This window comes from Methylobacterium sp. NPDC080182, from assembly GCF_050281105.1.
GTDB lineage: Bacteria > Pseudomonadota > Alphaproteobacteria > Rhizobiales > Beijerinckiaceae > Methylobacterium.
In genome coordinates this window covers 1-81,183 of sequence record NZ_JBNNWO010000021.1, presented here as the reverse complement: position 1 = coordinate 81,183, position 81,183 = coordinate 1, and the positions used below count along the sequence as shown (strand labels likewise).

The following is an 81,183-nucleotide window of genomic DNA, read 5'->3' as shown; positions in this document are numbered from 1 at the left end:
CGGACGACGGCCATCTCGCTGCTGGCCATCCCGGTCTCGGTGCTGACGACCGCGGCGGTGTTCCACCTGTTCGGGCTGTCCATCAACACGATGACGCTCGGGGGGCTGGCCATCGCCATCGGCGAGCTCGTCGACGACGCGGTGGTGGACGTGGAGAACATCTACCGACGGCTCGGCGACAACCGGCGGGCGGCCAACCCGAGAGGCGTGCTCCAGGTGGTGGTGGAGGCCTCGAACGAGGTCCGCTCGGGCATCGTCTACGCGACGCTCATCATCATCCTCGTGTTCGTGCCGCTCTTCGCCCTGTCGGGCATCGAGGGACGCCTCTTCGCCCCGCTGGGCGAGGCCTACATCATCTCCATCCTGGCGAGCCTGCTCACCTCCATCACTCTGACCCCGGCGCTGGCGTCCCTACTGCTGCCCGGCCTGAAGACGCTGGAGGAGCACGACAGCCGTCTCCTGAAGCGGCTCAAACGCGGCAACGCCGCCCTGCTGCGGGTCGCATTCCGGCACCAGGGCCTGCTCGTCGGCACGGTCGCGGTCGCGGTGGTCGCCGCCGGCGTGGCGGCCTGGACCCTGCCGCGGGCCTTCCTGCCGCCGTTCAACGAGGGCTCGTTCACGGTCAACATGACCTTCAACCCGGGCATCTCGCTCGCCGAGAGCAACCGGGTCGGGCTGATCGCCGAGAAGCTGCTGCTCGACATCCCGGGCGTGAGGACGGTGGGCCGCCGCACCGGCCGGGCCGAACTCGACGAGCACGCCGAGGGCGTCCATGCCTCCGAGATCGAGGTGGCCCTCGACGCGGGTGCCGAGCGCCCGAAGGAGGCGCTGGTCGCCGACATCCGCGGACGCCTCGCGGCCCTGCCGGTCGCCGTCAACGTCGGCCAGCCGATCTCGCACCGGCTCGACCACATGCTCTCGGGCGTGCGCGCCGAGATCGCGCTCAAGGTGTACGGGGAGGATCTCGACGCCTTGCGGCGGATCGCGAACGCCCTGCGCGACCGGATGGCGGCGATCCCCGGCCTCGCCGACCTGCAGGTCGAGCGCCAGGTCCGCATCCCGCAGCTCGAGGTCCGCGTCGACTACACGCGGGCGGCCCTCTACGGGGTGCAGCCCGCGGCCGTGGTCGAGCAGATCAGCCGCCTCTCGAACGGGCGCGTGGTCTCGACGGTGGTCGACGGCGTGCGCCGCTTCGACGTGGTGCTGCGCCTGTCCGAGGACCGCCGAACCACCGCGGGCCTGGGCGACCTCCTTCTGGAGACGCCCTCGGGCTGGGTGCCGGCGCGCCAGGTGGCCGACATCCGCGAGACCGACGGCCCGAACCAGATCCTGCGCGAGAACGCCCGGCGCCGCATCGTGGTGCAGGCCAACACCGACGGCGGGCGCGACATGGCCACCGTCGTGGCGGCCATCCGCGAGGCGGTGGCGAAAGAGCCGCTGCCACCGGGCTTCTTCACCAGCCTGGAGGGGACCTTCCAGGCGCAGGAGGAGGCCAGCCGGACCATCGCGGTGCTCTCCGCGGTATCCCTGGCGCTCGTCTTCGCCATCCTGTTCAGCCGCTACAGGTCGGCGGCGCTCGCCCTGATCATCATGGGCAACGTGCCCCTGGCGCTGATCGGCTCGGTGGTCGCCCTGTGGCTGGCCGGGCAGCCGCTGTCGGTGGCGTCGATGATCGGCTTCATCACGCTGACCGGCATCGCGGCGCGCAACGGCATCCTGAAGATCAGCCACTACCTGAACCTGTCGCTGCACGAGGGCGTGCCGTTCGGGCCCGACCTCGTGGTGCGCGGCAGCCTGGAGCGGCTCACCCCGGTGCTGATGACGGCGCTCGCCGCCGGCGTCGCGCTGGTGCCGCTGCTCTACGACTCGGCGAGCCCGGGCAAGGAGATCCTGCACCCGGTGGCGGTGACGATCTTCGGCGGCCTCGTCAGCGCGACGCTGCTCGACACCGTCCTGACCCCCGTCCTGTTCCTGCGCTTCGGCCGCGCGCCGCTGGAGCGGCTGCGCGCCCTCCACGCCGACACGCCGGCCCACCCATCCCCGGACGGCGCGCGCCCGCGCCCGGCCGAGGCCTACTGACCCGCACAACCCAACTGATCCGCACAACCCAGGAGAACCGGGATGATCCTACCGAGACTGGCCCTGATCGCCGCCCTCCTCGCCGCGTCCGCCGTCTGCGCCCACGAGACCGCCGGCCAGCACGGCGGCCGTGTGACGGATGCCGGCAGATTCCACGTCGAGCTCGTCGCCAAGGGCGAGGCCGTCGACGTGTTCCTGTCCGACGAGGGCCAGAAGCCGGTCCCGGCCGCCGGCTTCAAGGGCACCGCCATCCTCGTCGTCGGCGGCAAGCCGACCCGCGTGCCGCTCGAGCCCGCCGACGGCAACCGCATGACCGGAAAGGCCGCGACCGCGCTCGGCGCGAGCCCCAAGGGCGCGGTGCAGCTCACCGGCCCGGACGGCGCGACCGCCAGCGGCAAGTTCAACTGACCCCACCGGGAGAGAACGATCCATGACGCACCTCCGCACCCTTCTCGCCGCCGCCCTGCTGTCGACCGGGCTGGCCGGGGCGGCCCTGGCGCAGGGCATGCACGACCACGGCTCCATGTCCGGCAAGGACATGGGCTCGATGAAGCCGAACCCGAAGGACGACGCCGCGACCAAGGCGTTCAAGGCCGCCGACACGGCGATGATGAAGGACATGGACATCCCCTATACCGGCGATGCCGACGTCGACTTCCGCAGGCACATGATCCCGCACCACAGGGGCGCGGTCGCCATGGCCAAGGTCGCGCTGACGCACGCCAAGGATCCGGCCACCAAGGCGATGGCGCAGAAGATCATCGACGATCAGGAGAAGGAGATCTCCGACATGGAGGCGTGGCTGAAGCGGCACGGCCAGTAGCCGCCCGCGCCGGGACCGGAGACCGGGGCGGTTCCGGCCCGCCCCGATGGAGGTGCCTCACGCCGCGCCGGAGCGGGGCGAGGCGCCCCCGCGCCTGACGCGGGCGCCGTTCCCGGTCAGGCGCGGGACGGGATGCCCAGTCCCGCCCTGGCGGCGCGACCGGGACCCGGCCGAGCGTCGACAGCCCGCGATCCCGGCCGCTTGACAGCGTGTTCGTTCTGGTCTGTTATTTCTGTCATGACAGAAATAACAGACATGCCGAGTCCCCTGCCGGCTGCGGTCGAGCGCTTCGTGCTGCACTGGGGCGATCTGGGCGGCCAGTGGGGCGTCAACCGCTCGGTCGCGCAGATCCACGCGCTCCTCTACCTCTCCGAGCGCCCTCTCGCCGCCGAGGACATCGCCGGCATGCTCGGCATCGCGCGGTCGAACGTCTCGAATTCCCTGCGCGAGCTGCTCGGCTGGAACCTGATCCGCCGCGTGCCCGTGATGGGCGAGCGCCGCGACCACTTCGCCGCCGAGACCGACCTCTGGGAGATGGTCACGCGCATCGCCGCCGGCCGCAAGGAGCGCGAGATCGATCCCGCCATCGCGGCCCTGCGCGCCTGCGTCGCCGAAGCGGACGCGGACCCGGCGCTCGGGGCGGTCGCCAAGCGGCGCCTGCGCGCGATGCTCGACTTCACCGAGTCGATGGAGCGCTGGTACGGCCAGATGCTCAACGTGCCCCGGGGCACGCTGGCCAAGCTCATCCGGCTGGGCGGCCGGATCGTGAAGTTCCTGCCGGCCAAGGCTGAGTGACGATCCGAGGGTCGTCCTCGGAGAGCCGGACCGATCGAGGGGCCCAGGTGACCGCGATGGGACATGTCCGTCGAGCCGATGCGGGGCCGTCCCGCGCGTTCTCCCCCGCCCGGTCGCTCACCGAGCCGGGCGACCTGCTGGACCTGCGCTTCCGGGCCCTGATCCCGGAACGCGCGTGGGCGAGCCTGTCGCCGGCCGTGCGCCGCCGCTTCGGGAAGCGGCTCGCGCAGGGGGCGAGCGCGGTCTATGTCGGCCACGTCGTCGCGATGGACGTCAGCCGCTTCGGCTGGCTCGTCGCGCAGGCGACGCGGCTGGTCGGCGGCCCGCTGCCTCTGGAACGCCAGACCGGCCGCGCCGGCGTCGTCACCGTCACCGAGGACCCGGATGGCGGCGGTCAGGTCTGGACGCGGCTGTACGCCCGCGCCTCCGGCTTCCCGCAGGTGATCCACTCGGCCAAGCGCTTCGCCGGTCCCACCGGCCTGGAGGAGCATGTCGGCGCCGGCGTCGGCATGAGCCTCACGGTGGCGGTCGAGGACGGGGCGCTGACGTTTCGCAGCCACCGCTACTTCATCGCCTGCCTGGGGCGCCGCCTGCACCTGCCGGGCTGGCTCACCCCCGGCGCGCTCACCGTCACCCACGCCGATGCCGGCGGGGACGCGACGCCGGGCGCCTTCCGCTTCATCCTCGACATCGCCCACCCCTGGTTCGGGCGGCTGATCCACCAGGAAGCGGTCTTCCAGGACGCCGAGCCGGCGGGGCAGGGAGAGGCGGCGTGAGCACGATCCTGGTCTTCGGCGGGTACGGCGGCTTCGGGGCTCGCCTGTCGCGGCGGCTCGCGGAGGCCGGTCACGACGTGGTCGTCGCGGGCCGCCGCCTAGCGCGGGCCGAGGCGTTCTGCGCGGCCCATCCTCCGTGCCGTCCCCTTCAGGCCGACCGCAACGGTGCCGTCGCGCCCCTGCTGGAACGCGTCCGTCCCGACCTCGTGATCGATGCGGCCGGCCCCTTCCAGGGCAGCGGCTACGATCCGCCCCGGGCCTGTATCGCCGCGGCGATCCCGTACCTCGATCTCGCGGACGGCCGGGCGTTCGTGACCGGCATCGGCCAGCTCGACGCCGCCGCACGCGCGGCCGGCGTCGCGATCCTCTCCGGTGCATCGAGCGTCCCCGCCCTGTCCGGTGCCGTCGCCCGTCGCCTGGCGCAGGGGATGGAGGCGGTCACCGCCGTGGAGATCGCGATCAGCGCCTCGAACCGCGCGACCGCCGGGACGTCGGTCGCCGCGGCCATCCTGAGCTACGTGGGCCGGCCGATCCGGCTCTGGCGCGGACAGCGCTGGTCGGCGGCTGTCGGCTGGCAGGCGTTGCGGCGCGAGCGCTTCGCCCTGTCCGACGGCGCGTCCCTCGGCCGCCGCTGGCTGGCCCTGGCGGACGTCCCGGACCTCGACCTCCTGCCCGATCGGCTTCCGGGCCGGCCGGCGGTCAGCTTCAGGGCCGGGACCGAACTCGCGGTGCAGACGATCGGCCTCTGGTGCGCGAGCTGGCCGGTGCGCTGGGGCTGGATCCCCTCCCTGCAGGGGCTCGCGCGCGGGCTTCTCCTGGCGCAGCGGCTGACCGCGCGCTGGGGCTCGGATCGGTCCGGCATGGTCGTCCGGATGTTCGGCACGGCCGCAGGGCGCCGCGTCGAACGGCGCTGGACCCTCCTGGCGGCCGACGGTCATGGCCCGGAGATCCCGGTGCTGCCGGCGGCGATCCTGGCCGAGCGGATCCTGGACGGTGCGATCGCGCCCGGGGCGCGCGACGCCGGGACCGCGCTCGACCTGTCCGATTTCGAGCCGAGCTTCGCGCGCCTGTCGATCCGCCACGACGTGCGGGAGTCGGGACAGGCCGATGCGCTCTACGCGCGCGTCCTGGGTCCGCGCTTCGCCGAACTCGCGCCGCGCGTCGCGGCCCTGCACGGCGTGCTGCGCGAGGCGGGGGCGCACGGCCGCGCCGTCGTGCGACGGGGCCGCCACCCCGTCGCGCGCGGCCTCGCGGCGCTCCTCGGATTGCCGGTCGCGGGCGCGCACGATCTCCACGTCGGTTTCAGCGAGTCGCGCGGGGTGGAGCGCTGGACGCGCGCGTTCTCCGGTCGCCGGTTCACGAGCGCGTTCTCCGAAGAGCGCGGCTGCGTCGTGGAGCGGTTCGGTCCGCTCCGCTTCAGGTTCGACCTCGCGCCCGAGGGCGGCGGCCTGCGCATGGTGCTGCGCGGCTGGTCCGTCGCGCGGCTGCCCCTGCCGCTGGCGCTCGCACCCCGCACCGCCGCCCGCGAGTGGGAGGAGGCGGGGTTGTTCCGCTTCGACGTCTCGATCGCCCTGCCACGCGTCGGGCTGGTGGTGCATTACCGCGGTTGGCTCGACACGGACGATCGCGCGGGCCGTCGATCCGGCTTCGTCCCGGGCGCAGAGCCGACCGCGCCGCCGCGGAGCGGACATCCGGCACAGGGCCCATCCCGGCCACCCGGCGGGGATCCCGGGTCGGTAACGGCCCTGCCGATCGCGTCATCGCGCGCCCGCGCCCCGTCCCGCAGCGGGCACGGTCCGGAGCCGCGTCACGGGCGGGTCTGAGCCGAGGCACCGCCATCGGCCGCGCGACCCTTCAGATTTGCGGCCGCCGCGGCATAGCCGCCACCGGCACCGTCGATGAAATGCATGTGCCCGCTGCCGGGGACCGGAGGGCTGATGCAGGTCAACTGCGCAGCCGACTGGCGCTGCAGGCCGAAATGGCAGATCCCCTGCGCCTCCGCGCCGGCGAGTTCCGCCTCGAGTCGATCGGCGAAGGCGCGGGTGCAATCCAGCGTCATCCGCAGCGCGTCATCGTACTTGCGGAAATCTGTGTTGCCCACGATCTCGCGCCGCAGAACGGCGGGATCGAACGCGCCGACCCGCACGCCCGTGCGGTAGATCAGGTATTCCGGTATCGATCGCGCCGCGAGGCGGAGCTTGGCCCAGAAGCGGCTCCTGCGAGAGCCCGGCATCGCCCGCAGTTCGAGATCCAGTCCCGCCCACGGTCCGCGCATCTCCGGTCCCGCGTCCTGCATCGGACGCGCGACCTCGGCGCTGATCTCGAGCCTCTGCAGGAGCTCCTGCACGAGTTGCCGGAAGGCCGGCGCGTCGCCGCTGTGCTGGGGCACGAGCATGAGCGAGAGCATCAGCTCGTGCCGGGGACGGATCTCCTGCCAGCGGCAGGAGAGGCCGGTCAGGTCGGGCTGGGTGCCGGCCTCGGCCGGTGCGATAGCGTGGTCGCCGGCCTTCATGGCCGCCTCTGCCCAGGGCAGCCCACCTCCGCTGAACATGGCATAGGAAACGTGGGCGCTGGGCGCGTAGCGCGCCACGCGCACGTCGAGCGCGCGATCGCGCACGGCCGAGACCGGCACGAGAGCGGTGCGCAGCTCCAGTTGCAGCGCCTCGCGGACCCAGCTGGCCGTCGCCGCCAGCGCGTCTCTCGCGGCGTCCGCGTCGTCCGGGGCGACGGCGAAACTGGCCCCGTCGCCGCCGAAGATGAAGGGGAATTCGCGCCGGCCGAGTGCGTTGGAGACCGCCGTGATGATGGCTGCGCCGGCCGCATTCACCGCCTTGTAGCGGCCAAGCCCGATCTGCTGCCGAGAGCCGACGACATCGGCCACGCCGAGCCACCAATCCGCGGGCAGGGGCCGGTAGAGGCCTGGATCCATGAGGCTGGAGAAGGCGGTGAACCGGGGCAGGCTGTCGTAGAAATCCGGGGCCGCGCGGCGTGTCGCCGGTTCGCGTTCCTGACCTGCACCCATCGATATCCCCACCGCCATCGCCCTGCTCCTCGGCGCAGCGCCAGGGCGCCGTGACGCGCCCGGATCGCGTCACCGATACCATCCTCGGTGAGACAACCCTCACCACGCCCACGTGCCGCCCTCAAGCGAGGGCGGCACGTGAGGTCCGAATTCGCGGCCGCTACGAGCTGTCGCTCGATCCGCGGCCGATGCGGCTCAGATCACGAGAGTCGGGCGGCATCCCCGGGACGGATGGGGCTGGGGTCGCCGTCACGGATCCCGTCGTCGGAGCGAGGGGTTGCGGGATGGAGTCGGTCAGCCGGCCGCCGCCGCGCGTGCAGCGGCGGCCGATCGCGTGACGGAAACGCGATCCGTCGAAGATGGTCGCTCAGCTAGCCGCACACGCGCTCATGGCCGAAGAAGACAGGATTGTAGATCGCGCGGCAGTCGCCGAAGTTCGGGCCGAGGAAGGAGCTGTTCGCGGGATAGCCCCAGCTGAACCCGCCGAAGCGCCGACGGAATCCACGGTGGTAGAAATGGCGATGGTGACCGAACCCGCCGTGCCTGAAGCCTCCGTGCCCGAACCCGCGATGGCCGAAGCCTCCGTGATGGCCGAAGCCTCCGTGTCCGAAACCGCCACGGCCAAACCCGCGGGCGTCGGCACTGGCGGCACCACCGGCCAACGTCGCGGCCGCGAGACCCGCCACCATCAACAACTTCGTCGAGATCATCTTCATCGTGCGTCTCCCTGTTGGGGTGAAGGTACTCTGCCGCCGACCGATGGCCGGTCGCTGTGATCCCGGTCACAGAAGCCCGGACGCGGGGCTCGACGCGGGATCCCTCGCGGGGGCTCGGGTGCGCGCTTCGACCGAACCTCGACCGGTCGGGACGACCGCGAACTCCGACGCCGCGGCGGGCAGGCAGTCCGCGCCGTCGACCGCGCCGTTGGCCGCCACGTCGGCCGCGTCGGCCCCGCGCGTGCGATCGCTCTACGGGCGCTGCCCCATCACGAGCGTGACCGGCTGGCCCGCGAAAGTCTCGACCGCGGTGAAGGCGCGTGCGCGGAGTTCAGCCTCCATGGCCGCGCCTTCCCACAGATGTCCGCCGCTGCGGGCTAGCCGCAGAGCAGCGAGCGCGGCGGCCGCGGGATCCGCCGGCGGAGCGTAGAGTCCGACCACCAGATACCCCCGCGGCTCGAGCGCAGCCGTGAGTCGATCGAGCGCTGTTCGGGCCGCGTCCCGGGAGAGGAAGGGTGCCGGAAGCCACGTCAGCGAGTAGCCTGCCGAATCGTCGAACCGCGTCACATCCTGCAGACGGAGTTCGATACGGCCGTGAAAGGGGCTCGCCGCCACGTTCGCGCGCGCCAAGGCCAGGGCCGGCTCCCAGATGTCCAGGCCGACGACCCGCAGCGAGGGCCAGTGTGCCGCGGCCTCCAGCGCGATGCCGCCCACGCCGGTGCCGACATCCAGGAAGCGCCCGGTGAGTGCGGCCGCGAGCGACGGGCGCTCGGTCGACAAGGCCGCGAGGCGCCGCACGACGCTGCGCGACGCCTGGCCTTGAGCCTGCAACATCGCGGGATCGCGAACCTGCCAGACCGGCGGCCGCTCCGGGTGATCCAGCAGATCCCGCGCCTCCTCGAGCGCGTGGGTGACGGATGCCAGGAGCGCGGACACCTGCTCGGGTTCGAGCTCACCGAGGCCGCCCGGGATGACGGCGGCGACCACGTCGCGCAGTCGGCGCGCCACCTCGGGATCGACCACCCTCGCGTCTTCCTTCGCACCTTCCCGCGCGTCTTGCCGCAATCGCAGGGCCGCACCGATCGCGGCCAGCCCTCGCGCCGCGTTTCCCATTGCGCGCAGCGTGTGTTCAACCGTGTCGATAGCCATCCGCGACCGCCGAAGTGATGATCGCCACGACGCGTCGTGGCACCCGAACAGGACGGCCCGGCATCCTCGGAAAGAGGCCGGGCAAGGATCCGCGGTGTCTTTCCCGACCCTGAGCCCGTGGATCACCCACCCGGGCGCTCCTCGACAGCGGCTCAGGGGACCTCAGCGCTTCCGGCCGTCACACGCGGCCTGATCGGGCCGTCCGCGACGGCGCGGTGCGTCGCGATTCCGGGGACGGGATCGACGCCCGGCTCGGCCGGTGCGATGTCCGCGCGACGGGGCGTCCTGAGCGAGCCCTCCGGTCCGCCGATCGTGCTCGCTGCGGCGACGGGCGTTACAGGCCGTGCGCCCGCTTCAGCATCTCGGCGGCCCGTTCGCCGATCACCGCGCACGGCGCCTGGGTGTTGCCGGTGGTCACGCGGGGCAGGATCGAGGCGTCGGCGACCCGCAGGCCGTCGATGCCGTAGACCCGGAGCGCCCCGTCCACGACCGCCAGCGCGTCGCGGCCCATCCGGGCGGTGCAGCTCTGGTGCCAGTAGGTGACGGCGGCATCGCGGATGTAGTCCGCCATCGCCGCGCCGGACAGCGGACCCGGCATGGCCTCGGCGCGCACGTACGGGCGGAACGCCGGCGCGTTGCCGAGGGCGCGGCAGAGATCGACGCAGGCCGCGGCCGCCGTCACGTCGGCCGGGTGGGACAGGAAGTTCGCCTCGATGACCGGCGGCGTCGCCATGTCGGCGCTCCGCAGCCGCAGGCGGCCGCGGCTGGCGGGCTGCGCGAGGCCGGCGAACATCGTCCAGCCGTGGGCCGGAACGCCGCGCGCCGCGGTCTGCTCGCTCGGAACCGGAAACTCGACCTGGCAGAACAGCAGGTCCGGCGCCGAGAGGCCGGGCCGACTCGTCCAGTACAGGGTCGCCTCGCTGCCGCTGTTCCGCGGCGCGATCGGGTCGGCATATTCCCAGGTGCAGCCGAAGGACACGTGGTCCTGAAGGTTCTGTCCGACGCCGGGCAGGTGCTGCACCGACGGGATGCCGAGCGCCCCGAGCTCGTCCCGGTCGCCGATCCCCGAGAGCATCAGCACCGTGGGTGTGTGGATCGCCCCCATCGACAGGACCGTCTCGGCACGCGCGCCGACCGTCCGGACCGCGCCCGCGTGGACGAACTCGACCCCCGTGGCGCGGCGGCCGTCGAAGGTCACGTGGCGGACGAGCGCGTCCGTGAGGACGGTCAGGTTGGGGCGGTCGAGCCAGGGATGGACGTAGGCGCGGAACAGCGAGACGCGCCGGCCGTCGCGGACCAGCATGTCGGTGATCGCCGCGCCGCCGAGCCCCTCCATCATGCGCCCGTTGGGGTTGTCGAAGGTCGGGATGCCGAGGTCCCGCGCGGCGTCGAGCAGGGCGTGGGCCACGGGGCTGGGATCGGAGGCGGGCTGCACCCAGACCGGACCGCCGCTTCCGCGATGCGCCGGATCGGGGGCGCCGCGCCAGTTCTCGATCCGCCGGTAGATGTCGAGGACGCTCTCGTAGCCCCAGGCCGCGTCGCCGGCCTCGGCGGCGAAGGCGTCCCAGTCGCACCGGTGGCCGCGCGCCCAGACCATCACGTTGACGCTGGAGCCGCCGCCGAGGCCCTTGCCCATCGCCATGGAGAGCGTGCGTCCGTTCAGGTGGGCATTCGGCTCCGCGCGGAAGCCCCAGTCCCGCGCCCCGCCGAGATTGGTCGGCCAGAGGGCGGGATCGAGCACGGCCTCGGCGTCGTCCGAGCCGCCCGCCTCGAGCAGGAGCACCTGCACCTCGGGGTTCTCCGCCAGCCGCCGCGCGACGACCGACCCGGAGGCGCCCGCGCCGCAGACGACGAAGTCGTAGGCCGGTTTCAGGTCGGCGGTCAGCCGGGCCTGGTTCTCCCCCGCCCGCCGCGCGAAATCGGCCCGGTCGAGGGCGTCTGAAGTGCTCATGATCTGGAAGGTCTCACCTGTAGCAGCGGATCGGAACGATCTCGGTCAATCGAGGATCGGGCAGAAAACTCCGACGCTCACGTCTCCGCGCTCCAGCAATCGCCTCGTCGGGATTGCCGGAACATCAGTGGCGCCGCGATCGGTCTGCCGCGCGAAGCGGCGCGCACCCGGCGTTCGACGCGCGGATCGATAACGCAATGCTTCTGTTACAGGTGGATTTCGGCGCGTGACCGCGCGCGTTACATGGGACACGGTTTTTCGTCCGCGCCACAAGCTGGCGAGCGGGCAGGGCGGATCGGCGGATCGAGCGGCAGGACACGCGAAAGCGGCGAGGCTCGCACCCCGCCGCTCGCGTCAGTCTCGTTGTCCGTTACCGGCTGGCCGCCGGCATCCTGCCGGGTTCACAGGCCCATCAGCACGCCGGCCGAGCCGACGACGGTCATCATGAGGCCGCCCAGGAAGGCGCCGATCATCGCGTAGGAGAAGGCCTTCAGCATCGTGTCCCCCGACCTCAGCAGCGGTTGCCGCCGGCGGTCTGGCCGTACTGCTTGACCGGGAAGTTCTGCTGGTTGGCATTGCCCTCCGCGGCCGAGCTCTGCGGGCAGGTCCAGGGGTCGCGGTCGTAGCGGCCGCCGAACGGAGCGCCGAACGAGCCCGTGGTTTCGACATCGTAAGGCGTGGAGCCAGTCCAGGCAGGACGATCGTAGGCCATGGCGGACGAGATCGGAGCTACGGCGAGCATGAGAGCGGTGACGGTAGCGGCGATACGGGTCTTCATAGGCTAATTCTTGCTCCTTTACGCAGTACAGTCCGAGACTTACGGCCCATTTCATCTTGCGTGACACTGATATGGGGGCGATTGTCTCGGAGCGACGTGCCGCTGCGCACGCGGCGTCCGGGATTAATCGCGCCGGCGGCGCAGCTGTGACCGCGCGTGACCAGGCTGTCCCTGCCGCCGGCGTCGCGGCCGCCCGGCAGACTGCGCTCACGAAGGCCCGCTCATTGAACCAGACGCGCGCTTCAGGTCTTCCCTCCATGCCGAGGCGATCCATCTCCGCCGAGGCATGGAGGAGCTCTATGCGCATTCTCGTTCTCGCCGCGCTCGCAGGTGTCGGCCTCGGCGTACTGGCCGTCCCCGCCTCGGCCGTTCCCGCGGGCCCCGCGACCGGCCTCTCGTCGCCGTCCGACATGCTCACCGACGTCCGGATGAGGCGCCATCACGTGCGGCGACACTCGATGTCGCGGGTCCAGCGGCGCTATCCGGGTGCGAGCTTCGTCCGGAACAAGACCCCCGGCTCTGCGGGCGGCAGCAGCCGGGGTAACGGCGTTACCGGCAGCTACGCCGCGCCCAGCGGACGGTAGGCCCCCACACTCGCGCAACGCGGCCCGCCCGGCCGCGGCGGGCTCCGCGCGCGCCATCGCCGTCACCGGATTCCCGCGCGTGGGACCGGGGGCGGCAGACGGCGCAGGCGGGATGCCCCCCCGCGGCCGGCGATCCCGCCGGCTTCCGGTTCGAGCCGGCGCCCTGCGCCCGCGCGGGCGAATGGTGGCGGATGCGTCGGGCTCTCAGCGCGCCAGTCTCGCGGGGAGCACCGTCGGCGCCGGGCTCGACGCGTTCGACGCCGCGAACGACGCGACGAAACCGGCGAGGGAGCGCACATTGTCCGGCTGCCGCGGGTCCCGAGCAACCGCGGCTGCCTCGCGTTCCAGCCGAAGGTTACAGGCCTTTGTCGGAAGTCCGATATCCGGCGTGCAGGCGTCGTGGCGGGCGCAGGCTGCGTCGAGGGCGTCGATAGGCGGCAGAGGCGCGTTGTTGCCGGGGCCGCAGTAGTTGCCGTGGATGAGGAACTTCGGCCCGCCATTGGCGGCCGGCTGTGCCAGGGACGGCGTGGCCCACGCGGCGGCGAGGCAGACGGGGGCGACGAGGCCTATGACGGTGCGAGTCAACATGGTGGAGACCCTCCAGCACCTGCGCCGCACAAATCCCATCGGCGATGACGGTGCGAGACACGATTAAGCACCACACATCACGGCGCGACGTGCTCCGGAGCACCACCCCTATTTGGATGACGTCCTACCCGCATCGCGGACATCGCGGACATCGCGGTCGCTGCGTCACCGCAGCGTCCGCGACATCGCGCGGCATCACGGAGGTCGGGCCCCGCCGCACTCTCCCCCTCTGCCTCCTCTGCCGATCGCGTGTCGGCACCTCTGTCGTGCAGACACGCCTCGCTCGGCGCGAAGAGGCGGGGCATCGGGCTGCTGACTGTGGTAGACATCACCGCATGCTCGCTGGCGATCCAGCGTCTCACGGCCTTCAGGGAGAGTCTCAGTGGCGCGTCCGGACCTCGGCACGAAGCGTATCTGCCCGACGACGGGGAAGAAGTTCTACGATCTCGGCAAGAATCCCGTGATCTCGCCCTACTCGGGCGAGGTCGTGCCGATCGCTGCCGCGACATCGTATTCCAGGGGGAGCGCTCCCGTCGTCGCGCGCAAAGAGGCGCCGAGCGACGAAGAGGACGAGACGGAGGGCCCCGAACTCGTCTCGCTGGACGAGGTCGAGGCCGAGGAGGCCGAGAAGGACACGGACAGCAACGCTGAGGATGACGACGCGCTCGACATCGAGGACGACGGGGAGCAGGTCGACGACGACAACCTCGTCGTCGATGAGGACGATGACGACACCAGCGATCTCGTCGAGGTCAACGACGACGATGACGACCAGTAGGCCCGCCCGCCGCCGCCGGTCGTCCGGCGGACGGGCGCGGGTGGCCGCAATCTCAGGCGCTGTTTGATCGGGTGGTGGGGCGGCTCATGAGCAGGGCCGCCCGCACCGCCATGCGGCGCGACGGCTCGTCGGACTCGGTGTCGACCACGATCGCGGGCGCGGAGGGGTGGGCCGCGACGGCCGCCGCGAGATCGAGCACGTGGTCCGGACCGATGGCGTGATCCTGGGTGGTCGGTTCTGCCAGGTAGGCGTCGACGGCGGCGCCGACATCTTCGATGGCGATACGCTCGGCGGTCACCAGATCCCAGAGCGTGGCCTCAACTGACATCCGCGGCGTATCGCACCTCGCGCGAGAGCATGCAACAATGTAACAACGGCTGGCTCGCGGCGCCGGCAGGCCAGCGCGTCCGCGGGATCAGGGCCCGTCGCGCAGGGGACCGATGCAGGCCGCAACCGGGTGGCCGGCCGGCGCGAAGTGATCCAGGAGCCGGTCCCCGGACCACAGCTCGGCCAACAATCCCTCGGCCAGCCTGTCGGCCTGATGCCTGGCCTCCGCGTCGTCGCGGGCTCGGATGAGGACCGTGCCGCGGTCGCTGCCGTCCGCGCCGAACCGGTGCAACCGGTAGGCCGAGCCGGAGCCTCGGCGTTTCCCGGGGAAATCGATGAGGTCGGCCATCGCGGGCTCACGGCTCCGTAGGAGGGGGCACGCGTCCCCCAAGCCGCCAGAACCTGAAGTCTGGCCGATCCGGCGACGGATCGAGTGTAAGAGGGCCGGGACGCGAAGGATAGAGTGCGACGGACGCCCGCTCGCTGCCGAGGCAAGGCCGTCAGGGCCGGAACGCGGCCCAATCAACGTTCAGGAAGGGTCAGACCGTCGGGCCGGCGGAGGTCGCGATCCACACCACGTGCCGCGGGCCGCTGCGCCCGTTCGCGTGGGGGCGAACCTCTTCGACGGCGAAACCCGAGCGCTGGAGGCGCGCCTTGAACTTGCGGTCGGGATTGGCCGACCAGACGCCGAGCACCCCGCCCGGCCGCAGCGCCCGCCGCGCCGATTCCAACCCGTGCTTGCCGTAGAGGCGATCGTTCTCCGGGCGCACGAACCCTTCCGGTCCGTTGTCGACATCGAGCAGGATCGCGTCCCAGGCGGCCGGGCCGCACCGGATAAGGTGCTCGACATCGGCTTCGCGCAGATCGACGCGGGCGTCGTCGAGGCAGCCGGCGAAGACGCCCGCGAGCGGTCCGCGCGCCCAAGCCGCGACCGTCGGTACCAGTTCGGCGACCGTGACGCGCGCCTCTGGCTCGAGGTTGCGCAGGGCCGCGCGCAGGGTGAACCCCATTCCGAGGCCGCCGACGAGCACCCGCGCCGCGCCCCGCCCGCGCACCCGGCCGCAAGCGAGGATCGCCAGCGCCTCCTCGGAGGCCCCGCGGGTGCTGTTCATCAGCTCGATCGTGTCGGCGACGATGGAGAACTCGTGGCCCCGCTGCATCAGGTGCAACGGGGTCCCGCCGGGAACGAGGCCGGTGTCGATGTGCATCCAAGATGTCACAGGCGTCCCTCTGTGGGCCGGCGCCATGGATATTCCGGCAAACGGGAAGGATGGGTTATGAGACGCGCTCCTGACCGCGCGTCGCGCCTGCAAGACGCAGGGGCCGCGACGGCGTTCGCCTCGTCCGAGAAGCCGGCATATCCCTCATGGCCAAGCGTACCAAGTCTCTGCCGAAGGTGCAGGGGTTCGTGCTGTTCGACGTCACCTACGCCGACGGCAGCCGCGCCTCGAATCGGCGCGTGCCGGCCGAGATCCTGGGCGGCCTCGACGGCGACGAGCCGGCACGCACTCTCATCACCGAGCAGGAAGAGGAGATCGCCCGCAAGTCGGGGAGGCCGATGCGGGAGATCGAGAGCCTGACGCGGTCTCCTGCCCCGAGTTCGAAGCCCGATCTGTGACGAGCGGCCCCGATACAGGCCACTCGTCGCGCGGTGCTCAGCCAGCCTTCAGGTTGGCGGCGCTCTCCTTGCCGCTGCGGCGGTCCGCCTCGACGTCATAGGAGATCTTCTGACCCTCGTTGAGGGAGCGAAGGCCCGCACGCTCGACGGCCGAGATGTGAACGAACACGTCCTTGCCGCCATCGTCGGGCTGGATGAAACCGTAGCCCTTGGTCTCGTTGAACCACTTCACGGTGCCTGTAGCCATGGCTGTATCCTGGTCGTCACCGGCTCGCCAACGTGGCGGGCCGTGACGCCTGAACGAGCCGCCGCGGCCGCCTGTTCCAAGGGCACTCGCGATCAGGAGCCTCGGTTGAGACCCCCGCGCCCTCATCCGCCGACCTCAGGCCGAACGGTCCTGGGCCAGGCTCTGCCGAGCCGGCCAGCGCGGGCACCGGCCCGCTCCGCGGCGCGATCAGGGTCGCTCCGTGCGGGGCCAGACGCCGCCTTCCGTCACGATGATGTCCATGGGGACGTCGTGCGCCTGCGGGTGGATCGTCGCGAGCCGCGCGAGCTCGAAGCCGACGCCGATGACCCGCGGCTTCGTCGACCTGGACGCGATGGTCCGGTCATAGAAGCCGCCGCCGTATCCCAGGCGGTACCCTGCCTGATCGAAGCCGACGAGCGGCGCGATCAGGACGTCCGGGTCGACAATCTCGCCCTCTGCGGGAACGGGTATGTTCCAGACGCCGCGGATCATGCGCTCGCCCGGCGACCAGACCCGGAACTGGAGCGGGCGCGCCTTCTCGACGACGACCGGAAGCGCCAGTCGCGCCCCGCTTCCGCGCAGCTCCGTCAGGAGGGATCTGGCGTCGACCTCGCCCCTGAAGGGCCAGTAGAGACCGATCGATAGGCCCGATGGCGAAGGTAGAGCGGCTCGGAGACCCTGCTCGATCCGCTCGCTCCGGGCGGCGCGGTCCTGGGCGGAGATGCCGACCCGCCGCGCGATGAGCGCGGCGCGGGTCTCCTTTCGCCATTGCCGCACGCTCGGCCAGTCGGATGCGGCGCTCTCAGGACCGCAGGGTTCGGAAGGCCGAGGCTCCGCCGCCGGGCCGACGAAGTCGGGGCCGAGCTCGTGCATGAAGCAGGGTGGAGAGCTGTACGCGCCGAACGCGGAGTGTTCGGGCGCCGCGGGTTCCGGGGGCGTCTCAGGCCGCTCGGTTGAATGCCCGACCACGATGATCTCCCTCGCGACGGTGGACCCGCACAGTCCTGGGTGACCTCGGCCAAACGCGCGCTCGGCACCTCCGGTTCGGTGAAGCGGATCGCGACGTCCCGCGCCGCCCCGACCCGGCCGACCATCGTCCCTGGCCGGTCTCCGAGCCGCACGATGGCGAATGCCGGCGAGATCCGCCGCCCACCCTCGCGGATGCCCGGGACGGGCAGGCGCGCGCGTCGACGGCGATCCGGCGCTTCGACCCGGGGATCCAGGGTTCAGCGCGTCACGGGCGCGCCGGCGCTCGGGAAGAACAGCTGCTCGCCGCCGACCTTGTAGCCAGCGATCGCCTGCTGCCCCTCCGGTGAGACGAGCCAGTCGATGAAGGCCTGTCCCTGCTTCGCCTTCACGCCGGGGTGCCTGTCGGGATCCACCAGCATCGCGCCGTAGGGGTTGAACAGGCTCCGGTCCCCCTGGACCAAGATGACCAGGTCGGCGCGGTTCTTGAACGCGAGCCACGTCCCCCGGTCGGCGAGGATGTAGGCGCCGAGGGCCGAGGCCGTGTTGAGCGCGGGGCCCATGCCCTGGCCGACATCCCGGTACCAGGGGCCGCGCACGGCCGCGAGATCGACGCCCGCCTCCTTCCAGCTGCGCAGCTCGGCGCTGTGAGTGCCCGAGCGGTCCCCGCGCGACACGAACGCCGCCTTGCTGGCCGCGAGCTTGGCGAAGGCCTCGCGCACGCCGAGGCCGCGCACGCCGGCCGGATCGGAGGCCGGGCCGATCAGCACGAAATCGTTGTACATCACGTCGTACCGCCGCTTCGCGAAGCCCTCGGCGAGGAACTTGTCCTCGGCCGGACGGTCGTGGACCAGGACCACGTCGGCATCGCCGCGGCGCGCCGCGTCGAGCGCCTGTCCCGTGCCCAGGGCGACGACCTTCACGTCGATCCCGGACGCCTCCCGGAAGAGCGGGAGGATGTGCTTGAACAGGCCGGACTGCTCGGTCGAGGTCGTCGAGGCGACGACGATCGACACCGGTTCGGCCTCGGCCGGCGGCAGGCGGGCAGCCGCGCTCAGGAGCGCGGCCAGTCCCAGGGTCAGGAGGCGGCGACGAAAGGCGTCCACGGCAATTCCCCAGCGAGGTAGGCCCGCGCCTCGGACGTCCGGGGCGAGAACAGGATCTGTCGGGCGGGACCATGCTCGACGGCGCGGCCCGAGGCCAGCACGATCACCGCGTCGGCGAGGCGCGCCACCTGCCCGAGATTGTGTGAGACGAGCACGACCGTGGTGCCCGCCCGCGCCATCGCGGACACCAATCCCTCGACGATCTCGGTCGAGGCCGGGTCGAGGTTCGCGGTCGGCTCGTCGAGGAGGAGCAGGTCGGGGCCGACCGCCCAGGCACGGGCCAGCGCCAGCCGCTGCTGCTCGCCGCCCGAGAGCCGCGTCGCCGGATCGCGGGCGCGCTCGGAGAGGCGGACGCGGGCCAGCGCCTCCTCCACCCGCGCGGCCCGCGCAGGACGGGGCAGGTCTCCGAGAGCCAGCGCGACGTTCGCGGCCGCGGTCGCGCGGATCAGCGCCGGCCGCTGGAACACGAAGGCCCGCCGGTGCGGGCCGACCTGCACCGTGCCGCCGTCGGGCCGCAGGAGCCCGTCGACGACCCTCAGGGTGACGCTCTTGCCCGCCCCGTTCGGTCCGATGACGGCCGTGACGCTGCCCGCAGCGACCTCCAGGCAGAGACGGTCGAGCACCGTCCGACCGTCGAGGACCAGGGTCACGTCCTTGAGGCGGATGGCCGGCGTCGCGCTCATCCGTACACCCGCGCGGCGTGCCGGCGGAGCAGGGCCACGGCGACATTCACCACCAGAACGACGCCGATCAGCACGAGGCCGAGCGCCAGGGCGAGGCTGAGATCGCCCTTCTGGGTCTCCAGCGAGATCGCCGTCGTCATCGTGCGGGTATACCCGTCGATGTTCCCGCCGACGACGAGGACCGCGCCGATCTCCGAGATCGCCCGGCCGAACGCGGCGAGCGCGGCGGTCACGAGGGAGAAGCGCACGTCGTAGATCATCGCCGCGGCCTGACGCGGTGCGGAGAGCCCGAGGGAGCGCAGCTGCTCCCCGAGTTGCACCCGGGCGTCGGCGACGACCTGCTGCGTCAGGGCGGCGACGAGCGGGGTCGCGAGCGTCGCCTGCGCGGCGATCATCGCGGCGGGGGTGAACAGCAGGCCGAGCGGTCCGAGCGGACCGGAGCGGGACAGGACGAGGTAGAGCGCGAGGCCGACGAGCACCGGCGGCAGCCCCATGAAGGCGTTGAGCAGGCCGACCGCGGCGCCGCGTCCGGGGAAGCGGGCGACGGCCAGGAAAGCGCCCAGGGGTATGCCGAGCACGAGACCGATGCCGACGGCGGTGAGGCTGACACGCAGCGACAGCCACGCGATCGCCAGCACGTCCCGATCCAGGCTGAACAGGCGGGAGAGGATGTCCTGGAGCGTCTGCATCATGCCCCCGGGCCGGTCCTCGGAAATCGGACGAGGCGGATGGCGAGATCAGCCGTCGAGGCCGACCTCGTGACGCAGGTTCGGCGGAATGGACCTGTCATGCCTGTCAGGGGAGCGCGCGCGGGTAGGCGGTGAGCATATCGCCCGGGGCGACCGTTGTCGTGTCGGCGGGTCGGCCGCCGCGCCGGCCCTTGATCATCGAACCCGGATGGCGCATCGCCGCCACGATGATCCGGAATGCGTCCTCGGCGCTGGTCCCGCTTCGGGAGGCGGCGATCCTGCTCAGCGGCGCGGCGGCTCCCGTCGAACCCGCGACCGTCCCGCTCGCAGCGGCGCTCGGACGCGTCGCCGCGCGAGCGGTCGTCGCGCACGCCGCCGTGCCCGCGGGCCCGACGGCGATGCGGGACGGCTTCGCGGTCGAGGCCGCCGCGGTGGGCGGCGCGTCGGCCTACGCGCCGATCTTCCCGGCGCGACCGCCACCCTGGGTCGAGGCGGGACAGCCACTGCCGTCGGGCACCGATGCCGTCCTGCCCCCGGAGGGATTCGCGGACGGCATGGTCGTCGCGGACATCGCCCCGCGGGAGGGCGTGCGCGGAGCGGGGGAGGACGTCGCCGCCAACGCGCGGCTGATCGAGGCCGGCACCCGGATCGAGCCCCTTCACCTGCTCGTCCTGGAGGCGGCCGGCCTGGAGGCGGTCGACGTCCGTCAGCCGCGCTTGCGCGTCGTCACCGCCGGGACGTCCAGCCTCGATACCGTGTCGCCCCTGCTCGGGCGTCTGATCGCGCGGGCCGGCGGGGCGACCGAGGCGGTTCGCGCCCGGGGAGTCGAGGAGATCGCCGAGGCCATCCGCGGCGGCACGGCGGACGCGGTGCTGGTGGTCGGGGGCAGCGGTTTCGGCCGCTCGGACCACAGCGCGGCGGCCCTCGCCCGCGCCGGAGACGTCCGCGCGCACGGCATCGCCCTGCGGCCCGGGGAGACCACCGCGGTCGGCTCCGCGGCCGGCAGGCCGGTCCTCCTGGTGCCCGGGCCTCCCGAGGCGGCGCTCGCCGCGTTCCTGGCCCTCGGCCGTCCGCTCATCGCGCGGCTCGCCGGCGCGCGGGAGCGCTCGCCGCGGCGGCACGTCCTCCTCCGGAAGATCGTCTCGTCGATCGGTCTGTCCGAGGTCGTCTTCGTCCGGAGCGGGTCGGACGGCGTGGAGCCGCTGGGCGGAGCCGGCCTTCCGCTCGGTCGGTTGGTGCAGGCGGACGGCATCGTCGTGGTCGAGCCGGAGAGCGAAGGCTTCCGGGCCGGCGAGGAGGTAGAGGTTTGGGCCCTGTGAGCGCCGACGCGGACCGTGACGGGGCGGCGGATTTCGTCGCGCGCCTCGCCGCGGCCTCGAGCCAGGAGCAGTTCCTCCGGGTGATGAGCCGGGACGACGCGCTCGCGCGGTTCCGGGCGGCGGTCCCGCACGCGCGCCTGCCGTCCGAGACGGTGTCGTTGGACGACGCGCTCGGGCGCGTTCTGGCCCGCGACGTCGCCTCGCCGATGGACGTCCCGCCCTTCGACCGGTCCCTGGTCGACGGTTTCGCCCTGCGCGCGACCGACACGGAAGGCGCCGGGCCGGCGAGCCCGCGGCGTCTCACGCTGAACCGCGAGATCCTCGCCTGCGGCGTCGCGCCGACCGTCGTCGTCCAGCCGGGAACGGCGACACCGATCGCCACCGGCGGCGTGATCCCCCGCGGCGCCGACGCCGTGGTGATGGTCGAGCACACGGAGTTCGACGCCCGGAGCCTCGCCGTCGATGTCCTGACCGCGGTGCGGCCGGCGCAGTTCGTGGGCTATGCCGGGGCCGACATGGCCCGCGGCGAGACGGTGCTGCGCGCGGGAACGCGGATCACCGCCCGCGAGATCGGCATGCTGGCGGCGTGCGGCCTCGCGGCCGTCGACGTCACCGGACGCCCGCGCGTCGCGGTCCTGTCCACGGGGGACGAGCTGGTCGCACCGGGCGAGCCCCTGCCCGAGGGCGCGATCTACGATTCGAACGGCGCGATCATCGCGGCCGCGGTGACCGAGAACGGCGGGGAGCCGGTCCGGCTCGGGATCGTGCGCGACGAGGCTTCCGTCCTCGAGGCCGCCCTCCGGTCCGTCCTCCGGGACAGCGACCTCGTCGTGCTCTCGGGCGGCACGTCCAAAGGCGCCGGCGACGTGTCGCACCGGGTGCTGTCCCGCCTCGGCGAGCCGGGAATCCTGTTCCACGGCGTGGCCCTGAAGCCCGGGAAGCCGCTCTGCGTGGCGGTGGCGCAGGGAAAGCCGGTCATCGTCCTGCCGGGGTTCCCCACCTCCGCGATGTTCACCTTCCACGACTTCGTCGTGCCGTACGTGCGGGCGCTCGCCGGGTTGCCGCCGCGCGAGGACGAGACGATCGCGGCGCGGGTGTCCCAGCGGGTGCCCTCCGAACTCGGCCGCACCGAGTTCGTGATGACCTCGCTCGCCCACGGCCCCGAGGGGACGATCGCCCTGCCGCTGCCGAAGGGCTCGGGTTCGGTCACCGCCTTCTCGCAGGCGGACGGCTTCTTCGCGGTTCCGGCCGCGCGCGCCGGCGTCGAGGCGGGGGAGGGTGTCGCCGTGGTCCGCCTGGGCGCCGGTGTGCGGGCGCCCGACCTGACGATCGTCGGCAGCCACTGCATCGGCCTGGACCGGGTGGTCGGCCTGCTCGGCGAGCGCGGCTACCGCGCCCGCACCATCTGGGTCGGGTCGGCCGGCGGCCTCGCCGCCCTGCGGCGCGGCGAGTGCGATGTCGCCGCCATGCACCTCTTCGATCCCGAGACGGGCCGTTACAATGCCCCGTTCCTCACCGAGGGCCTGTCCCTCGCGCCCGGGTGGCGCCGCCTCCAGGGCGTCGTGTTCCGCCGCGGCGACGCCCGGTTCGAAGGGCGCGACGCCGCGGACGCGGTCGCCTCCGCGCTCGCCGACCCCGACGCCGTGATGGTCAACCGTAACGCCGGATCGGGCACGCGCCTGCTCGTGGACGGGCTGCTGAACGGTGCCCGGCCGGCGGGGTTCTGGAACCAGCCGCGCTCGCACAACGCCGTCGCCGCGGCGGTCTCGCAGGGCAGGGCGGACTGGGGCGTGGCCATCGCGAGCGTCGCGGATGCCTACGGGCTGGGCTTCCGCCCGCTGACGGAGGAGGCCTACGACCTCGCGTATCGCGCGGACGCGCGGGAGATGCCGGCGCTCGCGGCCTTCCTGAGCCTTCTGGGCGAGCCCGGGACGGCCGCCGCGCTGCGCGCTCTGGGCTTCACGCCCGCCGCGTGAGCCGCGTGACGCGCGCACCGTTGGCTGGCCTCGACGGAACGGGACGGACGATCCTGTCGCCCGCCGGGATGATCGACACGGCCGTTTCGCGTAGGGACGCCTGCGAGGCGCTGGGGCCTCCAGCGAAGCGGCGGTGTGCGTTGGGCGAGGACACGAGCATCAGTTTGCGGATCGAGCTCGGCTCGGACACCCTGCTGGGACCGGGCAAGGCCGCCCTCCTGAGCGGCATCCGCGACACCGGCTCCATCGCCGCCGCGGGGCGCCGGATGGGCATGAGCTACAAGCGAGCCTGGTACCTCATCGACACGTTGAACAAGGCGTTCCAGGAGCCGCTCGTCTCCGCGAGCAAGGGCGGCCGCCGGGGCGGCGGGGCGGTCCTGACCAGCACGGGCGACGCCATCCTCGACAGTTACCTGCGCATGGAGCGGCTCGCCTCGGAGGCCGTGGCGGGCGAGCTCGACCTTCTCGCCTCGCTGATGAAGGTCGATTCGTAGGAGCCAGGCCGCGCGGAGGCGCGCCTCCGTGGGGAGCGGTCTCTCGACGGTCGGGCGTCGGCTTCGGTCTGTGCAGCCCGCTGCGTCATCGCGAGCGCAGCGAAGCGACCCAGGGCCGCGCGACATCTGTCAGCGTCGCGCCGACTGGATTGCTTCGCTGCGCTCGCAAGGACGGCACCGGGCTGATCGACCGGAAACAGCATCAGCCCGCTGCGTCATCGCGAGCGCAGCGAAGCGACCCAGGGCTGCGCGACATCTGTCAGCGTCGCGCCGACTGGATTGCTTCGCTGCGCTCGCAAGGACGGCACCGACTTGATCAACCGGAAACAGCATCAGCCCGCGAGCCCGCCGCCAGGGGCCGGCGGCACGCCTGGGCGCGCCGCCGGAGATCACACCGCCTACTCGGCGGCCATCGCCGTGTGGACGGCGGAGGCCCGGGCCGCGCAGAACTTGAACTCCGGGATCTTGCCCATCGGGTCGAGCGCCGGGTTCGTCAGCAGGTTGGCCGCGGCCTCGGCGTAGCAGAACGGCATGAAGATCATGCCGACCGGCACGTCGCGGTCGGAGCGCACCTTCAGGTGGACGGCGCCGCGGCGCGTCTCCAGCTTCATCGTGTCGCCGGGCTCCAGCCCGAGCCGGTAGAGCTCCTTCGGGGCCATGAAGGCGACCGCCTCGGGCTCCAGCGCGTCGAGGACGCCGGCGCGCCGGGTCATCGATCCGGTGTGCCAGTGCTCGAGCACGCGGCCGGTCGACAGGACCATCGGGTAGTCCTCGTCCGGCAGCTCGTCCGGGGGCACCACGGCGGCCGGGACGATCTTCGCGCGCCCGCTCTCGGTGGGGAAGCCGGCGTAGAAGATGATCTCGTTGCCGGGCTGGTCCGGCGCGTCGACCGGGTAGGTCACGGCGCCCTCGCGCTCCAGGCGCTCCCAGGTGATGTTGTTGAACGACGGCATCACCATGGCCATCTCGCGGAAGATGTCGGCCGGGCCGCCGTAGTTCCAGGGCAGGCCGAGGCGCTTCCCCAGTTCCTGGATGATCCACCAGTCCTGCCGCGCGTCGCCCGGCGGGGACACCACCGGCTGCGAGATCTGCACGCGACGGTCGGTGTTGGTGAAGGTGCCGGCCTTCTCGGCGAAGGCGGAGGCCGGCAGCACCACGTCGGCGTGGAAGGCGGTCTCCGTCAGGAACAGGTCCTGCACGACGAGGTGGTCGAGCATCGCCAGGGCGTGCCGGGCGTGGTTCAGGTCCGGGTCGGACATCGCGGGGTTCTCGCCCTCGACGAACATGCCCTTGATCTCGCCGGCGTGGATCGCCCGCATGATCTCGACGACGGTGAGGCCCTTCTGCGGGTCGAGCTTCTGACCCCAGAACTCCTCGAACATCTCCCGCACCGCGGCCTTCTCGACCGACTGGTAGTCCGGGTAGACCATCGGGATCAGGCCGGCATCGGACGCGCCCTGGACGTTGTTCTGGCCGCGCAGCGGATGCAGGCCGGTGCCGGGGCGCCCGATCTGCCCCGTGACGAGGGCGAGCGCGATCAGGCAGCGCGAGTTGTCCGTGCCGTGGACGTGCTGGCTGATGCCCATGCCCCAGAAGATGATCGAGGACTTGGCCCGGGCGTAGAGCCGGGCGACCTCGCGCAGGGTCTCCGCGTCGATGCCGCAGACCGAGGCCATCTTCTCCGGCGTGAACTCGACGATCTTCTCCTTGAGCGCCTCGAAGTTCTCGGTGTAGCCAGCGATGTACTGCTCGTCGTAGAGCCGCTCCTCGATGATCACGTTGAGCATCGCGTTGAGCATCGCGACGTCCGAGCCGGGCTTGAACGCGAGGTGCTTGTAGGCGTGCCGCGACAGCACCTGCCGGCGCGGGTCCATGACGATCAGCTTGGCGCCGCGCTGCTTCACGGCGTTCTTGAGGAAGGTCGCCGCCACCGGGTGGTTCACGGTCGGGTTGGCGCCGATCACGATGATGACCTCGGCGTCGAGCGCCGCCGAGAACGGCGCCGACACGGCGCCCGAGTTCAGGCCCTCCATGAGGGCGGCGACCGACGAGGCGTGGCACAGCCGGGTGCAGTGGTCGACGTTGTTCGAGCCGAACCCGAGCCGCACCAGCTTCTGGAAGAGGTAGGCCTCCTCGTTCGAGCCCTTCGCGGAGCCGAACCCGGCGAGCGCCTTGCGGCCATGGGTGTCGCGGACCGTCTTGAGGCCGCCGGCGGCGCGGTCGAGCGCCTCCTCCCAGGTCGCCTCGCGGAAGTGCGTCCACGGGTTGGCCGGGTCGACCTGGTCGTTGGCGTCCTTCGGGACGTTGTCCAGGCGGATCAGCGGCGCCGTCAGGCGGTGGGGGTGGTGGACGTAGTCGAAGCCGAAGCGGCCCTTCACGCAGAGCCGGTTGTGGTTGGCCGGGCCGTTCACGCCCTCGGCGTAGACGATCCTCTCGTCCTTCACCTTGTAGGAGACCTGGCAGCCGACGCCGCAATAGGGGCACAGCGAGGTCACCTCGCGGTCGGGATAGACCGTCCGGGTGTTGTGCTCGGCGTCGAGGTAGGCGGACGGCATCAGCGCGCCGGTCGGGCAGGCCTGGACGCACTCGCCGCAGGCCACGCAGGTCGAGCCGCCCATCGGGTCGTCGAAGTCGAACACCACCTTCGCGTCGGCCGAGCGGTAGGCCATGCCGATCACGTCGTTGACCTGGACCTCGCGGCAGGCGCGGACGCAGAGGTTGCACTGGATGCAGGCGTCGAGATTGACGCTCATGGCCGGGTGGCTGAAGTCGCCGGTCCAGCGCTCGGCCGCGGGGAAGCGGCTCTCGGACACGTCGAGGAAGTCGGCCTGCACCCAGAAGTGCGAGGTCGGGTCGTGCGAGGTCGCGCGCTCGGGCTGGTCGGCCACGAGCAGCTCGAGCACCATGGCGCGGGCCTTGGTGGCGCGCTCGGTCGCGGACTTGACCTTCATGCCCACGGCCGGCGTGCGCTTGCACGAGGCGGCCAGCACGCGCTCGCCCTCGATCTCGACCATGCAGGCGCGGCAATTGCCGTCCGGGCGGTAGCCCGGCTCGGGCTTGTGGCAAAGATGCGGGATGTGGGTGCCGAGGCGCTTGGCGACGGCCCAGATCGTCTCGCCGGGGGCAGCCTCGACCTGCTGTCCGTCGAATTCGAACGCGATGGTCGGGGGGGCGGTCGGCCGCTCCTTGAGATCGTGCAGGCCCGACGGCTCCGGGGCCGCCTGGCCGCCCGCCTTCGCCCCTTCCGAGTAGGAGCCGCCGGCCCCCGGCTTCGGGCCCGGCGCGGGGCCGCCCGCATCCTGCAGTCCGTCGGCCCGGATCTCGGCCTTCTCGGTCTTGTCGCCGCGCTGTTCGGGGGCGTTGCTCATGCGGCCGCTCCTGGCTCGGACATCGGGATAGAATTCGCCGGTACCATCGGTTGCCTCACTCGGCAGCCGCAGCGCGCGGGGCGGGGAACAGGTCCGGGAAGTACTTGATGACGCTGCTGAGCGGGTTCGAGGCGGCCTGGCCGAGGCCGCAGATCGAGGCGTCCCGCATGCACTGGGACAATTCGCCCAGGAGCTCGGTGTCCCAGACGCCCTGCTCCATCAGGATGCGGGCCTTCTGGGTCCCCGAACGGCAGGGGGTGCACTGCCCGCAGCTCTCGTCCTCGAAGAACTTCATCAGGTTCAACGCGGCGCCGCGCACATCGTCTCGGTCCGACAGGATCACGACGGCGGCGGAGCCGATGAAGCAGCCGTACTTCTCCAGCGTCCCGAAATCGAGCGGGATGTCGTTCATCGACGCCGGCAGGATGCCGCCCGACGCGCCGCCCGGCAGGTAGGCCGCGAAGGTGTGGCCCTCCGCCATGCCGCCGCAATACTCGTCGATCAGTTCCTGGATGGTGAGGCCGGACGGGGCGAGCTTCACCCCCGGCTCCTTCACGCGCCCCGAGACCGAGTAGGAGCGCAGGCCGACGCGGTCGTTGCGGCCGTGGCTCTTCCACCAGTCGCCGCCCCGCTCGATCAGGTCGCGGACCCAGAACAGCGTCTCGATGTTGTTGATCAGCGTCGGACGGTTGAACAGGCCGACCTGGAACGGGAACGGCGGCTTGTGCCGCGGCAGCCCGCGCTTGCCTTCGAGGGACTCGATCAGCGAGGATTCCTCGCCGCAGATATAGGCGCCGGCGCCGCGGCGCAGGTGGATGCGCGGACCGCCCGCGGGGAGCTTCGCGATCTCGCGCGTCAGGATCTCGCGGGAGATGGGATACTCGTCGCGCAGGTAGATGTAGACCTCGGGTGCCTCGACGACGTGGGCGCCGATCAGCATGCCCTCGAGGAAGCGGTGCGGGTCGGTGTTGAGGTAGAGCTGGTCCTTGAACGTGCCGGGCTCGCCCTCGTCCCCGTTGACCGCCATCAGCCGGGGCCCGGGCTCGCCGCGCACCGAGCGCCACTTGCGCCCCGTCGGGAAGCCCGCGCCGCCGAGGCCGCGCAGGCCGCCGTCGTCGAGCACCTTCAGGACGTCGTCGACCGGAAGGTCCCCGCTGCGGAGCCGGTCGAGGGTCGCGTACCCGCCGGCGGCCCGATAGGCCTCGTAGTCGACGTAGTCCGGGATATGGGCGTGCGTGTCGCCGGCCTCGACCGCGGCCCGCACGGAGGCGAGGTCGGCCTTGTGCAGGAAGTTGTGCCCGACCTCGACGGCGGGCGCGTGGTCGCACAGGCCGACGCAGGGCGCGCGCACGACGCGGACGGCGTCGGAGGCGAGTTCCCGCTGGAGCGTCTCCAGCAGCTCGTCGGCGCCGAACATCGCGCAGGTGATGCTGTCGCAGACCCGGACGGTCAGCCGCGGGATCGAGGCGTCACCCTCCTTCACGACGTCGAAATGCGCGTAGAAAGTCGCGGTCTCGAACACCTCGGCGAAGGCCAGGGCCATCTCGTCGGCGAGCGCCGCCAGGTGCTCGGCGCTGATCTGGCCGTAGGTGTCCTGGATCAGGTGCAAGTGCTCGATGAGCAGGTCGCGCTGGCGCGAGCGGGAGCCGAGAAGCGCCTCGATCTCGACCTTCGCCCGCGGCTCGACCTGGCGCCCCTTGGGGACGCTGCGCGCCTTGTTCCGCCCCCGGCCGGGATGCGAGAAAGTCCTGACTGTCCCCGGTGCCTCACTCATGCGGTATCTGATTTCCAACTGCTGGGACGGGTGGTCGCGGTGTCCTGAGGTCCGGTCGGGGGTTACTGGCCGCCGAAGGCCCGGAGCGGCTGGCCGGCCTCGGACCGCGGCTTCATCGTGGCCGTGCCCGTCGCCTCGTCCAGGGACGTGACCCTGGGTCCGACGACGGAGCGCAGCTCGGTCTCGAACGCGTCGAGGGCGTCGTTCAGGCGGTCCATCAGGGAGCCCGGCGCGTCTCCGGCCGGCGACGCGGCCGCCTGGGCGAGCGCGTCGCGGACCCGGCCGGCGAGCTCCTGCGTGAGCGGCGGCTTCGCGTCGGCGCAGTAGGCGTCCGTCACGATGGCGGCCCAGTCCGCCGCGGAGGATGCGTCGCCCATGCTCAGGCCTGCGCGATCGAGGGACGGTTAAAGTCGTGCATGGCGTGCCCGTTCGGGTCCGTTGGCGTGGCGCTCGCTCGTGGCATACCAAATGGCAGCCGTTATAGCGGAGGTGTTATATCGTTTTTGAAGTCGTTTCAATTTGCGTGACGCCGGGGTCACGCGTCCCGGCGGCGCGGCCGACGCTTGCCCTGAGCCCTCGCGCGGGGCAGTGGGAACGGCACGAGAGGGGCTGTCAGCGGTGTCCGGCATGCGCGTAATCGGACTCGCCGGGTGGAGCGGGGCCGGCAAGACCAGCCTGCTGGTCCGGGCCATCCCCCTGCTCGTCGCCCGCGGGGTGCGGGTGGCGACCATCAAGCACGCCCATCACGACTTCGACACGGACTGGCCCGGGAAGGATTCCTACGAGCACCGCAGGGCGGGCGCGAGCGAGGTTCTGATCTCGTCGGGCCGCCGCTGGGCCCAGGTCCACGAGCTGCGCGACGAGCAGGAGGCGAGCCTCGGCCAGCTCCTGCGGCGGATCAGCCCGTGCGACCTCGTCGTCGTGGAAGGGTACAAGCGGGAGCCCATCCCCAAGATCGAGGTCCATCGCGCCGAGACCGGCCGCCCGCCCCTCCATCCACTGGACACCACCATCGTGGGCATCGCGAGCGACGTCGCGTTTCCGGCCTCGGGCATTCCCGTCGTAGATCTGAACGACGCGGCGGCGGTGACGGGGCTGATGCTCGACGTGGCCGTTCCCTTCGAAGACGTCCTCGGGAGGCTCTAGCCGGATGGCCCAGCTCAGCGACGACTGCTTCGTGTTCGGCGGCCCTCTGATGACCATCGAGGACGCGCACGCGCTGTTCGGCGAGCGGCTCGCAGCGATCGTCGGCACCGAGGACGTTCCCGTCCCGGACGCCGACGGGCGCGTCCTGGCCGAGGATTGCGTCGCGCCCATCGACGTCCCGCCGTTCCCCAACTCGGCCGTCGACGGCTACGCGGTCCGTTTCGCGGACCTGCGCGCCTCCGATGCGACGATCCTGCCGGTCGGCGCGGTCGTCGCGGCCGGCGCCTCCCCCGAAGGCGTGTCGGTGGCGGGCTCGGCCGCCCGGATCTTCACCGGGGCCCCGATGCCGGCGGGGGCCGACACCGTCTTCATGCAGGAGGACGTCCAGGTCCTGCCCGACGGCCGGGTGTCCCTGCCGCTCGGGCTGAAGCGGGGCGCCAACAGCCGCGACGCCGGCGAGGACGCGGCGAAGGGCTCGACGATCATCGCGGCCGGCCGGCGTCTCCGGCCGCAGGACCTGGCCCTGGCGACCGCGGTCGGCCTGCGCACGCTGAAGGTCCGCCGCACCCTGCGGGTCGGCGTGTTCTCGACGGGCAACGAACTCGTCGAGCCCGGGTCGCCCCTGGGGCCGGGCGCAATCTACGACTCGAACCGCGTCCTGCTGCTCGCTCTTCTCCGGCGGATGGGCGTCGCGGCGCGCGACCTCGGCGTCATCCGCGACGACCCGGCGGCCCTCGCGGCCAGGCTCTCGGCGGCGGCCGCCGAGCACGACGTGATCCTGACTTCGGGCGGCGTGTCGACCGGCGACGAGGATCACGTGAAGACCGCCGTCGAGAGCATCGGGCGCCTCGTGTTCTGGCGGCTGGGGATCAAGCCGGGACGGCCGGTCGCGATGGGCATGATCGACGGCAAGCCGTTCCTGGGCCTGCCGGGCAACCCGGTGGCTGTCTACGTCACCCTGCTGTTCGTGGTGCGGCCGCTCCTCGCCCGGCTCGCCGGCGAGGCCTACGCGCCGTCGCGCGGATTCACCGTCAGGGCGGCCTTCCCCTATCGGAAGCGCGCGGGCCGCAGGGAGTTCGTCCGGGTCAGCCTCGCCCGGGACGCCGACGGCGCCTGGGAGGCCCGGAAGTTCCAGCGCGACGGCGCGGGCATGCTGTCATCGCTCACCGAATCCGACGGCCTCGTGGAGCTGGAGGATGACCGGACCGAGGTCGTGCCGGGCGACGCCGTGCGGTTCCACCCGCACGGGGCCCTCTGGTAGCGGGGCCGCGCTCAGGGCCTCACGCGACGCGGACCGCGCCCCAGCATTGCCGGGCTCGCGCATCCGTTATATCAAATCTGCTATATCGCTTGTGATGGGCCGTGCGAGCGGCCGCTCGATCGGCGGGCTTGAGCAACGATGTTCGATGGTGTCTGGCGGAGCCAAGCCGGCGCGGAACTCCGCCTCCTCCAGATGGGCGAGGCGGTCTCCGGGACCTACACCGCCGCCGATCCCGGCTACGCGCAGACGCATCGAAGCCGCATCCTCGTCGGCACGGCCGAGGGCGACATCATCGGCTTCGTGACCAGCACGTCGTCGCCCCAGGAGATCACGGCCTGGACCGGGCGCCTCGTCCGGACCGACGAGAAGACGGCCGAGGCGATCCACGCGGTCTTCCACGCCGTCGAACGGTCTCCGCAGCCGAAGGCCGTGGCCGATCACGTCGCGCTCGAGACGACCATCTTCTCGAAGGTCGAGAACGCCTGTTCGTGAAGCCAGGGTCGCGTCCCTCCTCGATGGGGTCCCGAGGAACGGGGGCGACCGTGGCGCGAGGAGCGGTCGGCGCATGCGTGATCGGCGACGGCTCTAGATGAACGGAGCGTCGGCTTCGAGGCCCAGAAGGATGCGGCCGGTCGGCACGAGCAACCGGTCCTGATAATGCATGTGCTGGCAGGCCGCGTAGACATCGCGGAGCTGGCGCGCGAACGGCAGGTCTTCGAGGACGGCGGAACTGCCGGCCGCCTCGTACATGCTCGTGACAACCTGCTTCCCGACATGGCCCGCGTACCAGCAGGCCCGCCGAAGCTTGGCCTGCCACGCGAGCGTTATCGGACGGCCGTCCTCGGCTTCCCACCAGAATTCGGAGACCGTGTCCCGGGCGAAGGCGCGCGCGGCACCGAGGCTCGTCTCGGCACGCGCGATCGCGACCTGAACGTCCTCGCGAAGTCTCAGGGGCACCTTGCCGCCATGCGGCGTCTTCGTCTGCGCGAGATCGATGAAGGCGTCGATCGAGGCCCGGGCGATCCCGAGCGGAACACCAATGGCGGCGATCGCGGCCGCCGATGCCATGGGCAGCATGTAGAGGGGCCTTCTGTCGCGAGGCATCATGAGGCTCGCGCCGTCGATGGTCTGCTCGTTCGGCACCCAGATGTCGGTGCACGCGACGTCGTGACTCCCGCTGGCCCGGAGCCCCCCGGCATTCCAGTTGCCGACGACCTCGACATCCTTCGAGGCGATGAAGACGCCGCGCAGCGACGGCCGCCCGTTCTCGTCGAGCTTCGGCCGCTCGCCGTCGATCTCCACACACATCAGTGCGGACACGGAACTGTAGCGGCAGAAGCTCGCCCAGGACCAGCGTCCGTTGATCCGCCAGCCGGATCCATGGCGAACCGCTGTTCCCGTTGGCTGGCCGCTCCCGCTGCCCGCGAACTTCCTGCCGGCAGGGATGAGCGAACGCATCACGTCCGCGTCGATCAGGTCGGCGAAGCGTGACGCGCCCCCGGACGAGATCGCGGCGCACCAGGCGACCGAACCGTCGAGTTCCGCCAGAGCTTCGATCGCCGCCAGGACGCTCAGCGGATGCGCTTCAGGACCGCCCAGGCCCCGCGGAAGCCAGAGCTGCGCGAGACCGGCGTCGATGAGCGCCTCTGCGACCGGCTCCGGCAGGTCCGGGCCGACAGCCAGGGCCGACCGGTGCTCCGCGATGAGGGGCCGAAGCGCCGCGACGGTCGCGAGAAACGCCGCGTCCGGATCTCCGGCTCGCGCGGCAGGGCGGATCGAGGGGGCGACACCGTTCATTCTCAGACCTCATGACTGTCCGAGATGCATAGTAAGTTCGGTGATCGGCCGCTTTCGTGTCTGTCGGAAGAGTTTTTGGTTACGGTCGTAACTGGGGGCGCCGTCAGACGATATTATCTGCCGGGTGGGGACGCGGTAGATCGCGCTGTAACGGTTGTCGTTGGATTTTTTCGCGCTGGATCCGCGATGATGATGCTCGAATGCTTCGGGTGGACGGTCTCGTGATCGCGGAAGCCGCTGACCAACGTTGACGGGCCGCGCGCGCATCGCGGCCTTCGCGCAACCTAGGACACCGGCATCTCGATGCGGCAGCGCACGCCGTCGCGGTCCAGCGCGTACTCGACCGTGGCGCCCAGGGCATATGCCAGCGCCTCCTGGATCAGCTCGGTCCCGTAGCCGCGGCGAGTGACGCGCGCCGCCTGCGCGGGCAGGCCGCTCTCGATCCAGTACAGGGCCAGTCGGCGGCGCTCGCGCCGGTCGCGCACGATCTCCCAGGTGACGCTGAGATGGCCGGTCCCGGTCTTGAGCACCCCGTGCTTGACCGCGTTGGTCGTCAGCTCGTGGACGGCGAGGGCGAAGTTCTGCACCTGTCGCGCGGTCAGGTGCACCTCGGGGCCGGCGACGGTCATGCGGTCGGTCGCGCCGTCGACGTAAGCGGCCAGCTCGGCGCGCACCAGCGCGCCCACCTCGACCGAGTCGCTGCCGTACTGGCTGAGCAGGCCCTGCGCGCGGCTGAGCGCCTGCAGCCGCGCCTCGAACGCCTCGACCGAGCTGCCCTGCCGCAGTGTCTTGCCCGCCACGGCGCTGACGACGCCGAGGAGGTTGCGCGTGCGGTGCTGCAGCTCGTTGATCAGCACTTCCTGGCGCGCCAGCAGCCTGTGGTGGTCCGTGACGTCGATGTTCACCCCCGACCACTTGCGGATCGACCCGTCGGGGTTCGTGATCGGCACCGCGCGGACGTTCGACCACCGCCAGGACGCGCTCGGGGCGTGCCACAGGCGATACTCGTGATCGACCGCCGTCCGCGTCGCGACGGCCTGCCGCCACTTCGCTTCCGTGAGCGCCCGGTCGTCCGCGTGGATCGCGTGGATCCAGCCGCGCCCGAGCCACTCGTCCGGGCGCTGCCCGGTGAACGCGCGCCAGCCCGGGCTGTCGATCTCGATGAGGCCCTCGGCCGAGGCCTCCCAGCTGAACTGACCGAACCCCTCGACCAGCCCGCGGAACCGCTCCTCGCTCGCGCGCAGATCGTCCTCCACCCGCTTGCGCGCGGTCACGTCGCTGGCGGCGCCGAACCATTCGCGGATCTCGCCGTCATCGTCGAGCAGCGGCACGGCCCGGGACAGCGCCCAGCCCAGGCTCCCGTCCGCCTGCCGGACGGGGTGCTCCAGCTCGAACATCGTCTTGGATCGGATCGCCCGCTGGATGGCCTCGCGCAGGCGCGGCTGGTCGGCCGGATCGATGTAGGCGCTCAGCCAGTCGTCGTTCGGGGTGACGGTGTCGGCCAGGAAGCCGCGGCCCTCCAGGACCCGCAGCTCGCTCCAGTCCGGGCTCATGCGGTAGATGACGTCCGAGCTGGCCGTGACGAGGGCGCGGAACCGCTCCTCGCTCGCGCGCAGCCGATCCTCGGCGCGCTTGCGCTGGAGGATGTCCTTGAACAGGACCGCCACCTGCCGCCGTTCCGGCGCCCCGATCGGGAAGGCGTAGACCTCGTACCAGCGCCCGAGCGCGTCGGCGCGGTCCTCGAAGCGTTCCGCCTTGCCGGTTCGGACGATCCGGCCGTAGGTCTCGAACCAGTGCGGCTCGAGGTCGGGCGCCAGCGCCCGGACCGTCCGGCCGACCGCGTCGCGGAGCCCGGTCTGCTGCTCGAAGGCCGCATTCACGGACAGGAAGCGGTAATCGACCGCCCGCCCTGCCGCGTCGAACAGGACCTCGATGGTGCAGAAGCCCTCGTCGATGGCGTCGAAGAGGTGGCGGTACCGGGCCTCGCTCGTCCGCAGCTTGGCCTCGGCGCGCAGGCGCTCACCGATCTCGAAGCCGGTCATGTGGACGGCCATGACCTTCCCGTCGGCGTCGCGCACGGGCACGAGGAGCGCGTCGAAGACGTCCTCCGCGGCGCCCTCGCCGCGGGTGTCCAGCGGCTGCCCGGCCACCTGCACGGCCTCGCCCGCGAAGGCGCGCGCGTAGAAGTCCGCGACCGTCGCCCACCCCTCCGGGAACGTGCGCGCGAGCGGCCGGCCGAGACCCTCCGGGTGCCGGGCGCCGTAGAGACGGGCGGCGGCGTCGTTGTAGATCAGGAGGCGCTCGGGCCCGCAGACGAGGGACGCGACCAGCGGGCTGGCAAGCACCTGCTCGACCATCACCTTGAGGCGCTCCGGCCAGCGGGCGGCCGGCCCCAGCTGCGTCCGCTCCCAGCCGAAGTCGCGGATGCGCGCGGCCATCTCGCCGTCGCCCTGTGGCCATGCCGACACTGATACGCCGCCTCGGTGATGTCGCGCACCAGCATGTCCGCTCGCGGCGCGCGCAGCAATGACCGAGCCCGATCGGACGACGAAATCTTCGTTCCGCCGGGCGATGACAGCATTCGCGGGGACCGGCTCAGGCCGTCTCGGATCGCGCGAGGCCCAGCTGCTCCTCCACGCACCGACGCATCACGAATTTCTGGATCTTTCCGGAGACCGTCATCGGGAAGGCGTCGACGAACTGGATGTATTTCGGGATCTTCTGATGCGCGATCTGCCCCGCACAGAACGCGCGCACCGCCGGCTCCGACAGGGTCTCGCCGTCGCGCAGCCTGATCCAGGCGCACAGCTCCTCCCCGTATTTCGGGTCGGAGACCCCGAAGACCTGCACATCCTGGATCTGCGGATGCCGGAAGAGGTACTCCTCGATCTCGCGCGGATAGATGTTCTCGCCGCCGCGTATGACCATGTCTTTGATCCGCCCGACGATGTTGCAGTACCCCTCCGCGTCCAGCGTCGCGAGGTCGCCGGTGTGCATCCATCCGGCGTCGTCGAGGACCTCCGCGGTCCGCGCGGCATCGCCCCAGTAGCCGAGCATGACCGAGTAGCCGCGCGTGCACAGCTCGCCGCGGGCGCCCCGCGGCGTCACGCGTCCCTCGGGATCCACGATCTTGACCTCGAGATGCGGGTGGATCCGGCCGACGGTCGTGACGCGCCGCTCCAGCGGGTCGTCGCTCGAGCTCTGGAAGCTCACCGGGCTGGTCTCGGTCATGCCGTACGCGATGGTGACATCCCGCATGTTCATCTGCTCCACGACCCGGCGCATCACCGCGATCGGGCACGGCGCGCCCGCCATGATCCCGGTCTGCAGGGAGCGGAGATCGAAGCGCGCGAACTCGGGATGGTCGAGCTCGGCGATGAACATGGTCGGCACGCCGTAGAGCGCGGTGCAGCGCTCGGCCTGCACGGTCTCCAGTGTCGCGCGCGGGTCGAAGCCCTCGCCCGGAAACACCATGGCGCAACCGTGGGTCAGGGCCGCGAGATTGCCCATCACCATGCCGAAGCAATGGTAGAGCGGCACCGGGATGCAGATCCGATCCTCGGCGGTCAGCCGCATCGCGCGGCCGACGAAGTGGCCGTTGTTGAGGATGTTGTGGTGGGTCAGCGTGACGCCCTTCGGGGCGCCCGTCGTGCCGCTGGTGAACTGGATGTTGGCCGCGTCGTCGAACTGCATCGCGTCGGCGAGGTCGCGCAGGGCGCCGGTGCCGGCCGCGTCGCCCCGGGCCGCGACCGCGTCGAACGGGACCGTCCCCGGGGTCGGCGGTCCGCCGATCTGGATCACCGTGCGCAGGTGCGGCAGGCGGGCTGCGGACAGCCGGCCCGGCCCGGAGGCCGCGAGTTCGGGGGCCAGGGTGCGGAGCATCCCGAGATAGTCGCTGGTCTTGAACGCCGTCGCCGTGACCAGGGCGGTGCAGCCGACATTGTTGAGCGCGAATTCCAGCTCCGACAGCCGGTAGGCCGGGTTGATCGTCACCAGGATCAGCCCCGCACGGGCGGCGGCGAACTGGGTCAGCACCCACTCGGCGCGGTTGAGCGACCAGATCCCGATACGGTCGCCGGGCCGGAGTCCGAGGGCGAGCAGGCCGGCCGCGAAGGCGTCGGCTTGGTCCTTCAGCTCGCGCCAGGTCCATCGGACGCCCTGGGCGTGCGCGACCAGAGCCAGGTGATCCGGCCACGCCGCGGCGGCGCGATCCAGGGCCTGGCCGATGGTCAGGCCGAGCAGGGGCTCGCCGATCGCCCCGTGGACATAGCTCACCGCCCGGTCGCTCATGTCGTCCTCCCTCGTTCCTCCGAACGCGCGCGCCGCCGCGGCGCTGTCCGAGGCCGCCCTTCGATCAGGGTGTCGGCGGCGGCGCGGCGGCCAGCGCGCGGGCGACCTTCGAGGCCGGCTCCCGGCCGAGCTGGGACGCGATCGACCGCCCGGCCGCGGCGAGGGCATCGAGATCGATCCCGGTCTCGATGCCCATGCCGCGCAGCATGTAAACGACGTCCTCGGTGGCGACGTTGCCGGCGGCCCCCGGCGCGTAGGGGCAGCCCCCGAGGCCCGCCACCGCGGCGTCCACGGCCGACACGCCGAGTTCGAGGCAGGCGAGGATGTTGGCCAGGGCCTGCCCGTAGGTGTCGTGGAAGTGCAGGGCGATCGCCTGCAGCGGCACGTCGGCGGCCACCCGCTCGACCAGCCGCCGGGCCGCGCGCGGCGTCCCGGTCCCGATCGTGTCGCCGAGGGCGATCTCGTGGCAGCCCATCGCGTGGAGGGACGCGGCGACGCGGGCGACCGCCGCCGGCGCGACGTCGCCCTCGTAGGGGCAGCCCAGGACGCAGGAGACGTAGCCCCGCACCCGCAGGGCTCGCGCGCGCGCGGCCTCCAGCACCGGGGCGAAGCGGTCGAGGGTCTCGGCGATCGAGCCGTTGACGTTGCGCCGGGAGAAGCTCTCGGAGGCGGCGGCGAACACCGCGACCTCCCGGACGCCGGAGGCGAGGGCCCGCTCCAGGCCCTGCAGGTTCGGGACCAGAACGGAATAGCCGACCTCGGGCCGGGGGCGCAGCCGCGCCAGAACCTCCGCGGTCTCGGCCATCTGCGGCACCCATCGGGGCGACACGAAGCTGCCGGCCTCGATGCGGGTCAGCCCGGCCTCGGCCAGGGCCTCGATCAGCGCCACCCTGGCGGCGATCGGCACCGGCGCGGGCTCGTTCTGGAGCCCGTCGCGCGGCCCGACCTCGACCACCTGCACCCGGGCCGGATAGCTCATGCGGGCCGCTCCTCCGCCGCGAAGGTGACGATCTCGGTGCCCTCCTCGACCATGTCGTCGACGGCGTGGCGGGTCTCGGCGACGGTGCCGGCCTGCGGCGCGCGGAGGGTGATCTCCATCTTCATCGCCTCGATCACCGCGAGCGGCGCGCCCTTCTCCACGGCATCGCCGGGCCGCACCCAGAGCTGGGTCAGGCGGCCCGGCACGGGCGCCGTCACCCGGTCGCTGCCGGACGCCTCGGTCCGGGGCGGGGCGAGGGGATCGACGTGGACCAGCGTCGCGTTCCGGCCGCCGACGATCACCGTCAGCTCCGCGCCGCGGCGGACCGCGCGCAGCCGGCGCCAGACGCCGTCCAGCATCAGCCGCTCGCCCTCGGCGTCCTCGGCGAGCGCCGCCAGGACGGTGCCGCCCGGCAGGTCGAGGCGGGCGCTGCCGTCGGGGCGGGGGCATGCCCGCAGGGTGACGGGCGGCGCGTCGCCGTTGCGGAACTGCAGGTCCTGGTAGCCCGCCCCGTTCATCCGCCACGCATCGGGATCGGCCCAGGGCGACCACGGGTCGCCGCTCGCCCGCGCCTGCGCCGCGACGGCCGCGCGCCGGTCGCGCAGGACGGTCAGGGCAGCGGCGGCCCAGAGCGCGGGATCGACCGCACCGGTCGCAAGCGGCGCCAGCAGGTCGTCGGCGTGGCGGGCGATGAAGCCGGTGTCGAGGTCGGCCGCGCGGTAGGCGGGATGGCCGGCGACGGCGCGCAGGAGACTGAGATTGGTCGTCACGCCGACCACCTCGTAGGCGGCGAGGGCGGCCGCGAGCTGTTGGATCGCGGCCGCCCGGTCCTCGCCCCAGACGACCAGCTTGGCGATCATCGGGTCGTAATCCGGGGTGATCCGGTCGCCCTGCACGATCCCGGTCTCGACCCGCACCCGCCCCGGCACCTCCGGCGGCTGGCGCAGGTGGGCGAGGGTGCCGACCGCCGGCAGGAAATCGCGCGCCGGATCCTCGGCGTAGACCCGCGCCTCGATCGCGTGGCCGCGCAGGGCCAGATCCGGGGCGCCGAGCGGCAGCCGCTCGCCCGCGGCCACGCGCAGCTGCCACTCCACCAGGTCGAGGCCGGTGACCATCTCGGTCACCGGATGCTCGACCTGGAGCCGGGTGTTCATCTCCATGAAGTAGAAGGTCTCGCCCTCGGCGATGAACTCCACCGTGCCGGCGCCGACATAGCCGACCGCCCGCGCCGCCGCGACCGCGGCCTCGCCCATCCGCGCGCGCCGGACCGGATCCATCCCCGGGGCCGGCGCCTCCTCGATCACCTTCTGGTGGCGGCGCTGGATCGAGCAGTCGCGCTCGAACAGCGAGACGGCGTTGCCGTGGCTGTCGGCGAAGACCTGGATCTCGATGTGCCGGGGGCGGGTCAGGTACGCCTCGATCAGCACCCGGTCGTCGCCGAAGGACGCCCGCGCCTCGCGCTGGGCGCCGGTCAGGGCGGACTCGAACGCCGCGGCCGCCTCGACGACGCGCATGCCCTTGCCGCCGCCGCCGGCCGAGGCCTTGATCAAGACCGGGTAGCCGATCCGGGCGGCCGCCTCCTTCAGCGCCCGGACATCCTGCGCGGCGCCGTGATAGCCCGGCACCAGCGGGACCCCGGCGCGCTCCATCAGCGCCTTGGCCTCGGCCTTGGAGCCCATGGCGCGGATCGCCGCCGGGGGCGGGCCGACGAACACGAGGCCGGCCCCGGCGCAGGCGCCGGCGAAGTCCGCGTTCTCCGACAGGAAGCCGTAGCCCGGATGGATCGCCTCCGCCCCGGCGCGCCGGGCGACGTCGAGGATCCGCTCGGCCACGAGGTAGCTCTCGCGCGCCGGGGCGGGCCCGATCGGCCACGCCTCGTCGGCCATCCGGGTGTGTCGGGCGCCGGCATCCGCCTCCGAATAGACCGCGACCGTGCCGATGCCGTGGCGCCGGGCGGTGGCGATCACCCGGCAGGCGATCTCCCCGCGGTTGGCGATGAGGATCTTGCCGAACATGGCCGCCCCCTCAGTCCCGCCGCCACGGGGCTAAGCGCTTGTCGAGGAAGGCGGCCATGCCGGCCTGCCCCTCGTCGGAAGCACGACGCTCGGCAATGCGCCGCCCGGTCTCGCGCCCCAGGTCGGGGTCCACCGGCCGCCCCTCGCACAGGAAGACGAGGTCCTTGGCCTCGGCCTGCGCGCCCGGGGCGCCCCGGAGGATGTCGCGCAGCACCTCCGCGCCGGCCGCCTCCAGCCGGTCGTCGGGCACCACCTCGTGCACGAGGCCGATCGCCCGGGCGCGCTCGGCGGAGAAGACTTCCGCGGTCTGGAACAGGCGCCGGGCCCAGCGCGGGCCGATCGCGTTGACCACGTAGGGGCCGATCGTCGCCGGGATCAGACCGAGCCGCACCTCGCTCAGGCAGAACCGCGCGCTCTCGGCCGCGATGGCGACGTCGCAGCAGGCGGCGAGCCCGACGCCGCCGCCGTAGGCCGCCCCGTGCACGAGGGCGAGCGTCGGCTTCGGCAGCCGGTCGAGACTGTGCATCAGCCCCGCGAGCCCGGCGGCGTCGGCGAGGTTGCTGTCGAAGGACTGGCCGGCGATCCGGCGCATCCAGGCGAGGTCGGCGCCCGCCGAGAAGCTCTGGCCGGCGCCCGCCAGGACGACCGCCCGGATCCCGGGAGCGGCGCCCAGCCGGTGCAGGGACGCGGTGAGGGCGGCGATCAGGCCGTCGTCGAAGGCGTTGTGCTGCTCCGGACGGTTGAGCGTCAGGGTGGCGACCCCGCGTTCGTCGACCGTCTCCAGCAAGGTGCCGCTCATCCCGCGCCTCCTACATCCGGAACAGGCCGAAGCGGGTCTCGGGAATCGGCGCGTTGAGGCTCGCCGAGAGACCGAGCGCCAGGACGCGGCGCGTGTCGGCCGGGTCGATCACCCCGTCGTCCCAGAGCCGGGCGCTGGAATAGTAGGGGTGGCCCTGCTCCTCGTACTGCGCCCGGATCGGCGCCTTGAACGCCGCCTCGTCCTCCGCCGACCACGTGCCGCCGCGGCCCTCGACACCGTCGCGCCGGACCGTGGCCAGGACAGAGGCGGCCTGCTCGCCGCCCATCACGCCGATCCTCGCGTTCGGCCACATCCAGAGGAAGCGCGGCCCGTAGGCTCGCCCGCACATGCCGTAATTGCCGGCCCCGAAGCTGCCGCCGATCAGGACGGTGAATTTCGGCACCGCCGCGGTCGCGACGGCGGTGACCATCTTGGCCCCGTCCTTGGCGATGCCGCCGGCCTCGTAGCGCCGGCCGACCATGAAGCCGGTGATGTTCTGGAGGAACACCAGGGGCACGCCGCGCTGGGCGCAGAGCTCGACGAAGTGGGCGCCCTTCAGGGCACTCTCCGAGAACAGGATGCCGTTGTTGGCGACGATCCCCACCGGGTAGCCCCAGATATGGGCGAAGCCGCAGACCAGGGTCTGGCCGTAGAGGCGCTTGAACTCGTCGAAGTCGCTGCCGTCCACCAGCCGGGCGATGACCTCGCGCACGTCGTAGGGCGTCCGGCGGTCGGCCGGCACCGCCGCGTAGATCTCCTCGGCGGCGTAGCGCGGCGGCTCGGGCTGCCGCGGCGCGAGCGCGGGGCGCTTCACCGCGTTCAGGTTGGCCACGATGCGGCGGGCGATGCCGAGGGCGTGCGCGTCGGTCTCTGCCATGTGGTCGGTCACGCCCGAGATCCGGGCGTGCACGTCGGCGCCCCCGAGTTCCTCGGCGCTGACCACCTCGCCGGTCGCGGCCTTCACCAGCGGCGGCCCGCCGAGGAAGATCGTGCCCTGGCCGCGGACGATGATCGACTCGTCGCACAGCGCCGGCACGTAGGCGCCGCCGGCGGTGCAGGAGCCCATCACCACGGCGATCTGGGCGATGCCCTGCGCCGACATCGTCGCCTGGTTGTAGAAGATGCGGCCGAAATGGTCCCGGCCCGGGAAGACCTCGTCCTGGCTGGGCAGATGCGCGCCGCCGCTGTCGACGAGGTAGAGGCAGGGCAGCCGGTTCTGCTGCGCGATCTCCTGCGCCCGGAGGTGCTTCTGCACCGTCATCGGGAAGTAGGTGCCGCCCTTCACGGTCGCGTCGTTGGCGACGATCACGCACTCGCGCCCCGCGACGCGGCCGATGCCGGTGACGATCCCGGCCGAGGGGACCTCGCCGCCGTAGAGGCCGTGCCCGGCGAGCTGGCCGATTTCCAGGAAGGGCGAGAACGGGTCGATCAGCGCCCGGATCCGGTCCCGGGGCAGGAGCTTGCCGCGGGCGCGATGGCGCTCCCGCGCGGCCTCCCCGCCGCCGAGGCGGACGCGGTCGGCGGTCGCGCGCAGGTCCGCCACCAGGGCGCGCATGGCCTCGGCATTGGCGCGGGCCTCGGGCGCGCGCGGATCCAGAGCGGATTCGATCACCGGCACGGCGCCCGCTCCCCGCTCAGGCCGTCTCGGCGAACAATTCGCGGCCGATCAGCATCCGCCGGATCTCGCTCGTGCCGGCGCCGATCTCGTAGAGCTTGGCGTCGCGCAGCAGCCGGCCGGTCGGATAGTCGTTGATGTAGCCGTTGCCGCCGAGCGCCTGGATCGCGTCGAGGGCCACCGCGGTCGCGCGCTCGGCCGCGAACAGGATCGCGCCCGCGGCGTCCCGGCGCGTCGCCCGCCCGCGGTCGCAGGCCCGCGCCACCGCGTAGACGTAGGCCCGGGCGGCGTTCGTCGCCGTGTACATGTCGGCGATCTTGCCCTGCATGAGCTGGAACTCGCCGATCGGCCGACCGAACTGCCGGCGCTCGTGGAGGTAGGGCAGGACCACGTCGAGGCAGGCACGCATGATGCCGAGCGGCCCGGCGGCCAGCACGGCGCGCTCGTAGTCGAGGCCCGACATCAGCACGCCGACGCCGCGCCCGACCGCGCCCAGGACGTTCTCCTCCGGTATCTCGCAGTCCTGGAACAGCAGCTCGCAGGTGTTCGAGCCGCGCATGCCGAGCTTGTCGAGCTTCTGCGCGGTGGAGAAGCCGGGAAAATCCTTCTCGACCAGGAACGCCGTGATCCCCCGCGGGCCGGCCTCGGGATCCGTCTTGGCGTAGACCACCAGGACGTCGGCGTCGGGACCGTTGGTGATCCACATCTTGGTGCCGTTCAGGACGTAGCGGTCGCCGCGCCTGTCGGCCCGCAGCCGCATGGAGACGACGTCGCTCCCGGAGCCCGGCTCGGACATCGCGAGCGCGCCGACATGCTCGCCCGCGATCAGCTTCGGCAGGTAGCGGCGCTTCTGCGCCTCGGTGCCGTTGCGGCGGATCTGGTTCACGCAGAGGTTGGAATGCGCGCCGTAGGACAGCCCGACCGAGGCCGAGGCCCGGCTGATCTCCTCCATGGCCACGGCGTGCTCGAGGTAGCCCATGCCGGCGCCGCCATAGGTCTCCTCGACGGTGACGCCCAGAACGCCGAGGGCGCCGAGCTTGCGCCAGAGGTCCGCGGGAAACGCGTTGCTGGCATCGATCGCCGCCGCGCGGGGGGCGATCTCGGCGCGCGCGAAGCGCTCCACCTCGGCGCGCAGGGCGTCGGCCGTCTCGCCCAGGCCGAAGTCGAAATCCTGCAGGCCGATGGGCATCGCGCGTCTCCTCGCCTGAGAATCGGGCACTCGCCTCTTTGAAACGAACGTACGTTCGTTAAGCGAGGCTGGCAAGGCGATTTACGAACGGTTGTTCGTTAGCCTATAGCGGGGATCGGCGTGAGCATTCCCCGGTGTCTGTTGCGCTCTGAACTGTCTTCGGAGTGTCTTCGTGGGTCGCACCGCCGGATCGAACGGGCCGCGCACGGCCGCCGCCATCCGCCGGGCCGGGCTTCGGCTCATCTATCGCCACGGCTACGAGGCGATGACCCTGCGCGCCCTGGCCGCCGAGGTCGGGATCCAGGCGGCCTCGCTCTACAACCACATCCGCAGCAAGCAGGATCTGCTGTTCGACATCGTCCGCGACCACATGGAGACGCTGCTGGCGCGGACCGACGCGGCGCTGGCGACGGCGACCGGCACCCCGACGGACCGTCTCCGCGCCTTCGTGGCGCACCACGTCACGTACCATCTCGAGAAGAGGCAGGAAGTCTTCATCGCGAATTTCGAGCTGCGCTCGCTCGACCCGCCGCATTACGCGGCGATCGTCGCCCTGCGCCGGGCCTACGAAGACCGATTGGTCGCGCTGCTCGAGCGGGGATCGGAGGCGGGGGAGCTGGACGTCCGGGATGCGCGGGTCGCCGGCTACGCGATCCTCGGGATGCTCACCAGCGCCTGCACGTGGTACCGGCCCGACGGCCGGATGACCAAGGCGGAGATCGTCGCCCTGCACACCGACATGGCGCTGCGGGGTTGCGTCAGGCGTCAGCCATAGACCCCGTCGCGCCGGGGAACGGCGGTCGCCTCAGATCAGGCCGCCCGGCGGTGCGGCGGTGAGGGTCCTGCCGGCCCGCGTGACGAGCTTGGCGAAGGCCAGCGCCGCCGCCGAGGCCTGGGCTTCCGAGGGGAAGGTGCGGTCCGATGTCAGGACCGGCATCTGCGTCGCATCGAGGAGGACCCAGGTCCACAGACGGGTGTCGGTCGCGCGGATCTCGAAATGCATGGCGAACTCGTCGGGCAATGGCACATGCCCGCACAATGCGCCGCGAAAAGGCCTGACGCGTTAAGAGCTTGGCCGGTGCAACAACCTGCGTCGGCGCGCACCGGCCTTGCCCCCGACATCCTCGCAGATCACAGGCGGGAACCTGCGCCGCCCAGGGCGGATCTCGCCACGATCGGCCCCGACTTGGCATGCCAGCTTGGCTTTATCCGGCCATTCGATGCTACCCTCGCGCGGTCGGCATGCCGTGCCGACGGCGTGAGCAGGAGCGACATGGTAGAGCGGTACCATTTCCGCCTGAGGGGGCCGGACGAGGTCATCGAGGACGAGGAGGGCGTGCTGGCAAACTCGATCGAGATCGCCGTGGCCGAGGCGACGCAGCTGATCGCCGAGATGCACGCACGGGGCGAGTTGCCCGATCCCGACGAGCGCTGGTGCGTGGAGATCCACACCGCCGACGGTGTCGTGCTTCGTTCCCTTCAGCTGTACTGAGCGCTGGGCGCGGGGCGCGGGAGCTTGCGCAGGATCAGGCGGATGTGTTCGCGGAGGGTGATCGCCTCAGGCGGCGGACCGGCACCCGGAGGCTCGACCGCTATCTCCGGACCACCCAGCACCGAGGCGTACATCGAGCTCTCCACGCTTTTCGCGACCAGTAACCTTCAGCCGTAGCAAACCGTTGCAAGCATCATAAGTCAGGTTTCGCCCTACAGGACGCGGCCGCTTCTACGTCGACAGGGGCACCCGGCTCGATGGGCGACTTCCGGATATGAAGTCTATCGCAGACGAGGCACATATTTCGGCGGCCGCGAGGCCGGCTGAGTCAGGTATTCGCCTGGACAGGTCGGCACGGCACTGGAGGCGCGTGCCGCATCGGTCGAGGACGAGGCTGCGGCGGCGCACGCTGATCTCGGCGACGGCGCCCGGAAGCCCGGCAAGCGCGGCGATGACTTGCCGGATCGGTGACCGAAGCGTCCGGCTGGGGTCGCGCAGGGTTGGCCTCGTGCGCCGCGTGCGCGGTCGGGAGGTCGACAGCGCCGCCGGCGAGCCGGATCTGTCGAAAGGGTCGCAGGCGTCGGAAAATCCCCGGCCACGCTGAAACAGGCGACCCGGCGATGCAGTTGCCGCTGCATGTCAGGACCTCGCCCCATCGCCGTCCTCGCCGAGGACGAAGAGTTCAGCCGCCTCGTCGCGGCCGACATGCTGACGGCGTTGGGGTTCGAGGTGCTGGAGGCGGAACACGCCCAGGGCGCGCTCCAGCATCTGGAGGCATGTGACGGGGCCGTCCTGCTCTACACCGACATCAACATGCCCGGCACGATGGACGGCCGCGCGCTCGCGCACGCCGTCCGGGCACGCTGGCCGGAGACCCGGATCATCGTCTGCTCGGGCTGCGATCCGCGCGAGGCGACCGCGCTGCCCGAGGAGGCCCATTTCATCGCCAAGCCCTGCGGGGAGAAACTGGTGCGCAAGGCGCTCAAGGCCCTGCACCTGCACTAGGGCCGCTCCCGACCGGGTCGGGCAAGGGGGCGTGTCGCGGCTGGCTCGCCCGGCGGCACCTGTCCTCCAGCCGTCGCAGCACGGTCGAGAACGGCCCGTGCTGCGCTGTCTGAGCGGCCTCAGCTCGCGAGGAAGGCGGCCAGCCCGGCCAATCCCGAGAGGGAAGCGCGGCTTTCCTCCAGGCACCGCGCGTTCAGGTCCGTGGCCAAACCGTCGAGCTTGGCCTGGAGCAGGCCGATGCTGGCCGGGGACAGGTTGCCGGGGAGCAGGACGATCACGTCGCCTTCGTCGAGGTGTATCGTCTCGCGGATCGCAGCATCAGCCATCGGAGCCTCCACCGGGAATACTGATCTCTCGGCCTTTCGGTAAGCTCTCACGGGCCGAGGCCGCCGACCGTGCTCCGGCACACGCCCTCGAACACTGACTCGCGTCCGTGGCAATCCGGGGAGATCCGCGCCGGCGTCCCGCGGGCAGGACCGTCCGGCTACGCCCGAGCGCGCCGCGCCAGCGCTCGCCCGACCTCGAAGAGCGCCAGATCCGACACCTGTTGCAGCCGCTGGTGGCCCATCGCGACGATCGCCGCGCGCGCCTGCAGGAGGTGATCGACCGCGAGGACCATCGGGTCGTCCGCCGGCAGATCGCTTGCCGCGCTCGGAAGGAAGGGGCCGCGGTGGCTGTCCGTGGTGTCGATGATGATGCCGCGACCGCGCATCCGTCCAGCCAGATCGGGCGTGAGACTGCCACGGTCGAGAACCCATCGAACCTCGCCGCCGTCCGTGAGGACGCGGTACTCGGCCGAGACGGGGCCGCCGGTCTGGCGCACCCGGGCGATGCGCGCGAAGACCCAGTCGCGATCGTCCGGATGGGTGCATCGAAGGGCGATCTCGATGGGCAGCGGGCGCCCGGCCAGGGTCGCATCCCCGGCGAGCAGCGCCGCCGTCCCCTCGTCGAGGAGGGATTGTCCCGCCGACACGTCCGCTGTCCAGGCGCCGACATAGCCGGCCGCGCGCAATGCAAGATCAGCCGTAGTCTGCAACAGCCTGGCCTCCTCCGGCGCAAATCGGTTCGCACAAACCCGATCTCTGGTAGCGATATACCAAAATCGATATTCGGTACCAGTATCATACCGCCCGTGCCGGAAATTTAGCAACTTCTAGTATCGGTGTGACCCGCAGATATACAACTCTCTGCAGCAGATCGTGTCGGCCAGGATCGGCGCGACGCGCGGCAAGAACTCCTCGGCGCCGCCGCAACAATGTGTCAGTGCTCCCGGCGACCCGACAACGCCGTCATCGATCGAAGCGCGCCGCGGCCCCCCGCTCTGCTATGTTCGTGGCACAGGTTATCGCGGGCCGCCTTCACCCCGTCGACGGGACGCGGGTCCGCTGCGGGCGCGTCGGGCGCATCCGATCGGATCGGCCTGTTCCGGGGGCGCGCCCAAGGGCCTCCTTGTGGCAACGCCCGAACTTCGACAAACCCGGACGGAGCTATCGAGGACGGGCGCCCATGATCATCCGCCACACCCGCAGGCTGCAGCGATCGGGCGAGGCGGTCGCGAGCCGCGATGGTCGGCTCGTCGCGCCTGCCCCGACGGAGCCCGACTGGGATGTCCTGGGTCTGATCGATCTCGGCAGGCGCGCCACGGTGGTCGCGCTCCTGGGTCCGAACGACGCGCGCGCGTTCCGATTCCTGAACCCGGACGGCACACCGCTGGCGTTCTGCGCTGCGGACTTCCTCGCCGCGCCGTGGGACGGCGCCGGCCCGCTCGACTGGCAGGCCGAGGCGCTCCACACCGACGACGGCGACGCGTCGAACACGCGGGCCATGATCGAGGATCTCCACCTCCTGATCGAAGCCCTCGCGCGCGCGGCTGCCGCGAGCCCGGAGCACGCTGTCCGGGTCGTCACGGGCGGCGGTTCCGATCCGCGGGCGCAGGCGATGCACGCGGCGCTGGCACGCCTCAACGCCGCACCGGCGGGGGCTCCGCCCCACCTGCCCGAACTGGTGACGAAGGCGATCGTCGCGCGCGGCGGCCAGGAGACGGCCCATCCGGACGGCGGCGATCTGCGCTTCTCGATCTACCTGCCCATGCCGGGCTTCCGCTTTGTCGGCTACGCGGCGGACCGGAACGAGACGCTGTGCACGCTGATCGGCAAGAACTCGCGCCTCGCATCGGCCCTGCTGGACGTTCGCGCCAACACGGCCTACGCCCGGCCGAACCTGGGAAGCGTCGGGTTCGACGCCGCGACCCTGGTGCAGGTCCGGTTGTGGCGGCAGTACCTCCTGCCGGCGCTGATCGACGGCGCGGCGCGGTCGACGCGCGTCGGGGTGGTCTTCGAGCACGCGCACATCAGTCACGCCATCTGGAACGAGCTGGGCGCGGTCGACGACGTGCTGTCGCTCGGTCGCGCGCCGGCGGTGTTCCTGTTCGCGAGCTGCAACGAGCCGATCTCTCCGGTCGACGCCGTCTTCCCGGAGCTCGCCGGGCACGTGTATCGCGGGATCGAAGGCCCGCTGCCCCTGCTGCAGGCTGCCGTCGCCGGCGTGGCGACCTTCCTGCCCTTCCGGTCCTACCGCGTGAGCCAGCGACTGGCGGATCGTCTCGCGGCCCTGGCGCGGAGCGCGGAACCCGCGCTCGATGCCCGCCTGACGGACGCGGCGCGCCGGGCCACGATCGTCCTGATCGGGCTGCGTCTGGAGAACCGCCAGTGGGTCCGGCAGCTCGACGGCTACGTGGCGCTGATCCGACGCCTCGGCCGGAGGCGCGGCGAGAGGTTCCTCGTCATCGTCGACGGGCACAACACGCTCGCGGGCGCGGAGGGCGGCTACGTCGAGAGCTACTGCGAGAGCCTCGTGCCCGCGGAAGGGACCGTGCCGTCCATCGTCCGGAAGGAGCTCGACCTGATCGGGGCGCTCCGCGCACGGGTCGCCGATGTCTCCAACGTGGAGTTGATGCCGCTCGTGCCCTGCTCGATGGGGGCGAGCCTCGTGGCCGCGCTCCACACCCACCTGTTCGTGACGCATTTCGGGGCCGGACTCGCCAAGTATAAGTGGGTCGCCAACGCGCCCGGATGCGTCATATCGAGCCGATCCGTGCTCAGCGGGAAGGACGATCTGCGCATCTACGACACCGAGATCTTTCGCGAGAACGTGTCGGCCTGTCACTACTTTCCCGCCGAGCGGGTGACGGACCTCGACACCTCGACCAACGCCCTGCATGTCCCCGGCAGCCGGGAGCGCGAGGATTTCGATCTCGACCTCGAAGAGTTCGCCGGCTTCGTCGAGCAGAACCTGCCGAAGCGGCGCGCCGCGCGCCCGCACTGGCTGAGACGGCTCACCCTCTTCAGGACCCGCGCCGCCACCGACGCGGCCAGGCTCTGAGCGCCGGGAGCATCACGGATGAGCGATCGGATCCTGATCACCGGCGGCGGCGGCTTCATCGGCTCGCACCTCAGCGAGCGCCTGCTGGAGCAGGGCCACGAGGTGCTCTGCGTCGACAATTTCTTCACGGGCCGGAAGAGCAATATCGCCCACCTGTTCGACAATCCGCGCTTCGAGCTCATACGGCACGACGTCACGCACCCGCTCTTCGTCGAGGTGGATCGGATCTACAATCTCGCCTGCCCGGCATCCCCGATCCAATACCAGTTCGACCCGGTCCAGACGACCAAGACCAGCGTCATGGGGGCGATCAACATGCTGGGGCTGGCGAAGCGGCTCCGCGTGCCGATCCTCCAGGCCTCGACCTCGGAGGTTTACGGGGATCCGCTCGTGCACCCGCAGCCCGAGGGCTACTGGGGGAACGTCAATCCCCTCGGCCCGCGCTCCTGCTACGACGAGGGCAAGCGCTGCGCCGAGACCCTGTTCTTCGACTATCACCGGCAGCACCGCGTCCCGATCAAGGTGGTGCGGATCTTCAACACCTACGGCCCGCGCATGCATCCCAGCGACGGCCGGGTCGTCTCCAACTTCGTCGTCCAGGCCCTGCGCGGCGCGCCGATCACGATCTTCGGCGAAGGGCATCAAACCCGCTCGTTCTGCTACGTCGACGACCTGGTCCTGGGGGTGCAGGCGATGATGGCCACCGACGCGGAGATCACCGGCCCCGTCAATCTGGGAAACTCGGACGAGTTCACCATCCGGCAGCTCGCCGAACTCGTCGTCGACTTGTCGGGCTCGCGCTCGAAGCTCGTGCACGCCCCGCTGCCGGTGGACGACCCGCGCCAGAGGCGGCCCGACATCGCCCTGGCCGCGCAACTCCTCGACTGGCGCCCGACCGTGCCGTTGCGGGACGGGCTCATGAGAACCATCGCGTATTTCGAGACGCTGCTGGCCTCGGAGCCGATCGGGCCGCGCTGATCCGGCGCGCGTGTCTCGGCGGCATCGGTCCTGACCGACCGCCGGCCGCTCCGGGCGAGCGGCCGTGCGCGCTCGGGGCGTCCGCGGCGGCCGACCCGGGCCTGGCCCCTATCGCGGTCCGGCAGCCTCTGCGGCGGGGCCGGCCTCCGCCGCGTAGGCGTTGATGATGCCCATCAGCAGGCCGGGAAAGCGCGCCTCCACCTCGGCCCAGCGGGAATGGTTGCGCACCTCGACGCCGTGACGCTCGCTGCGGATCAACCCGGCCTCGCGCAGGACCTTGAAGTGGTTGGACAACGAGGATTTCGGGATGACGCGGTCCCCGAGCGCCGACACGGCCGAGCAGGCCTCGACGCATCCCGCCCGCATGATCCTGGCGAAGATGGCCGCGCGGCTCGGGTCGGCGAGGGCGTGCAGGATGGCCTCGGGTCGCACGTCCTCGATGGCGGGGTGAAACAGCGGTCTCATCTTTCGTCCATATGGGGTCTTGAACGACGCTCCGTTAGTTCCGAAGTTCCGAACTATGGGACTCAGGCCGCCATCCCGCGGCCGGCCCATGTCGGAGATAGGACACATGTCGAAGCTTGCGGGCAAGGTCGCCGTCGTGACCGGGGCATCGAAGGGCATCGGTGCGGGGATCGCCAAGGCGCTGGCGCGGGACGGCGCCGCCGTGGTGGTGAACTACGCGTCCAGCAGGGTAGGGGCCGACGCCGTCGTGGCCGCGATCACGTCCGCCGGCGGCAGGGCCGTCGCGGCCCAGGGCGACGTGTCCCGAGCGTCCGAGGCGCAGGATGTGATCGAGGCCGCGATCCGCGCGTTCGGGCGGCTCGACGTGCTGGTCAACAATTCCGGCGTCTACGAGTTCGCGGCGATCGAGGAGGTCACCGAGGAACACTACCGCCGCCAGTTCGACGTCAACGTGCTCGGCGTCCTGCTGGCGACGCGGGCGGCCGCGAAGCATCTCGGCGAGGGCGGGAGCATCGTGAACGTCTCCTCGGCGATCACGCACGTCCACACGCCGGCGGCCGCGGTCTACGCGGGGACCAAGGGGGCGGTGAACGCCATTTCGGGGGTGCTCGCCAACGAGCTGGCGCCGCGCAAGATCCGCGTGAACGTCGTCAGCCCAGGCTACGTGGTCACCGAGGGCACGCACGCGGCCGGGATCTCCGGCTCGGAGATGGAGGCCGGGATGGTCGCGCAGACGCCCCTCGGCCGGGCCGGTGAGCCGGACGACATCGCCACCGTCGTGGCCTTCCTCGCCTCGGACGACGCGCGCTGGCTCACCGGCGAGAACATCACGGCCAGCGGCGGCATCCGCTGATCCACGATGCTGCCCCTGCGCGCGTGTCGGTGCCCGACCGCGTGCCGGGGCAGCGTCGCGGAGACAACGACGCGACGACGACGGCGTCTTCGTCCACGGGGGCGGCTAGGGTGGAGCGCCGCGCCGTCCATGTCGGTCGCGGTGCCTGCCGCGGGCAGAAGGGGAGGGGAGGGATGATCCGATCGAGATGGGGACTGGCCGTGCTCGCGGCGGCGCTCGTGACAGCGCTCGCGGCGGCATCGACCGCCAGAGCCGAGCCCGCCAACCAAGTGCTGGGGACGTGGCGTATGGTGTCCGCGCGGCTCGATCCGGAGGGGCGCAACGCGCCGGCCTACGGCGCGCGCCCGAGCGGGCTGCTGGTGTTCACGCGCGACATGCACTTCGTCGAGGTGCTCACGGACGCCGACATTCCCCGGTTCGCCTCGAGCGCGCGCGGTCAGGGGACCGCGGAGGAGAACCGGGCGGCCATGGCCGGCAGCATCGGGTTCTTCGGCACCTACACGGTGGACGCAGACGGCGCGTTCAGCGGCAACCGCGTCGAGGGCTCGACCTTCCCGAACTGGGTCGGCGACGTGCGCACGACCGAGCAGCTTCGCCTGACCGTCGAGGGGGACCGGCTGAGCGAGAGCTTCCGGCGCCCGGACGGCACGCGGATCGCCATCACGTGGGAGCGCGTCCGCTGAGCCGGAGCCGTGCGCGCGACCCGGGGCTTCGGCCCTGGAGGGCCGCGCAGGAGGGCCGCGCAGGTGGGCCGCCCCGAGACCGGGGGCGGGGCGGCCATCGGCGGACCGACGCGACGGAGCCCGCGTCCGGCGGTCCGCCGCGGAGGTTCACGCGTTGGCGCCGCCGTCGACCGTGAGGGTGGTGCCGGTGATCTGGCGCGCGGCCGGGCTCGCCAGGAAGGCCACCGCGGCCGCGATATCGTCCGGCGTCCCGTAATGGCCGAGGGCGGTCATCGCCCGCTGCATGTCCGCCTGCGCCCCGTCGGACGGGTTCATGTCGGTGTCGGTCGATCCCGGCTGCACGAGGTTCACCGTGACGGCGCGCGGCCCGAGTTCGCGCGCCAGACCCCGCGTGAACGAGAGCAGGGCGGATTTCGACATGGAGTAGACCGTCACCCCGGGGAACGGGACCCGCTCCCCGAGACAGGAGCCGATGGAGATGATCCGGCCGCCCTCCTTCAGGTGCGGGATGGCCGCCTGCGACGCCAGCACGACGGAGCGGACGTTGACGTCCAGGATGGCGTCGATGTCGGCGAGGCTCATCTCCGCGACGGGGCCGCCGCGGGCGATGCCGGCGTTGTTGACGAGGATGTCGAGCCCGCCGAGGCTCTCGGCCGCCTCGTCGACCGAGCGCTTCACCGCCGCGGCGTCGGCGCTGTCGGCCTGGATGGCGCGCCCGCGGCGGCCCTTCGCCTCGATGGCGCGGACGATCTCGGCCGCCCGCTCGGCGGACCGCTCGTACGTGATGGCGACGTCCGCGCCCCGGTCCGCGAGCGCCAGGGCGATGGCCGCACCGATGCCGCGTGATGCGCCCGTCACCAGGGCGCGCTTGCCTGCCAGCTCACTCACGTCCGCCTCTTTCTGTAATGAACGACACAGAAATGGCTAGATGCGTTGCCGGCCCGGGTCAAGCGGTTTATATAACGATCGATGCAAAAATCCGCTTCGATCCAGGCAGGGGACCGGGCCGCGCCCGCCCGCGGTCGCGGCCGGCCCCGCGCCTTCGACCGGGAGGCGGCGCTCGATCAGGCGATGCAGCTGTTCTGGCGCCGCGGCTTCGCCGCGACATCCATCTCGGATCTCACCGCGGCCATGGGGATCGGGTCGCCGAGCCTCTACGCGGCGTTCGGCTCGAAGGAGGCGCTCTACGCCGAGGCGCTGCGCCACTACGGCGACCGGTACGGCGGGATGGTCTGGGCCAACTTCGACGCTGCCGCATCGGCGCGCGAGGCCGTCGAGGCGCTCCTGATGGATTCGGCCGCCGCGCTCACCGGCGCCTGCGGCCGCATCGAGCCGCTCGGCTGCATGGTGACGCTCTCGGCTGCCGGCAGCGAGGGACAGGCGGAGCTCGGCGCGTTGCTGCGCGCGGCCCGCGCCGAGGGACGCCGACGGGTCGCGGAGCGGCTCGCGCGCGCGGTCGCGGCGGGCGAGATCGGCGCCGCCGTCGACGTCGCCGCACTCACCCGCTTCGTGCTCACGGTGCAGAACGGCATGTCGCTCCAGGCCCGCGACGGCGCGACCCGGGAGGAGCTCGAGGCCGTCGCCCGGCTGACGATGGCGGGGTGGGACGCGCGCGTCGGAGGTGAGGGCGACCGTCCGCTCCGATGACGTGTGTGGATGCTGGGCTTGCCTCGAGAAAGATACTGCTGGCGAATTCCTACGCGGCCGTTGGCCGAGCCATGAGGCGTGCGAATGCAGAGCGTCGGGTTCGACCAGCGGGCGTGTCGCCAATCCAGGCGGCAAGGCGGCCGAGATTGATCGCCTTCGCGGTCAGCAGGTGCTGCAAATGCGTCCTGGCCAGACCGAGATAGCGGCTGCGACGCAGGCCCATCGTCCGTACGCCGCGTGAGAGCGTGCCTTCGATGCCAGCGCGCCGTCGCCGGTCAACTGCGAAGGCCGACGAGGTCTCTCGCGGCTGTGCCGCGACGAGCGCATCGTGTTCCTCACGCGAGCGCGGGGTCAGTAGACGGCGCTGCGAGCGGGTGCAGCGAGGCTTCACGCTGCAGGCTCGGCAGTGCTGTGCCGCGAACCGAATTCGTATGACCGTGCGACCGAGATTGTGATTGGGATGCCAACTCCGGCTGTCATGTCCCGCCGGGCAGGTCGCGATCTTCCGATCCCAGTCGGGGTGGAAGGCTTCGATGGTGAAGGCGCCCTCGGTACGCGCTTGCCACTGGTTGTCCTTCGATACCGGTCCGGTCTGGACGACGTCGTGATCACGCGCGGCGGCCACGAGACCGTCGGCGTCGACGAGACGGCGTGCCGGCAGCAAGTCCTTCGTCGCCAGCGCCGCGTGCAACAGGTCGAGCATCCCCGGTCCACGATCGGGGCCGCTGTCGTCGCGACTTGGACGATCAGCGGCGACTGGGCGTCGTCGCAGGTCTCGGTCAGGTGGACGGTGTCACCGATCCACGTGGTCGCGCGCTTCTTGGCGTAGTGCACGTGCGGATCGTAGGGCGAGGCGACCATCGTCAGGGCCGCTGGGATGCCCTCGGCCTCCGTCCGCCAGCGGATCCGCCCGTCTACCTCCGAGCCTCCGGTCGGTGGTTCGGCGACTTGGAAGTTCTGCAGCCAGACGCGGCGAAGGACCACCATGGCGGGGACGTTGCGCAGCCAGCCCGGTGTAGCCTTGGTGTCGACGGCTGCAAGCAGCCGGTGCCCGTCGTCACCGATCGCCTTCGCGCAGGCGCGGCGCGCCGTCTCGCCCTGCGGGATATGGAAGTCGTTGATGGAGCAGCCGTAGCGCTCGATCCAGTTCGGATCCGTATGGGCCCGTAGCCAGTCCGGCGCGACGACAGCCAGGGCGTTCAGGGCGGCCTGCAAGGTCTCGATGGCGCAGCCGAGGCGGTTGAGGCTGCGGACCGCACCGAGGACGTGGGTCGCGTCTGTGTGCTGGCGGCCACGCTTGGCCAAGAGGCCGCGCTCGCGGCAGAGTGACCTGACCGGCTGGCTTTGGACCGGGCTGATTGAGAGGATCAGTTGGGACCGAGGGAGTTGGACGTGCGGCGAGGTCAGAAGACGAGTGCGGAGCAGGTGGTGCTGAAGCTGCGCCAGATCGAGGTGCAGACGACCCAGGGCAAGAGCTTGGCGTTGGCGTGCAAGGAGGCGGAGATCTCCGAGCAGAGCTATTACCGCTGGCGCAAGGAGTACGGCGGTCTCCAAGTCGATCAGGCCAGGAAGATGAAGAGCCTGGAGCGCGAGAACGCACGGCTGCGGCGGCTGGTAGCCGATCTATCCTTGGAGGATCAGGTGCTGGCGGACGTCGCCTCTGGAAACTTATAGCCCCCGAGCGACGCCGGCTGGCGGTGGACGGGATCCGGGAGAAGTACGGTCTCTTCCGAACGTCACGCCTGCCGGATCGTCGGTCAGCACCGCGGCACGCAACGCTACGTGCCGACCTTGTTGGCGGACGAGGATGAGCTGACTCGCGCCATCATCGCCCTGGCGTCCGAGTACGGGCGCTATGGCTATCGCCGCGTCACCGCGCGGCGGCAGGGTGGCAGGTGGGCAAGGACCGGGTTCATCCTTCGAGAACCTCAGGATGAGGGCATCTGGCGTCGCGAGGGGCTGAAGGTCCCGCAGAAGCATCGGCCGCGCAGCCGGCTTTGGCTGAACGACGGCTCGGGCAAACGGCTGCGCCCGCTCCGCCGCAACCACGTCTGGAGCTTCGACTTCGTGCAGGCCCAGACGCACGACGGCCGAACCTTGCGCATCCTGACGCTGATCGACGAGCACAGCCGGGCGTGCCTCGCGCTGAAGGTGGCGCGGCGGATCAACAGCCTCGGTGTGATCGAGGCACTGGCCGACGCCATGTGCTTGCACGGCATCCCGGAGCACATCCGCTGCGACAATGGCCCTGAGATGATCTCGAAGGCGCTGCGCAAATGGGTCGCCAAAGCTGGCTCGCAGATCCAGTACATCGCACCGGGATCGCCGTGGGAGAACGGGTACTGTGAGAGCTTCAACGGCAAGCTGCGCGACGAGTGCCTACGCCAAGAGATCTTCTATTCGCTGAAGGAAGCGCAGATCGTGATTGGTCTGTGGCAATCCACCTACAACCGCGTCCGACCGCACTCGTCGCTTGGCTATCGGCCACCTGCGCCTGTCAGCTGCCCAGATCTGCCCTTCCGGCTACCCATGACCGCTACCATGCAGTAGCCTCCTACTCGGCCCGGGCCAAAATACCGGCCAGGTCAGTGGCTATGCGCGGCGTCGTCCGCAACAATCGCATCCGAATTTTGGAACTGCAGGGGCAGATCGCCGCCCATCGATGCGAGTACGCTGACCTATAACAGGATCCACCCTGAGGGGCCGGCATTCCCAGTGACGCCACTCCGAGATTGCGGAGTGGCATCCTCTCCGACGGTTCAGACGGCCGCAGATCGCTATTCGGCCGCCTCCACCTCCGCGTCGTCACCGTCTAGGATCGTCTCTAGGTCGCCCACCAGGGCGTCGAGCTGGTCGGCTGTCGCCTTGAGCTTCAGCTTAGTGCCATCCTGGGCCTCGATCGCGATCTCGATGTGATCGCCGACCTTCGCAGCCAGCGCCTGCTTCACCGTGTAGGTCGTCACGTCAGCCTTGTCCGCCATGCTGTCTCCTGGGTTGGCTCCCGACCAACCCTGAGCGGCACCGTATCGGTACTGCGGCAGAAGCCCGCGTCTTCGCCTTCCTGCGGACCTTAGCTACGTGCTCGCGTGCTAGCCCAGCATGCTTTTCCTCTACGGTCTCACCATCCTCGCCGGCGTCGCGAACGCGATCCAGCCCGGGCTAAACGCGACCCTATCCAAGTCGCTCGGCCTCCCTGTCACGGCGGGGCTGATTACCCTGCTTGTGAGTACGGTCGCGCTGCTGCTGGGAGGCCTCGCCATCGGCAAGCTTGAGGTACCGACCGGACAGCAACTGACTCAGGTGCCCTGGTGGGCGTGGCTCGGCGGCCTGTTCAGCGTGCTGCTGATCCTTGCGCAGCTCTACGCCTCGCCGGCCATCGGCGCCGCCTCGTTCCTGGGCATCATCGTGACCGTGGGCGTCGCCGCCTCCCTCGTCCTCGACAACTACGGCTGGGTCGGCTTTCCTGTGCATCCGGCAAGCCTCTGGCGAATACTCGGAGCTGTCCTGATGGTCGCCGGCGTGGCGTTGGTCGCCCTGTTCTGACCGCACATGCCGCTCAAGCTAGGGCGAACAAATGACTGCATCGGTTGTACCTCTGCCGTTGAAGGGATCCGCGCTCCAAAGCCTCGACGCCACAGCCGCGGAGATGCTGGCTGGCGGCGGAGCGACAACCCTCACGGCCGCGAGGATCAGTCTGCTGCTGGGAAGCATCCAGGCGAAGCGGTCTGAGCTAGTGGCAGTGATCGACGACCTTCAATCACGCCCGTCCAGCGGGAACGCACAGATCGACCGGATCAACGCTGACCTGTGTGTCGACGCGATCCACGGGCTGGGCCACATCGATCAGATGCTCCGGCTTCTCGAAGTCATGCAGCCCGATACCGCAATTAAGGACCCGCCGGGCTGAACCAGCACAGCTCACCAGCGGCCGCGGGGTCAAAATCGAGCTGCGTGGATCAAGCACTTTAATCGATTGTTAACCATGACCCATAAGAATTGGTTAGGAGGTGAAATATCGGCAGGCAATCATGCTGGATACGATTTTTTGGTCGGCTGTAATCATCGCGATCTCGTGCGGAATTTTTATTATCTGCCTCGAACTCTACGAGGAATGGGCCCAGGAAATTCAAGCCATCGATGAAATAGCCGGTCAAGACTGCGCTTGATGGCGAAGCGAGGTTTTCAGCCTCGCCTTCGCATCCGAGGGCGCTGAATAGCGCCAGTAGCTAGCCGATGCCCCGGGATGTGTCGCGGCGCACAAAACCTGGCGAACGATTGGCAGAGTATGCCGTTGAGAGGTCACAGCCGGCCAAGCACAGCCGCCGCAATCAAGACCGCCGAACCGACGATCTTCCTCACGCGACCCGACTGACCGGATGGCTTCCCCGTGAAGTCAAACGAACCCGCATGGAGATTGTCATGAAGCTGCATCTGCTCGCCGCTGCCGCCCTGGTTGCTGTTGCTACGCCCGCCCTGGCCCAGGGCATCGACAGCAAGCACAGCCCCTATCCGGCTTCAGCGTACTCGGGCTACGCCAGCAATGCCTCGGTGGTCCTGCCGGAGATCTCGGTGACCCACTTCCGGCCTGCCCTGGCCTATCGCTACTCGGGTCAGCATGCCGGTGGCCCCGCCGACGCCCTCGCTCGCTAACGGTGTAGGACGGCCGGCACAGCCTCAATAGCTGCCCGGCCTGTGAACTGCAGGTGTGCTTCACGATCTCGCCGTGTTCGGCGCGCCTCTTGGGCCCACCGGCGGTGGTGGACCGCTGATTTCTCTCCGTCAGAGGGCGCACCGCATGCTGAACACCATCCTGGCGCTTCTCGCTGTCCTCGCCGTTATGGCCGCCCATGCTCTCTACAAGCTAGTGCGGCTGCCCTTCCGGCTCCTGCGTGGCCTATTCCAGTACAGCTCCAAGCCTGCCCGGATGACGGCTCACTGATCGGATCTGGGCATCATCTAGTCAGGCTGCGTTGCGTATCGGCCTACGCTGGTGAGATCGGACGCTCCCCCGCCCCGTGAGCAGATCGGGGCGGGGCCGAGCGGCCGGTCCACGGCACGTTTGGATCCGCGTGGCGGTTTGTCCCAGCCGCTCCAACGCCGGGATACCGGGACTGGGCCGTCTGGTTCGCGGGATGGCACCACAGCGACGTTTGGCGCCTCGGTGTCCTCTCTCACGACCCGGAGTCGTCTCATGATGCACCGTCGCGAAGTCCTCACCACGATGCTGGGCGCCACAGCGGCCCTGGCGATCACCCGCACCGCTGTCGCCCAGGTCACACCGGCCGGTGCGATCCCGTCGAGCGTCTATCTTCAGATGGCGACCACCGGCGGCATGTTCCTTGAGAACACCGCCCGCGACGCCCACGAGAAGACCACGAGCCCGATGGTCAAGAAATTCTCCCGGGCCGAGGTGATTGAGCAGGTCAATCTCTCCCGCAAACTCGGCCCCTACACCGGTGGCGCTCCAATAGCAGCTGTGCCGGCTGGATCCGGCGGCTTGATTGGCGGCCTCGTTGCTGCGCCGGTGGCCGTTGCCGGGGCTGCAGTTGGCACGGCTGCTGGCGTGGCGGGCGGCGCGCTCGGTATTGCACCGCCGCCCAGCGGCATGACGACGGACGCTCAGAAGGCGCAGATCCTGTCCCAGTTGACCGCGATGCCGCCGGGACCGCAGTACGATGCCACTTTCGTGGCCAACTCGCTGCAGGGTCACCAGGAGGCGCTTGCTATCCATGGCTCGTACGCCCAGTCCGGCGAGGATCCTGGCCTGCGCCGTATCGCCCGGGGCGCGCTGCCGCTGATCAACCTGCACATCTCGCAGCTGTCGCGGATGCAGGGCCGGACAGCTGGCTAACAGGGCGGGTCATCGCGGGAAGTGATTGGCTCTTGCGAAGACGGGGGCAGGAACGGCGGCTGAGACCCTCGGTTTCTTCCCATAAAGGGAGGAACCGATGGACGATACAGACCCCACAAAACCCGGCGACGAAGCACCCCCGGGAACGCCTGGAACCGGCGAGAACCTCTGCCCGGCCTGCAGCGGCACGGGCAAGCTCAATGGCGAGCGCTGTCCGGAATGCAAGGGCACCGGCAAGGTCACGACCGGCATCGGAGGCGGCTGATCGGCAGGCGCGGGTTCGGGCTGCTGCCGGCCGATCCGGCCGGTATTCATCGAGTAGACCTTGCCCCCGCGCGAGACCGTGCGCGACTGGCCTATCTGCGTATCGGGCGCAGATGCTCAGCCCGGCAACGGGCTCACTGTTCTTTGGCAACAATGAGCCCGCTGACGAGACACCAAGCTGTTCCCCACCGCACACCACTCGGTGGGGTTACCCGGGTCCGTGGGCCTTACTTGGCGAGATCCTCGGCCATCTTCTGATGGTGCTCAACGATCGGCAGCGTCTTCTCTGCAAACGCCTTCAGGTCCGCGTTATCACCGCTCTTGGCATAGCGCTTGTACAAGTCGACCGTGTCCTTGTGGCCAGAAATTTGATCGGAGCGATACTGCTTCTCGAAATCGTCGCCGTTCAGACCCTTGAGTTTATCAAGCATGCTCTGGTGCTTGCTGTCGAGAGATCCCGGAATATCTGCCTTCACCTTGCCACTTTGAACCATGGCTTTAATGGCGTCACTCGAGGTCGTATGGTCAGCGATCATCTTGTTAGCAAATTCGTTTGCCTTGGCATCTTTCTTTTCTTGAGCAAGCTTGCTCGACTGAATTTCAAACATATCGCTGATGGCAGCCTGGGTGACAAAGTCCTGCGTATTCGGACTGGCGCCGACTAACGAGTTTAGGCCAGTTTTCTCGGACACACTTTCGGCGAGCGCTGGGCCGGTGAAAGTTAGGCACACAGCTACAATGGCGAGCTTCTTCATGACGGTTCCTCCTGATTTGTTTCAGGAAACCGCGCAGCGCCGATGCCGTTCCGCACGGGGCATCCGGTGCTCTGCCCGTAGCCGTTGGTCCTTGGCCTACGTTTCGATCCCCAAGGCTTAGCCTAGTTGTAGTAGGCGACGACAGCGCACACACCTGCTACAGCAAAGCTTCCCCCTGCTGATGTGCCGGAGGCGTTCGCGACACCGCACGGCATGCAGCTGGTAAGCACGCGACGACAGGCGCAACCGGGCCAGTTCCCCGGGGATCGCCCGTGATGCCTAGGCCGGGCAGTCGCGCGAGGGTCGGCGCGGCGAGGGAACTGGACAACGCAAGCGCCGGCTCACGGCCCATTATTGCAGGCGTGATGTACCGGTGTTGGCCCTGATCCAGTTGGGCGCCAAGATGTCGCCGCTCTCCGTGATGATCCAGGGCTTCGCGTCCTCCGCGTCGATCGCCTCGGCTGCAGCGGCCAGCGCCGCGCGCAGTGTCGAGAAGCTGCGAGCGTCGGCGACGTGAGCCGGCGCATGGCCGGGCCACACGGTGAGTTCAGCGGGCTTGTCGAGGTCGGCCAGGGTCATCGGTTCGCTGGGGTTCACGACGGGCGGGGCTTATGCCGCGGGGCTGTGGCTGCTGGCACCCGGTCGCACGCTCGCGGCCGGGGGGATGGCTATGCGTGGGCTCGCATTGCCAGGAGGATCAGGCGGTCCTCGGCCCTGGCCGGGGAACACGCACCTCGACCATCTGTCCGGTGAGCGGATTGAGGATCAGCATGGCAGCGTGTCTCCGGTGGCGGTGCCGGTAGAACGTCGTCACATCGCGGTAGGATCGAGGCGATCCGAGCAATTGCGCCGAGTTGGTGAACCGTTCGTTTACTCTAGTGCCGCGGCGGTCAGGGACGGGTGGCACCTCTCCACGCGCAGCATCAGCCGAGCAGGTCGCCGGGACAAAAGGACAATCCGGCTGTAGCATAGCCTAACTCGGTCACATGACGCGTCACGACGGTCATGGTGCCAAGCAGATCTATCGTGATCAACAGACAATCCGATCGCTTAGATATTGCTGTGATTGGGGCTGGCCTTGCCGGGAGTTGCCTTGCCGGGGCTCTAGCTCGCCGAGGGATCCAAGTCGCCCTGATTGACACTCAGGCCGGACACGTCAGCGAGCGTCGCGACTTCCGCGCAGAGAAATTTGGGGCCCGCCAGATGGCGTTGTTCGAGGGCCTCGGCTTCGGCCCCACGCTGGTAGCGCACACTACCGCTACTAAGGAGGTCGCGGTAATTCGATACGGTCGTCTCGCCTATCGAGAAGTCGCCTGCGAGTGGGGCGCGCCCTACCCTGTGCTGGTCCGCGCCGTCCGGGACGCGCTGCCCGAGGGGCTACTTAGGCCTGTTCGGGTCGCGGATCTCGACCTTGGTCCGGAACGCCAAGTGCTGTCCCTGAGCGATGGGCGCCAGATTGAGGCACGTCTCGTGGTGCTCGCCACCGGGCTGGGGCAGGCTCTGCATGCCAAGGCTGGCCTCAGCCGGCGCGTTCTCAGCCCGCGACACTCGCTCGCGGTCGGCTTCGACATGGCGGCGCCACGAGACAGCTTTCCCTTCCCGGCGCTCACCTACTTCTCCGAGCGGTTCGGTGGCCGCGATGCCTACCTGACTCTATTCCCGCTCGGCCACGTCATGCGGGCCAACCTGTTCTGCTACCGCGATCCCGGCGACACCTGGGTCGCTGATCTGCGGCGGGATCCGGCGGCCACCCTGCGAGCGACGATGCCGCGCCTGCCCGCCGCCTGCCCTGACCTCGCGGTCGCTGGGCCCCTAGAGATCCGGCCTATCGACCTCGTTCGGACCGAGGAAGTAGAGCGCGACGGGTTGGTGGTGATCGGCGACGCCTTCCAGACTGCTTGCCCGATCCCCGGGACCGGGGTCGGCAAGCTCCTCACCGATGTCGACCGGCTCGCCAACGTCCATGTGCCCGCTTGGCTCGCTACGCCGGGCATGGGCCGGGACAAGATCGCGGCTTTCTACGGCGATCTGGTCAAGAAGGCCTGCGACGCGGAGAGCCTGCGCCTCAGCCGCTACGCCCGCAGCCTTGCCGTCGAGAGCGGTGCGGTCTGGCGGGCTCGGCGTCTGCGCAACCGCGTCGCCCGTACTGCAGCCTATGCCGCGCGGGATGGATGGAAGGCTGTAGCGTCCGTGGCTCACGCCTTGATGCTGGCTGGTAGTTGAAGACCCGGTTCGCTCCTCCCATCACACGTAGGGTCCACCGAATAGGTCTCCGAGCGCCTTCCGCCGAAACAGCGTGCGCCAACGCCTGCGCTTAAGCTCCGGCCGGTCGTGGATCATGTGACATCGCTGGCAGAAGGCCGCGAGGTTGGCGTCTGCGTTGTTCGAGGTGTCGTGGTCCCGATGGGCGGCGGCTAGCACAACCCGAGTCCGACGTGCCTGCCTGAGGATATCGGCTTCTACCGAGATCCGGATCCGACGCCCCCAACCATCACGCCATTGGCTGGCGTCCGCGTCCCACCAGCGCCCATCGCCGAGGTGGTAGACCAACCGCCCGTGCGGACGCCCGCAACCTTCGCAGCAGCCTTTCGCCCGCCCGAACCGGATCACGGCCGAGAGCTGCGCCCAATTAATGGGACAGAAGAAGCGGTGCTCGGGCCGGATCGGCATGACGGGGCTGAAAACCCAGTGGGGGGCCTACTCTGCAGCGAACCGCCTACCCCATCCTGTAGCCGTTCGGCCACAGCTTCCAGGCGACGTGGCGGCGGACTGCAACCAAAACGCTTCTGAGATGTTCTGGCGACCGGCTGAGTGTCAGGTGATGTATTGTGCCGATATCGGGCGCATTCATATTCGATTTACTAAGCCGTCCTACCTCGTCACCGAATGGTGTGTCCGTAAAACTACAGCTATTTTCATCACGGACCGGTAGCCATACACCCAGATCGAAATTTGGACTTTCCGTTATGACCAAGCTCCTGGCCTCGCTGGCCGCCTTCACGGCCCTCACCGCCGCCGCCTCGGCCGCCGACCTTCCGCGCCGCGCCGCGCCGCCGCCGGTGTTCACCCCCGTCCCGGTCTTCACCTGGACCGGCGCCTACTTCGGTATCAACGCCGGCTACGCCTTCGACGCCAGCGACCGTAAGACCGGCAACACCTTCATCGTCCCGGGTGGTGCGGGTGGCTACACCGTCAGCGGAGCCCCGGTCGCGGTGACCTTCCGCAACCGCAGCCAGGACGGTTTCTCCGGCGGTGGCCAGATCGGCTACAACTACCAGTTCACGCCCGGCTCGGGTGTCGTGATCGGCTTCGAGGCCGACGCTCAGTACCTCGACTTCGGCCGTAACCGGAACAACGCCTTCGTCGCCGGCGGCGTCGCCCCCGGCTACTACGTCACCGACCCGCGCGGCCTCTCCAGCCTCGACTTCTTCGGCACCGTGCGCGGCCGCCTCGGCTACGCCTTCGACCGCACCCTCGTGTACGGCACCGGCGGCTTCGCCTACGGCTCGGGCAGCGCTGACCGCTCCTTCGGTGGTTTCCGCGGCAACGACAGCTTCCGCACCGGCTGGGCCGCCGGCGGCGGCATCGAGTACGCCCTGCCCACCGACTCGTTCCTGAACTTCTTCCGCTCCAGCGCCGTGACGCTGAAGGTGGAAGGTCTGTACGTGAACCTCGACCGCGGCACCCGTAACCAGGGCGCGTTCGTGATCAACAGCGCGACCAACACCCCGGTCGTCTACAGCGGTGTCGGTCGTCGCGACGACCAGTTCGCCGTCGTCCGCGCCGGCCTGAACTACAAGTTCGGCTCCTACTGAGATCCGATCGCGCTGCTCCCGGCGGCTGTGCCGGGAGATGCGGCGGCGGGCGAGGGGTAGTTGGTCCTCCTCATCGCCTTCTGCCGCCGAAGAGCAGCCGATCGGCTGACCTTCGCATCCCCAGCCCGATCAAACTGGCCGCGAGGTCGGCAGCACCCTGGGAGCGCAAGCTCCTGGGGTGTTTCTTCGTTCTGCAAGAGCCGTCCGAGCGGATCCGATCCCCTGTCCATGGCTCGACATGACGTCCTCGCAACTCGCCAGACCGTTATGGCGAGTTGGATCCGTAACGCCCTGAGCGTCACCGGCTGACCTGGAAGACGTCACCGGCTGTTTCCGTCGGTCACACGGTGATCGGCCAACCCCCGGGCCGTTTGGGTTTTTCGTCGGTGTCGTATCAATGGGAGGCCTCTCAAGCGGAGGCGGACCATGTCGAGCAACGACCACGACCCGAACAGCGCCCCTAAAGAGGGGCCGAAGAAGCCCGACTGGACCCCCGGACGGCGCCTGTCGCGCAAGGGCATGCCTCGGACTCGCGGCGAGGATCTGAACGCCCACGCGAAGGTCGAAGCCCAGCGCAAGGCCGCTCGGCGCGCGGCCGGGACGCCCAGCCGCGACGACGTCGCCCGCGCGGCTCTGCACGCAATCCTGACGTGCACCGCATCCGGCCCCAACGCTGCCCTGATGCAGCACCTCCAAGACCTGATCGTCGAGCTATTGCGGCATGCGCACTTCAACACGGACGAAGCCCGCCGCGTCCTGGCTGACATGCTCGTGAGGGCCGATCGGGACCGGGTGGAGTGGGTATACCTCCGAGAATACCGTGCTTGGCGCGAAGGCGGCGGCAAGGGGAAGTGCCCCGGGCGGCACGCGGACGACGTGAAGATCCCGCGTCGACCGAACGGCACCATGCCTTGGACGTACACGGAGCCGCGTCCGCTGGGCTCGCGTCGCACCTTGCGCCGGCGGAGAGGGGCACCGGATGATGCCGCCTGACGGTCACCGGCTGACGCCTACTAACGGGGGGCCGAGGTAAATCCTGGGTGCGCCAGGATCCTCAGCCGATCGCCCAGAACAACGGGAGCGCGCCGGCTATGAACAGGGCCGAGGAGAGGAGCACGGCGAGGGGCTCGCGGTGATGGAGAACGAAGGCGTGAGGGCTGGCGAACATGGCGAGGCCGGATCGGGAGCGATGTCAGCACGCTCGCTCCTGAACCTTGACGGATCAGGGGCAGTTCGCGCCGTCCACAGGTGATGGCTGATCGCTGTCGCCACCGGGCCACATCCTTTTGGATGTGTTCGGGCGCACCTCGCGGAGCCGGCGTCAGGCATAGCCCTTCCTCAAGGCCGCTATCGCCCCTCTGCGGCCCGATCCAGCGGCGCAGTGACCTCACGGGTTACTGCGCCGTTGTCGTTCCGTCCAACCGAACGCAGGTCACGCCGCCCGTACGGTGGCGAGGAACCGCTCGACCTCGGCGGACAGGTGCTCGGACTGGCGGGACAGCTCCGAGGCGGCGCCCAGAACCTGGCTCGCCGCCGCGCCGGTCTCCTCCGCGGCGTTGGCCACGCCGGCGATGTTGCTGGTCACCTCGCCGGTGCCCTGCGCGGCCTGGGTGACGTTGCGGACGATTTCCTGCGTCGCCGCGCCCTGCTCCTCGACGGCGGCCGCGATCGAGGTGGCGACGCTGTTGATCTCGCGGATGCGCCCGGTGATCGTCCCGATGGCGGAGACCGCCTGACCGGTCACGCCCTGGATCCGGCCGATCTGACTGGAGATCTCCCCGGTCGCGCGGGCGGTCTGCTCCGCCAGCGCCTTCACCTCGGAGGCGACGACCGCGAAGCCGCGGCCCGCCGCGCCCGCGCGGGCGGCCTCGATCGTGGCGTTCAGCGCCAGGAGGTTGGTCTGACCGGCGATCGAGGAGATCAGGCCAACCACGTCGCCGATCTTAGCCACGGCGCTGCTGAGTTCCTGCACGAGGGCGCTCGTCTCATCGGCCTCGGTGGCGGTGGAGCGGGCTAGCTCGGCCGAACCCTGGACCTGGCGCCCGATCTCCTGGACGGAGGCGCCGAGCTCCTCGGCGGCGGCCGCGACGGTGCTGACGTTCGAGGCGGCCTCCTCGGCGGCGGCCGCGACCGCGCCGGACTGCGCCGAGGTCTGGCCTGCCATGGCCGACATGGAGCCGGCGGTGGCCTGCAGCTCCGTCGCGGAGGCGGAGACCTGCCCGACGATGCCGCCGACCGCCGCTTCGAAGCTGTCGGCCATCTGGCGCATGCCGATCCGGCGCTGCTCCTCAGCGGCGAGGCGTGCCTGGGCGGTTTCCGCTTCGAGCTGACGGGTTTGGATCAGGTTGTCTTTGAAGACCTGGACAGCGCCCGCCATCGCGCCGATCTCGTCGCGGCGCGCCGTCTCCGACACCTCAACCGCCACATTGCCGGATGCTAGATGTCGCATGATGCTTTCAAGGCGCTTCAGCGGCTTGAGACTTCGGCGCACGAGGAACCAGAACGCAACGCTACAGCCAGCTGCCAGCAGTACGCCAATCAGGGCGGCCTCTGTCCGCACTCGGCTGACGACGGCTAGATAATCTGCTTGTTTCACCCCCGTGTAGAGGACGCCGATCGTGCTTCCGTCAGCCGCGGCGATCGGATCGTAGGCAGTGAAATACGGAACCCCAAGGATCTCGGCCTTGCCTCTGAACGGGCGCCCCTGCTTTAGCACGGCGTCGTAGACCGGGCCGGTAGCCAACCGTGTACCGACTGCGCGTGCCCCATCTGGCTTGGTGACGTTGGTGGCGATGCGTGTATCGCCGAGGAAGACGGTCGCGGTGCCGCCAATGATGGCTTGAACACGGTCGACGGCAGGATCGTCCTGGCTGATGCGGTGGGATCCGATCTGCAGATGTCCGTCTACGAGGCTGAAGCGCTCTGAGCCGCCTTCATCGACCAGGGTCTGACGCAGCAGGCGCATGTTGCTCTCCAGCACGGTGGACGCGTGCTGAGTCATGTCGGCTTCAACCTCGCGGAGGATCAGGCCAACCGTACAGATGGAGGCGAGGCTGAGTAGACCGGCTCCGACGAGGCTCAGACGGACTGGCAGCGAGACGCTAGGCCAAGCAATACGGTGAGGCATCCAACGGCTCTCATGGCGTGAGGCCGATCTCATCGTGACGAACCGACACGTCGCACCCACTTAATGTCTAGGTACCTGCCGGCCGTGACAAAGGATCGCGTAGTCTAGAGAAGAGTAAGTTCTAGGATCAATTTGTCCCAGACATCTAGCTCTGCCCTTACCTGTGCCCGGGTTAAATACCTATTAAAGCTGCGGTAATTAGGTGTTTTGTCGCTCGGATGGCTTGTTTTGATCTAAACATCAACTTGAAATTGCTAATTTCGATGCCGCTCGCACCGAGAAGATGTAAGCTGAACAGAAACGTATTAGGTCTGATAATATGCGCCTAACGGCTGCAGCTCAGGCTCAGGTGTTTCGCCGAGCTCGATCGGCTTCCTCAGCCGCCACCGCCTCAACCGCGGCGATGACGTTCTCAAGCTCGGCGACCTGATGGATCGCGCTCTGCGCCGGCAGGCCGTCATGTTCGGCCATCGCCAGGATGAGCGTGCGCTGGTGCGCCTTGAGGCGTTCGAGGAGGGCGTCGAGCTTGTCGGGCATGGGCAGACCTGTAGCTGCAAGATGACGGTAGGGCCAATGCGAGCGCCTCGACACCCACCGTGACGTTCGCCATCCTGAAGATATGCTCGAGCGACAGGATCGGACCTACGACCCACAGAAGAGGCTCGCCTCACGGAGAGGCTTGGCTGTGCACGCTCGATCTCTTGCCCGTGGTCGCCGCTCTGTCGCGCACTGCGGACTGGTCATGCTCACGCTCACGAGCTGCAATGTGGTCGCCGGGCCGACCAAGGCGCCTGAAGCTACGCTGCCTCAAGATGCCACTCGTCTCGACCAAGCCGCACGGATGATCGTCCGCGTAACCCTCATCGGTCGGAATTGCGCGCCGTTCTACGCTGTCGATCAAGCCCAACTGCAGGAGATCGGAACTACGCTCTTCTCGCAGTCGCTCGATCGCTTCGGTCAGGACCGGCTGCTGAAGGCCATGAATGTCGCTGAGACTGAAGACACTGCGGCGCTCCGCGAGAGCGGTGCCGCGTTCTGGTGTCCTCTCCAGCGGGCCTACCTCAACAGCCTGAGAATGCGAGGTTTGATCGGGCGACAGCGGTAAGGGCTTGGGCCATCTGACGCTCGGACCCCGACGGCAACGCCTCAGACGCCGCGAACCCCTGCGTCGCGCAGCACCCCGTAGAACCTGCCCGGGTCGAACATCGCCTTGGCCTGCTGCAGGCCGATGGGGCTCGGCCGCCCCGGCTGGGCGAGCTGCATCCCGCCGCCCTTCTGTCCCTGCTTCTGCTGACCTGCCGCCGCAGCTTTCAGGGCGTTCCCGATCTGGACGTACTGATTGCCCGGCTGTTGGGGCTGGGCCACCGGATCCGAGGAGAACCCGACCGGATTGGGCGCGAGCGCCATCGGTTGAGCGGACAGCGAGGCCACACCCGGCATGGCCGAAGCCTGTCCCGGCACGACTGCGCCCCGACCGACGATGCCGTTTAAGCCGAAGCCGCCGCGCTGGGCGGTCGAACCCATCAAGCCCCCGCGTGAGGCTGCCAGCGCCGGCAAGGTTCCCCCACCGCCGCCGCCGAAGCTGTTGGCGTAGGCCTGAGGCGTCGCCAGCCTGGCGGCGTTCTCACCACCGGAGCGGTTGGTCAGTTTCCCCGGGCAGCCTCCTGCAGGATCAGCTTGTCGAGCGTGAGATCCGCAATCGCCTTCCGGAGCCGCTGGTTCTCGGTCTCCAGATCCTTCATGCGCCGGACCTGGTCGCTCTTCAGGCCGCCGTACTCCTTGCGCCAGCGGTAGTACGTCACCTCCGTCACGCCAATCGTGCGGATCGCGTCCCCGACGCTCTGGCCCTGAGAGACCAGCACATCCACCTGCCGCAGCTTGGCGACGACATCCTCCGGCTTGTGCCGCTTCGTTCCCATCTGTCCGTCCTCGTCCTGGCCTGAAAGCCATACCTCAGGGCGGACCACTTCACTGGGGGCGGATCACTCGCGGATGGCAGCCAGACGACGTTGTAACGTGACAACTTTCAACGTGGTCGCGTGGTCGATGAGGTAGGCCAGGACAGCAGCTGGGCTTGCCGGCAGAGACGGCTCACCACGCATCTCGCACCAGGCTGCGAAGGCGCGCACATCGGAAGCGTAGGCGCGCCGCGTGTTCGCTGCTCGAGACTGATCCGCATACTCGCGCGCCCGGCCGGCGAACGCCTGAAGCCCGGTCGATGAGGGGAGGGCGACTTCGGTGCTCAAGGCTGAGGGTCCTCGGCTAGCGGCTCGCCCCCGTCGATCGCCGAAACGATTTGCTTCCGAACGAGCTTCAGCGCGGCTTGCACCGGATCAGCCCAGTCAGGTCGCTTGGCTTTCTCGATAGCGTCAGTCGGCACGACGACGAAGAACCGCGTCCGCTCCTTGGAGCGCGCATGCCAGAAGCCACGAACCTCGACGCCATCCGCCACCGGCCGCGCCTTGACGACGAACTCCTGCCCGGCGTGTGAGAAGGGAAGGCGAGGCAGCGTCGACGGCATGGGATCTGCTGGTGTCCGATAATCTCTTCTTATCGGACCTTAGTTTGAGATGTGGGAACTGCCAACGGGATCGCGCTGTCACGTCGTAACGTGGTCTTGTGGAGGCGTGGCACTGGTTTTTTGATCGGACTATCGCCGGCCAATGACCTGCGGACGCGGTCGGGATGTGCGCGAGACCGGGCGAGCCGTGATGATATGGCCGCCCGGTCAGCATCGGAAGCTTCAGTCTGCCGTTGACGCCGACGTGTCAGGACGTCGACCACTCGCGCATGACCTCATCCGCTGGTCGGTCGAGATGAACCTTTCCCCCCTCGATCGATTGCACAAAATCGACCGGGATGAAGTGGTGCAGGCCCCCCGCGGCCGCGTCCTTCTTGGTCAACTTGATCTCGCCCTTGTCGATATGATCGACGGTTCCGACGTGTTTCCCGTCCGAGCCAACTACCTCGGCATGCTCCTGGATCTGCGCGACATCGACCATCGGTTTCACTCCCTGTTGAGCAGCCGTAACTGGAGTCCAAACGGCGATGTTCCGGCTCAATTGGCTGGCCCCGAATGAGTGAGCGCGGAGGCCGGTCATGGACGGGGCAGGGGCTCCGCGGTAGGCCTCCGGCATGGCCAAAGAGATCCCCAGCGTCGGCGACCTGCGCCGCAAAGCCGAGATCACGGACGAGGAGATCGAAGCGGCGACGGCCGCCTACCTGAAGGACGAGAGCGCCAAGCCGTTCGCCTTCAAGTCCGGCCATACCGCCGATGTGGCGAAGGCAATCGAGATGCACCCACAGGCCAAGAAGCTGCTGGCAATTGAGGCGACGACGCCCGGCCTGCGACGCACGATGGTGAAGACCGCCGTTATCATGGGCCTCCCCGTTCAGGGGTGAACGAGGCCGACCCCAGCCTAGCCACACACGTCGGCCGGTCTGCTCACGGGGCGGGGTATTAAGTGGCCAATCGCAAGCGGCGCATGTGATCCCCGAGTTCAAGACTGATCCCCGCTTGAAAGCCGATGTGCCATGCTCGGACTTCAGCCGCTGGCATTCCGGCTTTCAGATGCCCTTCGGCCACGATGTTCCCGACTGCTCCCAGCCGGCTCATGACGCCTTGAAGACCTCCTGTCTCGGCGCTCGCCGTCTTGATCATCTCGCTCGCTGCAAGCCGGCCAGCCTTCTCGCCGCGAGTGGCGGCAGGTAGCGGTTCGCTCTGCGGCGGCATGGGTCTCGATGGCCTCACTTATAAGAGCCGATACGCAACGCGGCTCGCGGGGCTAGATGGCGGGCGTCGGTTGCCGGATTGTGCGAGCATACTCTACGCGTCCGTCCCAGGTTGAGACCGGGCGGCGCGCTGCTCAGCGACACGGAGCGGCGAGAGTGGACGACGAGGACTACGACTTCGAGACTTCCCCCCCTATCGGGCCTCTTCACCCGCGACGGACATGAGGTTGAGGTCGAGATCTACCGCCTTGCCGGCACACAGGATCGCTGGCGGATGGAGGTGGTGCATTTCTCCGGCTGCACCCGTTGGCAGGACACGTTCGCCACAGACACAGATGCACACGCGGCCTTCCTTGCGACGGTCGAAGCCACTGGGATCGGTCCCTTCGTCGGCGATCGGCCTAAGACGATGAACTGATCGACATTTCAGCTTGAAAAAGCCCGCTCCGGCGGACCGGGCGGGCTAATCCAGATCCGCGCCAGTGGGGGCAAGGGCTTGGATCCAACGGCATTTTGCACGTCGAAGGTAAAGAAAAGCCCCGCGCAGCACTGCCGGCGGGGCGGAAGGTGTTGAGTCTCGATTGGGCGGACACGGTAGCGGTTGAACCCGAACAGTCACCCTTCATTTGATGGGCAACGGAGACTTAGAAACCCTCCTCATCGGCCACCGCCCCTTTTGGCGAACTCCCATACCGGGATGCCCCACTGCTGGCCGACCTTGTTCCGGTAGCCAGTCAGCCGCTCGAACAAGATCCGCTGCGCTTCGACGCCTCGGACAGGCTCGCTCACCACCATGAGCACCCCGCAGTAGTCCACGCGCAGGGTGCCGTGCTCCGGATGCACCGCGAACAGCTCAGGGGCCGTCCAGCCGAGCCGATGCGCCTCGGCCCCAAATTGCTCGCAGAAGACCACGGCGTTCGCCCGTAGTGCGGTCCATCGAGCTGGGAGGAGATACCGGCAGGGGGAGGCGTGCTCTGACAGATCCTCGAGCGCGCTGCGCCACAGGGCGGCGGCGTCGGGGAGCATGGTGGGGGCGAAACTGGAAGCCATCCCACGGCCTACGGCGAGCGTAGCCATTAAACCATGCGGCCAGAAGCGACCTTGCCCAACATGGATTGAGGCGAATCCCTCCAGGGATCCTTAATCAATCAGAGCGGCTAAACCGTTGCTGGAGCAGCGAAGTTGGATGATTGTCTGCCGCTTTCTTGGGAATGGGGCTCGGGGGATCGTGAGCCGACAACTTCCGATCCGTGCCCGCATCCTCACCGCTCTTACCGACGAGCCGATCAGCACTCTGCAGCTTGCCGAGCGGGCCGGCATCACAGCGCGCCGACGGGGCGAGGTCGTCAAACTGGCGTGCGGTGTCCTGGAGGGTGAAGGTCTGGTCGAACGAGTGGGTGGCCGCCGTCATCCGAAGTGGCGCAGGCGGCTCCTCTCGGCAGCGGAAAGATGCGCGAAGCCGGTTGGTCTTTAGACAGCCAGGCCGTGTCGCGCGATCAGAGAACTCTTCCGCCATCAGTCCGCACAGAGTGTCTTTGCCTAGAGGCCGCGCCTTCGATCCCATCGGCCCCTCCTTAGGGCGTGCATGCCACCTCAGCGTGCATCAATAGTACGATCTATCCGTTTTGGTAGTGTCATACACGCAACAGTAGTGAAGTCTTAAATTTAATCCCCTTGAGGTTGTCTTCAAAGGTCTATTAACTCACGTTAGGACGAACCAAGGCGGGTCCGGTGGTGCCAAAGCTTAAGCTCGCAAGTGGACAGACCTCTCCTGAAGCGTTTCAAGCCGCGCTCGATGCGCTCGACGTGATTGGTAGGTGGGAGTGGAATGCGGCGACCGATCGAGCCCGTGTTGATGGGTTCGTGGCGCTGCTGTTCGATGTCGATCCCGACGAAGCTGAGCAGGGTGTGCTGCTCTCGCTCTTCATCGACAGCATACACCCAGATGACCGCGAGCGCATTTTCGCTCAGATCCGCCGCTGCCGCGCTGACGGCGGCACATATCTCGCCGAATACCGAGTGATATCGGCCGATGGCCAGACGCGCTGGGTCCTAGATCGAGGCCGCTTCAGCATTGATCATCTCGGCCGGTCGGTAGGCGGTGCTGGCATCTTGGTGGACATAACCCAGATGCGGATGTCTGAGGACGCGTTCAGCGAAGTCGAAACCCATTCGATGGAACGGCCGCTGGACCGGGCGGCCGAGCACGCTATCGCCGCCCAACAGGCGATCGTGGAGTTGCAGGACGCTGAGTTGAAGGCACGGGCGGACAAGCTGCTGATGGCGCTCGGACGCAGGCTCGCCCAGCAGGAGGTTCGGGAACGGCGTCGGCGGATGAACTGAGGGCTGCCATTCTGTCGCGCCAGTCCGCTCGGCCGCAGGCTGGTGCGAGCCATCTCGCCATGGCCCCCCCCCCGGGCATGGCGACGCTTGAGGATCAGACCTGTGAAGCGAAGATCGAGGGTGCCTGGCGTCAGATCAGCGTCGCTGAGGCAAAGAGCGCTTTCGTGATGGCGCCGAAGCGATGCCCGTCCTGCCGCGGTGCGGTGGTCCTTTCGGCCTCCAACGCCGAACACCGCCGCCGGAGGTTGACCCATCGCAGGGTACATACCGGCTGCGCACAGGACCCGAAGCGGTACTCTGGCACGCCATCGCCGCATCCTCAGGCACTCATCTGAGTGGCGGCTTGGGTCGGTACGACCTCGATCAGGAACGCTTTGTGGGCGCACGGTGTTCGGAGCTGGTAGTTCCACCGGCAAGGAAGGCGTGCATGGACGTTTGGCAACTCATCGAGCGCGACCATGAGAACATTGGTGGCCTGATCCGTGAGATACCATACGCACTCAACGATCCCAGAGCGGTCGGCAGCCGCGAGCAGATGCTGGCTGATCTCATGGACGAGCTTGATCTGCATGCCATCGGCCTTGGTGCCAGCTTGTATGGCCCATTGAGCCGGGAGAGCCAGACGCGCACGCTGATCGAAGACTTGAACCGCGGCCACGCTGAGTTCAGGCGACAACTCCAGCAGCTCGCCCGTCGCCGTAGGGCGGACTCGGCTGGCTGGCTCGACACCTTTGAGGATGTCACGTTCCTCGTGGATCAGCACCTGCATCGCCACGTGCATGAGTTGATCCCCGCAGCCCAGATGCTTTTCGCGCCCGAGGAGGTTGCCGCTGCCACACGGGCGTTCGTGCGGGCCAAAAAGAACGCGCTTCAGTCGCGGCGGCGAGGCACCGTGGCGGGAGGCATGTCGAGCGAGTTCGCCCTTATCGCGACGCTCGCCGGCGTGGCAGCCGGCCTCGGCTATCTGGTCTGGAACGGCGGACGCTTTGGCCGGTCGACATCTGACAGAACGGCCGAGGCTGGGGAGCGTGTTTCCCAGCGGGCGACCCGCCCTATGCCGCGGTGAAGACGGTGTGGGGCATGCCGGTGGATGAGCCGCTCGCCTGAAGCGAGGCCATTCCGTCGCCCGATTTGACGATAGAAGCCCGCCCTGGTGTTCCAGATGCGGGCTTGATGCGACTGCGCCGACGAGGCCGCACCGCGAGACCGTACATCCGGGTCTCGGTGCTGCTCTGCCGACGCTCAGCCCCCCAGCCGATCGCTGGTAGCTACCTCGGCCGTTATGGTTAACAGAAGGTTGCTGAAGGTCGAATTGCTCGTGGAAGGGGCGCTCTCCGACGAGCCGCCTGAGCACCTTGGCTTTCGGCCGCAGAGGGGGCTGCGTAGCCGCTGAAACTATCGAGCCGACACATCCGTTCTGCGGTGGCGCAGCCGTCTCCGGCGGCGCGATCTCCGGACCAGTCTGTCACACGTACCCCGACCCTGATCCTCGCGGCTGGGCTAACGGCAGGCGCGTTCCTCCCAGCGGATGCCGCGACGAAAAAAGTGCAGATACCGAACCAGTTCGATGGCTTCTGGACCATCGTTGCCACCACTGCGGAAGGACCCTGCTCAGCCAGCACGAGCTACAAGGTGCAGATCAAGGACAGCGACGCGTCGATCCCCGGGGAGGAGGTCGACATCGATGGCGGTGTCTCGGCGGCCGGCGCCGTACAAGCCACGATCACCCAGGGCTCGAATAAGGTGCCGATCGCCGGCAGTTTGACCGCGAAGGGCAGCGGCAGCGGCACTTGGCGCACGTTTGGTGGCTTGGTCGAGTGCAGCGGCAACTGGAGCGCGAAGCGTTCTAGCTAGGCATTTTATGATGAAGCCACACGGCCTTCACGGAGTGGAGAGGCGCTTCGTGTTCGCAGCCACGTGCTCACGGTAGCGGGCGACGACCGTTTCGGGCGAGCCGCCGAACATCAGTGTCGTCATCGCCTCGCCGGCGGCGTGAACCTTCTCAATCACCATAGACTGAGCCTCAGCCAGTCCTTCGCTACCGCCCCAGGCCAGACGAACCAAACGCAGTTCGATGACGCGCTGCGCCTCAATGGCCAGCATCAGCGACGAGAAGAAGGGATTGTACACGGCACGTCCTGGCCGCCGGATCGCGGCGAAGCTTGAACACATCACATCGTGAGAAAGATCCGGCGCTCGGTCGCATGCCCGCCCTGCATCTCAGCCTCATCGGCCGATCTGATCACGGGCTGACCACGCCATATCGCTAGCTCGTGATCGCCCTACCTATATCCGGCAACACGCTCGCTACAACCGGACGGCATGGTTACCGGTATGACCTTGCCAACAGCTCAAGCCCTTGGCGTCATGGCCTGCGCCATGATCGCGTCCGCCATTTACCTGGCGTCCCTCGTACACGGCGTCAGATCAGAGGATAGCGACCCACACTAGGCAAGCGCGACTGCGACGGCGAGGCCGCACCGAGGCCAGGGGGGGTAGGCCATAGAGCTGCTCTGCCGTCGCTCGGCCCCTCGACCGATCGCTGTCGGCAGCATGACCCCGCATGGTTAACGGCCCGTCAACGGGTGTTGCTCTGTTCGCGTCTGCCCATGACAGATGGCCGGTTGATGCCGGTGTTCTCGGCCACCCGTCTCGCTATGTTCTGCTCCCGTTCTAGTACTACAGTTGCATATCAAAGCGTGATGTGGTGTCCGTCGTCAGATGATTTGAGACGACTTGAAGCGCTCAGGAGCGGAGGCTCTGGTCCTTCTGGGTTGAAGGGTTAGGCAGCCTGCGCGTGGTGGCGCAAGCGGCTATCGATGAGGGTCTGGCGCTTGATCCGCGCCCGCTCCTGCAGGATGGCCTCGCCGCGGCCGAAGTAGACGTCGGCGGGGGTGAGGTTGCCCAGGCTCTCGTGAGCCCGAGCTTGGTTGTAAGGCTCGACGAAGGCGGCAACCCGCGCGACCAGTTCGCCGGGCAGTTAGGCGTGTTCGAGCAGGATGCGGTTCTTGAGCGTCTGGTGCCAGCGCTCGATCTTGCCCTGCGTTTGAGGATGGCGGGGCGCGCCGCGGATATGGGTCATGCCCCGGCTGCCGAGCCAGTCGGCCAGATCACCCGCGACGTAGCTAGGCCCGTTGTCGGAGAGCAGCCGCGGCCGATGCGCCACCTGCACATGATCGAGCCCGGCCGCCGCCAGCGCGAGGTCGAGCGTGGCGGTGACGTCGCCGACCTGCATCGTCGCGCACAGCTTCCACGCCACGATGTAGCGCGAGAAGTCATCGAGCACGGTCGAGAGGTCGTACCAGCCCCAGCCGATCACCTTCAGACAGGTGAAGTCCGTCTGCCAGAGTTGGTTGGGTGCGGTGGTCTTGTCCTGGAACTCGTTGGCGGCTTTGATCACGATGTAAGCCGGGCTGGTGATCAGATCCTGGGCCTTGAGCAGGCGGTAGACGGTCGCCTCCGAGACGAAGTAGCGCCGCTCGTCGGTGAAGCGCACTGCCAATTCGCGTGGGCTGAGTTCTGGCTCCTCCAGTGCGAGAGCGACGATCTGATCGCGAACCTCGGCGGGCAACCGGTTCCGGACCCGGCTGGGTCGGGACGGGCGATCCGCCAATGCCTCGGGGCCGCCACGCTGGAAAGCGTCGTACCACCGGTAGAACGTCGCCCGGGTGACGCCGAGCTTGTCCAAGGTGGAGCGCACCGGCAGATGGGATTGCTCGACCAGCCGGATGATCTCCAGCTTCTTGGAGGCCGGGTACCTCATGCCTCGTCGCCCCCAGCCCCGGTCATACTTTTTTCAGCAGGCGGTTTTCCAGGACGAGATCGGCCACGACCTCCTTCAGCGCACCCGCCTCGCGACGCAGGTCCTGGACCTCGTCGGCGGTCGCGGCACGGGCCGTGTCGCCGGCCAGCCGCTTCTTGCCGGCCTCCAGGAAGTCCTTGGACCAGCCATAGTACATCGAGCTGGCGATGCCCTCGCGCCGGCACAGCTCGGCGATGCTGTCCTCACCGCGCAGGCCATCCAGCACGATGCGGATCTTCTCTTCGGCCGAGAACTGCCGGCGCGTGACGCGGCGAATGTCTTTGATCACGGCTTCTGCCGGCTTCCGCGCCGGCCCGGACGTCTGTTTCATCTTCGCTCCTGGGGGCTACGATGAACCAGCCATCCTCCGTTCGTGAAGACCCTCAATCTGTCTCAGGAGTGCTGACGGCGGACAATCGCCTACCTCGACATGCTGATCGCCACGAAGAAGCTGCACGCGGCCGAGGGTGCGGCGGAGCGGCAGCGGAAGAGCAGGTAAAGGCGCTGACGGCGCAGTGCCTAACCGCCAGCGACCGGCACGGTGACACGCACATCGACGCTGCAGACCATCCCGCCTGTCTCGTCAAAAACCTCTAGGTACCAAGCGTCGCCGAACATTCGGCGATGGGCTCCCTCCCTCAGGGTCTCCGCTGCGAGTTGAACGGCCATTAGCCGAGCAGCTTCAACGCTGGCCGCGTCTAAGCCTTCAAGGTCAATCTCGCTGTGACCATCATGGACATGGAAGAAGTAGCGCGGTACCCGCGCCTCCACCTGATTCGTTGGGCGGACAATCCCGATAGCCGATCAATGCTACACTACGGTTCTAAACGAATCCGGTCGTATCACTCGCCCGGCCCCGCGGTAGGTTGGAGACTTCAGTAGGTCCGCGCCACAAATTCCCAGATCGGCGTTCCCCAGGTCTGCCCGGGCTTCGTCCGGTAGCTGGAGAACCGGTCGAACACGATACGGTCAGGCTCGACGCCGACCACCAGGCTGTCGTTGACCATCAGCACGCCGGCACACTCAACCCGCAGGAAGCCGTGCTCGGGATGGACGCCGAAGAGTTGCGGCGCGGTCCAGCCGAGCCGGTGTGCCTCGGCGCCGTGCTGGTCGAGGTAGGCCAGGGCGATCGCGCGCATCACTGCCCAACGCGTCGGGGTCAGGTTACGGCACGGCGAGGCGTGCTCGGACAGGCGCTCGATCTGGTCGCGCCAGGAGGCGACGGCGGGCGGGTGGCTGGACCTGACGGGCGGGATAGGCGCCCAGCGTTAACGAGGCGTCACTCACGAACCTGCCCGCGTCATCTTCATCGAAGACAACGGCGAGGTGCCGGGGATGCGGTTGAGGAAAGGCCCTATTGATGCCGGTCGAGTTGCCGCCACCAAAGAAGGAGAAGCCGACGCGAGGCGAACTAGCCGCTGCGCTATGGTATTGGTTTGGTCTGAAAGCCCGGATCTGGCGGCTTAGGCTGCGCTGGTGGGTTCATAGACGGTAGCTGCCCGCCGCCTCGTGGAGGGAAGCGCAATGTCAGGACTGACACGGCAGCGGCCTCCCGATAAGCTGACGGGCGATGCACAAGCTCGCACCCAACAGCCTGTATTGTCTCCGCAACTTGGCGGCGACCGGCCCCGCTTCTATCAGATCAGCGTCTACATGCGGCGCCTTGAGACGCTCGGGTTAGTAGTGACCATCGGTCAAGCGAGGTCGGCAGAGGACAGCGGCGAGTACGAGATTACGGGCGCGGGGCACCAAGAGCTAATCGAACGCTATGGGGCGTCGTGGTCAGAGCCTGCCGAAGATGAGGGCTGATCCGCCTTCGCCATCTGCCGTCAATGGTTCTGCAACACATCGCGGAATCGGTTGCCGGCAGTCGAGGTCGTGACGCGTGCCTCGGTGGCTATCCTGCCGGGATGCGCTACGCTCTGACCGTTCAGGCGTCGGCCATCGGGCAATCTGGCCCATCCTTCCAGGATCTACCGTCGTAGCCCTCCATCCAAGCTCTACGCTCTGGCGACTGGGCTGGGTACGGACATGCGTCTTTCGGGCGCCTGATCGCGCGAGCGTGAGCCCCTTCAGAAATGGCCTTCAGGATCGGCGGCTGGCGCATATCCATGTCACCCTCCTTCAGACAGAGTACGTCTTAAAGGTAGAACCTGAGGGGAGGCTGCGGGGATCCTCGGACTGCTGCCAGTAGTTTGTCACCATCGCAAAGGCGTCGCGGTATATGCGACGCTGCAAAATCGGTGTATGGGTAGTGGCCGTAGCTTCATGAGGGCCTAGCCATGCTGAGGTCATTCGAAGAACGCGAGCGCGCGGCCGAGCTTATCTATATACATGGCGAGGAGATGCGGTTCACAAGCCACATCGCTGGCATCCGAGCGGTCGCTGAGCTAGCCATACGTTTGCTGGGTCTGGATGGAATGACATCAGAGGCCTATGCGCGGGCACTGATCGCCGCAAGGATCGAGGGATTGAAGCCTGCTGCGCTGCTGGAGCGTGTCCGAGCCGATTTGGCTGCAAACGGTGTGGAAGTGCCGCTCGCGGATTTGGAAGCTGAGATGGTTCAGACCTCAGCACAGCGCAGCTTCGCGGATGGCCGGATGGCTAGCCCAACCTCTCCTCATAACTAGCGACTACCGCCAAGGAACGCCGCTGCAGGCTAATCCGTCTTCGACATCTGCCGCCCGTGGTTCTGCACGATGTCGCGGAAGAGCTTGGTCGAGGCAGCGCATGAGGAAGCCCGCCACGGCGGACCGGGCGGGCTGGGAAAATGCTGGGACGGCTCAGCGCGTGCGACGGCGCGGGGCCACGGGGAGCCCGGATAATACCTCCTCGCACATCGTGCCGAGGCTGCTGCGCATGAGGCTCCTCGCCCAAATCCGGCGGCCAGCGTCCATCAGTTCAACAGCCTTGGGCTCCGGAGTCTCTTTTGCGCACGCCTTCATGACCTTCATGAAGGGGTATTCCGCCTTCCGGCCGCATGACTTTTGCGCCTGCAAAAATATTCCATAATTTTGGAAGTTCTTAGGGCAATCATCGTCGGCGAATGCGGCTAACGACGATCCGATTGTCAGCAAAATTGCAAAGCACGATCGCATTGGCGCTTTTATATTCCACTAGGTCGGAAATTGAACTGCGAGAAGGCGGGAGGTCCGCCATCTGAGTGCCCTCGCGGCCCACCTCCCGGGTGTGACGCCCCAGTGAGGGTCCCCCAGATTTTGGTCCGGCCGGAAGGTGAGCTTCCGGATCTCATTCGGCGGCCTGCAGGGCCGCCGCCAGGGCAAATTCCTGGG

86 protein-coding genes and 3 pseudogenes are annotated in these 81,183 nt (G+C 69.4%); 40 read left to right on the top strand and 49 right to left on the bottom strand.

What is annotated here, in order from left to right:
* The 6 genes from ACQKQD_RS28780 to ACQKQD_RS28755 form a co-directional block, all read left to right on the top strand.
* The coding region (locus tag ACQKQD_RS28780; RefSeq protein ID WP_427510258.1) for an efflux RND transporter permease subunit at positions 1-2,079 on the top strand (2,079 nt) is incomplete at its 5' end.
* 42 nt (positions 2,080-2,121) lie between these two features.
* On the top strand, positions 2,122-2,487 hold the full coding sequence (locus tag ACQKQD_RS28775) for a hypothetical protein (protein ID WP_020094869.1): 366 nt from the start codon (positions 2,122-2,124) through the stop codon (positions 2,485-2,487).
* A 22-nt stretch (positions 2,488-2,509) separates the two neighbouring features.
* Positions 2,510-2,902 carry a CopM family metallochaperone gene (gene copM, locus ACQKQD_RS28770; protein ID WP_427510257.1) on the top strand — a complete coding sequence of 131 codons (393 nt, stop codon included), beginning with the start codon at positions 2,510-2,512 and terminating at the stop codon, positions 2,900-2,902.
* Between the two features lie 237 nt (positions 2,903-3,139).
* Entirely contained in the window at positions 3,140-3,697 is a 558-nt protein-coding gene (locus ACQKQD_RS28765) for a GbsR/MarR family transcriptional regulator (protein ID WP_056530495.1), read from the top strand.
* Positions 3,698-3,753: 56 nt separating this feature from the next.
* Entirely contained in the window at positions 3,754-4,473 is a 720-nt protein-coding gene (locus ACQKQD_RS28760) for a DUF4166 domain-containing protein (RefSeq protein ID WP_091927613.1), read from the top strand.
* Entirely contained in the window at positions 4,470-6,296 is a 1,827-nt protein-coding gene (locus tag ACQKQD_RS28755; RefSeq protein WP_427510256.1) for an SDR family oxidoreductase, read from the top strand. Before ACQKQD_RS28760 ends, ACQKQD_RS28755 begins: the two co-directional genes overlap by 4 nt.
* On the opposite strand, the gene ACQKQD_RS28750 is transcribed toward ACQKQD_RS28755, so the two are convergent.
* From ACQKQD_RS28750 to ACQKQD_RS28730, 5 genes are all read right to left on the bottom strand, one after another.
* The gene (locus tag ACQKQD_RS28750) at positions 6,281-7,495 is read right to left on the bottom strand and encodes a DUF3095 domain-containing protein (RefSeq protein WP_427510255.1); all 1,215 of its coding nucleotides are present in this window, start codon (positions 7,493-7,495) and stop codon (positions 6,281-6,283) included. The genes ACQKQD_RS28755 and ACQKQD_RS28750 overlap by 16 nt on opposite strands.
* A 371-nt stretch (positions 7,496-7,866) precedes the next feature.
* Entirely contained in the window at positions 7,867-8,211 is a 345-nt protein-coding gene (locus ACQKQD_RS28745; RefSeq protein WP_091978525.1) for a hypothetical protein, read from the bottom strand.
* A gap of 252 nt (positions 8,212-8,463) precedes the next feature.
* On the bottom strand, positions 8,464-9,360 hold the full coding sequence (locus ACQKQD_RS28740) for a methyltransferase domain-containing protein (RefSeq protein WP_427510254.1): 897 nt from the start codon (positions 9,358-9,360) through the stop codon (positions 8,464-8,466).
* Between the two features lie 334 nt (positions 9,361-9,694).
* Positions 9,695-11,311, bottom strand: a complete 1,617-nt coding sequence (locus ACQKQD_RS28735; protein WP_427510253.1) for a GMC family oxidoreductase — start codon at positions 11,309-11,311, stop codon at positions 9,695-9,697.
* Positions 11,312-11,822: 511 nt separating this feature from the next.
* A complete protein-coding gene (locus ACQKQD_RS28730; protein ID WP_042672249.1) occupies positions 11,823-12,089 on the bottom strand; it encodes a hypothetical protein in 267 nt (88 codons plus the stop codon).
* 299 nt (positions 12,090-12,388) lie between these two features.
* Here ACQKQD_RS28730 and ACQKQD_RS28725 point away from each other — a divergent pair, with 299 nt between their 5' ends.
* The gene (locus tag ACQKQD_RS28725) at positions 12,389-12,673 is read left to right on the top strand and encodes a hypothetical protein (protein WP_020094858.1); all 285 of its coding nucleotides are present in this window, start codon (positions 12,389-12,391) and stop codon (positions 12,671-12,673) included.
* Between the two features lie 204 nt (positions 12,674-12,877).
* Here the strand turns inward: ACQKQD_RS28725 and ACQKQD_RS28720 are convergent, their stop codons facing one another.
* Positions 12,878-13,261, bottom strand: a complete 384-nt coding sequence (locus ACQKQD_RS28720; protein WP_042672250.1) for a hypothetical protein — start codon at positions 13,259-13,261, stop codon at positions 12,878-12,880.
* A gap of 382 nt (positions 13,262-13,643) precedes the next feature.
* Here ACQKQD_RS28720 and ACQKQD_RS28715 point away from each other — a divergent pair, with 382 nt between their 5' ends.
* On the top strand, positions 13,644-14,039 hold the full coding sequence (locus ACQKQD_RS28715) for a TIGR02300 family protein (protein WP_020094856.1): 396 nt from the start codon (positions 13,644-13,646) through the stop codon (positions 14,037-14,039).
* Between the two features lie 52 nt (positions 14,040-14,091).
* On the opposite strand, the gene ACQKQD_RS28710 is transcribed toward ACQKQD_RS28715, so the two are convergent.
* From ACQKQD_RS28710 to ACQKQD_RS28700, 3 genes are all read right to left on the bottom strand, one after another.
* Positions 14,092-14,367 carry a hypothetical protein gene (locus ACQKQD_RS28710; protein ID WP_091927619.1) on the bottom strand — a complete coding sequence of 92 codons (276 nt, stop codon included), beginning with the start codon at positions 14,365-14,367 and terminating at the stop codon, positions 14,092-14,094.
* Positions 14,368-14,454: 87 nt separating this feature from the next.
* On the bottom strand, positions 14,455-14,715 hold the full coding sequence (locus ACQKQD_RS28705) for a hypothetical protein (protein WP_020094854.1): 261 nt from the start codon (positions 14,713-14,715) through the stop codon (positions 14,455-14,457).
* Between the two features lie 190 nt (positions 14,716-14,905).
* Positions 14,906-15,574 carry a spermidine synthase gene (locus ACQKQD_RS28700; protein WP_427510252.1) on the bottom strand — a complete coding sequence of 223 codons (669 nt, stop codon included), beginning with the start codon at positions 15,572-15,574 and terminating at the stop codon, positions 14,906-14,908.
* A gap of 158 nt (positions 15,575-15,732) precedes the next feature.
* Here ACQKQD_RS28700 and ACQKQD_RS28695 point away from each other — a divergent pair, with 158 nt between their 5' ends.
* Positions 15,733-15,984, top strand: coding sequence for a hypothetical protein (locus ACQKQD_RS28695; protein ID WP_020094852.1), 252 nt, complete (start codon positions 15,733-15,735; stop codon positions 15,982-15,984).
* Between the two features lie 37 nt (positions 15,985-16,021).
* Here ACQKQD_RS28695 and ACQKQD_RS28690 read toward each other — a convergent pair whose 3' ends face one another.
* The 5 genes from ACQKQD_RS28690 to ACQKQD_RS28670 all read right to left on the bottom strand — a co-directional run bounded on the left by ACQKQD_RS28690 (position 16,022) and on the right by ACQKQD_RS28670 (position 19,678).
* Positions 16,022-16,231 carry a cold-shock protein gene (locus ACQKQD_RS28690; RefSeq protein WP_020094851.1) on the bottom strand — a complete coding sequence of 70 codons (210 nt, stop codon included), beginning with the start codon at positions 16,229-16,231 and terminating at the stop codon, positions 16,022-16,024.
* Between the two features lie 207 nt (positions 16,232-16,438).
* Positions 16,439-17,104, bottom strand: coding sequence for a 5-formyltetrahydrofolate cyclo-ligase (locus ACQKQD_RS28685; RefSeq protein WP_427510263.1), 666 nt, complete (start codon positions 17,102-17,104; stop codon positions 16,439-16,441).
* Between the two features lie 353 nt (positions 17,105-17,457).
* Positions 17,458-18,303, bottom strand: coding sequence for a substrate-binding domain-containing protein (locus tag ACQKQD_RS28680; RefSeq protein ID WP_427510251.1), 846 nt, complete (start codon positions 18,301-18,303; stop codon positions 17,458-17,460).
* Complete coding sequence (locus tag ACQKQD_RS28675) at positions 18,276-18,986, bottom strand: ATP-binding cassette domain-containing protein (protein ID WP_427510250.1); 711 nt, start codon at positions 18,984-18,986, stop codon at positions 18,276-18,278. Before ACQKQD_RS28675 ends, ACQKQD_RS28680 begins: the two co-directional genes overlap by 28 nt.
* A complete protein-coding gene (locus tag ACQKQD_RS28670) occupies positions 18,983-19,678 on the bottom strand; it encodes an ABC transporter permease (protein WP_427510249.1) in 696 nt (231 codons plus the stop codon). The genes ACQKQD_RS28675 and ACQKQD_RS28670 overlap by 4 nt, the downstream gene beginning before the upstream one ends.
* A 224-nt stretch (positions 19,679-19,902) precedes the next feature.
* Between ACQKQD_RS28670 and ACQKQD_RS28665 the strand changes: the two genes are divergently transcribed.
* The 3 genes from ACQKQD_RS28665 (at position 19,903) to ACQKQD_RS28655 (ending at position 23,464) form a co-directional block, all read left to right on the top strand.
* Positions 19,903-20,994 carry a molybdopterin-binding protein gene (locus ACQKQD_RS28665; RefSeq protein WP_427510262.1) on the top strand — a complete coding sequence of 364 codons (1,092 nt, stop codon included), beginning with the start codon at positions 19,903-19,905 and terminating at the stop codon, positions 20,992-20,994.
* Positions 20,991-22,970 carry a molybdopterin biosynthesis protein gene (locus ACQKQD_RS28660; RefSeq protein ID WP_427510248.1) on the top strand — a complete coding sequence of 660 codons (1,980 nt, stop codon included), beginning with the start codon at positions 20,991-20,993 and terminating at the stop codon, positions 22,968-22,970. The genes ACQKQD_RS28665 and ACQKQD_RS28660 overlap by 4 nt, the downstream gene beginning before the upstream one ends.
* A gap of 164 nt (positions 22,971-23,134) precedes the next feature.
* Complete coding sequence (locus ACQKQD_RS28655; protein ID WP_091681636.1) at positions 23,135-23,464, top strand: winged helix-turn-helix domain-containing protein; 330 nt, start codon at positions 23,135-23,137, stop codon at positions 23,462-23,464.
* 398 nt (positions 23,465-23,862) lie between these two features.
* Here ACQKQD_RS28655 and fdhF read toward each other — a convergent pair whose 3' ends face one another.
* From fdhF to ACQKQD_RS28640, 3 genes are all read right to left on the bottom strand, one after another.
* Positions 23,863-26,832, bottom strand: coding sequence for a formate dehydrogenase subunit alpha (fdhF, locus tag ACQKQD_RS28650; protein WP_427510247.1), 2,970 nt, complete (start codon positions 26,830-26,832; stop codon positions 23,863-23,865).
* Between the two features lie 55 nt (positions 26,833-26,887).
* Positions 26,888-28,606: an NAD(P)H-dependent oxidoreductase subunit E gene (locus ACQKQD_RS28645; protein ID WP_091978537.1), complete on the bottom strand. Its 1,719-nt coding sequence runs from the start codon at positions 28,604-28,606 to the stop codon at positions 26,888-26,890.
* Between the two features lie 62 nt (positions 28,607-28,668).
* Entirely contained in the window at positions 28,669-28,983 is a 315-nt protein-coding gene (locus ACQKQD_RS28640) for a hypothetical protein (protein WP_020094840.1), read from the bottom strand.
* 250 nt (positions 28,984-29,233) lie between these two features.
* On the opposite strand from ACQKQD_RS28640, the gene mobB reads away from it, so the two are divergent.
* From mobB to ACQKQD_RS28625, 3 genes are all read left to right on the top strand, one after another.
* Entirely contained in the window at positions 29,234-29,752 is a 519-nt protein-coding gene (mobB, locus tag ACQKQD_RS28635) for a molybdopterin-guanine dinucleotide biosynthesis protein B (RefSeq protein WP_427510246.1), read from the top strand.
* A 4-nt stretch (positions 29,753-29,756) separates the two neighbouring features.
* Complete coding sequence (locus tag ACQKQD_RS28630) at positions 29,757-31,013, top strand: molybdopterin molybdotransferase MoeA (RefSeq protein ID WP_427510245.1); 1,257 nt, start codon at positions 29,757-29,759, stop codon at positions 31,011-31,013.
* Positions 31,014-31,151: 138 nt separating this feature from the next.
* Positions 31,152-31,505, top strand: a complete 354-nt coding sequence (locus ACQKQD_RS28625) for an avidin/streptavidin family protein (RefSeq protein WP_091927625.1) — start codon at positions 31,152-31,154, stop codon at positions 31,503-31,505.
* Positions 31,506-31,598: 93 nt separating this feature from the next.
* On the opposite strand, the gene ACQKQD_RS28620 is transcribed toward ACQKQD_RS28625, so the two are convergent.
* The 8 genes from ACQKQD_RS28620 to ACQKQD_RS28585 all read right to left on the bottom strand — a co-directional run bounded on the left by ACQKQD_RS28620 (position 31,599) and on the right by ACQKQD_RS28585 (position 43,697).
* Positions 31,599-32,810 carry an acyl-CoA dehydrogenase family protein gene (locus ACQKQD_RS28620; RefSeq protein ID WP_427510244.1) on the bottom strand — a complete coding sequence of 404 codons (1,212 nt, stop codon included), beginning with the start codon at positions 32,808-32,810 and terminating at the stop codon, positions 31,599-31,601.
* Between the two features lie 284 nt (positions 32,811-33,094).
* Positions 33,095-35,248 carry a PAS domain-containing sensor histidine kinase gene (locus ACQKQD_RS28615; protein WP_427510243.1) on the bottom strand — a complete coding sequence of 718 codons (2,154 nt, stop codon included), beginning with the start codon at positions 35,246-35,248 and terminating at the stop codon, positions 33,095-33,097.
* Between the two features lie 157 nt (positions 35,249-35,405).
* Positions 35,406-37,100, bottom strand: coding sequence for an AMP-binding protein (locus ACQKQD_RS28610; protein WP_427510242.1), 1,695 nt, complete (start codon positions 37,098-37,100; stop codon positions 35,406-35,408).
* A 64-nt stretch (positions 37,101-37,164) separates the two neighbouring features.
* The gene (locus ACQKQD_RS28605) at positions 37,165-38,079 is read right to left on the bottom strand and encodes a hydroxymethylglutaryl-CoA lyase (protein WP_427510241.1); all 915 of its coding nucleotides are present in this window, start codon (positions 38,077-38,079) and stop codon (positions 37,165-37,167) included.
* On the bottom strand, positions 38,076-40,094 hold the full coding sequence (locus ACQKQD_RS28600) for an acetyl/propionyl/methylcrotonyl-CoA carboxylase subunit alpha (protein WP_427510240.1): 2,019 nt from the start codon (positions 40,092-40,094) through the stop codon (positions 38,076-38,078). Before ACQKQD_RS28600 ends, ACQKQD_RS28605 begins: the two co-directional genes overlap by 4 nt.
* 10 nt (positions 40,095-40,104) lie before the next feature.
* Positions 40,105-40,893 carry an enoyl-CoA hydratase-related protein gene (locus tag ACQKQD_RS28595; protein WP_427510239.1) on the bottom strand — a complete coding sequence of 263 codons (789 nt, stop codon included), beginning with the start codon at positions 40,891-40,893 and terminating at the stop codon, positions 40,105-40,107.
* Between the two features lie 10 nt (positions 40,894-40,903).
* Complete coding sequence (locus ACQKQD_RS28590) at positions 40,904-42,448, bottom strand: carboxyl transferase domain-containing protein (protein ID WP_427510261.1); 1,545 nt, start codon at positions 42,446-42,448, stop codon at positions 40,904-40,906.
* A gap of 79 nt (positions 42,449-42,527) precedes the next feature.
* On the bottom strand, positions 42,528-43,697 hold the full coding sequence (locus ACQKQD_RS28585; RefSeq protein WP_427510238.1) for an isovaleryl-CoA dehydrogenase: 1,170 nt from the start codon (positions 43,695-43,697) through the stop codon (positions 42,528-42,530).
* 172 nt (positions 43,698-43,869) lie between these two features.
* On the opposite strand from ACQKQD_RS28585, the gene ACQKQD_RS28580 reads away from it, so the two are divergent.
* Complete coding sequence (locus ACQKQD_RS28580) at positions 43,870-44,472, top strand: TetR/AcrR family transcriptional regulator (protein ID WP_056530428.1); 603 nt, start codon at positions 43,870-43,872, stop codon at positions 44,470-44,472.
* A gap of 30 nt (positions 44,473-44,502) precedes the next feature.
* On the opposite strand, the gene ACQKQD_RS28575 is transcribed toward ACQKQD_RS28580, so the two are convergent.
* On the bottom strand, positions 44,503-44,700 hold the full coding sequence (locus ACQKQD_RS28575; RefSeq protein WP_056530425.1) for a hypothetical protein: 198 nt from the start codon (positions 44,698-44,700) through the stop codon (positions 44,503-44,505).
* A 270-nt stretch (positions 44,701-44,970) separates the two neighbouring features.
* Between ACQKQD_RS28575 and ACQKQD_RS28570 the strand changes: the two genes are divergently transcribed.
* Together ACQKQD_RS28570 and ACQKQD_RS28565 are read left to right on the top strand one after the other, a co-directional pair.
* Positions 44,971-45,189 carry a DUF6894 family protein gene (locus ACQKQD_RS28570; protein WP_427510237.1) on the top strand — a complete coding sequence of 73 codons (219 nt, stop codon included), beginning with the start codon at positions 44,971-44,973 and terminating at the stop codon, positions 45,187-45,189.
* Positions 45,190-45,825: 636 nt separating this feature from the next.
* Positions 45,826-46,194: a response regulator gene (locus ACQKQD_RS28565; protein ID WP_020094826.1), complete on the top strand. Its 369-nt coding sequence runs from the start codon at positions 45,826-45,828 to the stop codon at positions 46,192-46,194.
* Positions 46,195-46,313: 119 nt separating this feature from the next.
* Here the strand turns inward: ACQKQD_RS28565 and ACQKQD_RS28560 are convergent, their stop codons facing one another.
* Entirely contained in the window at positions 46,314-46,520 is a 207-nt protein-coding gene (locus ACQKQD_RS28560) for a hypothetical protein (protein ID WP_427510236.1), read from the bottom strand.
* Between the two features lie 158 nt (positions 46,521-46,678).
* Positions 46,679-47,344 carry a PAS domain-containing protein gene (locus tag ACQKQD_RS28555; RefSeq protein ID WP_427510235.1) on the bottom strand — a complete coding sequence of 222 codons (666 nt, stop codon included), beginning with the start codon at positions 47,342-47,344 and terminating at the stop codon, positions 46,679-46,681.
* Between the two features lie 356 nt (positions 47,345-47,700).
* On the opposite strand from ACQKQD_RS28555, the gene ACQKQD_RS28550 reads away from it, so the two are divergent.
* Positions 47,701-49,575 (top strand): hypothetical protein, encoded by a 1,875-nt coding sequence (locus tag ACQKQD_RS28550; RefSeq protein WP_427510234.1) that lies wholly within the window; start codon positions 47,701-47,703, stop codon positions 49,573-49,575.
* Between the two features lie 18 nt (positions 49,576-49,593).
* Positions 49,594-50,553 carry a UDP-glucuronic acid decarboxylase family protein gene (locus ACQKQD_RS28545; RefSeq protein WP_427510233.1) on the top strand — a complete coding sequence of 320 codons (960 nt, stop codon included), beginning with the start codon at positions 49,594-49,596 and terminating at the stop codon, positions 50,551-50,553.
* A 108-nt stretch (positions 50,554-50,661) separates the two neighbouring features.
* On the opposite strand, the gene ACQKQD_RS28540 is transcribed toward ACQKQD_RS28545, so the two are convergent.
* Positions 50,662-51,018 (bottom strand): ArsR/SmtB family transcription factor, encoded by a 357-nt coding sequence (locus ACQKQD_RS28540; protein ID WP_020094821.1) that lies wholly within the window; start codon positions 51,016-51,018, stop codon positions 50,662-50,664.
* A gap of 106 nt (positions 51,019-51,124) precedes the next feature.
* On the opposite strand from ACQKQD_RS28540, the gene ACQKQD_RS28535 reads away from it, so the two are divergent.
* On the top strand, positions 51,125-51,871 hold the full coding sequence (locus ACQKQD_RS28535; RefSeq protein WP_427510232.1) for a glucose 1-dehydrogenase: 747 nt from the start codon (positions 51,125-51,127) through the stop codon (positions 51,869-51,871).
* A 173-nt stretch (positions 51,872-52,044) separates the two neighbouring features.
* The gene (locus tag ACQKQD_RS28530) at positions 52,045-52,554 is read left to right on the top strand and encodes a lipocalin-like domain-containing protein (RefSeq protein ID WP_042675022.1); all 510 of its coding nucleotides are present in this window, start codon (positions 52,045-52,047) and stop codon (positions 52,552-52,554) included.
* A 147-nt stretch (positions 52,555-52,701) separates the two neighbouring features.
* Here ACQKQD_RS28530 and ACQKQD_RS28525 read toward each other — a convergent pair whose 3' ends face one another.
* Entirely contained in the window at positions 52,702-53,442 is a 741-nt protein-coding gene (locus tag ACQKQD_RS28525) for a glucose 1-dehydrogenase (protein WP_020094818.1), read from the bottom strand.
* A gap of 81 nt (positions 53,443-53,523) precedes the next feature.
* Here ACQKQD_RS28525 and ACQKQD_RS28520 point away from each other — a divergent pair, with 81 nt between their 5' ends.
* Entirely contained in the window at positions 53,524-54,201 is a 678-nt protein-coding gene (locus tag ACQKQD_RS28520) for a TetR/AcrR family transcriptional regulator (protein WP_427510231.1), read from the top strand.
* A gap of 49 nt (positions 54,202-54,250) precedes the next feature.
* Here ACQKQD_RS28520 and ACQKQD_RS28515 read toward each other — a convergent pair whose 3' ends face one another.
* The gene (locus ACQKQD_RS28515) at positions 54,251-54,904 is read right to left on the bottom strand and encodes a transposase (RefSeq protein ID WP_427510230.1); all 654 of its coding nucleotides are present in this window, start codon (positions 54,902-54,904) and stop codon (positions 54,251-54,253) included.
* A 689-nt stretch (positions 54,905-55,593) separates the two neighbouring features.
* Between ACQKQD_RS28515 and ACQKQD_RS28510 the strand changes: the two are divergent.
* Positions 55,594-56,751 (top strand): annotated as a pseudogene (locus ACQKQD_RS28510) (IS3 family transposase).
* Positions 56,752-56,978: 227 nt separating this feature from the next.
* Here the strand turns inward: ACQKQD_RS28510 and ACQKQD_RS28505 are convergent.
* Positions 56,979-57,182, bottom strand: coding sequence for a hypothetical protein (locus ACQKQD_RS28505; RefSeq protein WP_091681600.1), 204 nt, complete (start codon positions 57,180-57,182; stop codon positions 56,979-56,981).
* A gap of 118 nt (positions 57,183-57,300) precedes the next feature.
* Here ACQKQD_RS28505 and ACQKQD_RS28500 point away from each other — a divergent pair, with 118 nt between their 5' ends.
* The 7 genes from ACQKQD_RS28500 to ACQKQD_RS28470 all read left to right on the top strand — a co-directional run bounded on the left by ACQKQD_RS28500 (position 57,301) and on the right by ACQKQD_RS28470 (position 60,317).
* Positions 57,301-57,744: a DMT family transporter gene (locus ACQKQD_RS28500; RefSeq protein ID WP_427510229.1), complete on the top strand. Its 444-nt coding sequence runs from the start codon at positions 57,301-57,303 to the stop codon at positions 57,742-57,744.
* 31 nt (positions 57,745-57,775) lie between these two features.
* Positions 57,776-58,108, top strand: coding sequence for a hypothetical protein (locus ACQKQD_RS28495; protein WP_427510228.1), 333 nt, complete (start codon positions 57,776-57,778; stop codon positions 58,106-58,108).
* Between the two features lie 121 nt (positions 58,109-58,229).
* A complete protein-coding gene (locus ACQKQD_RS28490) occupies positions 58,230-58,367 on the top strand; it encodes a hypothetical protein (protein WP_427510227.1) in 138 nt (45 codons plus the stop codon).
* A 253-nt stretch (positions 58,368-58,620) separates the two neighbouring features.
* On the top strand, positions 58,621-58,851 hold the full coding sequence (locus ACQKQD_RS28485) for a hypothetical protein (RefSeq protein WP_427510226.1): 231 nt from the start codon (positions 58,621-58,623) through the stop codon (positions 58,849-58,851).
* A 145-nt stretch (positions 58,852-58,996) separates the two neighbouring features.
* A complete protein-coding gene (locus ACQKQD_RS28480) occupies positions 58,997-59,140 on the top strand; it encodes a hypothetical protein (RefSeq protein WP_427510225.1) in 144 nt (47 codons plus the stop codon).
* Positions 59,141-59,395: 255 nt separating this feature from the next.
* On the top strand, positions 59,396-60,052 hold the full coding sequence (locus tag ACQKQD_RS28475) for a DUF4142 domain-containing protein (RefSeq protein ID WP_427510260.1): 657 nt from the start codon (positions 59,396-59,398) through the stop codon (positions 60,050-60,052).
* 97 nt (positions 60,053-60,149) lie between these two features.
* Positions 60,150-60,317 (top strand): hypothetical protein, encoded by a 168-nt coding sequence (locus tag ACQKQD_RS28470; protein ID WP_170855197.1) that lies wholly within the window; start codon positions 60,150-60,152, stop codon positions 60,315-60,317.
* A gap of 226 nt (positions 60,318-60,543) precedes the next feature.
* Here the strand turns inward: ACQKQD_RS28470 and ACQKQD_RS28465 are convergent, their stop codons facing one another.
* Positions 60,544-61,071: a DUF4142 domain-containing protein gene (locus tag ACQKQD_RS28465; protein ID WP_427510224.1), complete on the bottom strand. Its 528-nt coding sequence runs from the start codon at positions 61,069-61,071 to the stop codon at positions 60,544-60,546.
* Between the two features lie 351 nt (positions 61,072-61,422).
* Positions 61,423-61,650: a hypothetical protein gene (locus tag ACQKQD_RS28460; RefSeq protein ID WP_063111357.1), complete on the bottom strand. Its 228-nt coding sequence runs from the start codon at positions 61,648-61,650 to the stop codon at positions 61,423-61,425.
* Positions 61,651-62,076: 426 nt separating this feature from the next.
* On the opposite strand from ACQKQD_RS28460, the gene ACQKQD_RS28455 reads away from it, so the two are divergent.
* A complete protein-coding gene (locus ACQKQD_RS28455) occupies positions 62,077-63,294 on the top strand; it encodes an FAD-dependent oxidoreductase (RefSeq protein WP_427510223.1) in 1,218 nt (405 codons plus the stop codon).
* A gap of 21 nt (positions 63,295-63,315) precedes the next feature.
* On the opposite strand, the gene ACQKQD_RS28450 is transcribed toward ACQKQD_RS28455, so the two are convergent.
* Entirely contained in the window at positions 63,316-63,741 is a 426-nt protein-coding gene (locus tag ACQKQD_RS28450) for a hypothetical protein (RefSeq protein ID WP_427510222.1), read from the bottom strand.
* 296 nt (positions 63,742-64,037) lie between these two features.
* Here ACQKQD_RS28450 and ACQKQD_RS28445 point away from each other — a divergent pair, with 296 nt between their 5' ends.
* Positions 64,038-64,886, top strand: coding sequence for an outer membrane protein (locus ACQKQD_RS28445; protein WP_427510221.1), 849 nt, complete (start codon positions 64,038-64,040; stop codon positions 64,884-64,886).
* Positions 64,887-65,312: 426 nt separating this feature from the next.
* Positions 65,313-65,879 (top strand): hypothetical protein, encoded by a 567-nt coding sequence (locus tag ACQKQD_RS28440; protein WP_427510220.1) that lies wholly within the window; start codon positions 65,313-65,315, stop codon positions 65,877-65,879.
* A 439-nt stretch (positions 65,880-66,318) separates the two neighbouring features.
* Here ACQKQD_RS28440 and ACQKQD_RS28435 read toward each other — a convergent pair whose 3' ends face one another.
* Positions 66,319-68,013 (bottom strand): methyl-accepting chemotaxis protein, encoded by a 1,695-nt coding sequence (locus ACQKQD_RS28435; protein ID WP_427510219.1) that lies wholly within the window; start codon positions 68,011-68,013, stop codon positions 66,319-66,321.
* 345 nt (positions 68,014-68,358) lie between these two features.
* Positions 68,359-68,550, bottom strand: coding sequence for a hypothetical protein (locus tag ACQKQD_RS28430; RefSeq protein WP_427510218.1), 192 nt, complete (start codon positions 68,548-68,550; stop codon positions 68,359-68,361).
* 205 nt (positions 68,551-68,755) lie between these two features.
* Here ACQKQD_RS28430 and ACQKQD_RS28425 point away from each other — a divergent pair, with 205 nt between their 5' ends.
* Positions 68,756-69,118 carry a hypothetical protein gene (locus ACQKQD_RS28425; RefSeq protein ID WP_427510217.1) on the top strand — a complete coding sequence of 121 codons (363 nt, stop codon included), beginning with the start codon at positions 68,756-68,758 and terminating at the stop codon, positions 69,116-69,118.
* 41 nt (positions 69,119-69,159) lie between these two features.
* Here ACQKQD_RS28425 and ACQKQD_RS28420 read toward each other — a convergent pair whose 3' ends face one another.
* From ACQKQD_RS28420 to ACQKQD_RS28400, 5 genes and pseudogenes are all read right to left on the bottom strand, one after another.
* Positions 69,160-69,537 carry a hypothetical protein gene (locus ACQKQD_RS28420; RefSeq protein ID WP_427510216.1) on the bottom strand — a complete coding sequence of 126 codons (378 nt, stop codon included), beginning with the start codon at positions 69,535-69,537 and terminating at the stop codon, positions 69,160-69,162.
* 125 nt (positions 69,538-69,662) lie between these two features.
* Positions 69,663-69,932: pseudogene (locus ACQKQD_RS28415) on the bottom strand (transposase); the annotation flags it as partial.
* Positions 69,933-69,995: 63 nt separating this feature from the next.
* A complete protein-coding gene (locus ACQKQD_RS28410; protein WP_427510215.1) occupies positions 69,996-70,259 on the bottom strand; it encodes a site-specific integrase in 264 nt (87 codons plus the stop codon).
* Positions 70,256-70,534, bottom strand: a complete 279-nt coding sequence (locus ACQKQD_RS28405; RefSeq protein WP_091681588.1) for a hypothetical protein — start codon at positions 70,532-70,534, stop codon at positions 70,256-70,258. Before ACQKQD_RS28405 ends, ACQKQD_RS28410 begins: the two co-directional genes overlap by 4 nt.
* Before the next feature lie 247 nt (positions 70,535-70,781).
* Positions 70,782-71,015 (bottom strand): DUF2171 domain-containing protein, encoded by a 234-nt coding sequence (locus tag ACQKQD_RS28400; RefSeq protein ID WP_091681586.1) that lies wholly within the window; start codon positions 71,013-71,015, stop codon positions 70,782-70,784.
* A 133-nt stretch (positions 71,016-71,148) separates the two neighbouring features.
* On the opposite strand from ACQKQD_RS28400, the gene ACQKQD_RS28395 reads away from it, so the two are divergent.
* Positions 71,149-71,415 carry a hypothetical protein gene (locus tag ACQKQD_RS28395; protein WP_427510214.1) on the top strand — a complete coding sequence of 89 codons (267 nt, stop codon included), beginning with the start codon at positions 71,149-71,151 and terminating at the stop codon, positions 71,413-71,415.
* A 987-nt stretch (positions 71,416-72,402) separates the two neighbouring features.
* Here the strand turns inward: ACQKQD_RS28395 and ACQKQD_RS28390 are convergent.
* The gene (locus ACQKQD_RS28390; RefSeq protein WP_427510213.1) at positions 72,403-72,795 is read right to left on the bottom strand and encodes a hypothetical protein; all 393 of its coding nucleotides are present in this window, start codon (positions 72,793-72,795) and stop codon (positions 72,403-72,405) included.
* Between the two features lie 94 nt (positions 72,796-72,889).
* Positions 72,890-73,309, bottom strand: coding sequence for a hypothetical protein (locus ACQKQD_RS28385; RefSeq protein ID WP_427510212.1), 420 nt, complete (start codon positions 73,307-73,309; stop codon positions 72,890-72,892).
* Positions 73,310-73,476: 167 nt separating this feature from the next.
* On the opposite strand from ACQKQD_RS28385, the gene ACQKQD_RS28380 reads away from it, so the two are divergent.
* The 3 genes from ACQKQD_RS28380 to ACQKQD_RS28370 all read left to right on the top strand — a co-directional run bounded on the left by ACQKQD_RS28380 (position 73,477) and on the right by ACQKQD_RS28370 (position 75,942).
* Complete coding sequence (locus ACQKQD_RS28380; protein ID WP_427510211.1) at positions 73,477-74,088, top strand: PAS domain-containing protein; 612 nt, start codon at positions 73,477-73,479, stop codon at positions 74,086-74,088.
* 427 nt (positions 74,089-74,515) lie between these two features.
* Positions 74,516-75,154: a hemerythrin domain-containing protein gene (locus tag ACQKQD_RS28375; RefSeq protein WP_427510210.1), complete on the top strand. Its 639-nt coding sequence runs from the start codon at positions 74,516-74,518 to the stop codon at positions 75,152-75,154.
* 479 nt (positions 75,155-75,633) lie between these two features.
* Positions 75,634-75,942: a heme utilization protein gene (locus ACQKQD_RS28370; protein ID WP_427510209.1), complete on the top strand. Its 309-nt coding sequence runs from the start codon at positions 75,634-75,636 to the stop codon at positions 75,940-75,942.
* Positions 75,943-75,969: 27 nt separating this feature from the next.
* Here the strand turns inward: ACQKQD_RS28370 and ACQKQD_RS28365 are convergent, their stop codons facing one another.
* From ACQKQD_RS28365 to ACQKQD_RS28345, 5 genes and pseudogenes are all read right to left on the bottom strand, one after another.
* Positions 75,970-76,218: a hypothetical protein gene (locus ACQKQD_RS28365; protein ID WP_091681576.1), complete on the bottom strand. Its 249-nt coding sequence runs from the start codon at positions 76,216-76,218 to the stop codon at positions 75,970-75,972.
* Positions 76,219-76,870: 652 nt separating this feature from the next.
* Positions 76,871-78,221: pseudogene (locus ACQKQD_RS28360) on the bottom strand (IS3 family transposase).
* Between the two features lie 188 nt (positions 78,222-78,409).
* Positions 78,410-78,661: a DUF6894 family protein gene (locus tag ACQKQD_RS28355; protein WP_427510208.1), complete on the bottom strand. Its 252-nt coding sequence runs from the start codon at positions 78,659-78,661 to the stop codon at positions 78,410-78,412.
* 104 nt (positions 78,662-78,765) lie between these two features.
* Positions 78,766-79,032 carry a hypothetical protein gene (locus ACQKQD_RS28350; protein ID WP_427510207.1) on the bottom strand — a complete coding sequence of 89 codons (267 nt, stop codon included), beginning with the start codon at positions 79,030-79,032 and terminating at the stop codon, positions 78,766-78,768.
* 788 nt (positions 79,033-79,820) lie between these two features.
* On the bottom strand, positions 79,821-79,997 hold the full coding sequence (locus ACQKQD_RS28345) for a ribosome modulation factor (RefSeq protein ID WP_427510259.1): 177 nt from the start codon (positions 79,995-79,997) through the stop codon (positions 79,821-79,823).
* Between the two features lie 175 nt (positions 79,998-80,172).
* Here ACQKQD_RS28345 and ACQKQD_RS28340 point away from each other — a divergent pair, with 175 nt between their 5' ends.
* Positions 80,173-80,520 (top strand): ATPase inhibitor subunit zeta, encoded by a 348-nt coding sequence (locus tag ACQKQD_RS28340; RefSeq protein WP_427510206.1) that lies wholly within the window; start codon positions 80,173-80,175, stop codon positions 80,518-80,520.
* Positions 80,521-81,183: the final 663 nt, after the last annotated feature.

Coding starts and splice junctions, on each gene's coding strand:
- ACQKQD_RS28390 (WP_427510213.1), bottom strand. CDS start 72,795: ATGGCTTCCAGTTTCGCCCCCACCATGCTCCCCGACGCCGCCGCCCTG.
- ACQKQD_RS28375 (WP_427510210.1), top strand. CDS start 74,516: ATGGACGTTTGGCAACTCATCGAGCGCGACCATGAGAACATTGGTGGC.
- ACQKQD_RS28460 (WP_063111357.1), bottom strand. CDS start 61,650: ATGACCCTGGCCGACCTCGACAAGCCCGCTGAACTCACCGTGTGGCCC.
- ACQKQD_RS28595 (WP_427510239.1), bottom strand. CDS start 40,893: ATGAGCGGCACCTTGCTGGAGACGGTCGACGAACGCGGGGTCGCCACC.
- ACQKQD_RS28600 (WP_427510240.1), bottom strand. CDS start 40,094: ATGTTCGGCAAGATCCTCATCGCCAACCGCGGGGAGATCGCCTGCCGG.
- ACQKQD_RS28730 (WP_042672249.1), bottom strand. CDS start 12,089: ATGAAGACCCGTATCGCCGCTACCGTCACCGCTCTCATGCTCGCCGTA.
- ACQKQD_RS28465 (WP_427510224.1), bottom strand. CDS start 61,071: ATGAAGAAGCTCGCCATTGTAGCTGTGTGCCTAACTTTCACCGGCCCA.
- ACQKQD_RS28575 (WP_056530425.1), bottom strand. CDS start 44,700: ATGCATTTCGAGATCCGCGCGACCGACACCCGTCTGTGGACCTGGGTC.
- ACQKQD_RS28560 (WP_427510236.1), bottom strand. CDS start 46,520: ATGGCTGATGCTGCGATCCGCGAGACGATACACCTCGACGAAGGCGAC.
- ACQKQD_RS28535 (WP_427510232.1), top strand. CDS start 51,125: ATGTCGAAGCTTGCGGGCAAGGTCGCCGTCGTGACCGGGGCATCGAAG.
- ACQKQD_RS28495 (WP_427510228.1), top strand. CDS start 57,776: ATGACTGCATCGGTTGTACCTCTGCCGTTGAAGGGATCCGCGCTCCAA.
- fdhF (WP_427510247.1), bottom strand. CDS start 26,832: ATGAGCAACGCCCCCGAACAGCGCGGCGACAAGACCGAGAAGGCCGAG.
- ACQKQD_RS28530 (WP_042675022.1), top strand. CDS start 52,045: ATGATCCGATCGAGATGGGGACTGGCCGTGCTCGCGGCGGCGCTCGTG.
- ACQKQD_RS28625 (WP_091927625.1), top strand. CDS start 31,152: ATGTTCGATGGTGTCTGGCGGAGCCAAGCCGGCGCGGAACTCCGCCTC.
- ACQKQD_RS28515 (WP_427510230.1), bottom strand. CDS start 54,904: ATGCTCGACCTGTTGCACGCGGCGCTGGCGACGAAGGACTTGCTGCCG.
- ACQKQD_RS28470 (WP_170855197.1), top strand. CDS start 60,150: ATGGACGATACAGACCCCACAAAACCCGGCGACGAAGCACCCCCGGGA.
- ACQKQD_RS28645 (WP_091978537.1), bottom strand. CDS start 28,606: ATGAGTGAGGCACCGGGGACAGTCAGGACTTTCTCGCATCCCGGCCGG.
- ACQKQD_RS28500 (WP_427510229.1), top strand. CDS start 57,301: ATGCTTTTCCTCTACGGTCTCACCATCCTCGCCGGCGTCGCGAACGCG.
- ACQKQD_RS28760 (WP_091927613.1), top strand. CDS start 3,754: ATGGGACATGTCCGTCGAGCCGATGCGGGGCCGTCCCGCGCGTTCTCC.
- ACQKQD_RS28405 (WP_091681588.1), bottom strand. CDS start 70,534: ATGCCGTCGACGCTGCCTCGCCTTCCCTTCTCACACGCCGGGCAGGAG.
- ACQKQD_RS28420 (WP_427510216.1), bottom strand. CDS start 69,537: ATGGGTTCGACCGCCCAGCGCGGCGGCTTCGGCTTAAACGGCATCGTC.
- ACQKQD_RS28485 (WP_427510226.1), top strand. CDS start 58,621: ATGAAGCTGCATCTGCTCGCCGCTGCCGCCCTGGTTGCTGTTGCTACG.
- ACQKQD_RS28545 (WP_427510233.1), top strand. CDS start 49,594: ATGAGCGATCGGATCCTGATCACCGGCGGCGGCGGCTTCATCGGCTCG.
- ACQKQD_RS28670 (WP_427510249.1), bottom strand. CDS start 19,678: ATGATGCAGACGCTCCAGGACATCCTCTCCCGCCTGTTCAGCCTGGAT.
- ACQKQD_RS28450 (WP_427510222.1), bottom strand. CDS start 63,741: ATGCCGATCCGGCCCGAGCACCGCTTCTTCTGTCCCATTAATTGGGCG.
- ACQKQD_RS28455 (WP_427510223.1), top strand. CDS start 62,077: ATGGTGCCAAGCAGATCTATCGTGATCAACAGACAATCCGATCGCTTA.
- ACQKQD_RS28480 (WP_427510225.1), top strand. CDS start 58,997: ATGCTGAACACCATCCTGGCGCTTCTCGCTGTCCTCGCCGTTATGGCC.
- ACQKQD_RS28540 (WP_020094821.1), bottom strand. CDS start 51,018: ATGAGACCGCTGTTTCACCCCGCCATCGAGGACGTGCGACCCGAGGCC.
- ACQKQD_RS28720 (WP_042672250.1), bottom strand. CDS start 13,261: ATGTTGACTCGCACCGTCATAGGCCTCGTCGCCCCCGTCTGCCTCGCC.
- ACQKQD_RS28620 (WP_427510244.1), bottom strand. CDS start 32,810: ATGAACGGTGTCGCCCCCTCGATCCGCCCTGCCGCGCGAGCCGGAGAT.
- ACQKQD_RS28585 (WP_427510238.1), bottom strand. CDS start 43,697: ATGCCCATCGGCCTGCAGGATTTCGACTTCGGCCTGGGCGAGACGGCC.
- ACQKQD_RS28710 (WP_091927619.1), bottom strand. CDS start 14,367: ATGTCAGTTGAGGCCACGCTCTGGGATCTGGTGACCGCCGAGCGTATC.
- ACQKQD_RS28765 (WP_056530495.1), top strand. CDS start 3,140: ATGACAGAAATAACAGACATGCCGAGTCCCCTGCCGGCTGCGGTCGAG.
- ACQKQD_RS28395 (WP_427510214.1), top strand. CDS start 71,149: ATGGCCAAAGAGATCCCCAGCGTCGGCGACCTGCGCCGCAAAGCCGAG.
- ACQKQD_RS28740 (WP_427510254.1), bottom strand. CDS start 9,360: ATGGCTATCGACACGGTTGAACACACGCTGCGCGCAATGGGAAACGCG.
- ACQKQD_RS28640 (WP_020094840.1), bottom strand. CDS start 28,983: ATGGGCGACGCATCCTCCGCGGCGGACTGGGCCGCCATCGTGACGGAC.
- ACQKQD_RS28565 (WP_020094826.1), top strand. CDS start 45,826: ATGTCAGGACCTCGCCCCATCGCCGTCCTCGCCGAGGACGAAGAGTTC.
- ACQKQD_RS28520 (WP_427510231.1), top strand. CDS start 53,524: ATGCAAAAATCCGCTTCGATCCAGGCAGGGGACCGGGCCGCGCCCGCC.
- ACQKQD_RS28725 (WP_020094858.1), top strand. CDS start 12,389: ATGCGCATTCTCGTTCTCGCCGCGCTCGCAGGTGTCGGCCTCGGCGTA.
- ACQKQD_RS28440 (WP_427510220.1), top strand. CDS start 65,313: ATGTCGAGCAACGACCACGACCCGAACAGCGCCCCTAAAGAGGGGCCG.
- ACQKQD_RS28340 (WP_427510206.1), top strand. CDS start 80,173: ATGCTGAGGTCATTCGAAGAACGCGAGCGCGCGGCCGAGCTTATCTAT.
- ACQKQD_RS28615 (WP_427510243.1), bottom strand. CDS start 35,248: ATGGCCGCGCGCATCCGCGACTTCGGCTGGGAGCGGACGCAGCTGGGG.
- ACQKQD_RS28590 (WP_427510261.1), bottom strand. CDS start 42,448: ATGCGCGCCCTGGTGGCGGACCTGCGCGCGACCGCCGACCGCGTCCGC.
- ACQKQD_RS28705 (WP_020094854.1), bottom strand. CDS start 14,715: ATGGCCGACCTCATCGATTTCCCCGGGAAACGCCGAGGCTCCGGCTCG.
- ACQKQD_RS28685 (WP_427510263.1), bottom strand. CDS start 17,104: ATGCACGAGCTCGGCCCCGACTTCGTCGGCCCGGCGGCGGAGCCTCGG.
- ACQKQD_RS28505 (WP_091681600.1), bottom strand. CDS start 57,182: ATGGCGGACAAGGCTGACGTGACGACCTACACGGTGAAGCAGGCGCTG.
- mobB (WP_427510246.1), top strand. CDS start 29,234: ATGCGCGTAATCGGACTCGCCGGGTGGAGCGGGGCCGGCAAGACCAGC.
- ACQKQD_RS28490 (WP_427510227.1), top strand. CDS start 58,230: ATGCTGGATACGATTTTTTGGTCGGCTGTAATCATCGCGATCTCGTGC.
- ACQKQD_RS28550 (WP_427510234.1), top strand. CDS start 47,701: ATGATCATCCGCCACACCCGCAGGCTGCAGCGATCGGGCGAGGCGGTC.
- ACQKQD_RS28735 (WP_427510253.1), bottom strand. CDS start 11,311: ATGAGCACTTCAGACGCCCTCGACCGGGCCGATTTCGCGCGGCGGGCG.
- ACQKQD_RS28425 (WP_427510217.1), top strand. CDS start 68,756: ATGCTCACGCTCACGAGCTGCAATGTGGTCGCCGGGCCGACCAAGGCG.
- ACQKQD_RS28570 (WP_427510237.1), top strand. CDS start 44,971: ATGGTAGAGCGGTACCATTTCCGCCTGAGGGGGCCGGACGAGGTCATC.
- ACQKQD_RS28745 (WP_091978525.1), bottom strand. CDS start 8,211: ATGAAGATGATCTCGACGAAGTTGTTGATGGTGGCGGGTCTCGCGGCC.
- ACQKQD_RS28610 (WP_427510242.1), bottom strand. CDS start 37,100: ATGAGCGACCGGGCGGTGAGCTATGTCCACGGGGCGATCGGCGAGCCC.
- ACQKQD_RS28445 (WP_427510221.1), top strand. CDS start 64,038: ATGACCAAGCTCCTGGCCTCGCTGGCCGCCTTCACGGCCCTCACCGCC.
- copM (WP_427510257.1), top strand. CDS start 2,510: ATGACGCACCTCCGCACCCTTCTCGCCGCCGCCCTGCTGTCGACCGGG.
- ACQKQD_RS28675 (WP_427510250.1), bottom strand. CDS start 18,986: ATGAGCGCGACGCCGGCCATCCGCCTCAAGGACGTGACCCTGGTCCTC.
- ACQKQD_RS28690 (WP_020094851.1), bottom strand. CDS start 16,231: ATGGCTACAGGCACCGTGAAGTGGTTCAACGAGACCAAGGGCTACGGT.
- ACQKQD_RS28345 (WP_427510259.1), bottom strand. CDS start 79,997: ATGCGCCAGCCGCCGATCCTGAAGGCCATTTCTGAAGGGGCTCACGCT.
- ACQKQD_RS28695 (WP_020094852.1), top strand. CDS start 15,733: ATGGCCAAGCGTACCAAGTCTCTGCCGAAGGTGCAGGGGTTCGTGCTG.
- ACQKQD_RS28605 (WP_427510241.1), bottom strand. CDS start 38,079: ATGAGCTATCCGGCCCGGGTGCAGGTGGTCGAGGTCGGGCCGCGCGAC.
- ACQKQD_RS28630 (WP_427510245.1), top strand. CDS start 29,757: ATGGCCCAGCTCAGCGACGACTGCTTCGTGTTCGGCGGCCCTCTGATG.
- ACQKQD_RS28750 (WP_427510255.1), bottom strand. CDS start 7,495: ATGGGTGCAGGTCAGGAACGCGAACCGGCGACACGCCGCGCGGCCCCG.
- ACQKQD_RS28385 (WP_427510212.1), bottom strand. CDS start 73,309: ATGGGATCGAAGGCGCGGCCTCTAGGCAAAGACACTCTGTGCGGACTG.
- ACQKQD_RS28435 (WP_427510219.1), bottom strand. CDS start 68,013: ATGCCTCACCGTATTGCTTGGCCTAGCGTCTCGCTGCCAGTCCGTCTG.
- ACQKQD_RS28775 (WP_020094869.1), top strand. CDS start 2,122: ATGATCCTACCGAGACTGGCCCTGATCGCCGCCCTCCTCGCCGCGTCC.
- ACQKQD_RS28400 (WP_091681586.1), bottom strand. CDS start 71,015: ATGGTCGATGTCGCGCAGATCCAGGAGCATGCCGAGGTAGTTGGCTCG.
- ACQKQD_RS28430 (WP_427510218.1), bottom strand. CDS start 68,550: ATGCCCGACAAGCTCGACGCCCTCCTCGAACGCCTCAAGGCGCACCAG.
- ACQKQD_RS28665 (WP_427510262.1), top strand. CDS start 19,903: ATGATCCGGAATGCGTCCTCGGCGCTGGTCCCGCTTCGGGAGGCGGCG.
- ACQKQD_RS28475 (WP_427510260.1), top strand. CDS start 59,396: ATGCACCGTCGCGAAGTCCTCACCACGATGCTGGGCGCCACAGCGGCC.
- ACQKQD_RS28700 (WP_427510252.1), bottom strand. CDS start 15,574: ATGCACATCGACACCGGCCTCGTTCCCGGCGGGACCCCGTTGCACCTG.